This is a genomic window from Streptomyces roseoverticillatus, assembly GCF_000719265.1.
Taxonomy (GTDB): domain Bacteria; phylum Actinomycetota; class Actinomycetes; order Streptomycetales; family Streptomycetaceae; genus Streptomyces; species Streptomyces roseoverticillatus.
The window spans coordinates 114,616-213,967 of sequence record NZ_JOFL01000017.1 but is presented as its reverse complement, the minus strand read 5'-3'; the positions used below and the strand labels follow the sequence as shown (position 1 = coordinate 213,967).

Genomic DNA, 99,352 nt, shown 5'->3' with positions numbered 1-99,352 from the left:
GAAGATCCGGAAGTCGTGCGCGTAGACGAACACGGTCCGCCCGTGCACCGTCCCCCAGCCCGTGATCACACCATCGGTGTACGGCTTCTTGCTCTCCAGACCGAAGCCGGAGGCACGGTGCCGACGGAGCGGCTCCACCTCCGAGAAGGACCCCTCGTCCAGCAGGAGGTCGATACGCTCCCGGGCCGTCAGCTTGCCCTTGGCCTTCTGGGCCTGGGTCGCTCGCTCGCTCGGACCACGCCGAACCTGCTCGCGAATGGCGTGCAGCTCGGCGACGCGCCCACGGACGTCACTCGCCTCTACGGGCGCACCTTCGAGATTGCTCATGCATAGACGGTACGTGGCGGGACCGTCCGAAACTCATGTCGTTTCCATACAACGTCATGTGCCTTTTGGTGGGCAGGCGGCACAGAGGGCCGCAGCGACCCGGAGCGGGGGTCCCCCCGATCGGGGGGTACTCCTGTGGAAGTTCCACAAAACTCCCGCCCCTGAGCCGTAGGCAAGTGAACTTGACGGGCGACGGGCCGGAAACGGCGCCACGCCCCGTCATGCCAGGGCTACGGAGCAGCGGTGCGGGGCGCAGGCGGTGCCGGGGGCGACGCGGAGCCGGAGACTGTCGCCTGTCGACAGAACGCGGACGGTGGCGTCGTGCGCGGTGACGCGGCGCACGGGGCGGTCCCAGGTGATCTCGACGGGGGCACCGGTGCGTGGCGGTTCGGCCATATGGAGGGTAGCGGTCCGGCCGTGGTCGCGGATGAGCACGGCGGCGGGGGCCGAGGAGGTGAGGGGGCCGGCGGTGCCGGGGGTCCAGAAGGCGGCGGCGGTGAGGCCGAGGGAGGGCAGGTGCGCGGCCTGGCAGCCGGCGGTGTTGGCGAGGAGTCCGAGCCAGGTGTCGTCGGCGGCGCGGCCGGCCAGGGCACGGGGCCCCGCACCGGGCATGAGGAGGTAGGCGTAGGCGGCGTCCTCGGGGTCGGTGCCGTGGGGGTGCCAGAGGGTGAGGTAGCGCCGCGTGAGGCGGTCGGGGGCGCCGCCGGTGTTGATGTCGCGCCAGGAGCCGGTGCGGGACTCGCGCAGGGCGTGGAGCGGGGCGGCGCCGGGGAGACGGCCGGGGAAGACGTAGCCGCCGTGGCCTTCGAGGTGGATCCAGCGGGCGGCTTCGTAGCGGGCGCTCCAGCCGTCGGTGAGCGGCTGGGGGACGCCGTCGACGAGGAGGGCGGGCGCCCCGTGCGCGCCGAGGTTGCGGTGGTCGACGGTGGTCACGACGGGGTGGCCGTCGCGCGCCGTGATGCCGGCGCCGAGGCAGACGACGGCGTCCGCGGTGCAGATCCACGTCTTGCGGGCCTCAAGGGTGGAGGAGAGCCCTTTGAGGTGCTGGCCGATCACGGCGTACTCGCCGTCGCTCACGCCGCCGACCCAGCGCACGGCGGGCCGGGGCTCGCCCCATGCGCCGCCTTCGTTGCCGGCGAGGGGCTTGGTTGAGGCGGTGGTGCCGGGCAGCCGGTAGGGGTCGGCGGTGGGCCAGAAGGCGTCGGTGTACGGGGCGCCTGCGCCTGCGCGCCACCAGTAGAGCATTCCGGCGCCGGTGTGCCAGCCGTGCGGGTTCTCGCCGTTGCCGTTCTCGTAGTGGGCGATGCGGTCGGAGGCCATGGCGATGCCGGCCGTCCAGCCGGGGCGGCGGTGCACGGCGCGGTCCATGGCGGGGAAGAGGCGGTGCTCCACGGGGGCGGGGGCGGGGGCCCCGTGCGCGGCGCAGGCGGCGGCGAGCCGGGCGAGGTCGGCGACGGGGAGCGCGGGGTCGGTGAGCAGCGGGAGGGTGGTGTCGCGGGCGGCCCAGCCCTTGATCAGCGCGTGCCAGCGGGTGCGTTCGGCGGGGGTTGCGCTGGTGGCGAGGAGGGCGATGGCGGCGATGAGGGCGTGTCCGCGCTGGTGGTCGCTCTGCGGCGGCGTGGCGGGGTCCGCGGCCTGCAGGCCGCGGCTGACGGCGCGGCCGGAGACGCTGTCCATGACGAGCCCGTCGTGGATCAGCGGCGCGTACGCCTTCTCGACGCTGTCGTAGGCGGTCCGCCGGGCGGGGTCGGTGATCTCCCAGGGGGAGCCGTGGAGCAGGGCGAGGAGCCGGCCGAGCCCGTCGAGGAGCACCTGGCCGTAGGTGCCGGAGTAGGCGACGTGGGTGTGCTGGACGAAGGAGCCGTCGGCGTAGAGGCCGTCGCCGCGGGTGACGTACGGGAAGACGGGCGAGAGGGCGTCGCGGGCAAGGGCGGTCTTGGCGGCGGAGGCGCCGAGGATGCCTCGGAGGGCGACGACGCGGCACAGGTCGACGCGGTTGGCGCCGGTGCTGGTGCCGGTGTAGTCGCCGAGCATCGTGTCGGGAACGAAGTGGTCGACGGCGGCGAGGTACGCGGTGCGCCGTGCGGCGCCGGCCTCGTCGTGGAGGAGCGCGAGGCTGTCGAGGAGGAGCCGGGGGCTGCCGATCTGCCATTCCCACCAGTTGCCGGTGGGCGTGGTGGCGGGGTGGTAGACGCGGGCGTGGACGTGGTCGAGGCCGGCGAGGGTGTCGGCGGCGAGGGCGGGGTCTCCGGTGAGCCCGGTGCCGGGCTGAGCCCAGGCCCGGGCCATGGTGTGCAGGCGGGCGTAGCTGCGGGTGATGCCGGAGGGCGGGTCGAAGGGGGCGTCCGGCCAGAGCGAGGCGGGGCCCGGGGCGATGCCGGCGCGGTAGGTGCGGGCGAGGTCTCCGGTGCGGCGCAGGGCGGTGGCGTAGGGCTCGGCGGCGGGGTCGAAGCCGGTGCCGAGCATGAGGCCGCGCCAGCGGGCGCGGAGGGTGGCGAACGCGTCGCCCTCGCCGGCGTCGTCGCTGCCGCCGCGGATGGCGGTGGTGAAGCCGAGGGTGCCGGTGACGGAGGCGGCGAGGAAGCCTCTGCGGGTCCAGGCGGGCGGGCGGGGAACGGCGGGACCGGGCTGCACGGCGGGGCCTCCCCGGGGCGCGGTGCGGGACGGTGCGGACGGTGCCGGAGGCACACGGTGGCACGGGGCGGGAAGGAGCGGCAATGGTGCGCCGGCCGTGTCGGCCGGGGTAGGCCGGAATTGACCCCTCCCTAGATGTTGAATGTTTAACGAGTTCGCGCTACCGTATCTTCAGAGTTAAGTTGAATCTTCAACGAACTTGCCAGGCCGCTTTCGAACTCAGCCTCAGGAGCACACCATGGGCCTCTTCAGCCGCAAGCAGAGCACCGCCCCGGCCGCCGTCCCCGCCCCGCGCGCCGTCGACCCCGCACTCGCCGCCCTCACCGGCGACTACACCATCGACCCCGCCCACAGCAGCATCGGCTTCACCGTCCGCCACGCCATGGTGACCAACGTCAAGGGCGCCTTCACCGAGCACGAGGGCACCCTGCGCCTCGACGGCACCGACCCGTCCCGCTCCACCGCCACCATCGACGTCCGCACCGCGAGCGTGGACACCGGCATGAAGGACCGCGACGCCCACCTGCGCGGCGGGGACTTCTTCGACGCCGAGGGCTTCCCGCTGATGTCCTTCCGCTCGACCGCCGCCGAGCAGCTCGGCGGGGACCGCTACCGCATCACCGGCGACCTCACCATCAAGGACGTCACCCGCCCGCTCTCCATCGACCTGGAGTTCAACGGCTCCGCCACCGACGTCTACGGCATGGAGCGCGTCGGCTTCGAGGGCGGCGCCGAGATCCTGCGCTCCGACTGGGGTCTGACCTGGAACGCCGCCCTGGAGGCCGGCGGGGTCATGGTCAGCGACAAGGTGAAGCTGACCTTCGACATCTCCGCGGTCAAGGCCGCGCCCCAGGCCTGAGGCCCCGTGCGGTGTCAGTGGCCGAGGCGCAGGAGACGGCCGGCGATCTCCGCGCCCCGGTCCGCGCCCGTGCTCAGCGCGATGTGGTTGTCGGGCCGTACGAGCACCAGGGCGTCCTCGCCCTCCCCGATCCCGTAGGCGCGCCGGGCGTGCCCCTCGGGGTCGTCGACGAGGCACGTGCGCAGGCGGTCCGCGCACTCCTCCCCCGCCTCCGTCAGGGCCTGCGCGCTCCCCCGGCCGAAGCCCAGCAGCGTGAAGTGCGGCCCGGCGAAGACATCGAAGAGCCGGCCGTCGCCGCAGGGCCCGTCGGGGGCCCGTTCGCCCGCGTTCGCCCCGCCCCATGCGAGCGAGCTCCAGCCGTAGCCCACGCCCAGCGTGGTGACGTCGTCCGTGATCACCGCCTCCGTGCCGACGCCGGCCCGCTTCACGCCCTCGGTCACCGCGCGCAGCCGCTCGTCGGTGAGGCCGAGCGTCCAGGCGGCGACGGGCAGCCGCTCCTCCTCGTAGGTGTCCAGCAGGCCGGGCGCGGCCAGGCCGCGCACCACGTACGCGAGTTTCCAGCCGAGGTTGAAGGCGTCCTGGATGCCGGTGTTCATGCCCAGCCCGCCCGCGATGGAGTGGACGTGCGCCGCGTCCCCGGCGAGGAGCACCCGCCCCGTGCGGAGGCGGCCGGCCATCCGGACGTTGATGCGGTAGGTGGAGAACCAGGTGGGGTCGGACAGCCGGATGCCGGCCTGCCGGGAGCAGCGGTCGACGAGCCTCTGGAACGACTCCAGGGTCGGCGCGAGGGGCCGTCCGTCCGCGTCGCGCTCGGGCGTGCCCTGCAGCTGCCAGTGGGCGCTGCCGCGGAAGGGGCAGAGCATGACCGCCGCGTCCTCGTCGAACCACTGGTGCCAGTAGGCGGGGTCGAGCCCGTCGGCGCGGACGTCGCCGATCACCATGCACTCCTCGGCGTCGGTGCGGCCTTCGAAGGTCACGCCGAGCGCCTTGCGCACGGGGCTGCGGCCGCCGTCGCAGCCGACGAGGTACGCGGCCTCGATGCGCCGCCCGTCGGCGAGCGTCGCGACGACGCCGTCCGCGCCCTGGGTGAACCCGGTCAGCTCGCTGCCGAACTCCGGCTCCACGCCGTGGCCGGCGAGCCTGCCTCGCAGGATCTCCTCGGTGCGCCACTGGGGGATGAGCAGCCCGCTGGCGTACGGGGTGGCGGGCGTGGGGGTGCGGTCCGCGAAGGGGACGGTGTCGGCGATCGCCACGCCGTCGCGGTACTTGCGCAGGGCGATGTGCTCGGTGCCCGAGGCCGCGGCCTCCGCGCCCGCACCGAGGTCGTCGAAGAGCTCGCGGGTGCGCTGGTTGATGCCCTTGCCGCGGGAGGCGCGGTGGGGTTCCGGGGACTTGTCGATGATCCGTACGGCCGCTCCCGCGCGGGCGAGGGTGCAGGCGAGGGTGAGGCCGGTGGGGCCGGCGCCCACGATCAGGACGTCGGTGGCGGTCGTCGCTTCGGCGGTGGTGGTCGTCATGCGCTCATGAAAGACCGCCCGGCCAGAAAATGCAACCGAGTAACAAAAGATTCCGAGTAACGTAGATTCTGTTAGGGTGGCCTCGTGACCGAGGAGACGACCGGGCTGCGGGAGCGCAAGAAGCAGCGCACGCGGCAGACGCTGTCCGAGACCGCCATCGCGCTGTTCCTGGAGCGCGGCTTCGACCGGGTGTCGGTGGCGGAGGTGGCGGCGGCCGCGGAGGTGTCGAAGCCGACGCTGTTCCGCTACTTCCCCGCCAAGGAGGACCTGGCCCTCCACCGCATCGCCGACCACCAGGGGGAGGCGGCGCGCGTCGTGCGCGGCCGGGCCCCGGGCGAGTCCCCCCTGGCCGCGCTCCGCGCCCACTTCCACGCCCGGCTCGACGCCGGCGACCCCGTCACCGGCCTGTGCGACGTGCCCGCCGTACTGGCCTTCCGGGACATGCTCTACTCGACGCCGAGCCTGGCGGCCCGCCTCATGCAGTACGCCGCCGAGGACGAACGGGCACTGGCCGGAGCCCTGGCGGAGGCGGGGGCGGACGAGGTGACGGCGGGTCTGGCGGCGGCGCAGGTCATCGCCGTCCACCACGTCCTCGCGCGGGACAACTTCCGGCGCCTGGCGTCCGGCCGCATCACCGCCGCCGTCCTGGCCGCGGCCCACGCCGACGCCGGGCGGGCGTACGACCTGCTCGGCGCCGGGCTCGCTCCTCAGGGCCTGTGACGCGCCCCCGGCCACGCTCCGGGGCGCGCCCAGGGGCTCACTCCCGCGGCTCCACGCCCGCACGCCTCAGCCCGTACGCGTAGGCGTCGTCGAGCGCCTGCCACGATGCGGCGATCACGTTCTCGGCGACGCCGACCGTCGACCACTCGCCGCTCTCGTCGCTCGTGGAGACCAGGACCCGGGTGATCGACCCCGTGCCCCGGCCGCCCTCCAGGATGCGCACCTTGTAGTCGGTCAGCTTGAGCGCGGCCAACTGCGGGTAGATGCGCTCCAGCGCCACGCGCAGCGCCCGGTCGAGCGCGTCGACGGGGCCGTTGCCCTCGGCGGTGGCGACGATGCGCTCCCCCTTGGCCCACAGCTTCACGGTGGCCTCGTTGGCGTGCGTGCCGTCCGGCCGGTCCTCGGCGATCGCCCGCCAGGACTCGATCCGGTAGTAGCGCCGCGCGCGCCCCTCGGCCTCCTCGCGCAGCAGCAGTTCGAAGGAGGCGTCGGCCGCCTCGTAGGTGTAGCCCGCCAGCTCGCGCTCCTTGACGCGCCCCACGACGCGGCCGACCAGCTCGCGGTCGCCGCCGAGGTCGACCCCGAGCTCTTTGCCCTTGAGCTCGATGGAGGCGCGGCCGGCCATGTCGGAGACGAGCATGCGCATGGTGTTGCCGACCCGCTCCGGGTCGATGTGCTGGTACAGGTCCGGGTCGACCTTGATCGCGGAGGCGTGCAGCCCGGCCTTGTGCGCGAACGCCGAGACGCCCACGTAGGGCTGGTGCGTGGAGGGCGTGAGGTTGACGACCTCGGCGATGGCGTGCGAGATGCGCGTCATCTCGGCCAGCGCCCCGTGCGGCAGCACGCGGCGGTCGTACTTGAGCTCCAGGGCGGCCACGACGGGGAACAGGTTGGCGTTGCCGACGCGCTCGCCGTAGCCGTTGGCGGTGCACTGCACGTGCGTCGCGCCGGCGTCCACGGCGGCGAGGGTGTTGGCCACTGCGCAGCCGGTGTCGTCCTGCGCGTGGATGCCCAGGCGGGCGCCGGTCGCCTCGATGACCTCCCGCACCGTCGCGCCGACCTGCGCGGGCAGCATGCCGCCGTTGGTGTCGCACAGGACGACGACGTCGGCGCCCGCCTCGTACGCGGTGCGGACGACTTCGAGGGCGTAGTCCGGGTTGGCGCGGTGGCCGTCGAAGAAGTGCTCGCAGTCGACGAAGACGCGGCGGCCGTGCCCGCACAGGTAGGCGACCGTGTCGCGCACCATGGCGAGGTTCTCGTCGAGGGTGGTGCGCAGGGCCAGTTCGACGTGCCGGTCGTGGGACTTGGCGACCAGGGTGATCACCGGGGCGCCGGAGTCGAGCAGCGCGGCGACCTGCGGGTCGTCCTCGGCCCGCACGCCCGCCTTGCGCGTGGCGCCGAACGCGACGAGCCGCGCGTGGCGGAAGTCGATCTCCTCGCGGGCGCGCTGGAAGAACTCGGTGTCCCGGGGGTTGGCGCCCGGCCAGCCGCCCTCGATGAAGCCGACGCCGAAGTCGTCCAGGTGCCGGGCGATGGTCAGCTTGTCCGCGACGGTGAGGTTGATGCCCTCGCGCTGCGCGCCGTCGCGCAGCGTGGTGTCGAAGACGTGGAAGCGGTCGTCGACGTGGGTGCGTTCGTCGGGGCCGTCGGTTGCGTCCGTCATGCTGCTCTGACTCCTGTGAGGATGTCGGTCTACCGGAATTACCCGTTCCACCGTCCCCGGGCCTGCCCCGCCCTGCGTTCCCCGGCGCGGGTGGGCCGGAAAACGCAAAAACCTCTCGCGGGTGCGAGAGGTCTGCGCGCGGGTCTGGGACGACGGTGTCCGCTCCGTACGGGTGGTACGGGAGCGGTCACTGCGGACCGGCGCGCCTGCTGCCAATAATCATGGCGAACGGGAGCATAGGTGCATCTTGGCACACGCCGGTTCCGCCGTGCGGGCGGGTCTCAGGATGCGGGCACCTTGCCCGGGTCCGCCGGAGCGCCCTCGGGTGCGCCGCCGACCCGCTTGAGGTCGATGTCCCGCGTCTCCCGCATCGTCAGATAGACGACCAGCGACACGGCGGCGCAGCCGGCCACGTACCAGTAGAAGCCCGACTCGATGCCGCCGTTCTTGAACCACAGGGCCACGTACTCGGCCGTGCCGCCGAAGAGCGCGTTGGCGATGGCGTACGGCAGCGCGACGCCCAGCGACCGGATGCCCGTCGGGAAGAGCTCGGCCTTCACGCACGCGTTGATGGAGGTGTAGCCGGTGACGACGACCAGGGCGAGCAGGGACAGGCCGAGGGCCGGCCAGAACGAGCCCGCGTGCTTGAGCATGGTCATGATCGGCACGGTGAGGAAGGTGGAGCCCACCGCGAAGGTGACCAGCAGAGGGCGGCGGCCGATGCGGTCCGAGAGGGCGCCCGCGAGGGGCTGCAGGCAGGCGAAGACCAGCAGGGCACAGAAGCTGACCAGGGTCGCGGTCTGCTTGGGCAGGCCCGCACTGTTGGACAGGTACTTCGTCAGGTAAGTGGTGTACGTGTAGTACGCGACGGTGCCGCCCATGGTGAGGGCGATGACGAGGAAGGCCTCGCGCTTGTGCCGCATGAGGGCCCGGATGGTGCCGCGCTCGGCGGCGGCCCCGGCGCTCTCCTCGGTGCTCTCCCCCGTGGCCTCCGTGTACGCCTCCGTCTCCAGCATGTTGCGGCGGAGGTAGAAGATGACGGCCGCGCCGAGCGCGCCCACGACGAAGGGGATGCGCCAGCCCCAGCTGTGCAGCTCGTCGCTGGAGAGGGTGTGCTGCAGCACGATCTGCAGCCCCAGGCCGAGGATCTGGCCGGCCGTCATCGACACGTACTGGAAGCTGGAGGCGAAGCCGCGGCGGCCCGGCGCGGACGCCTCCGTGAGGTACGTGGCGCTGGCCGCGTACTCGCCGCCGACCGACAGGCCCTGCAGCAGCCGGGCGACGAGGAGGACGGCGACGCCGCCGTAGCCGGCGACCGCGTAGGTCGGCGCGACGGCGATGAGCACGGCCGAGGCGGACATCAGGGAGACGGTCAGCGTGAGGGCCGCCTTGCGGCCCTTCCGGTCGCCGACCCGGCCCAGCAGCCAGCCGCCCACGGGGCGCATGAAGAAGCCGACGGCGAAGATGCCGGCGGTGTTCATCAGCTTCGCGGTGTCATTGCCCGCGGGGAAGAAGGAGCCCGCGAAGTACGTCGCGAACGACGCGTAGACGAACCAGTCGAACCACTCGACCATGTTGCCGGCCGAACCGACCCAGATCTTCTTCCAGTGCTGTCCCATGGTGGATCACGGTGGCGGAACGGCACGGGGCGGACAAGGGTCCGGCCGGCAACGATCACGCGTACTTGCGTGCGTTGCGTTCACGGGGTGACGCGCGCAGGCCCCTCGCCGGGGCGTCACGCGGGCTCCCGTCCGGACACACGTACGTGCCTCGTCCCGTACACACGTATGCCCGCATCCGTGGATGCGGGCATACGGACGTACGTCAGCGCGGGCTTCAGCCCAGGGGGTGCATCCAGCCGTGGGTGTCCTCGGCCACACCGGTCTGGATGTCGAGGAGCGCCTTGCGGAGCTTCATGGTGACCTCGCCCGGCTGCCCGTCGGCGACCGTCCAGCCGTCGCGCGCGGACTTCACGGTGCCGACCGGGGTGATGACGGCGGCGGTGCCGCAGGCGAAGACCTCGGTGAGGGTGCCGTCGGCGCAGCCGTTCTTCCACTCGTCCACGGAGATGCGGCCCTCGGAGACCTCGTAGCCGAGGTCGGCGGCGATCGTCATCAGCGAGGCGCGGGTGATGCCGGGGAGGAGCGAGCCGGTGAGCTCGGGGGTGACGATCTTGTCTCCGTACACGAAGTACAGGTTCATGCCGCCCATTTCCTCGATCCAGCGGCGCTCGATGGCGTCCAGCCAGACGACCTGGTCGCAGCCGTGCTCCATGGCCTGGGCCTGGGCGACGAGGGAGGCGGCGTAGTTGCCGCCGGCCTTGGCGGCGCCGGTGCCTCCGGGGCACGCGCGCACGTACTCCTCGCTCAGCCAGACCGAGACCGGCTTCACGCCGCCGGGGAAGTAGGCGCCGGCGGGCGAGGCGATGACCACGAACATGTACTCGTTGGCCGGGCGGACACCGAGGCCGACCTCGGTCGCGAACATGAACGGACGCAGGTAGAGCGAGGCCTCGCCGGAGCCGGGCACCCACGCCTTGTCCTGCTTCACCAGCGCGTCGCACGCCTCGATGAAGGTCTCGACGGGCAGTTCGGGCATGGCGAGCCGGCGCGCGGACGCCTGCAGGCGCTTGGCGTTCTCCTCGGGCCGGAAGATGGCGACGGAGCCGTCGGGCTGGCGGTAGGCCTTGGCGCCCTCGAAGATCGTCTGCGCGTAGTGCAGTGTCATGTTCGCCGGGTCGATCGACAGCGGCGCGTACGGAACGAGCTGGCCGTCGTGCCAGCCCCGGCCTTCCGTCCACTTGATCGTCACCATGTGGTCGGTGAAGTGGCGGCCGAAGCCGGGGTTGGCCAGGATCTGCTCCCGCTCCGCGTCCGACAGCGGGTGCGAAGAGGGCTTGAGCTCGATCGTGGGCGTCGTCATGAGTGCGTGTCCTTCACCGTTGTGTGTGGCGGACCGCGAGCTCGCCCCGTCCCTGACGGTGTCAGAGCATCCGAGCTTCCCCTCATGCCGCGGCCCCACGTTCGATTATCGCTCGTGGGGCCGTGGACGGAAAACGTACGCGCGGCCCTGGATCGATGGTCGCATCCGGCCGCGCGCTGAGTCAGCGGCCGGGAGCTAGCCGGTTACTCGCAGGGCTAGTGCGTCGCCGGTCTCGTCCGTCGTGCGGGGCGCGGCCCCGTCCCGGGCGGCCAGGTCCTCGGCGACGGCCGTCTCGATGCGGGCGGCCTCGGCCTCGTAGCCGAGGTGGCGCAGGAGCAGGGCCACGGAGAGCACCGTGGCGGTGGGGTCCGCCTTGCCGGTGCCCGCGATGTCGGGCGCGGAGCCGTGGACCGGCTCGAACATGGACGGGAAGGCCCCGTCGGGGTTGATGTTGCCCGAGGCGGCGAGGCCGATGCCGCCGGTGACGGCCGCGGCGAGGTCCGTGAGGATGTCGCCGAAGAGGTTGTCGGTGACGATCACGTCGAACTGCTCGGGCCGGGTGACCATGAAGATGGTCGCCGCGTCCACGTGCAGGTAGTCGGTGGTGACCTCGGGGTACTCCCGGCCCACCCGGTCGAAGGTGCTCTTCCACAGCTGTCCGGCGTAGACGAGGACGTTGTTCTTGTGGACGAGCGTCAGCTTCTTGCGGGGGCGCGCCTGGGCCCGCTCGTAGGCGTCGCGCACCACGCGCTCCACGCCGAGGGCGGTGTTGACGCTGACCTCGGTGGCGACCTCGTTCGGGGTGCCGGTGCGCAGGGAGCCGCCGTTGCCGGTGTAGGGGCCTTCGGTGCCCTCCCGGACGACGACGAAGTCGATGTCGGGGCGCCCGGCGAGCGGGGTGGCCGTGTTCGGGAAGAGCTTCGAGGGCCGCAGGTTCACGTAGTGGTCGAAGGCGAACCGCAGCTTGAGCAGCAGGCCGCGCTCCAGCACGCCGGCGGGCACGGAGGGGTCGCCGATCGCCCCGAGCAGGATCGCGTCGTGACCCTTGAGGGACGCGAGCTCGGCGTCGGGGAGGATCTCGCCGGTCGCGTGGTACCGCCGGGCGCCGAGGTCGTACTCCTCGGTCTCCAGCTTCACGTCCGACGGGAGGACAGCCGAGAGCACCTTGAGGCCCTGGGCCACGACTTCCCGGCCGATGCCGTCACCGGGGATCACTGCGAGGCGAATGCTGCGAGACATACCGGGACCGTACTCTCCCGTCCCGTTGGATGACACACCTTGTCCACAATACGGACAGATGATGAAGCTGCCAGGTCACGTTCACCCAAAGTCCGCAACGGAGTTGCCGGTTCCTGGCACGTTGGTCGCCATGGACACACCACGCGTAGGCATCCCCGAGCACCTCGCGGACCGCATGACGATGGCGGAGCAGCACGAATACCTGCGGGCCCGGTTCGCCCGGCCGCTCACCCGGCGCGGCATGCTGCGCGCCGGGGCGGTGACGACCGGGGCCGTCGCCGGCACCGGCCTCCTGGGCGGCGCCGCGCACGCTTACGCCGGACCGGCGCCCTCCCCGGGTCCCTCGCCCGCATCGTCCCCGGCGCCGCTCGTCTCCTCCGCCGCCACGGCGGTCGACGGCAGGCACGTGGCGCCCTTCGGGCGGCACCTGGCCTTCGGCGCCGACCCGCGGACCCAGATGCGGATCTCCTGGCAGGTGCCGTTCACGGTGAGACGGCCGTACGTCCGGGTGGGCCTCGCGCCGTGGGACCTCGGCCTCAAGCTGGAGGCCGACGTGCGCACCCTGCACACGCCGCCGCTGTCGAAGAAGCTCCCCGCCGTCGACCAGGTGTACCTGCACGCCGCGCTCGACAACCTGCGCCCCGGGCGGACGTACTACTACGGCGTGGGGCACGACGGGTACGACCCCGCCGACCCCCGCCACTTCTCCGGCATCGGCACCTTCCGCACCGCGCCCGAGCGCCCGGAGAAGGGCGGCAAGGCCGAGAAGTTCACGTTCACCGCCTTCGGCGACCAGGGCGTCAGCTACCAGGCCCTCGCCAACGACCAGCTGATCCTCGGCCAGAACCCTGCGTTCCACCTGCACGCGGGCGACATCTGCTACGCCGACGACAGCGGCGCGGGCAAGCCCACCGACGTCTACGACGCGCGCGTGTGGGACCAGTTCCTCGCCCAGACAGAGTCCGTGGCGGCGTCCGTCCCCTGGATGGTCACCACCGGCAACCACGACATGGAGGCCTGGTACTCCCCCAACGGCTACGGCGGCCAGAGCGCCCGCTGGACCCTCCCCGGCAACGGCTTCGACCCCGCGCACGCCCCGGGCGTCTACTCCTTCGTCTACGGCAACACCGGCGTCGTCGCCCTGGACGCCAACGACATCTCGTACGAGATCACCGCCAACACCGGCTACAGCGGGGGCGCGCAGACCGCGTGGCTCGACCGGCGGCTCGGCGAGCTGCGCCGCACGCGCGGGCTCGACTTCATCGTCGTCTTCTTCCACCACTGCGCGTTCTCCACGACGAAGGCGCACGCGTCGGACGGGGCAGTGCGGGAGGCTTGGCTGCCGCTCTTCGAGAAGCACAAGGTCGATCTGGTCATCAACGGCCACAACCACATCTACGAGCGCACCGACGCGCTCCGCGGCACGCGCGTGGGGCGGAAGGTCCCCATCGGCGGCACCGCCGACTCCACGCGCGACGGCATCGTCTACGTGACCGCCGGCGGCGCGGGGAAGTCGCTGTACGACTTCCCCGCGCCGGACAGCTACGAGGGCCACGTGAAGGACCTGGAGAGCGTGGACAGCTACTTCTGGGAGAAGGGGCGCGTGAAGCACCCGGAGCAGGTGGAGTGGTCGCGGGTGCGCTACACCGGCTTCTCGTTCCTCGCGGTGGAGTCCGAGCCGGCCGCACGGGGCGGGCGCCCGCGGCTGCGGGTGACCGCTCTCGCGGAGAACGGCGCGCGCATCGACCGCTTCGACGTCGTCCGCCCCGCGCGGCGGGACTGAGGCGGGCCCCGCCGGCCGCTCAGTGACCGGTGACGCCGCCGTTGTCCCGGCGGTCCAGGGCCCGCTGGAGCGCGGCGGCGGCGTTCATCCGGTCGGTCTGGCGGTCGGTGCGGTCGGCCGTACGGGCGGTTCGGCGGGCCCTGCGGACGGCGGTGTCGGCCATGGGAAGTCACTTCTCCTCTGCTGCCTGCGGGGCCTGCGGCCCGCGGGAGGGCTTCGAAGGGATGCGAAAGGAGGGAAAGAAGAGCGGGAGGAGCGCCGGGGGAAGGGCGGGGGCCGCGGTGCCGCAGGGGTCGCCTGCGCTCGCGCACGGGGCCGCAACCGCTTGACGCTCGATGGAGCGCGCGTTCGGCTTCTTCCACGCTAGGACAGCTGTACCGCGCTGTCTGCACAATTACTCGGGCTTCCTACTATCTGAGACAGCCGGGCGGCCGGCTCCCCGCGTCGTACGGACGAGCGGCGAGCAAGTGTGTGAGCACCCCACTGATCAGCGGGCCGCCCCGTGCGGCGAGAGTGGCCCCCATGAACGACCTGTACGTACTTTCGCCCTGGTACGCGGCCCGGTGAGCACCCTGTACACGAGCGACGTCCTGCCGCGCGTCGTCCCGGTGGTCGCCGGTGTCCTCGGGGCCTCCGGACTGGCGGTGGCCTGCCTCCCCGCGCGCGTGGCGATGCGCCGGGAGCTCCGGCGCCGCTGGCCGGCGTGGGCCGTGGCGGCCTCCGTCCTCGTCGGCGCGCTCGCCCTGAGGGAGCTGGGCGCGATGGTGCTGGCCTTGCTGCTGGGGCTGGTCGCGGTCGCCGAGTACGCCCGGCGGGCCCGCCTGGGGCGGGGCGAACGGGTGGTGCTGGCCCTCGGGGCGCTCCTCCTGCCGCCGCTCGCCCTGATGGAGGCGGACGACCTTGCACACCCCTTCGGCCTGCGGACCGTGGCGCTGCTCACCGCCGCCGGCGTCCTGCCCGCGCTGCTGTCCGGTGACACCGCACGGGGCGGCGAGCGCGCGGCCCGTACGGTCTTCGGGCTGCTGTGGATACCGGTCGCGCTGACCGGACTTGTGGTACTGGAGGGCACTGCCCTCGCGGTGGGCGTGGCGGTCGTCTTCGGTGACGCGGGCGCGTGGTGCGGCGGCGTGCTGCTGAGCTGTCTGGGCGGCACCCTGGCCCGGCCTCCGGCTCCCCTCTCCCTGTCGTTGCCCGTATCCCCCGACAAGACCTGGGCGGGCGTCCTGTGCGGCGGCATGGGCGTGGCGGCGGGGCTGGAGGCGGCGGGCGCCTTCACGGTCACGCTGTGGGCCGCGGTACTGGCCGGCAGCGTCCTCGGCGGCCCCCTCGTGTCCTCGATCGAGCGGGAGGCGGGCGCGGGGGCCGCCCGCGCGTGGCTGCCCGGCCTCGGCGGTCTCCTCGACCGCATCGGCCCGCTTCTCCTCGCGCTGCCGTCGGCGATGGCGGTGACCCTGTGACAACGCCCCCGCCCGGCTGGGGAGCCGGACGGGGGCGGAGGTCAGCTACGGGGCCGGATCAGCCCATGTGCGGGTAGCGGTAGTCGGTCGGTGCGACCAGGGTCTCCTTGATGGAGCGGGTCGACACCCAGCGCTGCAGGTTGCTCGCGGCACCCGCCTTGTCGTTGGTGCCCGAGGCGCGGCCGCCGCCGAAGGGCTGCTGGCCGACCACGGCACCGGTCGACTTGTCGTTGATGTAGAAGTTGCCCGCGGCGAAGCGGAGCTTCTCCATCGCGTCGGCGGCCGCGTAACGGTCGCCGGCGATGATCGAGCCGGTCAGCGCGTACGCCGAGACGGACTCCATCTGCTCCAGCATCGCGTCGAAGTCGGCGTCCTCGTAGACGTGGACGGCGAGGATCGGGCCGAAGTACTCGGTCGTGAAGACCTCGTTCTCCGGGTCGGTGCACTCGATGACGGTCGGGCGGACGAAGTAGCCCACCGAGTCGTCGTACGTGCCGCCGGCGACGATCGTGCAGCTCGGGTCGGCCTTGGCCCGGTCGATCGCGGCCTTGTTCTTGGCGAACGAGCGGTCGTCGATGACGGCGCCGATGAAGTGCGACAGGTCGGTGACGTCACCCATGGTGATGCCGTCGACCTCGGCCGCGAACTCCTCCTTGAAGCCGTCCTCCCAGATGGAGCGCGGGACGTAGGCGCGGGAGGAGGCGGAGCACTTCTGGCCCTGGAACTCGAAGGAGCCGCGGGTCAGGGCGGTCTTCAGGACCGCGCGGTCGGCGCTCGGGTGGGCGACGACGAAGTCCTTGCCGCCGGTCTCGCCGACCAGGCGCGGGTAGGAGCGGTACTTCTCGATGTTGTTGCCGACCGTCTTCCACAGGTACTGGAAGGTCTTGGTCGAGCCGGTGAAGTGGATGCCGGCCAGCTCGGGGTGGTTCAGGGCCACCTCGGAGACGGCGATGCCGTCGCCGGTCACCAGGTTGATGACGCCCTTGGGCAGACCGGCCTCCTCCAGGAGCTGCATGAGCAGCACGGCGGCGTGGGTCTGGGTGGGGGACGGCTTCCAGACCACCACGTTGCCCATGAGGGCGGGGGCGGTCGGCAGGTTGCCGGCGATGGCGGTGAAGTTGAAGGGCGTGATCGCGTAGACGAAGCCCTCGAGCGGGCGGTGGTCGCTGCGGTTCCACACGCCGGCGGAGTTGGCGACCGGCTGCTCGGCGAGGATCTGGCGCGCGAAGTGCACGTTGAAGCGCCAGAAGTCGACGAGCTCGCAGGGGGTGTCGATCTCGGCCTGCTGGGCGGTCTTGGACTGGCCCAGCATGGTGGAGGCGGCCAGCGTCTCGCGCCAGGGGCCGGCGAGCAGCTCGGCGGCGCGCAGGATGATCGCGGCGCGGTCGTCGAAGGACATCGCGCGCCAGGCCGGGGCGGCGGCGAGGGCGGCGTCGATCGCGTCCTGGGCGTCCTGCGTCGTGGCGTTGTTGAAGGTGCCGAGGACGGCGGCGTGGTTGTGCGGCTGCACGACCTGGAACGGCTCGCCGCCGCCCATGCGCTTCTCGCCGCCGATGGTCATCGGCAGGTCGATCGGGTTCGCCGCCAGCTCCTTGAGCTTGGCCTCCAGGCGGGCACGCTCGGCGCTGCCGGGGGCGTAGCCGTGGACCGGCTCGTTGACCGGGGCGGGGACCTGGGTCACAGCGTCCATGGGTTCCGTGTCTCCTTCGGGGCTCTGCGGGGGGGGTGTGGGGGGGGCGGCTCAGCCCTTGGTGAGGATGGAGCGGGCGAAGAACAGCAGGTTGGCCGGCTTCTCGGCGAGGCGCCGCATGAAGTAGCCGTACCAGTCGGTGCCGTAGGCCGTGTACACGCGCATCCGGTGGCCCTCGGCGGCCAGGCGGACGTGCTCCTCGCTGCGGATGCCGTAGAGCATCTGGAACTCGTACTCGTCCAGCTTGCGGCCGGCCTGCCGGGCGAGCTCCTGTGTGATGGCGATCAGACGCGGGTCGTGCGAGCCGATCATCGGGTAGCCCTCACCCGCCATGAGGATCTTGATGATGCGGACGAACGCCTTGTCGATCTCTGCCTTGTCCTGGTATGCGACGGAGGCGGGCTCCTTGTACGCACCCTTCACGATACGCACACGGCTGCCGGCGGCGGCCAGGCGGCGGGCGTCGTCCTCGGTGCGGAAGAGGTACGCCTGGATGACGCAGCCGGTCTGCGGGAAGTCCTTCCGCAGCTCCTCGTGGATGGCGAACATCGAGTCGAGGGTCGTGTGGTCCTCCGCGTCCAGCGTAACCGTGGTGCCGATGGCGGCGGCGGCCTCGACGACGGGGCGGACGTTGGCGAGGGCGAGCTCGTGGCCGCCCTCCAGCGCCTGGCCGAACATGGAGAGCTTGACGGACATCTCGGCGCGCTTGCCCAGGCCGAGCTCCTTCAGGCGGCCGATGAGCTCCAGGTAAGCGTCGCGGGCGGCGTGGGACTGCTCGACGGTGGTGATGTCCTCGCCCACCACGTCGAGGGTGACCTCGAGGCCCTTGGCGGCGGCGTCCTTCACGATCGGAATGACCTGGTCGACGGTCTCCCCCGCGATGAAGCGGTCGACGACCTGCTTGGTGCCCGGGGCGGCCGATACGAAACGACGCATTTTGTCGCTGCGCGACGCAGCGAGGATCACGGGACCCAGCACGGGGCACCTCCACGATGACGGTCGTCCCCACGCGGGGAAACGGCATAAGTAACTCATCGTGAAAACTAGAGATCACCTCGATCGTGAGCCATCGACAGCTGTCACGCATCCGTGGCCCGGATCTCAGACACATGTATGACAATGGTGACCTGCACATAGAACCTTGGGTCGATTTCGGGACAATTTGCGAACCCAAAGAGCCCGAAGGCCGCGTCCGGCGTGAGCCGGGCGGGCCCGCACGAAGCGGGGGAAGGAGCGTGGCGGGGCCATGCGCGGTGACTATCAGCACCTCGTCGACGAGATATCGGCGGCGCTCGGCGCCCCGGCGACGCTGGAGGACCGGGACTTCGTCCTGATCGCGTTCGGCGCGCACGGCGGTGACGACGACCTCGACGCGGTGATGGACCCGGTGCGGACCCGCTCGATCCTGCAGCGCCGGTCGACGGCGGCCGTCCGGGCGTGGTTCGAGGCGTTCGGCATCGCGCGGGCGCAGTCGCCGCTGCGGATCCCGCCGGACCCGGCGGCGGGGGTGTTCAAGGGCCGCATCTGCCTGCCCGTGCGCCACCGCGGCGTGGTGCACGGCTACGTGTGGCTGCTGGACGACGAGCAGCTGGCGGGCCTGGACCTGAGCCTCCCGTACGCGGATCCGCGGCTGGCCCAGGCCATGGAGACGGCGGCCCGGATCGGTGAGCTGCTGGCCGCCGAGGCGCGGGCCGGCGCGGAGCTGGGCGAGTTGCTGCGGGAGGTCCTCGCGGGGCGGCCCGCGGGGCGCGACGCCGCGGCCGCCGCACTGCGGGAGGCGATGGGCCAGGCGGCGGACGGGCCCCTGGGGCTGGTCGCGGTCGCGCCGTGGGCGCTGGGCGACGGCGAGCACGGGGAGGGCGATCCGAGCGCGCCCGACGGGATCGGTTCCGCGCTGGCGGGGCAGTCGGGGGTGGCCGCGCTGTGCGCCGTCCCGGACCCCCTCCCGGAGGGACCGGCGGCGCTGGCCGCGCTGGTCCGGCTGCGGACGACTGCGGCGGTCGCCCCGGCACGTACGGCGGCGGAGCGGCTGCTGCGCTCCCCGCGCGCGGGGAACGGCACGGCCGGGCTGGCCGCCCCGCGCCGCGGCCTCGCGGAGCTGCCGGAGGCCTGGCGCGAGGCGCTGGGGGCGGCCCGTGCCGCGGCGGCGGAGCCGCGCCTGGGGCCGGTGGCGGAATGGGGGGCCATCGGCCCGTACCGCGTGCTGGCCTCCCTGCCGGCCGGGGCCGCGGCGGACACCTCCGTGCGCCCCCTGCTGGCCCCGGCCCACGCGGAACTGGCCCGCACGGCGGAGGTGTTCCTCGACTGCGCGGGCCAGGCGGGCCGCACGGCCGCCGCCCTGGGCATCCACCGGCAGACGCTGTACTACCGCCTGGCACGCGTGGAGCAGCTCACCGGCCTGGACCTGGACGAGGGCGAGGGCCGGCTGCTGCTCCACATGGCCCTGAAGGCGGCCCGCCTGTGACGGCCGCGCGCCCCGCCCGCCGGGCCGGGGCCGGCCCGCTAGTCCTCCTCCACGGTGATGGCCTGCACGGGGCAGGCCCGGGCGGCCTCCTTGAGCATCGGCTCGCCCGCACCGTCCTCGCGGCCGGACCGCACCACGCCGAAGCCGTCGTCGTCCTGGTCGAAGACGCTCGGCGCGGTGAGGGCGCACTGCCCGGAGCCGATGCAGACATCGGAGTCGATGGAGACGCGGTGGGGGCTCATAGCGGGTTCCGTTCTGTCGTCATCGCCGGTCACCAGGCGACGGGCAGGGCGTAGAGCCCCTGCAGGGTGTCACCGGGCTTCACGGACACCTCGCCGGGAGCAACGGCGAGGTGCAGGTCCGGGATACGGGTGAAGAGCGTGCCGAGGGCGATCTCCATCTCCGCGCGGGCCAGGTTCTGCCCCAGGCACTGGTGGACGCCGTAGCCGAACGCGACGTGGTGGCGGGCCGAGCGGCTGACGTCGAGGGCGTCGGGTCCGGGGTAGGTGGCGGCGTCGCGGTTGACGAGCGAGGTGCTGATCATGATGCCGTCGCCCGCGCGCACGGTGTGCCCGGCGATCTCGATGTCCTCCGTGGCGACCCGCACCATGCCGTCGGCGATGGACAGGAAGCGCAGCAGTTCCTCCACGGCGGTGGGCATGAGGGCGGGGTCGGTGCGCAGGGCGGCGAGCTGCTCGGGGTGTTCGAGGAGCGTGTACACGCCGAGCGAGATCATGTTGGACGTGGTCTCGTGGCCGGCGACCAGCAACAGCAGCGCCATCATGACCAGTTCGTCGCGGTCGACCTGGCCGTCGCCGAGGCGGTCCGTGATGAGCTCGTCCAGCAGCCCCTCGCCGGGCTCGGCCTCCTTGCGGGCCACGAGGCGGTGGAGGTAGTCGCGCAGGTCGTCGCGCGCGGCGACGGACTCCTCGGAGGTCGGTGCGCTCACCAGCCGCCGGGAGCACCCCTCGAAGTAGTCGTGGTCGGCGTAGGGGACGCCCAGCAGGCTGCAGATCACTATGGACGGCACGGGCAGGGAGTACGCGGAGACGAGTTCGGCGCTGTTGCCCTTGGCGAGCATGGTGTCGATGAGGCCGTCGACGACGAGCTGGATGCGGGGCCGGAGGGCGTTGGCGTGCTTGACGGTGAAGCGCGGGATCAGCATGCGGCGCTGGCGGGCGTGTTCGGGGTCGTCCACGCCGAGCAGCGGGACCACCACCGAGGCCTGGTCCTCGGCGCGCGGGGCGAAGACGGGGAAGGCCGGATTCCGGCGGTCGGACGAGACGCGGGGGTCCGTGAGCAGGGAGCGGGCTTCGGTGTGGCCCGTCACGAGCCACACCACCCGTCCGTCGTACAGCGTGACGTGCGTCAGCGGGCCGCGGGCGGCCAGGTCCTGGTATCCCGCGGGCGGCTGGTAAGGGCAGGTGCGGTCGCTGGGGAAGGAGGGAGCCGAGGTGCTGGTGGACTGGGTCCCGGTGTCGGTCATGTGCTTCCTTCCAGGCGTTCGGACTGTTGTCCTCTACATCCGGTTCACCCAGTCCAAGCCCGTTTCACGCTGCGGGCTACGAGCATTCCGGCCATATTCCGCACAACACCCGACACCCGCCGCAACCGGTCCGCGGCCGCACCTTTGCCGCGGTTCCCCCGGCTCACCCCTCGCGGAACACGTCCAGCAGGCGGGTGAAGCTGTCACCCCCGTACCCGCGCTCCATGCCGCGCCGGAAGACCTCCAGGACGGCGGCGGGCAGGGCGGTGCCGACCCCCGAGCCCTCCGTCGTGCGGAGGACGTGGTCGACGCTCGCGACACCCATGGCGAGCTTGTCGACGTCGCCCTCGTGGTTGCCGGCGTCGATGCGCGGCGCGTAGAACGCGAGGAAGTTCGGCAGCGAGGCCATCGTGGACTGCGCGTACGGCAGGAACTCCTGCGCCGTGATGCCGTTCGCCGCGGTGACGGCAGTGGCGTGCAGGTAGCTGAGCATCGCGGTCCAGAACATGTCCATCTGGATCTGGTAGTACAGCGCGGCCAGACCGGGGTCGGTGCCGCGGTAGTCGGCGCCGGTGAGCACCTTCAGCGCGGCCTCGTGGGCCTCGAAGACCTCCTTGGGGCCGCTGTAGAAGGTGGACGACTCGGGGGACCCGATCCCGGAGGGCGGCGTCTGCACCCCGCCGGTGAGGTGCTCGGCCCCGTGCCCGGCGGCCCAGGCGGCGGCCTCGCGGGCCCGTTCCGGGGTGTCCGAGCTCAGATTCACCAGGACCCGGCCGCGCAGGGCGCCCGCGGCGGGCTCCAGGATCGCGTACACCGCGTCGTAGTCGGTCAGGCTCAGGATCACCAGCTCGTTCGCGGCCAGCGCCTCCTTGACGGTCTCCGCACGGTGCGCGCCCCGTGCGACGAGGGAGGAGACCCTGGCCGCGGTGCGGTTCCAGACCGTCACCTCGTAGCCGGCGTCGAGGTACGCCCCCGCCATGGCCCGCCCCATGGGGCCGAGGCCGATGACGGTCACTGCTGCCTTGTTCGCGGACACCATGAATCCACACCTCTCTAGAACGAACGCTCTATCTAGCGATGGCAACAACGTAGCACGCCTCTAGAACGAACGCTCTACCTATATTCTCGGGAAGGTGAAGACCACCTCGGAGCAGCACGACGGACCGGCCGCGGGCCCGGGCAGCGGCCTCGGCACGCGCGAGCGGATCGTCCGCGCGACCGCGCGGCTGATGCAGCGTCAGGGCTATGAGGGAACGGGGATCAAGCAGATCTCCAAGGAGGCGGAGGCGACGCTCGGGTCGGTCTACCACTTCTTCCCGGGCGGCAAGCAGGAGCTGGCCGCCGAGGCGATCCGGCACGGCGACCGGGAGTTCGCCGAGATGCTGCACAGGGCGCTGGAGGGCCGGCCGGACCCGGCCGAGGCGGTGCTCGCCGTCGCGCAGGACGTGGCCGCCGGACTCCGCGCATCCGACTGGCTGGACGGCTGTCCCGTCACGGCCACGTCCCTGGGGACCGCCACCCACGCCCCCGACATCCAGCGGGCGGCGGCAGAGGCGTTCGAGCGCTGGCGGGGCCTCGTGCGCGACAAGCTGCTCGCCTGCGGCTTCAGCGCGCAGGACGCCCGGGAGCTCGCGCACACAGTGATCAACACGCTGGAGGGCGCCGAGCTCACAGCCCAGGTCGCCCGGGACGAGGAGCCCCTGCTGATCGCGGGGCGCCATCTGGCACGCCTGATCGGCTCCTACCGCTGAGCCCGGCGCGGGGCGGGCCCAGCGGCACGCTCCGTCAGCGGCCCGGCCCCTCCGGGGCGTTCAGCACCGCGCCCGAGAGCGCCCGCCGGGCGCCCTCGACGATCTCCTTGCCGGTGGGCGCCCCCGCGGGGTCGATGAGCCACTGCGTCAACAGCCCTATGAACAGGGCGTGGTAGAAGGCACCCACCGTACGGGTCGCCTCAGGGCCGACCTCGCTGTCGTCAACGCCCTCGAAGAGCGCCACCATGCCCTCGCGCCCGCCGGGCTGGACCGCGGCGAACTTCTCCCTGAGCTCGGGGTTCTTCACCAGCTGACCGATGATCTCCAGCTGCGCCGACCAGAACGCGCGGTCGTTCGCGAAGCCCGCGGTCACCCGGTCCAGGGTGGCGGCGAGGCGGTCCTCGCGCGGAGCGTCCGGATCCACGGCGGAGGCGATGACGGGCGCCGCCCCGTCGGCCCACTCCACGGTCAGCTGGATGAACGCCTCCATCATCAGCGCCTCCTTCGAACCGTAGTGGTAGCCGATGGAGGCGAGGTTGGCCCCCGAGGCGGCCACGATGTCGCGCGCCGTGGTGCGCGTCCAGCCCTTGTCGAGCAGGCAGCGCTTGGCGCCTTCGAGCAGATCTTCGCGATGTCCCATGACGGCAGCGTAGCCCGCAACCATACGTACGTCCTAGACGAACGTCTCATACATACGTCCGACATAAACGCCCTACACGCTCGTTCTATACATCCGTCATAGACAAGCGTTTAAGACGTACGTATAGTCCTGCCCATGACGACTCCTCCGGCGACCCCGCCCACCCAGCGCAACCTCGCAGGACGCAAGGAATGGACAGCCTTCGCCGTCCTCCTGCTGCCTCTCCTCCTGGTCTCGATGGACGTCTCCGTCCTCTTCTTCGCCATGCCGGCCATCAGCCGGGACCTGGAGCCGACCGGCACCCAGCAGCTGTGGATCTTCGACAGCTACGCCTTCGCCCTCGCCGGACTGCTGATCACGATGGGGTCGCTGGGCGACCGGATCGGCCGCCGCAAGCTGCTGCTGGCCGGGGCGCTCGCCTTCGGCGCCGCGTCGGTCGCCGCCGCGTACGCGCAGAGCGCGGAGATGCTGATAGCCGCGCGCGCCGTGCTGGGCCTGGGCGGGGCCACCCTGATGCCCTCGACCATGGCGCTGGTGCGCAACCTGTTCCACGACGAGCAGCAGCGCAGCAAGGCCGTCGGCATCTGGTCCGGGGCGATGGCGGGCGGCATCGCGCTCGGCTCGGTCCTCGGCGGGCTGCTGCTGGACCACTTCTGGTGGGGCTCGGCGTTCCTCGTCAACGTGCCCGCGATGGTGCTGCTGCTGGTGCTGGCGCCGCTGCTCGTCCCGGAGTTCAAGGACCCCGCCCCGGGCCGCTTCGACTTCCTGAGCGTGCCGCTGTCCATGGGTTCCGTCGTCCCGGTCATCTACGGGATCAAGGAGATCGCGGCCGGCGGGTTCTCGCTCGTCCCCGCCGCGTGCGTGGCCGCGGGCCTGCTCCTCGGCGCCGCGTTCGTCCGGCGCCAGCGCAACCGCGGCGACGCGATGATCAGCCGTGAGCTGTTCCGGCACCGCGTGTTCGGGGTGGGCGTCGGCATCAACACCCTCGCTACGTTCGGCATGATGGGCTCCGCCTACTTCAGCACGCAGTACCTGCAGTCCGTGCTCGGCAAGGGCCCGCTGGAGGCGGCGCTGTGGGGCGCGATCCCCTCGGTCGCGGTCGGCTGCGTCGCACCGCTCGCCGCCGTGGCCGGGCAGAAGTTCCCCAAGGCCCACGTCATGGCCGCCGGTTTCATCGTCGCGGCCGCCGGCTACGGACTGCTCACCTTCGCCGGCACGCACTCCCTGGCCCTGACGCTGACCGGGTCGGCGGTCATCGCCTGCGGCATCGTCGCGGTGATGGCCCTGGTCTCCGACATGGCGCTCGGAGCCACCTCGCCCGAGAAGGCCGGCAGCGCGGCCTCCGTGCTGGAGACCGGCCAGGAGCTCGGCGGCGCGCTGGGCATGGCGCTGTTCGGCAGCGTGGGCGTCGCCGTCTACCGCCGCGACATGACGGGCGAGCTCCCCGCCGGCCTGCCGCACGGGGCGCTGGACACGGCCCGCGAGACGCTCGGCGGTGCGGCGGCGGTCGCGGGGCAGTTGCCGGGGCGGGTGGGCGAGGCCGTCCTCACCGCTTCCCGTGAGGCCTTCACGCACGGCATGAACATCGCCGCTGTCGGCGGAGCGGTCGCGCTGCTGGTGTCCGCGGTGATCACGGTGACGGCGCTGCGGCGGGCGTGACCGCACGGTGCCGGGCCGGCGCGCCCGCCGGCAGCGCGCGGTGATGCAGCCCGCGGGGCCCGCCCCGGGCCGGGCAGGAACCGCGGGCTACGCAGGAACCGGCAGCCCCTCCGCGGCGGCGAGCAGCCGGAACGGCGGGAACCGGCGGTGCCGAACGGCCTCAGGAAGGCCTGGCACCGCCGGTCAACGCCGTTGCGGAGACTCACCGTCGCGGCGGCAGGGACACCGGGCAGGGTGCGGAACGCCCCTACGCGCCGCAGGTCGGCTGATCGACGTACACGGCCAGGCCGTCCAGGAAGCGGGCCAGGCCGAAGTCGAAGGCCGCGTCGAGGCCGGTGGCATCGGGCCCGTCCGCCAGGCCGACGGCCATGCCGCGCACGTAGCCGGTGACCGCCGCCGCGGTGCGGGCCACTGCGGCGGGCTCCAGGCCGCGGCGGAGCGCCGGGGCCATGGCCCATTCCATGAGGCCGGCGGCGGCCGCGGGAAGCCCGGCCCCGGGCAGCCAGGGGTGGCGCCGGTAGAGGGCCCACTGGTGCCGGGCCGCCGCCTCCAGGCGGCCGCGCCAGCCGGCCGGGGCACGGCCGGAGAGGCCGCACTCGGCGAAGGCGGCGTCCGCCATCAGGGCGACGAGATCACCCTTGCCCGGCACGTACCGGTACAACGCCATTGGAGGGACGCCGAGTTCGGCGGCGAGGGCGCGCATGGACAGCGCCGCCGCCCCGTGGACGTCCGCCAGCGCGACGGCGGTCCGCACGATGTGGTCGCGGGTGAGCGTACGCAGCACGCCGTTCGGGCGACCCCGCGGCGGCCCCGTGGCGACCCCGACGACGGTGCCGACACCCGGCACGGCCCGCACGAGGCCCTCCGCGCGGAGCACCGACAGGACCTTGCCGGCCGTGGCCGTCGCGACGCCCCACTCCTGTGCGATCTGCCGGACGGAGGGGACCTTCTCGCCCGCACGGATCTCGCCGGAGACGATGCGGGCGCGGAGTTCGGCGGCGATCCGGAGGTACGGGGCGGGCGCCGGAGCGGCGGGCTGTTCCAGTACACCCATAGCCGGAAGGTTAGGAGAGCAACGGGGCACGGCGGAAGCGCATGAGGCCCCATATGGGAGCCCCATGAGGCCCCGCATGAGGCCCGCATGAGGCCCCGCACGGGGCCCGGCCCGCACGAGGCCCCACCGCACGAGACCCGGCCACCCCCGCAGGGGCAGCCGGGCCTCGTCCGCTTCCGCACCGGCACCGGCCGGTGTGCGAAGGCGTCAGTCCGTCAGGTTCACCGCGCGCGCCGACGTCGCGCCGATCTCCTCGGCGATCTCCGCCAGCACGGGCGGGGTGACCGATTCGTCGACCGTGAGGGCGACGAGCGCCTCGCCGCCCTCCGTGGCGCGGGAGACCTGCATGCCGGCGATGTTGATGCCGGCCTCGCCGAGGATGCGGCCCAGGGTGCCGACGACGCCGGGGCGGTCGGCGTAGCGGAAGAACGCCATGTGGTCGGCGAGCGCGAGGTCCACGTCGTGGTCGCCGACCGCGACGATCTTCTGCTGGTTCTTCGGGCCGGCCAGCGTGCCCGAGATGGAGACCTCGTCGCCCCCGGCGAGCGTGCCGCGCACGGTGACCACGTTGCGGTGCTCGGTCGACTCGGAGCTCGTGGTCAGCCGCACCTCGACGCCGCGCTCCTGCGCGAACAGCGGGGCGTTGACGTAGGAGACCGTCTCGTCGACGACGTCCTCGAAGACGCCCTTGAGGGCGGACAGCTCCAGGACCTTGACGTCGTACTGGGTGAGCTCGCCGTAGACCTCGACGTCGAGCCGGACGGCGACCTCGCCGGCCAGGGCCGTGAAGATCCGGCCGAGCTTCTCGGCCAGCGGCAGGGCCGGCTTGACGTCCTCGGCGATGACGCCGCCCTGGACGTTGACCGCGTCGGGCACGAGCTCGCCGGCGAGGGCGAGCCGTACGGAGCGGGCGACGGCGATGCCGGCCTTCTCCTGGGCCTCGCCCGTGGAGGCGCCCAGATGCGGGGTGGCCACGACGTTGTCGAACTCGAAGAGCGGCGAGTCGGTGCAGGGCTCGGACGCGTACACGTCCAGACCGGCGGCCGCGACACGCCCCTCCTTGAGCGCGGAGGCCAGCGCCGTCTCGTCCACGATGCCGCCGCGCGCGGCGTTGACGATGCGCACGCTGGGCTTGACCTTGTGGAGGGCCTCGTCGCCGATGAGGCCGAGCGTCTCGGGCGTCTTGGGCAGGTGCACGGTGATGAAGTCCGCGACCTCCAGGAGCTCGTCGAGCGTCAGGAGCTTGACGCCCATCTGGGCGGCGCGCGCGGGCTGGACGTACGGGTCGTAGGCGACGACCTTCATCCCGAAGGCGGACATCCGCTGGGCGACGAGCACGCCGATCCGGCCGAGGCCGACGACGCCGAGGGTCTTCTCGGAGAGCTCGACACCGGTGTACTTGGAGCGCTTCCACTCGCCGTTCTTCAGGGCGGAGTTGGCCTGCGGGATGTTACGCGCGGTGGCGATGAGCAGGCCGCAGGCGAGCTCGGCGGCGGTGACGATGTTGGAGGTCGGGGCGTTGACGACCATCACGCCGGCCTTGGTGGCGGCGGAGACGTCGACGTTGTCCAGGCCGACGCCGGCGCGGGCGACGACGCGCAGCTTCCCGGCGGCGGCGATGGCCTCGGCGTCGATCTTGGTGGCGCTGCGGACCAGGATGGCGTCGACGTCGGCGACGGCGGGCAGGAGCTCCGCGCGGTCGGCGCCGTTGCAGTGGCGGATCTCGAAGTCGGGGCCGAGGGCGTCGACGGTGGCCGGGGAGAGCTCCTCGGCGATCAGGACGACGGGTTTGCGGGGCGAAGCAGTGCTCACGGGTTCCTCACTGGTCCTTGGCGGACGGCCGTCCCGACGGCCGAAGGCGGTGAAGGGGGCAGGCAGCCGCGTGGAAGACGCACGACGCTGTGAGCCTGGTACGCGCTTGTTGGTGTGCAGTGTATCGGCGCTCGTCGCGGGCTCGCGCGAGCTTCGCCCGCAATCACCGGACGGGGCGGACGCCCGCGCCGGGCGGGCCGGTCATCCGGCCCGCCCGGCGGAAGGCGGCAAGGAGTCGTTTACTCCTTGTCGTCCATCCAGCTCATCAGCTTGCGCAGCTTCTTGCCCGTGGTCTCCAGCAGGTGGTCCTCGTCGGCCTTCTTGTACTCGTTGTACTTGGGCAGGCCGGCCTGGTACTCCTTCATCCAGTTGTTGGCGAAGGTGCCGTCCTGGATCTCGCCGAGGACCTTCTTCATCTCGGCCTTGGTGCCCTCGTTGACGATGCGCGGGCCGGTGACGTAGTCGCCCCACTCGGCGGTCTCGGAGACCGACCAGCGCATCTTCTCCAGGCCGCCCTCGTACATCAGGTCGACGATGAGCTTGAGCTCGTGGAGGCACTCGAAGTACGCGATCTCCGGCTGGTAGCCGGCCTCGACCAGCGTCTCGAAGCCGGCCTTCACCAGCGCCGAGGCGCCGCCGCACAGGACGGCCTGCTCGCCGAAGAGGTCGGTCTCGGTCTCCTCGGTGAAGGTGGTCTTGATGACGCCGGCGCGGGTGCCGCCGATGGCCTTGGCGTAGGAGAGCGCCAGGGCGAAGGCGTTGCCCGTGGCGTCCTGCTCGACGGCCGCGATGCACGGGACGCCGCGGCCCTCCTCGTACTGGCGGCGCACGAGGTGGCCCGGGCCCTTGGGGGCGACCATGCAGACGTCGACGCCGGCCGGGGGCTTGATGAAGCCGAAGCGGATGTTGAAGCCGTGGCCGAAGAAGAGGGCGTCGCCGTCCTTGAGGTTGTCCTTGACGGACTCCTCGTAGACCTTGGCCTGGATCGGGTCCGGGACGAGGATCATGATGACGTCGGCCTCGGCCGCCGCCTCGGCGGGGGTGACGACGCGCAGCCCCTGCTCCTCGGCCTTCTGCTTGGACTTGGAGCCCTCGTGCAGGCCCACGCGGACGTCGACGCCCGAGTCGCGCAGGGACAGCGCGTGGGCGTGGCCCTGGCTGCCGTAGCCGAGGACCGCGACCTTGCGGCCCTGGATGATGGACAGGTCGGCGTCGTTGTCGTAGAAGAGCTCGGCAGCCACGTTGGGTTATCTCCTTGTTTCCGGTTGTCCGGTGGTGCGTCCCACCGTATGACGGGTGGGCGGGGGAAAGATTTCAGGTCTCGGTATACGGATGAACTGATTCCGGCCGGATCCGGCCGATGGGGCCGGAGCGGCGGCCGGTCAGGCCGAGCGGTCGAGCGCGCGCAGGCTGCGGTCCGTGATGGACCGGGCGCCGCGCCCTATGGCGATCGTCCCGGACTGCACCAGCTCCTTGATGCCGAACGGCTCCAGCATCTTGAGCATGGCACCGAGCTTGTCGCTGCCGCCGGTGGCCTCGATGGTGACGGCCTCCGGGGAGACGTCGACGGTCTTGGCGCGGAACAGCTGGACGATCTCGACGATCTGGGAGCGGGTCTCGTTGTCGGCGCGGACCTTCACCAGGACGAGCTCGCGGTGGATCGCCTGGCTGTCCTCCAGCTCGACGATCTTCAGCACGTTGACGAGCTTGTTGAGCTGCTTGGTGACCTGCTCCAGCGGCAGCGACTCGACGTTGACGACGATGGTGATGCGGGAGATGTCCGGGTGTTCGGTGACGCCGACGGCGAGGGAGTCGATGTTGAAGCCGCGGCGGGCGAACAGGGCGGCGATCCGGGTGAGGATGCCGGGGGTGTTCTCCACCAGGACGGAGAGGGTGTGCTTGGTCATCTGCTCGTTCTCTCTTCTCTCGGTCCCTCAGTCGTCCTCGCTGTCGCCGAAGTCCGGGCGGACTCCGCGCGCGGCGAGGATCTCGTCGTTGGAGGTGCCGGCGGCGACCATCGGCCAGACCATGGCGTCCTGGTGGACGATGAAGTCGACCACGACCGGCCGGTCGTTGATGGCGTTGGCCTGCTGGATGACGGCGTCCAGGTCCTCCGGGCGCTCGCAGCGCAGGCCGACGCAGCCCATGGCCTCGGAGAGCTTGACGAAGTCCGGGACGCGGGTGCCGGCGCAGGCCTCGGTGCCGTCTGACTCCGGGCCCGAGTGGAGCACGGTGTTGGAGTAGCGCTGGTTGTAGAACAGGGTCTGCCACTGGCGGACCATGCCCAGGGCACCGTTGTTGATGATGGCGATCTTGACGGGGATGTTGTTCAGGGCGCAGGTGACCAGTTCCTGATTGGTCATCTGGAAGCAGCCGTCGCCGTCGATGGCCCAGACGGTGCGGTCTGGCCGGCCGGCCTTGGCGCCCATCGCGGCGGGCACCGCGTAGCCCATCGTCCCGGCGCCGCCGGAGTTGAGCCAGGTGGCGGGCTGCTCGTAGCCGATGAAGTGCGCGGCCCACATCTGGTGCTGGCCGACGCCGGCGGCGTAGATGGTGTCCTTCGGTGCGAGCTGCCCGATGCGCTGGATGACCTGCTGGGGCGCGAGGCTGCCGTCGGCGGGCTGGTCGAAGCCGAGCGGGTAGGTGTCGCGCCAGCGGTCGAGGTCCCGCCACCAGGCGGCGTAGCGCTCGCGGGCGGCCTCGCCGCTGCGGCCCTCGGCGAGCTCGGCCTGGAGGGCGACGATCAGGTCGGCGATGACCTCGCGGGCGTCGCCGACGATCGGCACGTCGGCGGCGCGGTTCTTGCCGATCTCGGCGGGGTCGATGTCGGCGTGGACGACCTTGGCGTACGGGGCGAAGGAGTCCAGCTTGCCGGTGACGCGGTCGTCGAAGCGGGCGCCGAGGGCGATGATCAGGTCGGACTTCTGCAGGGCGGTGACGGCGGCGACGGAGCCGTGCATGCCGGGCATGCCCAGGTGCTGGGGGTGGCTGTCGGGGAAGGCGCCCAGGGCCATCAGGGTGGTGGTGACGGGGGCGCCGGTCAGCTCGGCGAGGACCTTCAGCTCGGCGGTGGCGCGGGCCTTGAGGACGCCGCCGCCGACGTAGAGCACGGGGCGGGCGGCCTGGCTGATCAGCTTGGCGGCCTCGCGGATCTGCTTGGAGTGCGGCTTGGTCACCGGGCGGTAGCCGGGCAGGTCGGTGTGCGGCGGCCAGCTGAAGGTGGTCTGCGCCTGCAGGGCGTCCTTGGCGATGTCCACGAGGACGGGGCCGGGGCGGCCGGTGGAGGCGACGTGGAAGGCCTCGGCGATGGTGCGGGGGATCTCGGCGGGGTCGGTGACCAGCCAGTTGTGCTTGGTGATCGGCATGGTGATGCCGCAGATGTCCGCCTCCTGGAAGGCGTCCGTGCCGATCGACTTGGAGGCGACCTGACCGGTGATGGCGACCAGCGGGACGGAGTCCATGTGGGCGTCGGCGATCGGGGTGACGAGGTTGGTGGCGCCGGGCCCGGAGGTGGCCATGCAGACCCCGACCTTGCCGGTGGCCTGGGCGTATCCGGTCGCGGCGTGGCCCGCGCCCTGCTCGTGGCGGACCAGGATGTGGCGGACCTTCGAGGAGTCCATCATCGGGTCGTAGGCGGGGAGGATCGCCCCGCCCGGGATCCCGAACACGATCTCGGCCCCGACCTCCTCCAGCGAGCGGATGAGGGACTGCGCGCCCGTGACGTGCTCGACGGTGGCGGGCTGCTGCGCCGCGCTACGGGCCCGCGGCTGCGGATGGTGGGCTCCGGTGGCCTGCTCGGTCATCGACATTCTCTTCTCGAAGGATTCGACGGGGTGCGATGCGAAGGGTTCGACGGGGATTCGACGGGGATCCGTCCGGCTTCGATCTGCTTCGATCGACGGTTCGACGGGGATTCGACGGGGTTCGGCGGGGTTCGTCCGGTGGAGCGGAGGGCGGTTTGGGTGGGTCTGTCACGTTCTAGTGCAACAAAAAACCCCTCGTGCCGTGAGGCAAGCGAGGGGAGCGCGCCGGTGTGGTCAGCAGGGCTTGGGTGAGGGCCTGCTTCAGCCGACGCGCTGTCCAAGTACGAGAATTCGGGTGCGCATGGGACCGACCCTCCACCCGCCACCAGCGAAGTGTCAAGTGGGTGGGACAGGCGTCTCATTATTTGAGCGCAATGGAGCATGGGCCAGCGATCCGGCGCCCCCCGCGGACCCCGATCGCGTACCGGACGGTACTGCCCCCGCGGGCAGGGCGCCGCCTCCTACCCACGCATTCGCGCCATCCACGGACGACGCGCTCGGTACGGGATAGGCCCCGAGGTCGAGCGCGTGCCGCAGCCGGTGCTCGTCGAGCGGGCCCGCGAAGGCGGCGCCCAGCGCGTGGGTGCAGCCCATGGCGCGCAGGGCGAGCGCCTGCTCGGGGACGTCGACGCCGTCGGCCACGGACTGCATGCCCAGGTCGGTGGCGATCCTCAGCAGCCCGGCAGTGATCTTGTGCAGCCGGGCGGACTCCACGACCCCGTCGACCAGTCCCCGGTCGAGCTTGAGGGTGTCGATGGGCAGCCGGCGCAGGGCGCTGATGGCGGCATAGCCGCTGCCGAAGCCGTCGAGGGCGATCCGCACGCCCATCCGGCGGAGGGCGGCGAGCCGCCGCTCCAGCTCGTCGAGAGGAACCCGGGGGTCGCTACCGGACAGCTCCAGGACGAGCGCCCCGGAGGGCAGCCCGTGCCGGATCAGCAGCCCCTCCAGGTTCTTGGCGGGCAGCGACCTGTCCATCAGCCGGGCGGCGGACAGCCGGACGTACACCGGGACGGCGTGGCCCGCACGGCAGCGCTGGGCGGCCTGCTCGACGGCCTTCTCCACCGTCCAGCGGCCGAGCTCGGCGATGCGGGCGGCCTCGTCCCCCCGGTCGTTCTCGGCCACGCGGAGATACTCCGCAGGAGTGAACAGTATCCCCTGGGCGGAGCGCCAGCGGGGCTGTGCGGCGACCGCGGTGACCACGCCCGTGCCCAGGTCCACGACGGGCTGGTGGAGCAGGGCGAACTCGCCCTCGTGCAGGGCGGTGCGCAGCCGGGTGGCGAGCTCGGCGCGGCGGACCACGTCGGCCTGCATCTGCGGTGCGTAGAGCTCGACGCGGCCCTTGCCGGCCTGCTTGGCGCGGTACATCGCGAGGTCGGCGTTGCGCATCAGCTCGCCGGGGGTGATGCCGGGCTCGGCGAAGGCCACGCCGATGCTGGCGGCGACGCGGACCTCGGTGCCTCCTTCCACGCGGTAGGGCTGGGAGAGGGTGACCCGCAGCCGGTCGGCGATCTCGTGGATGCGGTACTCGCGGGCGGCCGGGTCGCGGGTGCCGTCGCCGATGATGAGCGCCGCGAACTCGTCGCCTCCGAAGCGGGCCGTGGAGTCCCCCGCGCGGACGGAGTCCTGGAGGCGACGGGCCGCCTGGACGAGCAGCTCGTCGCCGGCTTGGTGGCCGACGCTGTCGTTCACCGCCTTGAAGCCGTCGAGGTCGATGAAGAGCACGGCGGTGCCCGCGTCGGTCGCTCTGCGGCCGGTGAGGGCCTGCTGGACGCGCTTGGTGAACAGGGCGCGGTTGGGCAGGTCGGTGAGCGGGTCGTGCTCGGCGGTGTGCTGGAGCTGGGCCTGGAGGCGGACGCGCTCGGTGACGTCGCGGCTGTTGAAGATCAGGCCGCCGTGGTGGCGGTTGACGGTGGACTCCACGTTGAGCCACTCGCCGTCGCCCGAGCGGAAGCGGCACTCGATGCGGGTCGTGGGCTCCTCGGCGGGCGGCGCGGCGAGGAAGCGGCGCACCTCGTGAACGACTCTGCCGAGGTCCTCCGGGTGGATGAGCGAGGCCAGTTCGGAGCCGACCAAGTCCTCGGCCTCGCGGCCGTAGACCCCGGCGGCGGCCGGGCTGACGTAGCGCAGTATGCCCGTGGGGGCGGCGATCATGATGACGTCGCTGGAGCCCTGGACGAGGGAGCGGAAGTGGTTCTCCTTCTGGGCCAGTTCCTGGGTGAGGGAGATGTTGTCCAGCAGCATGATGCCTTGGCGGATGACCAGGGCCAGGACGACCGTGCAGCCGGTGAACAGGACGACTTTGTCGACCTGGTGGCCGTCCAGGACGTTGTAGAGGATGCCCAGGGTGCACACGGCGGCGGCCAGATACGGCGTCAGGGCTGTGAGCGAGCCGGCGATGGGGCGGCTGGGGTGGTGCGGGTGCTGCGCCGAGCGGGCCGGTGCGTCGTCGCCCTCCTCGCGGGCGACCCAGGGGGCGTACGCCATGAGCATGTAGCCCGCGAACCAGCCCGCGTCGAGGATCTGGCCCGAGCGGTAGTGCGAGCGCAGCAGCGGTGAGGTGAACAGGGCGTCGCACAGGACCGTCAGGGCGAGGGCCGCGATGGCGGTGTTGATGGCCGAGCGGTTGGCCGTCGAGCGCCGGAAGTGCAGCGCCAGCACCATGGACACCAGGGCGATGTCCAGCAGCGGATAGGCCAGGGAGAGCGCGGCGTGCGCGACGCTCTCGCCCTCGAAGTGGGCGGTGTGGGCGAGCGCCAGGCTCCAGGAGAGCGTGAGCAGCGAGCCGCCGGTGAGCCAGGCGTCGAGGGCCAGGCACACCCAGCCGGCCCGGGTGACGGGGCGGCGGGCGAGGACCAGCAGGCCGATGATGGCCGGCGGCGCGAAGAGCAGGAAGCAGAAGTCGGCGATGGACGGCGTCGGGACACGGGCGTCGAGGACGACCTCGTACCAGCCCCAGACAACGTTGCCGAGGCCTGCCATGGCGGAGGACGCCGCGAAGAGGAACCACGCGAGGCGGAACCGCGTGCGGTGCGTGCGCCCGTACCAGAAGCAGGAGACGGCGGCGAGCACGGCGGCCCCGCCGAGGCCGAAGTCGCCCATGGCGGAGGCGAGCTCGCTCGATCCCCAGCCGAAGGCCGCGCCCGTGGCGTAGCCGCCGCAGACGAGGGCCAGCAGGAGCTGGGAGACCGGGCCCGAGCCGCCGGACGGGCGGGGCAGGGCCGCTCCTGGGGCGCTCACCGCGCCGCCGTCCGCAGCAGCGGGAGCCATGGAAGCCACAGGAGCAGGGTCGCCACGCAGTGCGGGCGCGGTGCACGGTGCAGGGCACGGTGCGGTCGTGGTCGGTGCGTGAGCCGCGTCGGGTTGATCGTCCATTGGCCGTGCATCGCCCGTCGCCCCCCTCGAGTTCCGGTCCTCGCTGCGGCCGTTCCCGTGCATGCCGCAACCCCCGTCCGGACGATACACCAGACTCGTCACTCAGGGACATAGCTCATATACATAGCGTAATCAGCCACGAGGTTATGAACACTGAGTGCAGCCGAACGGTACCTCTACGTGGTAACTAGCGGGCAGCGACTACGACATTTTGCAGGGGCGCGTCCAGAGCGAATCTGGCCAGCTGATCACGCAGCAGCCGCGCGGCGCGCGGCATGAAGGCCGAAGAGGGCCCACCCACATGGGGGGTGATGAGCACCCCCGGAGCACTCCACAGCGGGTGGCCCGGAGGCAGCGGTTCGGGGTCTGTGACATCCAGGGCGGCACGCAGCCGACCTGCGTCCAGTTCGGCCAGGAGGGCCTTGGTGTCGACGACAGGACCGCGCGCGACGTTCACCAGCAGCGCGCCGTCCTTCATCCGGGCCAGGAAACCGGCGTTGACGAGTCCCCGGGTCTCCTCGGTCAGCGGCGTGGCGAGCACCACGACGTCGGCGTCGGGGAGCAAGCCGGGCAGGGCGGCGATCGGGTGCACGGGGCCGCGCGCGCTGTCCCGCGCGGAGCGCGCGACGCGCGTGACCCGCGCACACTCGAAGGGCACGAGCCGGTCCTCGATGGCGCTGCCGATCGAACCGTAACCCACGATGAGCACCGACTTGTCGGCCAGCGCCGGCCGGAAGCCCTGCCGCCACTCCCCCGCGTCCTGCGCGCGCACGAAGCCGGGGATGTCGCGCAGCGAGGCGAGCATGAGGGCCAGCGCCAGTTCGGCGGTGCTCGCGTCGTGCAGCCCGCGGGCGTTGCACAGCACGGCGCCCTTCGGCAGGTGCGCCACGGCGGGCAGCAGATGGTCCACGCCCGCGGTGAGCGCCTGCACGACCCGTACGCGCGTCATGGCGGCCAGCGGGCGCAGGCACGGCTCGGGGTCGGTGACGTACGGGACCGCGTAGAAGTCGCAGCGGGCGGGGTCGGTCGGGTACTCCGGCCCCCCGTCCCAGAAGACGTAGTCGAGGCTCTCCGGCAGCCCCTCGATCCGCTCGGGCGGGAAGGGCAGCCAGACCAGGGGGCGGGCGGAACCGCTGTCATCTGCACTCATGCCTGGAGGCTATGCGATCCGGCCGGGGCGGCAGAGGTTAGCTTTGGGGGCGAGGAACGGGAGGGGTACGGCCGGTGGAGCGCAGGAATATCGGTGCGACAGCGCTCGAAGCGGGCGCGATCGGCCTGGGGTGCATGCCCATGCACTGGGGATACACCGCCTCCCAGCAGAGCGGGGAGACCGCGCTGCGCACGGTGCACGCGGCGCTCGACGCAGGAACGTCTCTGCTGGACACCGCCGACATGTACGGGCCGTTCACCAACGAGTTGCTGGTGGGGCGGGTGCTGCGGGAGCGGCGCTCCGAGGCGTTCGTGTCGACCAAGTGCGGGTTGCTGGTGGGCGACAGCCACGTCGTCGCCAACGGTCGCCCGGGGTACGTGAAGCGCGCGTGCGACGCCTCCCTGCGCCGCCTGCAGACCGATGTGATCGACGTCTACCAGCTGCACCGGCCGGACCCCGAAGTGCCGGTGGAGGAGACCTGGGGGGCGATGGCGGAGCTGGTCTCCGCGGGCAAGGTGCGGGCGCTCGGCTGGTGCGCAATCGGCGCCCGTACGCGCCGCAGGTCGCGCGCCGGGCTGTACGACGCGACGATACGGCAGCTCGAACGGGTGCAGCAGGTGTTCCCGGTGAGCTGTGTGCAGGCGGAGTTGTCGGTGTGGTCCAGGCAGGCGCTCGACGCGCTGGTGCCCTGGTGCGCCTCCCGGGGTGTCGGCCTGCTGGCCGCCATGCCTCTGGGGAACGGTTTCCTCAGTGGCACGCTGACGCCCGGGCAGGGCTTCGAGCCGCAGGACCTGCGGGCCCGCCACCCGCGCTTCACCGCCGAGATGATGGCCGCCAACCAGCCGATCGTGGCGGGGCTGCGGCGGGTCGCGCTGCGCCACGACGCGACGGCCGCGCAGGTCGCGCTGGCGTGGGTGCTGGCCCAGGGCCGGCACGTCATACCCGTACCGGGCACGAAGAAGCCGGTGTGGGCGGTGCAGAACGCCGCGGCCTCGCGGCTGCGGCTCACACCGGAGGATCTCGCGGAGATAGCGGGGCTGCCACGGGCGATGGGGTCGTGGGACTGACGCCTGATGCCGTTCCGGCGGATCCCCGCGGGCGTACGGGATACGCAGGGTGCGCGCCGCCGTCCCGGCCGACCCCTGCGGGCGTGCGGGTTGCGCAAGCCGCGCATTCCGCCGGGCTCTCGCCGCGGTGGTTTCCCGCCGTGGCGGCGGCATGAAGTTGCACAGCCACGGTCTTGGGGCCGCCGCCGCGGCACCCGTATGGCACAGTGCCGATAGCCAAGGCCGCGCCCCGCGAGAGGAACCGCACCGTGCGACGACGTACTGCCCGTACCGGCGCCGCCGCACTGGTCGCCGCCACGCTCCTGGCGCTCGCCGGCTGTTCGAGCGAGGACGGTTTCCCGGGCGAGGGGCCGCGGCAGGGCGCGTCGGCCAAGTCGCCCGGCGCGGGGGCCTCTTCGAGCGCTCCGCCGGCCTCCCCGGCGCCCGCCACCGGCTCGGTCAAGGTCGTCCGGACGCTCACCACGAAGCTCGGCACGCCGTGGGGCGTCGCCGCGCTGCCCGGCGGTGACCTTCTGGTCGGCTCCCGCGATACGGGGAAGATCGTCCGGGTGGCCGCCAAGGACGGCACGCAGACCGAGGCCGGCGAGGTGCCCGGCGTCGTCAAGGGCGGCGAGGGCGGCCTGCTGGGCCTCGCGGTCTCGCCGGACTTCGCCACCGACCGGCTGGTGTACGCGTACTTCACCACCGACTCGGACAACCGCATCGCACGCCTGCGCTACGACGAGGGCAAGCCGGCCGGGCAGCGGCTGGGAGCGCCCGACACGGTGCTCCGCGGCATCCCCAAAGGCGCGATCCACAACGGCGGGCGCATCGCCTTCGGCCCGGACCGGATGCTCTACGCCGGCACGGGCGAGGCCGGGCGGCGCGACCCCGCCCAGGACCGGAAGTCACTCGGGGGCAAGATCCTGCGCATGACGCCGGACGGCCGCCCCGCGTACGGCAACCCCGAGGGGGACTCGGTGGTCTACTCCTCCGGCCACCGCAACGTGCAGGGCCTGGCGTGGGACGCGGGCAAGCGCCTGTGGGCGTCGGAGTTCGGCCAGGACACCTGGGACGAGCTCAATCTGATCCGGCCGGGCGGCAACTATGGCTGGCCCGCCGTCGAGGGCGAGGCCGGCAAGTCCGGCTACACCGACCCCGTCGAGCAGTGGAAGACCTCCGACGCCTCCCCCAGCGGCCTCGCGTACGCCAAGGGGTCGCTGTGGATGGCGGGCCTGCGCGGGGAGCGCCTGTGGCGGATCCCGCTGGACGGCGCGAAGCCGGTGGCCGCTCCGCAGGCGTTCCTGCAGGGCGAGTACGGGCGGCTGCGCACGGTGCTCGCCACGGATGACGGCGGCCTCTGGGTGACGACGAGCAACACCGACGGGCGCGGGAAGCCGGGCGCGGAGGACGACCGCGTCCTGCGCCTGGAAGTGAGCTGACGCGCTCCGCCCCCGATTCCCGTGGTTCGTACATCCGTCCGCCTATGCTGGACGGACTGGACGGCGACGGGAGTCGGGATGTTCAACATTTTCGAGGAAGTGTTCGCACCAGGCCGGAAGCACGCGCACGACGAGCAGAAGCGGCTCGAACTCACCCGTGAGGACACCGGGGACGCCGACCCCGCCCGCGGCCCGGTCGACCTCGACTCGGGCCGCGTGGTCATACGCCTGCCGCAGCAAGGCTCCGCTCAGGACTGACCCCGGAGGCCTCCGGCTCCGCCTCCGCGGGCTCCGCCGTCTCCACCGGCCCGGGCGGCTCGATGCTGATCCGGGGCAGGCGGCGGTCCAGCCACGCGGGCAGCCACCAGTTGGCGCCGCCCAGCATGTGCATGAGGGCCGGCACGAGCAGCGTGCGCAGCACGAAGGCGTCGAGGGCGACGGCCGTGGCGAGGCCGATGCCGAACATCGCGATGACGCGGTCGCCGCTGAGCACGAAGGCCAGGAAGACCGAGATCATGATCACCGCCGCGGAGTTGATGACGCGGCTGGTCTCGGCGAGCCCGACCCGCACCGCGCGGCGGTTGTCACGCGTGGCCAGCCACTCCTCGTACATCCGGCTGACCAGGAAGACCTGGTAGTCCATGGACAGCCCGAAGAGGACGGAGACCATGACGACGGGCAGGAAGGGTTCTATCGGGCCCGCGCCGCCGAGGCCGAGGAGCTCGCTGCCCCGGCCCCACTGGAAGACCGCGACGACGACGCCGAAGGACGAGGCGACGGCGGCGATGTTCATGACCGCGGCCTTCAGGGGGATGCCGATGCTGCGGAAGGCCAGCAGGAGCAGCAGGCAGCCCAGGCCGACGACGGTGCCGACGAAGAGCGGCAGCTTGCCGAGGATGATCCCGGCGAAGTCGTCGTAGCTCGCGGTCATGCCTCCCACGTGGACGTCCACGCCGGTGCCGGCCGTCGCCTTCGGCAGCACGGTGCCGCGCAGCCGGTCCACGAGGTCGCTGGTGTCGCGCGACTGCGGGGACGTGGTGGGGACGACGCTGATGACGCCCGTGTCGCCGCTGGCGTTCACCTCGGCGGGCGAGGCGGCGGCGACGCCCTCGGTGTGCCGCAGGGCCTCCGGGAGCTTGGTGAAGGCGAGCCGGTCGGCGGCACTGTCCAGGCCGGCCACGAGCGTCAGGGGGCCGTTGACGCCGGGGCCGAAGCCACGGCCGAGCATGTCGTACGCCTGCCGCGTCGTGGACGAGGCGGGGCCGGTGCCCTGGTCGGAGGTGCCGAGGTGGAGGGAGAACGTCGGCAGCGCCAGCACGAGCATGACGGCGGCCGCCAGCGTGCCCAGCAGCTTCGGCCGGCGCTCGACGAAGGCGGACCAGCGGGCGGCCGGCCCGGTGGGCTGCTCGTCGGGGCGGGGGCCGCCGGCCGCGAGGCGGCGGCGCTCGCGGCGGCCGAGGGCGCGGTGGCCGATGACGCCGAGGAGCGCGGGCAGCAGGGTGACGGACGCGGCGACGGTGAGGACGACGGTGAGCGAGGCGGCGATGGCGACGCCGTTGAGGAAGCTCAGCCGCAGGATGAGCATGCCGAGCAGCGCGACGCAGACGGTGCCGCCCGCGAAGACGACGGCGCGGCCTGTGGTGGCCACGGCTCGTTCGGCCGCGACGGCCACGGGCAGGCCGGCCCGCAGGCCCTTGCGGTGCCGGGTGACGATGAACAGGGCGTAGTCGATGCCCACGCCGAGGCCGATGAGGGTGCCGAGCATGGGCGCGAAGTCGGCGACGTTCATGACGTGGCCGAGCAGCTGGGTGCCCATGGAGGCGGTGCCGACGCCCACGAGGGCGGTGGCGATCGGCAGCAGGCTCGCGGCGAGCGAGCCGAAGACGACGAACAGGACGACGGCGGCCACGGCGATGCCGATGATCTCGCTGAGGTGCCCGCCCTTGCTCTCCGCGCCGGCGATGCCGGTGCCGCCCAGGGCGACCTGGAGGTTGCCGTCCGCCGCGGGCCGCGCGGTGTCGACGACCTTCTTGGCGAGATCCTTGCCGGGGTCGCCGTTCGTGAAGGTGAGGGAGGCGTACGCGGTGTGCCCGTCGCCGCTGATCCGGGTGGCGCCGTCGGGGCCGCTGTAGGGGCCGCTGACGGCCTCGACGCCGGGGAGCGCGGCCACCTCGTGCAGGACCTCGGTCATGCGCTGCTCGACGGCGGCGGCGCGCACGGTGCCGCGGTCGGTGTGCCAGACGATGGTGTCGTCGCCGCCCTGGCCGGGGAAGCCGGCGTCGAGGAGGGCGCTCGCGCGGGCCGCCTCGGTGCCGGGCACGGCGTAGTCGTTCGAGTAGGCCGGGCCGCTGAGCAGGGCGGCGGCCGCGGTGCCCGCGAGGGCGACGAGCCACAGCACGATGACGGCGGAGCGGCGGCGCAGGCACCATCGGGCGAGTGAGGTCATACGGGCTGCTTCCCGGGTATCGCGTCGAGCTCGCCGGGATGCTGACCCGTGCTGTTCCGAGCGCTGGAGCTACTGGGCTCGGGGCCCCGGGTGCAGACGGTGCGGAGGGGCCCCTTGCCGACCCACTGTGACAGCCGGAAAAGATCGATTGTCCGCTTTGTGGCCCACCCCACACGGGGGCGCGGGCGGCCGCTCAGCCCGGGGCTACCAGCTGTGGGCGACGTCCACGACGATGCGGTTGCGCTCCTGGAAGACACGGAAGGGCAGGCGCGCGCGGACGCCGACGCCGACGAGGGTCTCGCCCTCGAAGCTGCTGGCGAAGCGGGTGTCCTGGAAGGTCCTGAAGCCGGTGAGGTCCACGCCCGTCAGCGGCTGCCCGGCGTGGCCGGGGTAGCGCGCCTCGCCGGTGTTCGGGTCGTAGCTCGGGGCGGACACGCGGACGGCCAGGACCGCTCCGCCGGCGACCGGGATCACATCGCCCGAGCCGTCCTGGCGCAGCTGGTCCACGTACTCCACGCGGTAGCCGATGCGGTGGTCGCCGATGCCCTGGACGTCGAAGACCAGGCGGTCGAAGCACTCGTGCTTGCCGGCCCTGATGTCCAGGAGCGGCTTGTAGGCGGTGGTCGGGGCCGTCTTGGCCAGGCTCCCCCAGCCCGCCTCGCACTTCGCCGCGGTGGCCTGACCGGCCTGCGGCGCCGCCGCGCCGGCCGGGACCGTCGTCACCAGCAGGCCGGCGCCCGCCAGGGTCACCGCCGCCAGCGCTCTGCTCAGCCGTCTCATCTGCCAACCCCCATACCTCGGTGGCGGGCACACGCTGGGCCCGCCCGCATGCGGGATCATGCCGGATGAGGGCCGCGAAGGCCATAGAGGGCAAGAAACCAGCCATTCCCGGCCCAATTCCGGACAGACAATGGCCGCCCCTTCGAAAAGGGGCGGCCATGAAACGTCAGGCACGAAGCGGAAGGTCAGCCTTCGACGCCGAGGCGCTCCAGGATGAGCTCACGGACACGAGCCGCGTCGGCCTGGCCGCGCGTGGCCTTCATGACCGCGCCGACCAGGGCACCCGCCGCCGCGACCTTGCCGGCGCGGATCTTGTCCGCGATGGCGGCGTTGGCCGCGATGGCCTCGTCCACGGCAGCGCCCAGGGCGCTGTCGTCGGAGACGACCTTCAGGCCGCGCTTCTCGACGACCTCGTCCGGGCCGCCCTCGCCCGCGAGCACGCCCTCGATGACCTGGCGGGCCAGCTTGTCGTTGAGCGAGCCCTCGGCGACGAGCGCCGCCACCCGGGCGACCTGCGCCGGGGTGATCGGCAGCGCCGCGAGGTCCGTGCCGGACTCGTTGGCGCTGCGGGCCAGCTCGCCCATCCACCACTTGCGGGCGGCGGCGGAGTCGGCACCGGCCTCGGTGGTGGCGACGATCAGGTCGACCGCGCCCGCGTTGAGGATCGACTGCATGTCGTGCTCGGTGACGCCCCACTGCTCGCGCAGCCGGTTGCGGCGCACGCGCGGCAGCTCGGGCAGGGTTCCCCGCAGCTCCTCGACCCACTCGCGGGAGGGGGCCACCGGCACCAGGTCCGGCTCGGGGAAGTAGCGGTAGTCCTCGGCCTCTTCCTTGATGCGGCCGGACGTCGTCGACCCGTCCTCCTCGTGGAAGTGGCGGGTCTCCTGGATGATCGTGCCGCCGGCCGAGAGGACGGAGGCGTGCCGCTGGACCTCGAAGCGCACCGCGCGCTCGACGGAGCGCAGCGAGTTGACGTTCTTGGTCTCGGAGCGGGTGCCGAACTTCTCCCGGCCGTGCGGACGCAGCGACAGGTTCACGTCGCAGCGCATCTGGCCCATCTCCATACGGGCCTCGGAGACGCCCAGCGCCTTGATGAGCTCGCGGAGCTCGGCGACGTACGCCTTGGCGACCTCGGGGGCCCGCTCGCCCGCGCCCTCGATCGGCTTGGTGACGATCTCGATGAGCGGGATGCCGGCGCGGTTGTAGTCCAGCAGGGAGTGCTGGGCGCCGTGGATGCGGCCGGTGGCACCGCCCACGTGCGTGGACTTGCCGGTGTCCTCCTCCATGTGGGCGCGCTCGATCTCCACGCGGAAGACCTCGCCGTCCTCCAGCTGCACGTCGAGGTAGCCGTTGAAGGCGATCGGCTCGTCGTACTGGGAGGTCTGGAAGTTCTTCGGCATGTCCGGATAGAAGTAGTTCTTCCGGGCGAAGCGGCACCACTCGGCGATCTCGCAGTTCAGCGCGAGACCGATCTTGATGGCGGACTCGACGCCGATGGCGTTGACCACGGGCAGGGCGCCGGGCATGCCGAGGCAGACCGGGCAGGTCTGGGTGTTGGGGTCCGCGCCCAGCTCCGTGGAGCAGCCGCAGAACATCTTCGTCTTGGTGCCGAGCTCGACATGGACCTCCAGGCCCATGACGGGGTCGTAGGAAGCCAGCGCGTCCTCGTACGACACCAGTTCAGTGACGGTCACGGAAAACTAACCTCTCAGGTCCTGGCTCAGTCCGCGAGGACGTCGTCGCTGTTCATGCGGCGCAGCTCGCGCACCAGCAGCGCGACGCCGGTGGCGATGGCCGCGGCGGAGACGATGGCGTCGACCAGCTGGAGCGTGTCCTGCTCGCCGCGCGCCTTCTTCGCCTGCTTGATCACGCTCACCGCGCCGAACAGCGTGGTGCCGATCGACAGATACGTGCCGGGCTTGGACTTCTTGAAGCCCTTGGCCTTCTTCAGGGCGCTCGGCTTGCTCACTTCCGTACTCACAGCGACGGTGCCTCCTCGAGCAGGTGGTGGCCCCAGCGGGCGGTGAACGCGGCCTCGACCGCGGCACCGACCTTGTAGAGCCGGTCGTCCTTCAGGGCGGGAGCGATGATCTGCAGACCGACCGGCAGGTTGTCCTCGGGCGCCAGGCCGCACGGCAGCGACATGGCGGCGTTGCCCGCCAGGTTGGTCGGGATGGTGCACAGGTCCGCGAGGTACATCGCCATCGGGTCGTCGGCGCGCTCGCCGATCGCGAAGGCGGTGGTCGGGGTGGTCGGCGAGACGATCACGTCGACCTGCTCGAACGCCTTCTCGAAGTCGCGCGTGATGAGCGTGCGGACCTTCTGTGCCGAGCCGTAGTAGGCGTCGTAGTAGCCCGAGCTGAGCGCGTACGTGCCGAGCATGACGCGGCGCTTGACCTCGGGGCCGAAGCCCGCCTCGCGGGTGAGGGCGGTGACGTCCTCGGCCGAGCGGGTGCCGTCGTCGCCGGCGCGCAGGCCGTAGCGCAGGCCGTCGAAACGGGCCAGGTTCGAGGAGCACTCGGACGGCGCGATCAGGTAGTACGCGGCCAGGGCCAGGTCGAAGGACGGGCAGTCCAGCTCGACGATCTCGGCGCCCAGCTCCTTCAGCAGCTCCACCGACTCGTCGAAGCGCTGCAGGACGCCGGCCTGGTAGCCCTCGCCGCGGAACTGCTTGACGACGCCGACGCGCATGCCGGCGACGGAGCCGTTGCGGGCCGCCTCGACGACCGGCGGGACCGGGGCGTCGATGGACGTGGAGTCCATCGGGTCGTGGCCGGCGATGACCTCGTGCAGCAGGGCCGCGTCCAGGACCGTACGGGCGCAGGGGCCGCCCTGGTCGAGGGAGGAGGAGAACGCCACCATGCCGTAGCGCGAGACCGCGCCGTAGGTGGGCTTGACGCCGACCGTGCCGGTGACGGCGGCGGGCTGGCGGATCGAACCGCCGGTGTCCGTGCCGATGGCGAGCGGGGCCTGGTACGCGGCGAGGGCCGCGCTGGAGCCGCCGCCGGAGCCGCCGGGGATCTTGGTGAGGTCCCAGGGGTTGCCGGTCGGGCCGTAGGCGCTGTTCTCCGTGGAGGAGCCCATCGCGAACTCGTCCATGTTGGTCTTGCCGAGGATGACGACGTCCGCGTCCTTCAGGCGCTTGGTGAGCGTCGCGTCATACGGCGGGATCCAGCCCTCGAGGATCTTCGAGCCGACGGTGGTCGGGATCCCCTTGGTGGTGAAGATGTCCTTCAGCGCGAGCGGGACGCCGGCCAGCGGGCCGAGCTTCTCGCCGCGGGCGCGCTTGGCGTCGACCTCGCGGGCCTGGGCGAGGGCGCCCTCGCGGTCCACGTGGAGGAAGGCGTGCACCTTCTCGTCCACGGCGTCGATCCGGGCCAGGTGGGCCTCGGTGACCTGGACGGCGGTGAGCTCGCCGGAGGCGATCTTCTCCGCGATCTCGGCGGCGGTGAGCTTGATGATGTCCGTCATAGCGGTTTAGTCCTCCCCCAGGATCTGCGGCACCTTGAAACGCTGCTGCTCCTGGGCGGGGGCGCCGGAGAGCGCCTCCTGCGGGGTCAGCGACGGACGGACCTCGTCCGGGCGCATGACGTTGGTCAGCGGCAGCGGGTGGGACGTCGGGGGGACGTCCTGCTCGGCGACCTCGGAGACGCGGGCGACCGCGCCGATGATGTCGTCGAGCTGGCCGGCGAAGTGCTCGAGCTCTTCGTCCTTGAGCTCCAGACGTGCCAGCCGGGCGAGGTGGGCTACCTCCTCGCGCGTGATGCCAGGCATGCGGCGATCCTCAGGGTTTGTGACGGATTCTGGGCGGGTTGTGCGCCCAATCCTATGGCTCCGGGAGCCGTGCCTGCTAAACGCTTTCCGCGTGGCTGCGGCCCGGGGCGCTCCGGCGCCGCCGCGATCGCCGCCGCGGCGGGAGCAGGTGCCCGAGGCGTCCGGGCGGCTCTACGGGCGCAAGGCCGTTCGGCACCGCCGGATGGCCCCGTGGGGGTTGATGGCCGTCGCGGCGGGAAGAAGTGCCCGCCCGCCGCGGCACGCAACCCCCACCGGGGTTTTGGGGGCACCCCCAGCGGTAGCCGGGGGAGGTGCCGGACCGGCCGTCGCCCCTACGTGACCGCGTCCCCCTCCGCGGCGGCGGACGCCGTCGCGGCGACGTGGTCCGCCTCCCGGTGCCAGCCGGACTCGTTGCGGAGGCGGAGCCAGGCCGTCGTCTCGTCCGGCGGCATGGCCGCGGCGACGAGCCAGCCCTGGACCGCGTCGCAGCCCAGGTCCCGCAGCCGCTCCCAGGTCTCGTCGTCCTCGACGCCCTCGGCGACGACGAGCAGTCCCAGCGAGTGCGCAAGGTCGAGCGTGCAGCGGACGATCTCCGCGTCCTCGTTGTCGATGGCGAGCCGGGCCACGAACGACCGGTCGATCTTCAGTTCGCTCACCGGGAGCCGGCGGAGGTGGACCAGGGACGAATAGCCCGTGCCGAAGTCGTCCAGGGACATCTTCACGCCGTGCCCGGTGAGCCCCGCGAGGGTGTCCGCCGCCCGCTGCGGGTCCTCCAGCAGGACGTGCTCGGTTATCTCCAGCTGCAGCGCCCCCGCGGGGACCCCGTGCCGGGCGAGCCGCGCCGCGACCGAGCCCGCGAACCCGGGAGTGTGGACGTCGCGCGGCGAGACGTTGACGGCGACGGGCACTTCCAGGCCCATGGCCCGCCACTTCGCGACCTGCCCGAGGGCGGTCTCCAGGACGTACTCGGTCAGCCTGGGCATCAGCCCCGACGACTCGGCGATCGCGATGAACTCGTCCGGGGAGACCCGGCCCCGCTCGGGGTGGACCCAGCGCACCAGCGCCTCCAGCCCCTCGACGTGCCCGTCGAAGCCGACCTTGGGCTGGTAGTGCAGTTCGACGTCGCCCGCGTCGAGCGCGCGCCGCAGGTCGCCGAGGAGCCCGAGCCGGTCGGGGGTGTTGCCGTCGCGCCGGGCCTCGTAGACCTCGACGCCGCTGCGGTCGCGCTTGGCCTGGTACATGGCGACGTCGGCGCGGCGCAGCAGCCCCTCGGCGTCGAGGGCGTGGTCGGGGTAGACGGCGACGCCGGCGCTGGCCTCCAGGACGAGCGTGAGCCCGTCGAGGTCGAGGGGGGAGCCGAGCGCGGCCACCAGTGAACGGGCCACGCGCTGGGCGCCGGTGAGGGAGTCCGCCGTGGGCAGCAGCACCGCGAACTCGTCGCCGCCGAGGCGCGCCGCCTCCGCGTCCCGCGGCAGGGCGAGGCGCAGCCGCTCGGCTATCTGCAGCAGCAGCCGGTCCCCGGCGAGGTGGCCGAGGGTGTCGTTGACGGAGCGGAAGCGGTCGAGGTCGATGAGGACGAGCGCGGAGCGGGTGCCGGCGCGCTCGGCCTCGTCGAGGGCGCTCCAGGTGCGCTCCAGGAGCCACTGGCGGTTGGGCAGTCCGGTGAGCGGGTCGCGCAGCTGTTCCTCGGCGCGGGCGCGGGCGATCCACAGGGTGGAGTCGAGGGCGATGAGGGGGACGGCGAACAGGGGCAGCAGCAGCGGCGCGTGGTCGGCGACGACGGCGATCAGCGGGGCGATGCCGAGGAGGGCGCCGCCGACGAGGGCCTGCCGGACGAGGGCGGTGCGGGCGATGGTGCTGAGGCCGGCGCGGGGCGCCATGGAGTACCAGAGCAGGGCGCGGGTGACGGCGAGGTAGAGGAAGGCGGCGAGGGCCACTTTGGGGATGGCGGTGAGCGGCCACTCGTCGGGCATCCAGGGGTTCTCGACGGTGGAGACGACGCCGCACACGGCGAGGGCGAGGCCGGCGGCACCGATGCCGAGGATGTCGACGGCACCGTGGAGTAAGGCCTGGCGCCAGCGGTGGCGGCGGGCGGTGGCGACGAGCAGGACGACGGCGATGCTGATGAGGACGGCGGGCAGCCAGCCGTAGAGCAGCAGGACGGCGAGGGTGAGGGCGGCTCCGGAGCCCGTGCCGCCCCACCAGCGGTCGCGCCCGAGGGCGACGAGGTGGGCGACGATGAGGCCGGTGAGGACGGCCAGGGCAGCGCCGACGGCGCGGCCGGGGAAGACGGAGTGGCCCGCGCCGATCACCCGGAAGACACCGGCGGCGAGTGCGACCGCCGCCACGGTGACACAGACCGTCGGCAGCGCGGGCGGAGGAACCCGGCGCAGCCGGGATGCCGGTTCGGCGCTGTCGGTGGGTTTCATGCCCGTCCCTCTCACAGCCGGCGGTGCCCGCGCCACGGCAGGCGCACATCTCAACAGTAGGCCGCAGAAGGCTACGGCGGGCAGCGATCGGCAGCGGTTGCCCGATTGGGATCCGGCCTCTTGTAGCCATCTGGTATGCGCTGTAGGGGTAATGCCCACTGACTATGCGGGCATTACTCCGCTGGGGTGGCGACCGGTGTGCGGACCTGCCTTCCGGTGGCGGTGCCGCTCCGCGTGGGGCGGATGGCGGCGGGGGGGACGAAGGGGGTACGGAGGGGGTGCGAAGGGGCTACCCGCACCCCCCGTCCGCTACGCCTCGCCGTGGGCGCTCTCGCCCTCGCCCGCGCCCCCGGCCGCTTCCGCGCCCTCTTGCGGAACGGCCGCTTCACGCGCGGCGTCGGGACCTTCGGCGAGGAGCACGGCGAAGCCGTCCTCTTCCAGGACGGGCACCTTCAGCTGCATGGCCTTGTCGAACTTGGAGCCGGGGTTGTCGCCGACGACGACGAAGTCCGTCTTCTTCGACACCGAGCCGGTGACCTTGGCGCCCCGGCTCTGCAGGGCTTCCTTGGCGCCGTCGCGGGTGTACGCGGAGAGGGTGCCGGTGACGACGACCGTGAGTCCGGCGAGGGGGCGCGGGCCCTCGTCCTCGGCGGCCTCCTCCTCCATGCGGACGCCGGCGGCCCGCCACTTCTCGATGATCTCGCGGCGCCAGTCCTCGGCGAACCACTCCTTGACGGCGGCGGCGACGATCGCGCCGACGCCGTCCACCGCGGCCAGCTCCTCCTCGCTCGCCTCCGCGATGCGGTCGATCGAGCGGAACTCGCGGGCGAGGGCGACCGAGGCGACGGGCCCCACGTGCCGGATCGACAGCCCGGTGAGGATGCGGGCGAGCGGCCGCTGCTTGGCGGCCTCGATGTTGGCCAGCATGGCGAGGGCGTTCTTCTTCGGCTCACCCTTCTGGTTGGCGAAGAAGGTGACGACCTTCGGCTCGCCCGTCTCCGGGTCGCGCTTGGGCAGGCCGGAGTCGGGGTCCACGACGTAGGACTTGATGGGCAGCAGCTGTTCGATGGTCATGCCGAACAGGTCGCCCTCGTTCTTCAGGGGCGGCTCGGCGGGCTCCAGGGGCTGGGTGAGCGCGGTGGCGGCGACGTAGCCGAGGTTCTCGATGTCGAGGCTCTTGCGGCCGGCGAGGTAGAAGAGGCGCTCGCGGATCTGGGCGGGGCAGGAGCGGGCGTTGGGGCAGCGGAGGTCGATGTCGCCCTCCTTCATGGGCCGCAGCTCCGTGCCGCACTCGGGGCACTCGGCGGGCATCACGAACTCGCGCTCCGTGCCGTCCCGGAGGTCCACCACGGGGCCGAGGATCTCGGGGATGACGTCGCCGGCCTTGCGGAGCACGACGGTGTCGCCGATGAGGACGCCCTTGGCCTTGACGACGTCCTGGTTGTGCAGGGTGGCGAACTCGACCTCGGAGCCCGCGACGGTGACCGGCTCGACCACGGCGTACGGCGTGACCCGGCCCGTCCGGCCGACGCCGACGCGGATGTCGACCAGCTTGGTGTTGACCTCTTCCGGGGCGTACTTCCAGGCGATGGCCCAGCGGGGGGCGCGGGAGGTGGAGCCGAGACGGCCCTGCAGGGGGATCTCGTCGAGCTTGACGACGACGCCGTCGATCTCGTGCTCCATGGAGTGGCGCACGGCGGGTTCGCCGTAGTGGGCGATGAACTTCCGTACGCCCGCGAGGTCGTCGACGACCGAGGCGTGCGCCGCCGTCGGCAGCCCCCATTCGCGCAGCAGTTCGTACGCCTGGGACTGGCGGTCGATGTCGAAGCCCTCGCGCGCGCCGACGCCGTGGACGACCATGTGCAGCGGCCGGGTGGCGGTGACGCGCGGGTCCTTCTGGCGCAGCGAGCCCGCGGCGGCGTTGCGCGGATTGGCGAAGGGGGGCTTGCCGGCCTCCACCAGGCCGGCGTTGAGCTCCTCGAACTTCTCCATGGGGAAGTAGACCTCGCCGCGGACCTCGACGAGGGCCGGGATGCGGTCGCCCTGGAGGCGGTCGGGGATCTCGGCGATCGTGCGGACGTTGGGCGTGATGTCCTCGCCGGTGCGGCCGTCGCCGCGGGTGGCGGCGCGGGTGAGGCGGCCGTGCTCGTAAGTGAGGTTGACGGCGAGGCCGTCGACCTTGAGCTCGCACAGGAAGTGGTACGGGGTGCCGCCGCCGATGTCCTTGGCGATGCGCTCGGCCCAGGCGGCGAGCTCTTCGTCGTCGAAGGCGTTGTCGAGGGAGAGCATGCGCTCGCGGTGCTCGACGGCCGTGAAGTCCGTCTCGTAGGCCCCGGCGACCTTCTGGGTGGGCGATTCGGGAGTGCGGAGCTCCGGGTGCTGCTCCTCCAGGGCCTCCAGCGAGCGCAGCAGCTTGTCGAACTCGGCGTCGCTGATGACGGGGGCGTCCTTGACGTAATACCGGAAGCGGTGCTCCTCGACCTGCTCGGCCAGCAGCGCGTGCTTCTCCCGTGCCGGTGCGGGCACGGAGGAGCCCGCCGCGAGCTCTTCGCCCTGCTGTCCGCCCTGCCGTCCGCCCTGCTGTTCGACAGCCACCGTCTCGTCCTCCCGTTGATCCATGAGCGCCGTCACTCAGGGTTGTCTGCGAGTGATTTCGCCGCCCGGACGCAGTGCGCGAGGGCCGTGCGGGCATATGCGGGCGAAGCGCCCGCGAGCCCGCACGAGGGAGTGACGACCACGGACTCCGCGAGGGTCCCCGGTGCCAGCCCCAGCCTGCGCCACAGCGTCCTGACACCCATGACGCTACCGGCAGGGTCTGACAACGGGCCGTCCGTACCGGGCACCACGCCCACGAACAGCGTCGTACCCGCCTCGACCGCCTCTCCCACCGCTTCTTCCTCACGCTCGGTGAAGAGCGAGAAATCGAACGAGATGCCCTGGAAGCCGGCCCGGCGCAGCAGCGCGAAGGGCACGCCGGGGGCGCACGCGTGCACGACGGGCGCCTGGCCGGTGACCTCGCGGGCGACCGTCACGAGGTCGCGCAGGGCGCCCTCGACGACGGCCCGGTCGACGGCGCGGTAGGTGCGGTACCCGCTGGCGGTGCGGACCCGCCCGGCGAGGACGGCGGTCAGGGAGGGCTCGTCCAGCTGGAGCACGATCCGGGCGCCGGGCACCCGCCGCCGCACGTCGGCGAGGTGGCCCCGCAGGCCCTCGGCGAGGGATGCCGTGAGGTCACGGCAGGCGCCGGCGTCGCCGAGCGCGGCCTCGCCGCCGCGCAGTTCCAGGGCCGCCGCGAGGGTCCAGGGGCCGACGGCGGAGACCTTGAGCGCGCCCTCGTAGCCCTGGGTGTACTCCTCCAGGGCGTCGAGGTCCTCGCCCAGCCACGAGCGGGCGCGCTTGGTGTCGCGCCCGGGCCGGTCGCTGATGCGCCATCCGCTGGGCTCGACGTGCGCGTAGACGTCGACCAGGAGGCCGGTGGTGCGGCCGATCATGTCGGCGCCGGGGCCGCGGGCGGGCAGCTCCGGCAGGTACGGCAGGGCCTCCAGGGACCCGGTGACGGTCTTCGCGGCTTCGCGGGCGTCGCCCCCGGGCATCGACCCGACGCCGGTGGCCGCCCCGGTGCCCCAGCTCTTCCCCGCTGCCGGCGGACGGCCGCCGGACCCCTGCTCGTTGTTGCTCTTGTCGCTCACGCAGGAAGCCTACGGGGCGCGCGGCGGCCCCTGCGCAGGCCGAGCCGGGCGGCGGGACGGGGTGAGCGCAAAGAGCCTCCCGGGGCGGCTCCGGGAAGCCCCCGGGGCGGCCCGGGGACTTCCGCCGTCAGCGGCCGGGCCGGACCGACAGGTCGTTGATCTCCGCGTCGCGCGGGAGGTCGATCGCGAGCAGGATCGTCGTCGCGACCGACTCGGGGTCGATCCACCGCGCCGGGTCGTACGGCTTGCCCTCCTGCTGGTGCACCTTCGCCTGCATCGGAGTCGCGGTGCGGCCCGGGTAGACGCTGGTGACGTGCACGCCGGCCGCGTGCTCCTCGGCGCGCAGCGAGTCCGCGAGCGCCTTCAGGCCGTGCTTGCTCGCGGCGTACGCGCTCCACGTGGCGTGGGCGTTCAGCCCGGCACCGGAGTTGACGAAGAGGACGTGCCCCTTCGTCACGCGCAGCTGCGGCAGGAACAGCCGGGTCAGCTCCGCCGGGGAGACCAGGTTGGCGGCGAGCGTGCTGTTCCACGTCTTCGGCGTCAGCTCGCCGACGGCGCCGAGTTCGACGACGCCCGCGATGTGCAGGAGCGTGTCGACGCGGTCCGGCAGCGGCTGCTTGTCGAGGGCCCAGGAGAGCCGGTCCGGGTTGGACAGGTCGGCCACGAGCGTGTGGGCGCCGGGGAACTCCGCCGCCAGCTCCCTGGCCCGGCCCGCGTCGCGCGCGAAGAGGTGGACCTCGTCGCCCCGGTCGAGGAGCCGGCGCGCGACCGCCGCCCCGATGCCGGAGCCGGCCCCGGTGATCAGATGTGTTGCCATGGGAGCCAGCTTGCCCTACGGCGGGGGCGGGCGCGCAGCCGCGGGCTAGCGCAGGCCCGCGGACTCCTCCAGGTAGGCCATCGCGCCCAGCCCGTCCTCCGCGAAGAAGACGAGGGCGGTCAGCGGCAGGGGCAGGAAGCCCTCGTCCTCCATGCGCTGGAACTGCGCCTTGAGGCCGTCGTAGAAGCCGGCCGTGTTGAGCAGGACGACGGGCTTGTCGTGGATGCCGTGCTTCTTCAGCTCCAGGATCTCCGTCGCCTCGTCCAGCGTGCCGGTGCCGCCCACCATGATGACGACCGCGTCGGCGCGCGCGAGCAACTGCGCCTTGCGCTCGGCGAGGTCGCGGGCGACGACCATCTCGTCGGCGTTCGCGCGCGCCCGCGCGGCGAGGAACTCGACCGACACGCCGACCAGCCGGCCGCCGCTCTCCTGCACGCCGTCTGCCATGACCTTCATCAGGCCGGACTCCGAGCCGCCCCACACCAGTGTGTGCCCGCCGCGGCCGATGAGTTCGGCGAACTCGCGGGCGGGAGCGGTGTAGCGGTCGTCGAGGTCGGCGGCGGAACAGAAGACGGCGATGTTCATGAACGCCACCGTACGTGCCGTCCGTACGGTGTCGCACCGCACGGGCTGCTGTGGGCTGTTTTCAGACCCTTTCCTGTCCCTGTTACGGCCCCGTTCGGTTGCGGGTTCGTCACAGGGAGCGGCCTGGTTTGGCGCCTTGTAAGAGCGCTGTTAGCGTGACGTGCACTCGTCAGCCGGGCGTCAACAGGCGCTGTTTCCAGCCAATTCATCGGGGGAATTTTCCAGTGAAGCTTCGTCATGTCCGCGCGGCCGCCGTCTTCGGAATCGCCGTCGTCGCCCTGACCGGAGCCCGCGGGCACCACGGCGGCGGCTGCAGCAGCGGCAGCTCCAGCCACCACAGCAGCAGCTCCACCTCGGGCGGCACCACGACGACGGGCGGCACGACCGGCGGCAGCACGAGCACGGACGGCGGCCTCACCACGGGCGGCACGACCGGCAGCACCAGCGGCGGTTCCACGAGCGGCGGCACGTCCACCAGCGGGCTCACCTCGGGCGGCACCACCACCGGCGGCAGCAGCGCGAGCGCCTCCCGCGACCTGAAGATCGTCAGCTGCGACTACAGCGACTCCCGGGGCATCACCGCGAAGATCAGCGTCACCAACCCCAGCCTGAAGGACAGCAACACGTACACGTTCTCGGTGAAGTTCACCGACGCGAGCGGCACCCTCATCGGCACCCGCAACCGCACCATCCCCTTCGTCGGCCCGGGCAAGACGGACACGCAGGACGTCTCCCAGGTGTACGTGCCGAAGGCCGGCGCCAGCGTGAGCGGCAAGTGCGAGGTCGACAACGTGACCCGCACCAAGTCGAACTGAGCCGGCCGGCGGCCGGACCGGGTCCGGCCGCCGCAATCCTCCGGGCCGTGCGGGTCAGGCGCTCTGCGCCGCCTGCGCGGCCCGCGCCCGTTCGGTCGTGGCGATCGTCGCCGAGCCGACCACGCGCGTGCCGTCGTACAGCACGATCGCCTGGCCCGGGGCCACGCCGCGGACCGGCTCGCTGAAGCGGACCCGGAGCTCGTCCCCGACGAGCTCCGCCGTCACCTCGGTCTCACCGCCGTGGGCGCGCAGCTGGGCGGTGTACGTGCCGGCGCCCTGCGGGGCCGCGCCGCACCAGCGGGGGCGGATCGCGGTCAGGGCGATGACGTCGAGCGCCTCCACCGGGCCCACCGTCACCGTGTTGTTCACCGGCGAGATGTCCAGGACGTAGCGCGGCTTGCCGTCCGGGGCCGGGTGACCGATCCGCAGGCCCTTGCGCTGGCCGATGGTGTAGCCGTACGCGCCCTCGTGCGTGCCCACCTTCGCGCCGGACTCGTCGACGATGTCGCCGTCGGCCCTGCCGAGGCGCTTCGCCAGGAAGCCTCGGGTGTCACCGTCGGCGATGAAGCAGATGTCGTGGCTGTCCGGCTTCTTCGCCACGGCCAGGCCGCGGCGCTCCGCCTCCGCGCGGATCTCGTCCTTCGTCGTGACCGTGTCGCCCAGCGGGAACATCGCGTGGGCGAGCTGCCGGTCGTCCAGCACGCCGAGGACGTACGACTGGTCCTTGGCCATGTCGCTGGCGCGGTGCAGCTCGCGCGTGCCGTCCTCGTTGAGGACGACCGTCGCGTAGTGGCCCGTGCACACCGCGTCGAAGCCGAGCGCGAGCGCCTTGTCCAGCAGCGCCGCGAACTTAATCTTCTCGTTGCAGCGGAGGCAGGGGTTGGGCGTGCGGCCGGCCTCGTACTCGGCGACGAAGTCCTCGACGACGTCCTCGCGGAAGCGTTCCGCCAGGTCCCAGCAGTAGAACGGGATGCCGATCACGTCCGCGGCGCGGCGGGCGTCGCGGGAGTCCTCGATCGTGCAGCAGCCGCGGGCGCCCGTCCGGAACGACTGCGGATTCGCGGACAGCGCGAGGTGCACGCCGGTCACGTCGTGCCCGGCCTCGACGGCGCGGGCCGCGGCGACGGCGGAGTCGACACCGCCGGACATGGCGGCGAGCACGCGGAGCCCCTTGCGGGGGGCGTTGAGATCGGGGGCACCGGGGAAGTCAGTCATAACCCCTCCAGAGTACGGGGGCGACCGGCGTCGTGGCGTCCGGGTTTCCGGGACGTGCCCGTACGACTGCGTCGCGCCCCCGCTGCCACGGCGAGCCGCCACTCTGGCGGCGCCCGGCCATCATCAGGCCGCCCGGCACCGCCGGACAACGCCGTCCCGGTTGCGCACCGCGGCGGCGGAAAGAATTCGCCGGGCCGGCGCCCTTCGCCCGCCCGTCGGCGCTTCCTTCCCGCCGCGACGGCGGGACACCCCCACGGCCCTACCCTGCGGTGCCCGGCCACCGTCAGGCCGTCCGGCCACCGCCGGTCAGCGAGATGCCTGGTTGCGCACCGCGGCGGCGGAAAGAATTCGCCGGGCCGGCGCCCTTCGCCCGCCCGTCGGCAGGTGATCTTGCCGGGCCCGGCATCTCCCCGCCGCCGCGACGGCGGGACACCCCCGCGGCGCGGACCGGCGGTGCCTGGCCTAACCGCATCGGGCGGTCATGGGTGGAACCCGTGGCGGGCTCGTGGGCGTTGGGGTGGGGAGGGAAACGGCACCCGGGGGTGGGGATGGGTTCGGAGCGTATTTCTCGGCGAGGGGTGCTTCTCGGCGGTGCCGGTGTCGTCGTGGGCGCCGGCACCGCCGGGTACGCCGGGCGCGGCGAGGTCCAGCGCTGGTGGTGGCGGGTCTCCGGGCGGGAGAGGCCGCGTACGAACGGCGCGCTCGACCACGCCGGCGCCGAGTGGGTCGCCGCGTCGTCGGCGAACTGGCGGCGCGCGTCGCGGCCGGACGACTACGGCGTCGACCGCGTCGTCGTCCACGTCGTCCAGGGCAGCTACAGCGACGCCCTCCGCGTCTTCCGCGACCCCCTGCACGAGGCGGCGGCGCACTACGTCGTGCGCAAGGACGGGCACATCGCGCAGACCGTCCGCGAGCTGGACGTGGCCTTCCACTCCGGGAACCGCGCCTTCAACGAGCGCAGCATCGGCATCGAGCACGAGGGCTACGTCGACCGGCCCGCGGGCTTCACGGACGCCATGTACACCGCTTCAGCCCGCCTCACGGCCGGCATCTGCGCCCGCTACAAGATCCCCGTGGACCGCACGCACATCGTCGCCCACTCCGAGGTGCCCGGAACGGACCACACCGACCCCGGCCCCCACTGGGACTGGGACCGGTACCTGCGGCTCGTAAGAGAAGCCGCGGCTAGCTGAGGCCCGCCGTGCGGGCCCGCTCCACCACCGGCCCGATGGCCTCGACGACGGCCGTCACGTCCGCCGCCGTGGACGTGTGCCCCAGGGAGAAGCGGAGCGTGCCGCGGGCCAGGTCCGTGTCGGTGCCCGTGGCGAGGACGACGTGGCTCGGCTGGGCCACGCCCGCGGTGCACGCGGATCCCGTGGAGCACTCGATGCCCTGGGCGTCGAGGAGGAGCAGCAGGGAGTCTCCCTCGCAGCCGGGGAAGGAGAAGTGGGCGTTGGCGGGCAGGCGGCCGGCCGGGTCGGGGTCGCCGCCCAGGACGGCGTCGGGGACGACGGCCCGCACCCCGGCGATCAGTTCGTCGCGCAGGGCGCCGACCTCGCGGGCGAAGTCCGTGCGCCGCGCGGCGGCGAGCTCGCCGGCGACGGCGAAGGCGGCGATCGCGGGCACGTCGAGCGTGCCGGAGCGCACGTGGCGCTCCTGGCCGCCGCCGTGGAGCAGCGGCACGGGCGCGTACTGCCGGCCGAGGAGGAGCGCGCCGATGCCGTACGGCCCGCCGATCTTGTGCCCGCTGACCGTCATGGCGGCGAGCCCGGACTCGGCGAAGCCGATGTCCAGCTGCCCGAAGGCCTGGACGGCGTCGGCGTGCAGGGGCACGCCGGACTCGGCGGCCGCGTCCGCCAGTTCGCGGATCGGCATGATCGTGCCGATCTCGTTGTTGGCCCACATCACCGTGGCCAGGGCGACGTCCCCGGGCTCGCGGGCTATGGCCTCGCGCAGCGCGTCGGGGTGGACCCGCCCGTGGGAGTCGACCGGGAGGTACTCGACGGTCGCGCCCTCGTGCGTGGCGAGCCAGTCGACGGCGTCGAGCACGGCGTGGTGCTCGACGGGGCTGGTGAGGACGCGCGTCCGGGCGGGGTCGGCGGCCCGGCGCGCCCAGTAGAGCCCCTTGACGGCGAGGTTGTCGGCTTCGGTGCCGCCCGCGGTGAACACGACTTCGCTGGGGCGGGCGCCGAGCGCCGCGGCGAGGGACTCGCGCGCCTCCTCGACGGTGCGGCGCGCCCGCCGCCCGGCGGCGTGCAGCGAGGAGGCGTTTCCGGTGAGGGCGAGCTGGGCGGTCATCGCCTGCACCGCCTCCGGGAGCATCGGGGTGGTGGCGGCGTGGTCGAGGTAGGCCATGGTGGGCACGATTCTACGAGGCCGGGTCCGGAACAGTACCGGGCGTTCCGGCCCGGGCCCGTCCGTACAGTTCCGCGGTCGCCGCGGCCACCTCCGCCAGGTCCGCGCGGACCTCCTCCGGGGAGAGGACCTCGACGTCGGGGCCGAAGGGCAGCAGGGCGCGGGCGGCACGGGGTTCGGTGAGGAGGAGCTCGACGGTGGCGGGGTCGCCGGCGGAGGGCGGCGCGGCGAAGGCGGGGCCGAGGAGGCGCAGGAACATGTCGAGCCGGGAGCGCCGTACGGTGGCCGTCACGCGCAGGCCCGCCGGCCGCTGCTCGACCTCGCGCCGGAGCACCTCCCACGCGTCGGCGAGCTCCACGCCCGCCCGGCGGCGCACCGTGTCCCCGGTGACGGTCAGGGCGGCCACGCGGTCGGCCCGGAACAGCTGCGGGCGGGCCCGCCGGTCGGCGACGAGATACCAGACGCCGGCCTTGGCGACGAGGCCGTAGGGGTCGACGGTGTACGTGCGGGGCGCTTCCTGCCCGCCGTGGCGGTAGCGCAGGCGCAGCCGCCGGTCGGCGAGGACGGCGCCCTGCAGTTCGCCGACGTCGACGGCGGGGACGGCCGCGGGGCCGCCCAGCCAGCGGACGGGGTCGACGAGGATGCGGCGGCTGGTGGCCTCGGCGGCGGGGCGGTGCGGGGCGGGCAGGGCGGCCATAACCTTGCGCAGGGCGGAGCCGAGGGCGCTGTCGAGGCCGAGGTCGGCGAGCGTGTTCCGGGTGGAGAGGACGAACAGGGCGCGGGCCTCGTCGGCGGTGAGGCCCGTGACGTCCGTGCGGTAGCCGGGAAGCAGCGCGATGCCGCCGTGCCGGCCGCGCTCGGCGTAGACGGGCACGCCCGCGGCGGATAGGGACTCGACGTCGCGGTAGACGGTGCGGACGGACACCTCCAGGCGGTCGGCCAGTTCGCGGGCGGGCACGCGGCCGCGGGTCTGGAGGAGCAGGAGGATCGCCAGCAGTCGGTCGGATTTCACCGCTCAAGGATGGCTTGCGGGTTGCGGCGGAAAACCTGACGGCCGTTGTCAGGTTATGGCGGGATGCTCTGCGTGTTCCCCGGAACTGATCCCCGGATCTTAGGAACGGATCCCTGGATCCAGAACGGATCTCCGGACCCCCGGAACGGAGCCCCGCATCCCCGGATCCGCGGATCGACCGATCACCTCCCGCGAATGGAGTCCCCCATGACCAGCACCCCCGCCGCCACCGACCCGCGCCCCCTCCTGGAGCGCGCCGTCGCCCAGGTCGCGGCCCTGATCGAGGCCGTGCCCGCGGAGCGGCTCGGGGATCCGACGCCGTGCGCGGAGTTCGACGTACGGGCCCTGCTGGGCCACCTCGTGGCCGGTGTGAGGGACGGCGCGCAGCTCGGCGAGACGGGCGCGGTGGAGTGGAGCAAGCCGCCCACGGACGTCGCGGACGACGGCTGGGGCCGGGCCTACGGGGCGGCGCGGGCCCGGCTGGCAGCGGCCTGGGCGGATGACGCGACGCTGGAGCGCCCGGTGACCGTGGAGTGGGGGACGTTCCCCGGCGCCGTGTTCCTGACGTCGGGCATGGTGCTGGAGAGCGTCACGCACGCCTGGGACCTGTCGCAGGCGCTGGGGCACCCGCTCCCCCTGGACCAGGAGCTGGCCGAGCTCGCGCTGGGCTGGGCGCAGCAGTTCTTGCCGGCGGACCGGCGGGGCGACGAGGTGCCGTTCGGGCCGGTGCGGCCCGCGCCCGAGGGCGCGGACGCGTACGCGCGGCTGGCGGCGTGGCTGGGCCGCGAGGCCGCGTAGCCCGCGCGGCCCGCGACGGCGGGAGGCCCGGAGCCGGAGGCGGCGCCCCGGCGGCCCGCGGCTGCGCCCGCGGACGCGCCGGTCTGCTCCTTGATGGCGGGGATCCGGACCACCCGGCCGGCGAACAGGAGCCGTCGAGGGCGAAGGCCCCATCCGGGCGGCGCCCACGCGATCCCGGCGGAGCCGGAGCCCGAGCGTCCCCGAGGGCCGGCCGCCGCCGTGAGCCCGCGGCCTCAGCGCCGCGGGGCGGCCGCCAGCTGCCGGGACTGGGCCACGAGCCGGTCCTCGCTGTCCCAGACCTCGGCGTCCTCCTCCAGGAAGCCGCCCGCGAGGTTGCGCGTGGTGACGGCGATGCGGACGGGTCCGGGTGCGGGCCGGCAGCGGATGTGGGCGGTCAGCTCGATGGTGGGCACCCAGCCGGTCAGGCCCATCTCGAACGTCGTGGGCGGCAGGGCGTCGACGGCGAGCAGCAGGGCGAGCGGGTCCATGGGGCGGCCGTCCGCGAGCCCGAACCAGCCGCGCATCTCGCCGCGGCCGCTGGGCGCGCCGGCCGCCCAGCCGGCGGTCGCGGGGTCGAGGCGGATGTCGAGGCGGCGGGCGATCTCGGAGAGCGGGTGGGAGCCGTCGTCGTGCTCCTTGCCCAGGCAGTGCTCGTACGGGGGGATTGCGGGCGGCTTGGCCGTGGTGCGGACGTCGTCGCTGAGGGCGCCGAGGTCGCCGTAGGTGGCGAGGACGCGGATCCGCTCGACCTCGCCGCCGTCCTCGTCGTACTGCAGGAGGGACGCCTGGCCGGTGGAGAGGGCGCGGCCGGTGCGCACGGTCTGCGTGCGGACGACGGCGGGGCCGGGCCGGCTGACCGAGAGGTAGTGCGCGGTGACGGTGAACGGATCGGGGTGGGGGAGCTCCGCGGCGAGGGCCCGGCCGACGAGGGCCAGGAGGAAGCCGCCGTTGACCGCACCGCCGATGGTCCACCCGGCGGGGAGGGCGGCGTCGTGCACGCCGGGGCCGCGGGGGGTCAGCGCGGTGTCGCGGTCGAATTCGCTGTCACCGATGGTTGCCTGTGCCATGCCGGTCACGCTACACCCGGAGGTTACTCACTGGTAGGTTCTCGGTGAAGGGTCAACAACCCTCTTCGGTGGCCGCGCTCCGCCGGTGCCACGCCCGCGGCGCCCGCCAGTGGAAGCGCATCGCGAGCAGCCGCAGCACGAACGCCGTCACCACGGGCACCGCGTACGCAGGGCCGTCCAGCGCGCCGAAGCGGATCAGCAGCGCGGCCAGCGTGGCGCCGACCATGGCCGGCACGGCGTACAGGTCGCGGTCCCAGCGCAGCAGCGACGGCACCTCGTGCGCGAGGATGTCGCGCAGCACGCCGCCGCCGACCGCCGTGGCCAGCCCGAGCGTGGCGGCGAAGACGAGGCCGAGCCCGTGCCCGTACGCCTTGACCGTGCCGGTGACGCAGAACAGCCCGAGGCCCGCCGCGTCGAAGACCCCCACCGCCTTGGTGATCCGCTCGACCTCCGGGTGCAGGAAGAAGACGATCACCGTGGCGAGCAGCGGGGTGAGGAAGTAGCCGAGGTCCGTGAAGGCGGCGGGCGGCACGGCGCCGATGATCACGTCCCGGATCAGCCCGCCGCCCAGCGCCGTGACCTCCGCCAGGACCGCCATGCCGAAGACGTCGAAGTTCTTCCGCACGGCGAGCAGGGCGCCGGAGATCGCGAAGACGAAGATCCCTGCGATGTCCAGCGAATGCTGGACGGAGGGGCTGAACAGGTCGGTGAGCACCAGACATTCTTACTCGGCCCGGACGCCGTTCCGGACGCTCATCCTCCGGTCGTCCCCGCAGTGGCCGCCTCCGGCGCGTTCTCCGGGTGGTGGCAGGCCACCTGGTGGCCCGGTTCGAGCGCCAGCAGCGGCGGCTCCTGTGTCTTGCACACGTCCGTCGCCTTCCAGCACCGGGTGTGGAAGCGGCAGCCGGACGGCGGCGAAATCGGCGAGGGCACGTCCCCCTTGAGCAGGATGCGCTCCCGCTTGGCGCGCCGCTTCGGGTCGGGCACCGGCACCGCGGACAACAGGGCCTTGGTGTACGGGTGCATCGGCTTCGTGTAGAGCGAGGTGCGGTCGGTGAGCTCCACGAGCTTGCCGAGGTACATGACGGCGATGCGGTCCGAGACGTGGCGGATGACCGACAGGTCGTGCGCGATGATCACGTACGTGAGCCCGAGCTCGTCCTGGAGGTCGTCGAGCAGGTTGACCACCTGGGCCTGGATCGACACGTCCAGCGCGGAGACCGGCTCGTCCGCGACGACGAGCTTCGGATTGAGCGCGAGCGCCCGCGCGATGCCGATGCGCTGCCGCTGCCCGCCGGAGAACTCGTGCGGATAGCGGTTGTAGTGCTCCGGGCTGAGCCCCACCAGCTCCAGCAGCCGCTGGACCTCCTTCTTCACCCCGCCCTCGGGCGCGATGCCCTGCAGCCTGAAGGGCGCGCCGACGATGGTGCCGACGGTGTGCCGGGGGTTCAGCGAGGAGTACGGGTCCTGGAAGATCATCTGGATGTCGCGGCGCAGCGGGCGCATCCCCGCCACGCCGAGGTGGCTGATGTCCTTGCCCTGGAACGCGACCCGGCCGCCCGTGGGCTCCAGCAGCCGGGTGATCAGCCGGCCCATGGTGGACTTGCCGCAGCCGGACTCGCCCACCACGCCCAGGGTCTCCCCCGTGCGCACGTCGAAGGTGAGCCCGTCCACGGCCTGGACGGCGCCGACCTGCCGGCGCAGCAGCCCCTTGGTGATCGGGAAGTGCTTGACCAGGCCCTCGACCGTGAGGAGGGCCTCGGGCCCGTCGGACGGCGCCTGCTGCCCGGGAATCTTCATCGCGTGATCCTCGTGGTCCTCGTGGCCCTTCACAGCTTGGGCGCAATCTCTTCGGTCCAGATGCGGGTCCGTTCCTCCTCGGCCATGTGGCAGGCGGACCAGTGCCGGCCGCCTCCCGCAGCGCCGTCGCCGCCGGTGACCAGGCGCAGTTCCGGCCGCTCCGTACGGGTGATCCCGCCCGCGGGCACGTCGGCGTACGGGCAGCGCGGGTTGAAGGCGCAGCCGGAAGGGATGTTGATGAGGCTGGGCGGGGAGCCTTTGACCGGGATCAGCCGGTCGGTCTGCTCGCGGTCGATGCGCGGCATGGAGCCGAGCAGGCCCCAGGTGTAGGGGTGCCGGGGCTCGGAGAAGACCTTCTCGGCGGGCCCGCGCTCCACGCAGCGGCCGCCGTACATGACGAGGATGTCGTCGGCCAGCTCGGCGACGACGCCGAGGTCGTGGGTGATGACGATGACGGCCGAGCCGAACTCCTTCTGCAGGTCGCGGATGAGGTCGAGGATCTGTGCCTGGACGGTCACGTCCAGGGCGGTGGTCGGCTCGTCCGCGATGAGCAGCTCGGGGTTGTTGACCAGCGCCATAGCGATCATGGCGCGCTGGCGCATGCCACCGGAGAACTGGTGGGGGTAGTCGTCCACGCGGCGGTCGGGCTGCGGGATGCCGACGCGGTCGAGCAGCTCGACGGCCCGCTTGCGGGCGGCCTTCTTGCCGGCGTCGCTGTGGTGCACCAGGTACGCCTCGGTGATCTGGTGGCCGATCGTGAAGTACGGGTGCATGGCGGACAGCGGGTCCTGGAAGATCATCGCCATCTCGCGGCCGCGCAGCCGCCGCACCTCGTCGGGGTCGGCGCTCATCAGCTCCTTGCCGTCGAGCCAGATCTCGCCGGAGATCCGGGCCCTGCGGCGCCCGTACTGGCCGACGGTGTGCAGGCCCATGATGCCGAGCGAGGTGACCGACTTGCCCGAGCCGGACTCGCCGACGATGCCGAGCGTCCGGCCCTTCTCCAGCTGGAAGGAGAGCCCGTCGACGGACTTGACGAGCCCGTCGTCGGTGGGGAAGTGGATGCGCAGGTCCCGCACCTCGAGGAAGGCGGTGGGGGCGTCCCCCGGGCCGGGGGCGGGGGCGGTGGTCACGAGAGCCTCACTCGGGGGTCGATCACGGCGTACAGGAGGTCCACGACCAGGTTGGCGAAGACGACGGCGGAGGCCGTGATGAGCGTGACGCCGAGGATCATCGGCAGGTCGCGTTCGTTGATGGCCGCCACCGCGGCCTGGCCGAGGCCGGGCAGGCTGAAGGCCGTCTCGGTGAGGATGGCGCCGCCGACCAGGGCCCCGAGGTCCATGCCGAGCACGGTGAGGATCGGGGTCATGGTGGAGCGCATCGCGTGCTTGCCGATGACGACGGGCTCGGCGAGCCCCTTGGCGCGGGCGGTGCGGATGTAGTCCTCGCCGAGCACCTCCAGCATGGTGGCGCGGGTGAGCCGCGCGTACATCGCCGCGTAGAGGAAGGCGAGGGTGACCCAGGGCAGGATCAGGCCGCCGAACCAACTGCCCGGGTCGTCCGCGAAGGACGTGTATTCGCCGCCGACCCAGCCGAGCTTGTACTTGAAGACGGCGAGCGAGAGCAGGGCGGTGAAGTAGATCGGCAGGGAGACGCCGCTGAGCGCCACGGTCATGGCGGTGCGGTCCCAGACGGTGCCGCGCTTGAGGGCGGAGACGACGCCGGTCAGGACGCCGCCGGTGACCCACAGCACGCAGGCGCCGCCGGCGAGCGAGAGGGTGACGGGCAGCCGGCTCGTCAGCTCGGGCCAGATGGGGCTCTCGTGCCGGAACGAGTAGCCGAAGCAGGGCGCCGGGCAGTGGACGGAGTCGTTCGCGCTGACGTAGTCCCGGCCGGCGAAGAGCCCGCTGACGAAGTTCCAGAACTGCTCCAGGATCGGCTTGCCGAGCCCCAGCTTCTCCCTGATGCCCTCGATGGCCGCCGGATCAGCCTGTTTGCCGACGTACATCAGCGCGGGGTCGGACCCGGTGAACTTCGGGATCGCGAAGAAGATGCCGAAGGTCACGAGGATGACCACGAGCAGCATCACGATGACGGCGAACAGCCGCCTGACGATGTAAGCGAACACTGCGGTCGGCCCGGCGGCGGCCCGGAGGCGCCCCCCTGGGGAAGAGGGGGGCGTCCCCGGTCGTCGCGCTCGGCCCTCACCTGCCCTTCGGGCCTAGCGGCGGGTGCGCCGGCGGAGCGGACGGGATGTCACGGCTGTGACGGGCGCGATCACTTGACGACGCCCAGCGAGGCGTAGTCGTAGCGGCCGTTGTAGGCGTCGGCCGTGTAGACGTTGGTCAGCCGGGAGCTGCGCCAGATGATGTTCTTCTCGTAGGTGAAGGGCAGGTACCAGGCGCCCTCCATGACCTTCTTGTTGGCCTCCTGGTAGATCTTCCCGGCCTTCTCCACGTCGGTCTCCGCGATGGCCTCGTCGAAGGTCTTGTTGACCGCGGGGTCGTTGAGCTCGGGGTAGTTCTGGTTGCCGCTCTCCTGGATGAAGCGGCCGTCGGCGATCGGCTGGAGGAAGCCCTGGCCGCTGGGGAAGTCGGAGCCCCAGCCCATGATGATGATGCCGTAGCCCTTGGCCTTGACGTTCCCGGGCGATCCGATGATGCCGGTGCTCTGCGCGCCGTCGTACTTGTCGATCTGCGCGTCGATGCCGATGGCCTTCAGGGACGCCTGGAGCGACTCCGCGGTGGCGACCTCCTGCGACTTGTTGTTGCGCACGGCGATCGTCGTCTTGAAGCCCTCGGGCTTGCCGCAGGCCTTCAGCTCCTCCTTGGCCTTGGCCGCGTCGGGCTTGCCCTGCTTGATGTTGTACGGGTCGTACGCGGGGTCGAAGCCCTTGACCGCGGGCGGCAGCATGCTGATGCCGAGGTCGCCGCCGGCCTGGGGGCCGCCGCGAGCGGTCTGCAGCGAGGTGTGGTCGGCGCCGTAGATGACGGCCTTGCGGCAGTGCTCGTTGTCGAAGGGGGCGACGGTCTTGGGGAAGGCGGCGTAGCGGATGAAGCCGGTCTGCGGGTTGTCGACGTTGCCCTTGTACTCCTTGAGGGCCTTCTGGCGGCCCGCCGAGCCCATGCCGGTGGCGTTCAGGTCGAGGTCGTAGTCGCCCTTGATCAGCCGGTTGTCCATGTCGTCGGCGTTGGTGATCAGCGTGACCGAGATCTTGTCCGGCAGGGCCTTGCGGACCGGGTCGGAGTCCTTGCTCCACTTGTCGTTGCGGACCAGTTCGAGGCCCTTGTTCGGGCTGTACGACACCCACTTGTACGGGCCGTTGGAGAACGGCTTCTGGCCGTACCGCTCGGCGGTGTCCTTGTCCGGGCGGACCGGGGCCGCGGCGGGCATCGCGATCATCTGCAGGAAGTCGCCGTTGGGCTTGGGGAGTTTGAAGACGATCGTCTTCTCGTCCGGCGTCTCGATCGCCTTCAGCCCCAGCTTGTCCTTGCTCTCGTCCTTGTACGGGCCCTTGTACGTCTTCTCGGGGTCCAGGACCTGCATCAGCCAGGTGGGGCCGCCGGAGATCTTGTCGGTGGCCCAGGTGCGCTCGATGCCGTACTTGATCTGCTGGGCGGTGACGGGCTGCCCGTCCTCCCAGGTCACACCGGGCCGCAGGGTGAAGGTGTACGTCTTCTTGTCGTCCGAGACCTTGCCGGTGTCGGTGGCCAGGTCCGGGACCAGTGTGGTGCTCTCGCCGCCGGCGGCCGGCTTCGACGTGATCAGCGTGCGCGCGTAGTAGCGGGCGAAGTCCCACATGAATCCGTAGTAACCGCGCTGCGGGTCCCAGGAGTCGGCGTCCTGCGTGCCGATGAACTTCAGCTCGCCGCCCTTCTTCTCGGACACGCTGGCGGCCTTGTCGACCGCGGCGTTGAATCCCGCGCCCTTGCCGTCCCCGCCGCCCTTGCTGCCGCCATCGCCGCCGCAGGCGGCCGTCGTGACCAGGGTCGCGACCACGAGGGCCGCCCCGGCGGCTGCCTTCCGCCTCGGAGTTCTCTGTGTTCTCAAGGTGTCGCGACCTCCGTGATCGTCGCCGCCCGGGAACGGGCCGGCGGGTTTGCGGACGTGAGCCTCCTGACGGACCGACAGGGGCGGTGGGACACGAGCGGGACGGCGGGTGCGGGCCCTCGGCGCGCGCTAGCGCGACCCCTTGGGGTCCAGAGCGTCCCGGACACCGTCGCCGAAGAGGTTGAACGCGAGGACGGTGATGAAGATGGCGAGACCCGGGATGATCATGAAGATCGGGTCCGCCTCGTAGTGGTCGACGGCTCTGGCGAGCATCTCGCCCCACGATGCCGTGGGGGGCTTGACTCCGGTACCGAGGAAGCTGAGGGCGGCCTCGGTGAGGACGTTGGTGGGGATCATCAGCGTCGTGTACACGGTGATCGGCGCGACCAGGTTGGGCAGCAGCTCGCGGAAGAGGATGTAGCCGCGGCCGGCGCCCAGGCTGCGCGCGGCCTCGACGTACTCCCGCTCCCTGAGCGAGAGGGTCTGGCCGCGCACGATGCGCCCGATGTAGGGCCAGCCGAAGAAGCCGATGACGGCGATCAGCACGCCCATGCGCACGCCCGAACCGGTCAGTCCCCAGAGGGAGTCGGGGACCACGGACACCAGCGCGATGATGAACAGCAGCTGGGGGAAGGCCAGCAGGAGGTCCATGACCCGGCTGATCACGGCGTCGACCCAGCCGCCGAAGAAGCCGGCGACGATGCCGAAGACGGTGCCGAGGAAGACCGCGACGACGGCGGACAGGAAGGCCACGAGGAGCGAGACGCGGGCCCCGTAGACGATGCGGCTGAAGACGTCGCGCCCGTTCACCGGCTCGACGCCGAAGAGGAAGTCCCCGTTGATGCCGCCCCAGGAGCCCTTGGGCGTGCTGAACAGGGGGTCGATCCGGCCCTCGTGGAACTCGTTGGGCGGGTGGCCCAGCGCGCCCACGATCAGCGGGGCGAAGACCGCCACGAGGATGAGCAGCACCACGACGGCGCCGCCGGCCAGGGCGAACTTGTCGCGCTTCAGCCGGATCCAGGCGATCCGCCAGGGGGACCGGCCCTCGATCGCCTTGGCCGGGACGTCGGCGGCGATGTCGACGGCAGCGGTCTGCGCCGCGTCCGTGTCGTGCAGTGGTGCCGTCATCGTCTGGTGGACCCCCCTCGGCCGGCACTCGCCGGCCCAACGCCCGCCGCGCATGCGGCTGGTTCACATCACTGGTGCGATAGGTGCGATGGTGCGAGAAGTTGCGGGACGTGCACGCGAAGCAGGTCGTACGCAGGACCCGGAGTCCTTGTGGCCGGAGTCTTCAACGGCCCCGCGATCACCCGCCAGACCCGGTCGGCAAAGGATGCGCAACCGTGATGTGTGCAGGGGAATTCCGTTATACGGACAACCGTGATCGGCCTACGGGGCGGCGGGCGGGCGGCGGAGCCCCGTGGGGCACCCGTCAGTAGGCCCCGGTCTGCGGGGGATACCCGTAACCGGAAGGCGACGCGGGCGCGCCGTGGGCGTCGCGGTCGTAGAACGGGCGGGCGTTGGCGCGCATCCACATCGCGACGGGATCGTGCTCGTCCGACATCGCGACCGTGGACACCGGCAGGCCGTCCGGCACCGCGCCGATCGACTGCTGCATCATCAGCCGCACGGACTCGACGGCCCCCGGCGAGGTGTCGTAGAGGTCCAGCCCGATGGCCAGGTACGCGCTGCCGAGGGCGGGCTGCACCCAGGCGCGGCGCAGCGAGCGCACCGCGGGGGTGCGGTGGGCGTTCTGCCCGAGGAGGGCGTAGAACTGCGGGATCTCCACGCCGGGCTCGCTCAGGCGCAGCGGCCCGGCCGGCAGCCGGTCCAGACCGCCGGCGATGCGGCGCAGGTCGAGCCACGGGATGCCGACGCCGCCGCCGGGCGCGTGCGGGTTGAGCCACAGGCCCCAGCGGCCGGGGTGGAGGGCCTCGGCGACGGCGCGCCCGGAGATCACCTCGTGGGCGCGGTTCCAGCCGCTGGCGGCGAGCTCCTGTGCCGACGTCACGCACGGGGCGTAGCCGAGGCCTTCGACCTCCATGTTGCCGTACTGGGCGTCGGGCGAACCGGCCTGGCCGTGCCAGAGCAGCATCCAGACCCGGCCCTCGGCCAGCGACCGCAGCAGCGCCTCGTACGCGTCGTACCGGCCGGGCGCCACTTGGCGCAGCATCTGCTCCACGCCGCTCTCCGCGCCCGCGCTCACCTGGGTCCGCCTCTTCTCTCTGCCTTGACTGCTGCTGCGACCCGGGGAGCGCCGGCGCGCCCCCGTGGTCGTCCGACCAGCTTACGAGCCCGCCGCCGCGGACAGGGGAGGAGTCACAGGTCGCGGTCGTAGAACGGGCGGATCCGGTCCCGCATCCAGTCGCCGACCGGGTCCCGCGCGACGTCCAGGAAGACCAGCTGGACGGGCCAGGGCACGGGCACGGAGCCGAGGGCGCGGCCGAGGGCTTCGTGCGCCGCGGTGCGGCTCTCCGGGTCCGGCAGGTCCAGCTCGACGCCGACGAACAGCGCGGGGGCGGCGCCCTCGACGGCGGCGAGGGCGCGGCGCGCCGTCCGGACGGCCCGGGCGGCGGTGAACTCCAGGCCCGCGGCGGCCAGGAAGGCCGTCGGCTCGTCCTGCCAGTCGGGCTCGAAGAGCCGCACCCGGCCGCCGGTGGCGTCGCCGTCGAGGAGGGTGCGGCCGGCCCGGCACAGCTCGGCGACGGCCGGCGGGGGCAGCGGGGCGCCCACGGAGCCCTCGGGGTTGACGACGATGCCCACCTGCGGGGGCAGGCCGCGGGCGAACTCGACGGCCGGCGCGACCGCGTACGGCATGCGCTCGCCCGCGACGCGCAGGAGCTCGCCCTCGGAGCTGAAGACGGGCACGAAGGCCGCGCCGCCGAGCTCCAGCGTGGGCACGTCGAGGTCGGGGCTGTCCGGGCCGCCGCCGGCCGGAAGCGGAATCCAGACGTGGCTGCGGCCGAGCGCCTCCACGATGCGGGGGCCCGCGCCGGGCACGCCCACGGAGGCGGCGAGCACCTCTTCCAGCTCGTTGGCGGGCCAGGCGGGCGCACTGTCTGCGGGCGTGCCGCTGCCGGCGGGGGCCGGGGCCCGGCCGCCGTGCTGCCCGGGAATGCTCATCTCGTCCAACTCGTCCAACCACCGTCTCGACAAGGCCGCACCCGCACCCTAACGGCTGAACCCCCGGCCGCTCCCGCCGGCTGCCGAAATCGGCGGTGATGTCCCAGGTCAGGGCGGCCCGGGCAGGCGGTCACCCACTCCCGTCACGGCACTTACCGTGGCCACCGGGTTGCGCAGAGCCACCATGCGTCCCACGGTGATCGGACAGCCTCCCGACAGCCGAAGGGACCTCCAGCATGCGTGTCAACAAGTTCGCCGCGTCGGCGATAGCCGTCGCCGCCTGTGGTTCCGTGGCCGTGGCCGTCGCGGGCCCCTCCCTCGCCGCCGTGAACGCCCCGGATCCCGACATGTCCGTGGTCGTGGCGCCGTCCGAGGTGCCGAAGGCGGCGGTCCAGCAGCAGCTCGACGCCGTGGGGCAGCTGGGGGAAGTGCTCACCCTGCTCTCCCGGATCGGCAAGGAGGCGCAGTCGAAGACGCCGGACGTGGCCGCGCTCAAGGAGATGCAGCAGCGGCTGCAGGCGGCGACGGGGCGCCTCTCGGACTCCCTGAGGACCTCCCCGCCCGCCAGGGGGCGCCCGGCGACGGACCCCGTGGGCGACGTCCACGACCTGCTGAAGAAGCTGGCGGCGGCGGTCCAGAAGCTCGTCGGGGCGGTGGAGAAGAAGGACAGGGCGGGCGTCCAGGCGGCGATCACCGAGGCCCTGGCCGTCGTGAAGGACCTCCTGTCCAAACTCCCCCTGACGGGCGACGGCATGCCCCTGCCGGTACCGCTGCCGCTGTAGGCGGCTTCGGTGCCGGCCGCGGTCACGCGAACGCGATCTCCCCGAGCGCGTCCACCGCCCCGCGGTCCAGCAGGATCACCGACGCCACCCCCGCCGGCGGCCGGCCCTCCGCGACCTCGGTGGTCAGCCGGGCCATCGCCCGCCGGTGCCGCCCGAACGCGTGCGGCGAGACGCCCCGGCCCCGCGCCGCCTGCCCGGCCAGCGCCGTGCCCGGGGGCACGTCGAGGAGCAGGAGGTGGGCCGCCGCGCCCCGGCGGCGGGCGTCGCGCGCGACCCAGCGGCGCACCCACCCCCGCTGCCCGCAGTCGTGCACGACGACGCTCGCACCGGAGCGCAGGGCGCGCCGCAGCGCCGCGTAGTGGGCGAGCCGGGCGAACGGCCGGTACGCGCTGTAGGGGAGCCAGCCGGGCGCGCGCCGCTCCAGCCGCTCCCGGGCGTCCTGGGAGTCGACGCACCAGACGATCCCGTCCCGGGCGTCGAGCGCGGCCACCGCGCGCCGGATGAGCGTGGACTTCCCGCTCCCGGGCAGCCCGGAGACGATCAGCAGGTCGCCCACGGGGAAGCGCAGTTCCCCGCGGCCCGCTCCGCCGCGCAGGTCCAGCACCCCGGCCCGGGGCCGCGCCGCAGGCAGCGGGCCGCCCTCCGCCGCGGCGGCCGTGCCCGCTGTCGGTGCTGTCGGTGCTGTTCCCATCGGTTCTGCCTCTCCCCCGGCCCGGTCACTGCCCGTCACCAGCCCTTACCCACCGAACGTAAAGGCAAGGTAATCGAATTCGAGGGGCGCCAGGCAGTCCGTATCGCGCTCGTACGTGCAATGATGTGCGCGCCAACTGCGAATCCAACTGCATACCGGCCGCTCGAATCCGCGCGGGAGAGTCCCAGGCTGCACGCCACGCCGTGTGCGCTGGGCGCCGAAGGAGCAAGTTCCTCCCTTGAATCTCTCAGGCCCCGTACCGCGCGGACGAGGCAGATCTGAAAAGCGGGCCGCACCACGTGCGGCTCCACCCAAGGTGCAAGCCGGGCTCCCGCGTGTCGCGGCGGCTTCCGGTGAACCTCTCAGGTTCCGATGACAGATGGGGAGGACGTCCTCACTGCCATGTCCGGGAGCCCACACCATGACAGACACCCCTCGCCGCACCGCCCTCGACGCCCTGCACCGCGAGCTCGGCGCGACCATGACCGACTTCGCCGGCTGGGACATGCCGCTGCGTTACGGAAGCGAGCGCGACGAGCACGTCGCGGTCCGCACCCGCGCGGGCCTCTTCGACCTCTCGCACATGGGCGAGATCACCGTGACCGGCCCGCAGGCCGCCGCCCTGCTGGACTTCGCCCTGGTGGGCAACATAGGGAGCGTCGCCACCGGCCGCGCCCGCTACACAATGATCTGCCGTGAGGACGGCGGCATCCTCGACGACCTGATCGTCTACCGCCTCGCCGACACCGAGTACATGGTCGTGGCCAACGCCTCCAACGCGCAGACCGTGCTCGACGCGCTGACCGGGCGGGCCGCCGGCTTCGACGCGGAGGTCCGCGACGACCGCGACGCGTACGCCCTGCTCGCCGTCCAGGGCCCGGAGTCGCCGGGCATCCTGAAGTCGCTGACCGACGCCGACCTGGACGGCCTGAAGTACTACGCGGGCCTGCCGGGCACCGTCGCGGGCGTGCCGGCCCTCATCGCCCGCACGGGCTACACGGGTGAGGACGGCTTCGAGCTGTTCGTGGCCCCCGGTGACGCCGAGAAGCTGTGGAAGGCCCTCACGGAGGCGGGCGCGGACGCCGGCCTCGTGCCGTGCGGGCTCTCCTGCCGCGACACGCTGCGCCTGGAGGCGGGCATGCCGCTGTACGGCCACGAGCTGACGACCGCGACCACCCCGTTCGACGCGGGCCTGGGGCGGGTCGTGAAGTTCGAGAAGGAGGGCGACTTCGTGGGCCGCGCCGCGCTGCAGGCGGCCGCGGAGCGCGCCGAGGCGCAGCCGCCGCGCAAGCTCGTCGGGCTGATCGCCGAGGGCCGCCGCGTCCCGCGCGCCGGCTTCGCGGTGGTGGCCGGCGGCGAGACCGTCGGCGAGGTCACCTCCGGTGCCCCCTCCCCCACGCTCGGCAAGCCGATCGCGATCGCCTACGTGGACGCGGCGCACGCCGCGCCCGGCACGCCGGGCGTGGGCGTGGACATCCGCGGCAGCCACGAGCCGTACGAGGTCGTCGCCCTGCCCTTCTACAAGCGGCAGCGCTGATCGCCCGGGGGGGGCGCCCGTAGATCATCCGGACCCCCTCCGTTCTCACCTGTCAAGACCCGTTGCACAAGCACTCACGCGCATCCAGGAGAATCTAGCCATGAGCAACCCCCAGCAGCTGCGCTACAGCAAGGAGCACGAGTGGCTGTCGGCCGTCGACGCGGACGGCGTGGCCACGGTCGGCATCACCGAGTTCGCCGCGAACTCGCTCGGTGACGTCGTCTACGCCCAGCTCCCGGCCGTCGGTGACACCGTCACCGCGGGCGAGTCCTGCGGCGAGCTGGAGTCGACCAAGTCGGTCAGCGACCTGTACTCCCCGGTGACCGGCGAGGTCATCGCGGCCAACCAGGACGTCGTGGACGACCCCGCGCTGGTGAACTCCGCCCCCTTCGAGGGCGGCTGGCTGTTCAAGGTGAAGATCACGGACGAGCCGGCGGACCTCCTCTCCGCCGCCGCGTACGACGCCCTCACCGCAGGCTGACCTCGCCCTCACCTCCTCCTCCGCCCAGGAAGTCCAGGAAGAACTCATGTCGCTTCTGAACAGCTCCCTCCATGAGCTCGACCCCGACGTCGCCGCCGCTGTCGACGCCGAACTCCACCGCCAGCAGTCCACCCTCGAAATGATCGCCTCGGAGAACTTCGCTCCGGTCGCGGTCATGGAGGCCCAGGGCTCGGTCCTCACCAACAAGTACGCCGAGGGCTACCCCGGCCGCCGCTACTACGGTGGCTGCGAGCACGTCGATGTCGTCGAGCAGATCGCCATCGACCGGATCAAGGCGCTCTTCGGTGCCGAGCACGCGAACGTCCAGCCGCACTCCGGCGCACAGGCCAACGCCGCCGCGATGTTCGCGCTGATCAAGCCGGGCGACACCATCCTGGGTCTGAACCTCGCCCACGGCGGGCACCTGACCCACGGCATGAAGATCAACTTCTCCGGCAAGCTCTACAACGTGGTCGCCTACCACGTCGACGAGCAGACCAACCTGGTCGACATGGAGGAGGTCGAGCGCCTCGCCAAGGAGCACCGCCCGAAGCTGATCGTCGCCGGCTGGTCCGCGTACCCGCGCCAGCTGGACTTCGCGGCCTTCCGCCGGATCGCCGACGAGGTCGGCGCGTACCTGATGGTCGACATGGCCCACTTCGCGGGCCTCGTCGCCGCCGGGCTGCACCCCTCCCCGGTGCCGCACGCGCACGTCGTGACCACCACCACGCACAAGACCCTCGGCGGTCCGCGCGGTGGTGTGATCCTCTCCACGGCCGACCTGGCCAAGAAGATCAACTCTGCCGTCTTCCCCGGTCAGCAGGGTGGTCCGCTGGAGCACGTGATCGCCGCGAAGGCCGTCTCCTTCAAGGTCGCGGCCAGCGAGGAGTTCAAGGAGCGCCAGCAGCGTACGCTGGAGGGCGCGAAGATCCTGGCCGAGCGCCTGATGCAGGCCGACGTCACCGAGGTGGGCGTCTCCGTCCTCTCCGGCGGCACGGACGTGCACCTGGTGCTGGTGGACCTGCGCAACTCCGAGCTGGACGGCCAGCAGGCCGAGGACCGCCTCCACGAGGTCGGGATCACGGTCAACCGGAACGCCATCCCGAACGACCCGCGGCCCCCGATGGTCACCTCGGGTCTGCGGATCGGCACCCCGGCGCTGGCCACCCGCGGCTTCCAGGCCGAGGACTTCCGTGAGGTTGCCGACATCATCGCCGAGGCGCTGAAGCCGTCGTACGACGCGGAAGCCCTGCGCGGCCGCGTCACGGCCCTGGCGGACAAGCACCCGCTGTACCCCGGCCTGAAGTAACACATCGGCATCCGATTCACCCGCATGTACGGGGCACCGGGCACACTGAAGAGTGAGCGCCCGGTGCCCCGCACCACGCGCCCCCGTACTACCGGGTGCGCCCCCGGGATTCCTACCGGGTGCGCCCCGTGCTCGACCCCCCGGCACCACCCGTACCACCTCCAAGCAGACAGGGAGCAGCCACCGTGGCCATCTCCGTTTTCGATCTCTTCTCGATCGGCATAGGCCCGTCCAGCTCCCACACGGTCGGCCCCATGCGGGCCGCGCTGATGTTCACGCGGCGGCTGAAGAACGAGGGCCTGCTGGCCCACACCACGTCCGTCCGCGCCGAGCTCTTCGGCTCCCTCGGCGCCACCGGCCACGGCCACGGCACGCCGAAGGCCGTCCTGCTGGGCCTGGAGGGCTACTCCCCGCGCACGGTCGACGTCGAGCTGGCGGACACCGAGGTCGAGCGGATCCGCGAGTCGAAGCGGCTGCGGCTGCTCGGCGCGGAGATCGGCAGCACCCACGAGATCGACTTCGACGAGTCGACCCAGCTGATCCTGCACCGCCGCCGCTCCCTGCCGTACCACGCCAACGGCATGACCCTCTTCGCCTACGACGAGGCCGGCGCCCCCCTGCTGGAGAAGACCTACTACTCGGTCGGCGGCGGCTTCGTCGTGGACGAGGACGCGGTCGGCGAGGACCGCATCAAGCTCGACGACACCGTGCTGAAGTACCCCTTCCGCACCGGTGACGAGCTGCTGCGCATGTCCCGCGAGTCCGGCCTGTCGATCTCCGCGATGATGATGGAGAACGAGAAGGCCTGGCGCACGGAGACGGAGATCCGCGAGGGCCTCCTGGAGATCTGGCGCGTGATGCAGGCGTGCGTGTCGCGCGGCATGTCCCGCGAGGGCATCCTGCCGGGCGGCCTGAAGGTCCGCCGCCGCGCCGCGAACTCCGCCCGCCAGCTGCGCGCCGAGGGCGACCCGCAGGCCCGCGCCATGGAGTGGATCACGATCTACGCCATGGCCGTCAACGAGGAGAACGCCGCGGGCGGCCGCGTCGTGACCGCCCCCACCAACGGCGCCGCGGGCATCATCCCGGCCGTCCTGCACTACTACATGAACTTCGTGCCGGGCGCGGACGAGGACGGCATCGTCCGCTTCCTGCTCGCCGCCGGTGCGATCGGCCTGCTCTTCAAGGAGAACGCCTCGATCTCCGGCGCCGAGGTCGGCTGCCAGGGCGAGGTCGGCTCCGCCTGCTCCATGGCCTCCGGCGGCCTCGCCGAGGTCCTCGGCGGCTCCCCCGAGCAGGTGGAGAACGCCGCGGAGATCGGCATGGAGCACAACCTGGGCCTGACCTGCGACCCGGTCGGCGGCCTGGTCCAGATCCCGTGCATCGAGCGCAACGGCATGGCCGCCGCGAAGGCGGTCACCGCGGCCCGCATGGCCCTGCGCGGCGACGGCCGGCACCACGTCTCCCTCGACAAGGTCATCAAGACCATGAAGGAGACGGGCGCGGACATGAGCGTCAAGTACAAGGAGACGGCGCGCGGCGGGCTCGCCGTGAACATCATCGAGTGCTGAGACCGCAGCCCGGTCACGGGCCCTGACAGCGCGTTGCGCCTTACGGCACTGTCAGGGCCTGTCTTGCGCCTCGACCCCCGCCCTGCGAACCGTCGATTTCCGGTGATCGCAACGGGGAGAGACTGCGCAAGAGACCGGTGCGCGAGAAGCTGACAGGGCGCCCCGTCATGTCCGGAGAAGCTACTTCTGCTTCTTCATCTCGGCCTCCAGGACCTCCTTCTCGGTCGCCGTCTCGGCGGCCGGCGGGGGCTTGATGCCCAGGTCCGCGCCCCAGTCGCGGTACTCGTCGGTCCGGCGGTACTCGCCCTTGGAGCCCTTGCCCGACTCCTCGGTCTTCGCGACCACGCCGTCCTTGTCGACCCAGACGGTGAGGACGGCCTTCTCCACGCCCTCCTGCTTCCACTGCTTCACCGTGAAGTCGCGGTCCTTCTCCTGCATCGCGTCGCCCTTGTACGCGGCGAGCTCCGACACGACGACCGTGCCCTGGAAGCGGGCCGCGCGGCGGCCGCCGACCGTCTCGACGCCCGTGTTCTTCGCGTCCTTGGAGGTGGCGAGGGCCGACGTCAGCCGGACGAAGAGCTCCGTCGAAGGGTCCTTGCTCTTGTCGGCTCCCTCGATGCTGAACGTCCACCACTTCTTGCCGGGGACCTTCTCCCCGTTGAAGTACATCTTGTCGTTCAGGGTGATCATGCGGCTGATGCCGTCGGGGAGCTCGGCCGTCTTCGGGCCCACGTCCTTCTTCTCGGAGGCGTGGGGCTTCACCTGGAACGCGCCCTCGGTGACGTACTCGCCGTCCTGGTCCTTGCTCGTCCCCTGGGTGCGGTAGGTGTTCTGCTGCGCCCCCTTGGCCGCGGCCGTCTTGAGCGTGGCGGCCGGGTCAGCCGCCTTGAGCGCCTTGTCCGCACCGCCGTCGCTCTTCCCACCGCCGGAGCCCGCCGCCTCGTCGCCGCCCCCGCACGCCGCCAGGCTCAGGGCCAGCGCGATCCCGGTGGCCGCCACAACGCTCTTACGTATCGCCTTCAAGGGCCTTAACTATCCTTTGTCCGCACTTCGTAAAGTTTTGGCCAGGATATCCCGGGTGATCACAGGTCGCGAGCGAAAATGACCATGACCGGAAACAGCGTGTCAGCTCACCGGTGCTGTCAGTAATCTCAACGCCCTCGTTCCGTTCCATTCCGTTCACCGAATGATCGAGGAGCCCTCGCCATGCGCCACCCCCTCCGCGCCACCGCAGCGATCCTCGGCGCCGTCGCCGCCCTCGGCGTCACGGCACCCATGGCCGGCGCCGACGCCCCGTCCACGCCCCCGGCGCCCGCCGGTGCCGTGCGCATCCACAACGGCGCGCTCGGCGGCTGCCTGACCGTCGAAGGGGCCGGCTACCGCGACCCGCGCGGCGCCCTGCGGCCGTGGCTGGTGGCCCTGCAGCCGTGCCGGGAGTCCGAGCGGGCCGCCCAGACCTGGTTCTACAGCCCGGCCACGCACCAGTTCTCGTCACAGGCCCAGCCGTACCGCTGCATCGGCGCGGGCGACGGCAGACCGGGCGCGCTGCTCGTCACCGTGCCGTGCGACGCGGACGCGGCGGGGCAGCGCTTCCGCACCGAGCGGACCGGCTCGGGCGAGCGGCAGAAGGTCGTCGCGGAGGAGGGCGGCCGGATCTGGGAGCAGGCCGCGCACCGCACCGGCACCTCGCGCGACGCCACGGGCGAGGGGGTGCGGACGGTGCGCGACGCGGGCTCCGCGGGCGCGGAGCGGAGCTGGCTCCTCAGCCGCGGCTGAGAGGCGCGGGGGCCGGGTTGTCAGTGGCGGCGGTTACGCTCGCAGGCATGAGTTACGCAGACCTGCGCGAACTCCAGAGCGCGCTCACCACCGCCTCGGACATCGCCTTCTCCCTCGACGCCGCCGCGCCCGCACCCCATGAGGCCGAGCAGCTGGTGGACGCCCTGCGCAGGGCGCTGACCGCCGCGAGCGCCCTGGGCGGCGGGCTGGGGGCCACGGGCTGCTCGGAGCATCCCAAGGGCCCCGTGGATCCCCTGTACGGGGACAAGAGCGACCCCCTGCCGCCGGGCTGGGGCCGGTGCCTGCTGTGCAACGACCGGCGGCGGCGGGCCGGGGCGCAGCGGCGCGGCTGGCGCTGACCCGGCCGCGGCGGCACAACCCGTCTCCGTACGGGTCAGTCCTTGTTGACGGACGCCCAGAACTCGTCGAAGGACATCAGGCGGTCGCCGTTGGCGTCCTTGGAGTCGATGATCGACTGGGCGACGGTCTCGGTGACGAAGTGGTCGCCGAGCTGCGCCATGGCCTTCTTGTACTCGGCGGCCGTGACGAACCCGTCCCCGTCGATGTCGAACTTGGCGAACGTCTCGCGTGCGCTCTCGATGTCAGCCATAAGAGCCTCCCCTTGGTGTGGTGTTCGGTTGTGCCGATGTGACCGGCACAGATTAGCGGCCCCCTCGGGGAAGTCTGATCACAGTCAGATATCACTCTCTGTGATATCGCATAAAAATAAGCGTTCCCCATGATCTATTCGTGAAATTCAAGGCGCGTGGCCCAGCTCACCTTTGATTCCAGAAGAAAATGACCCGCCTTGCCCGAATTGAACGGATAGCCGTTTTGGCTGGAACGCGCCCCGTCTGCCATAGTCGGAAGCCACGACCCTCATTGACCCGAGCCAGGTCGTCAGCACGCCGCGGAACACACCCCAATTCTCCGCGGCGCACGAAGAGGCCCCCGCCCCGTCGCACGCCGACGGATGGGGGCCTCTTCGTTTGCGGGCACCGGCCTCGCGGGATGTCAGCGGTCGGCGACGCGCATCTCGAACCACGTGGTCTTGCCGCGCGCCAGCAGGTCCACTCCCCAGCGGTCGGAGAGCTTGTCGACGAGGAACAGGCCGCGGCCGGTGGTGTCGAGCTCGTGCACGGGCATGAGGCAGGGCAGCCCGCGTGAGGGGTCGCGGACCTCTATGCGCAGCCAGCCCCTCCGGCGCAGCATCCGCAGGCCGAAATAGCGTGCGCCGGTGTGCCGGACGGCATTGCCGACGAGCTCGGACACCAGCAGGACGGCGTGCTCGGTCAGTTGGCCCGAGAGGCCCCAGTGGCGCAGCACCACGGTCTGGGTGAGCCGTCGCGCGGCGACGGCGGACTCGGGGCGGGAGGGCAGCTGCACCTCGCCCTGCGTGGGGTTGCCGTACAGATCGAGCGCCCTGAGCGCCAGTTCATCCTCTACGGTCGGCGACCACCGGACAGCGGCTGTGCCTCCCCGCTGCCGTGGCTGCTCCGTTCCCTCCAGGCCCGCCATGCCCCCATCATGGCCGCCGCAAGCACACCCGGGGCCGGAACTCAGGGATTCACCTGACCGGAAGGACAGCCTCCGAGACCTCGCCGCGACATATGCCAAGGGCAGGCGATCTCCCTGGAAAACCCGGCTGACCTGCGGCGACCACAGCCTCCGAAGAGAGCGCCGAAAGCGGCCGGAAGGGCCGGCGCGCGAAGGCGTGCACAGCGCGTAATTCCCCCACAAGAGGCACCCCGGGGCTGGACACCGGCACGACCGTGCGTCAACGCCGCCGGTTGGCGGCGGCCCCTTCCGCAGGCGCCGCCAACCGGCCCGAGGTCAGATGAACTTGGCCTTACCCGGCCCGTCCTCGACAAAGCTGCGCATACCGATCTCGCGATCCTCGGTCGCGAACAGCCCGGCGAACCAGTTCCGTTCGATGGCGAGGCCGGTGTCGATGTCGGTCTCCAGACCGGTGTCCACGGCCTCCTTGGCGGCGCGCAGCGCCAGCGAGGGGCCGGCGGCGAGCCGCGCCGCCCACGCGTGCGCCTGCTCGTACACCTCGGCGGCGGGCACGACGCGGTCGACCAGGCCGAGGGAGAGGGCCTCGTCGGCCTTGACCTGACGGCCGGTGAAGATGAGGTCCTTGGCCTTGGACGGGCCGATCAGGCGGGACAGCCGCTGGGTGCCGCCCGCGCCGGGGATCAGGCCGAGCAGGATCTCGGGCTGGCCGAGCTTGGCGTTGTCGGCGGCGATGCGGAAGTCGGCGCAGAGCGCGAGCTCGCAGCCGCCGCCGAGGGCGTAGCCGGTGACGGCGGCGACGACCGGCTTGGGGATGCGGGCGACGGCGGTGAAGGAGTCCTGGAGCCCGCGGGACCGCGCCACCATCGCGGCGTGGTCCATCTTCTGCATCTCCTTGATGTCCGCGCCGGCCGCGAACACCTTCTCCCCGCCCCACAGGACGACGGCCCGGACGTCGTCGCGGTGGGTGGTCTCCTCGGCGAGCTCGCGCAGCCGGTCCTGGGTGGCGATGTCGAGCGCGTTCATCGGGGGGCGGTCCAGGCGGATGGTGCCCACGCCGTCGGCAACCTCAAGATGCACAGTCATGGCGCTCAGGTTAGTACTGGTTAACGGCCGGTGGCCCGGTGCGCTCGGTCACGAGCGCACCGGGCCACCGGCACCGGATGAAGAGGTGAAGAGACGTTTCCTTAGGCTCAGCCGGCCTGGGGGCTGCTCTTGCCCCACTCCGACCACGGCAGGTTCCAGCCGTTGAGGCCGTTGTCCGGCTTGATCGTCTTGTCGTCGGAGTTCTTGACGATCACGACGTCACCGATGAGGGAGTTGTTGAAGAACCAGGCGGCCGGGGTGTTCGGGTCACCGCCGCCGCGCTCGTCCTCCAGGCCCACGCAGCCGTGGCTGGCGTTCGCCGAGCCGAAGGTGCCCGAGCCGGACCAGTAGTTGCCGTGCAGGAAGGTGCCGGAGGTGGACAGGCGCATCGCGTGGGGCACATCGGGGATGTCGTACTCGCCCTTGCCGTCACTTCCCGTGAAGCCGACGGTGGCGCCGTTCATGCGCGTCACCTCGTGCTTCTCGCTGATGACCATCTGGCCGTTGTACGTGGGGTTGGCGGGGGCGCCGGCGGAGATCGGGATGGTCTTGAAGACCTTGCCGTCGCGCTCGACCACCATCTGGTGGGACTTGGCGTCGACCGTGCTGACCTGGCTGCGGCCGACGGTGAACTTCAGGGTCTTCGACTGCGAGCCGTACACGCCCGGGCGGCCCTGGACGCCGTCGAGGTTCAGGTCGACCGTCACCTTGGTGCCGGCCGCCCAGTACTTCTCGGGGCGGAAGTCGAGGCGGTCGTTGCCGAACCAGTGGCCCTTGACCTCGACGGCCGGCTCGGTGGTCACCTTGACGGCCCGCTCGACGGCCTTGGCGTCGGTGATGCCGCGGCTGAAATTGATCGATACGGGCATGCCCACGCCGACCGTGCTGCCGTCCTCCGGCGTGAAGTAGCCGACGAAGGTGTTCTGCGGCGTGAGCGTCGTGAACGACGCGTGCTTGGCCGACGGACGGCCGTCCTTGTCCTTGGCCAGCGCGTCGACCGTGTACTGCGTGGAGGCGCCGAGGTGCGCCGTGGGCTCCCAGGCCTTCCCGCCGTCGGTGATCTTGCCCTCGACCGTGCGGCCCTTGGCGTCGGCGACCTTGACCGACGTCAGGCTGCCCTTGTCCACGGTCACCTTGAGCTTGCCGGACGTCTCGACGTTCTTCTCTCCGTCGTTCGGCGCGATGGCCACGACGGCCTCCGACGGGCCGTCCGGCACCTTCTTGGCGCCGCCCTTCTTCCCGTCGTCGTCACCGCCACAGGCCGTGACCAGCAGCATCAGCGCGCCGAGCAGCAGCGCGAACAGCCCCTTGCGCCGGGCTGCGCGCCTGCTCGGTATCAGCTGCACGTTCAAATCGGTTGTCTCCCCTCGCACGGCCCGCGGCCACGCGGCGCCCCCGAAGCGCGGCTCACGCGCTGGCGTTAGATAACCACAGGGCTCCGGCGCCGCAGACCCGTGCAATGTCACCGTTCGGTCCCAAATGGGAACGGTGGTACGAGATATGCGGCGGGGGTGATCCCCGTGGCTGAAGGTGAGCATCATAATCCGGCCACCTGGATGCTCCGGCCCGGGGTGACGGAGGACGCGACCCGGTGAGCGCGCGCGTGCTTCTGGGCAGAACTGGGGGCAAGGACGAGGACCGCCGCCGCCCGGCACGGGACGCCGGGCGCCCGGCGCGCTGCCCGCGAGCCGCCGGAGGCGAAGACGTGTCGAGCGCACCCGAGCAAGAGGCGGAACGGGGAGACGAGTTCGATGGCGGCCGGGCCCGGCGCCCCGCGACCCGGCCGGAGGCCCGCGGCGCCCCGGTCAACGGCCGGCCCCGCCCGGACGCGGCCCTGCGGCCGCTGCGCGGCCCCGCCGTGTGGCCCGGCAGCCCCGAGCCGCTCGGGGCCCGCTTCAAGCCCGCCGCCGGGGGCGCGCCGGCGGGGACGAACTTCGCCCTGTGGGCCGGCGGGGCGGAGGCCGTCGAGCTGTGCTTGTTCGACGGCGGGCCCGGCGACGGAGGGGAGGCCTCCGCGGAGGGCGCCCCGGAGGGCGGGATACGGCTGCCCCTCACCGAGCTGACGCACGAGATATGGCACGGTTTCGTGCCCGGCGTCCTGCCCGGCCGCCGCTACGGCTACCGCGTCCACGGCCGCTGGGACCCCTGGACGGGCGCCCGCTGGAACCCCGCCAAGCTGCTCCTGGACCCCTACGCCCGGGCCGTCGACGGCGACTTCTCGCTGCCCCCCGAGGTCTACGGGCACGTGCGGGACTGGCCCCAGCAGCACGTGGCCGACACCGTCCGCGACGAGCGCGACTCGGCCCCGTACGTCCCCAAGGGCGTGGTCGTGGCGGACGGCGACGACTGGGCGGACGACCAGCGACCCAAGACGCCGTGGCCCGACTCGGTCATCTACGAGCTGCATGTGCGCGGCTTCACCAAGCTCCACCCGGGGGTGCCCGAGGAGCTGCGCGGCACGTACGCCGGGCTCGGGCACCCGGCGGCCGTCGCGCACCTGGTGCGGCTCGGGGTGACGGCGGTGGAGCTGCTGCCGGTGCACCAGTTCGCGCACGAGGACCACCTGCTGCGGCGCGGGCTGCGCAACTACTGGGGCTACAACTCCATCGGCTACTTCGCGCCGCACGCCGGCTACGCGGCGACCGGGACGGACGGCCGGCAGGTGGGCGAGTTCAAGCGCATGGTGCGGGCCCTGCACGCGGCCGGCATCGAGGTGATCCTGGACGTGGTCTACAACCACACCGCCGAGGGCGGCGAGCTGGGCCCCATGCTGTCCCTGAAGGGCATAGACAACCGCCGCTACTACCGGCTCCAGGCCGACCGCCGCCGCTACGCGGACTACACCGGCTGCGGCAACACCCTGCACGTCGTCCAGCCGAACGTCCTGCGGCTGATCACCGACTCCCTGCGCTACTGGGTGACGGAGATGGGCGTCGACGGCTTCCGCTTCGACCTGGCGGCGGCCCTCGCCCGCTCCATGCACGACGTCGACATGCTCTCGCCGTTCCTGGCCGTCATCGCCCAGGACCCGGTGCTGCGCCGGGTCAAGCTGATAGCCGAGCCGTGGGACGTGGGCTCGGGCGGCTACCAGGTCGGTTCCTTCCCGCCGCTGTGGACCGAGTGGAACGACCGCTACCGCGACGCCGTCCGGGACTACTGGCGCGGCGCCCTGCCCGACGTGCGCGACCTCGGCTACCGGCTGTCGGGCTCCAGCGACCTCTACGCCTGGGGCGGCCGGCGGCCGTACGCCTCCGTCAACTTCGTCACCGCCCACGACGGCTTCACGCTGCGCGACCTGGTGAGCTACGAGCAGAAGCACAACGAGGCCAACGGCGAGGGCAACCGCGACGGCACCGACGGCAACCGGTCCTGGAACTGCGGCGCGGAGGGCCCGGCGGACGACCCGGCGGTGCTGGCCCTGCGGCGGCGGCAGCTGCGGAACCTGCTGACCACGCTGCTGCTGTCCACCGGGGTGCCGATGCTGGTCGCGGGCGACGAGATGGGCCGCACCCAGGGCGGCAACAACAACGCCTACTGCCAGGACAACGAGACCAGCTGGACCGACTGGTCGCTGCTGTCGGACCCCGGCTGGCGCGCGCTCACCGAACTGTGCGGCCGGCTCCTCGCGCTGCGCCGCGCGCACCCCGTGCTGCGCAGCCGCGCCTTCTTCTCCGGCCGGCCGCGGAGCGCGGACGGGCTGCGGGACCTGGCCTGGTTCACGGCCGCGGGCACGGAGATGACGGAGGCCGACTGGTACGCGCCGGCGGCGACGCTCGGGATGTTCCTGTCGGGGCGCGACATCCCGCAGCGCGGGCCGCAGGGCGAGCCGGTCACGGACGACAGCTTCCTCGCCGTGCTCCACGCGGGGGCGCAGGACGTGGCGTTCATGCTGCCGGGCCCGCCGTGGGCGGACGCGTACGAGCTGCTCGTGGACACGGCGCGGGAGGAGCAGGGGGCGGCGCCGGGCGAGCGGCGGGCGGCCGGGACGCGCGTCACGGTGGGAGCGCGTTCGGTGCTCGTGTGGCGGGTGACGACGGGGAGTTCCGAGGGACCGGAACCGGGACCGGAGCCTCCAATTCCGTTGTCGTGAGCGGGACTTAGGCACAAAAACCGAGTGAGCGATGTCAGTGGCGAACCGTAGTCTCGCTCCTGATGACAGAGACCCATGAACCCCCCGAACCTCCCCGTCCGAACGGGGGCCGGTCCGCCGTCCGCTCGCTGCTGCGCCTGTGGCCCTACGTGCGCCCCGTGCGCGGCAGGCTGGTCACGGCCGCGGCGGTGACCGTCGTCGCGTCGTGCGCCGGCCTCGCGATCCCGCTCGCGCTCAAGTGGATCGTGGACGGCCCGGTCGCCGGCGGCGACCCGTCCGGCGTGTGGCTGGGCGGCGGGCTGGTGCTCCTGCTCGGGCTGCTGGAGGCGTCGCTGTTCGCGGTGCGCCGGTTCGTCACCGCGCGCCCGCTGGCGCGGGTCGAGGCGGACATGCGGGCGGACCTCTACCGGCACCTGCAGCGGCTGCCGGTCGCCTTCCACGACCGGTGGGCTTCGGGCCAGCTGCTCTCGCGGAGCACCACGGACCTGACGCTGCTGCGCATCTTCCTCGCCTTTCCCCTGACCTTCCTGCTGGTCAACGGAGCGACGATCGTGGCGGGCTTCGTCGTCCTGCTGATACAGCAGTGGGTGCTGGGGCTGGTGCTGCTCGCCCCGGTGGTGCCGCTGGTGATCATCTGCGCGTATTTCGAGGAGCGCTACTCCCGGGCCGCGCGCACCGCCCAGGACCAGTCCGGCGACCTCGCGACGGTCGTCGAGGAGAGCGTGCTCGGCATCCGCATCATCAAGGGCTTCGGCCGCCACCGCGGCCAGGAGAAGGCCTTCGCCGCGCTCGCCGGCCGGCTGCGCGGCACCGAGCTGCACAAGGCCCATCTGCTGGGGCTGCTCTGGGCGTTCATCATGAGCCTGCCGGAGCTGGCGATCGGCGCGGCACTGGTGCTCGGCGTGCTGCAAGTCGCCGACGGCGAGCTGTCGGCGGGCACGCTGGTGGCGTTCCTGTCGACGGCCCTGGCGCTGCGCTGGCCGGTGGAGTCGATGGGCTTCCTGATCGCGATCTCCAACGAGGCGGCCACGGCCGCCGACCGCTACTTCGAGGTCATGGACACCCCCGCCCCGCGGCAGGAAGCCGCCTCGCAGGTCGCAAGCCCGCCGCCGCGGGAGACGCCGCAGGAGGCGCCGCGGGAGACGCCGCGGGAGACGCCGCGGGAGACGCCGCGGGAGACGCCGCGCGAGAGATCCGGCCTGCGCCTGGAGGGCGTCGGCTTCCGCTATCCCGACGCCCCCGCGGGCGCCCCGCCCGTCCTGGACGGCGTCGACCTGCACATCCGGGCCGGCGAGACGATGGCCCTCGTCGGCACGACGGGCAGCGGCAAGACGACCCTGACCGCCCTCGTCCCCCGCCTCCATGAGGCGACGTCCGGGCGGATCACCCTGGACGGCCGGGACATCGCCGCCATGCCGCGCGAGCGCCTCCGCGAGCTGGTCTCCGTGGCCTTCGAGGACCCGACGCTGTTCTCCGCGAGCGTCGGGGAGAACGTGCTGATGGGCGCCGAGGGCGGCGGCGAGGCCGAGCTGCGGCGCGCGCTGCAGGTCGCCCAGGCCGGTTTCGTCGACTCCCTGCCGGAGGGCACCCGCACCCAGGTCGGCGAGCAGGGCCTGAGCCTGTCCGGCGGCCAGCGGCAGCGGCTCGCGCTCGCCCGCGCCGTCGCCGGCGACCCGCGCTTCCTCATCCTGGACGACCCGCTGTCCGCGCTCGACGTGCACACCGAGGCGCTCGTGGAGGCGGCCCTGCGCGAGGTGCTGGCCGGCACGACCGCCCTCGTCGTCGCCCACCGCCCGTCCACGGTCATGCTCGCCGACCGCGTGGCCCTGCTCTCCGGGGGCCGCATCGCCGCCGTCGGCACCCACCACGAACTGCTGCGCACCAACCGGGAGTACGCCTTGCTCATGGCCGGCGACGAGGACCGGGGCGGCGCGGCGGACGCTCCGTACGCACGGCACGAGGGAGGCCGGCGATGACCACCGCCACCGACCAGACCACCACCGAGCCGGAGCGGACGGCCGCCGGGGCCGGCCCCGCGCCGGACGACCCCTTCGGCAAGGACGTCCTGCCCGCCCCCAAGGGCGCCTCCCGGGCGCTGCTGCGCTCGCTGCTCGCCCCCGCCCGCGGCCGCCTCCGGCTGAGCGCCCTCGTGCTGCTGCTCCAGCAGGCTGCCGTCCAGGCGGGCCCCCTCCTCGTGGCCGTCGCCATAGACCGGGCCGTGCCGGCCGTCCGCCGGGGCGACTACGGCCCGCTGATCGCCGTCGGCGTCGCGTACGTGGTGAGCGCCCTGGCCGCGGGCCTGCTGCAGTACGTGTTCATCCGCCTCTCGGCGCGCATCGGCCAGAACGTGCTGCTCGACCTGCGCGGCCGCATCTTCCGCCACGCGCAGACGCTCAGCGTCGACTTCCACGAGCGCTACACCTCGGGGCGGCTCATCTCCCGCGCGACCACGGACGTCGAGTCGATCCGGGAGCTCATCAACGACGGCCTCCAGGAGCTCATCGGAGTCTGCCTGGCCGTCGTGTACATCTCGGTCACCCTGCTCTACCTGGACTGGGGCATCGGCGCCGTGGCCGTGCTCTCGTTCGTGCCGCTCCGGCTGCTGATGCGCTCGTACGACCGGCGTGCGCGGTCGGTCTACCGCCGGCGGTCCACGGCGATCGCCGCGGTGATCGTGAAGTTCACCGAGACCATGAACGGCATCCGGCCGGTCCAGGCGTTCCGCCGCGAGCGCGCCAACGAGAAGCACTTCGCGGAGCTCAACGAGGAGCACAAGGGCGCCAACGTCGGGGCGATGCTGGAGATGGCCCGCTACGTCTTCCTCTCCCGCCTCGTGGCCAACGTGGTGCTGGCCGCCGTCGTCCTGTGGGGTGCGTACCGGGTGGCCGGCGGCGGGCTGGAGCTGGGCGTGCTCGCGGCGGCGGTGCTGTACCTGCGGCGGCTGTACGACCCGATCGACCAGCTGGGCATGTTCCTCAACTCGTACCAGTCGGCGGCGGCCTCGCTCGACAAGATCGCGGGCCTGCTCGCGCAGCGGCCGGGCGTGCCCGAGCCCGCCGAGCCGCGGGAGCTGCCGGAGCGGCGGTCCGGGATGCCCGGCCGCGAGGTCGTCTTCGAGGAGGTGCGCTTCGCCTACCGCACGGGCGGCGAGGTCCTGCCCCGCTTCGACCTGACGCTGCGCGCCGGGCAGACGGTCGCGGTCGTCGGCTCGACGGGCGCCGGCAAGTCCACGCTCGCCAAGCTCCTGGCCCGCTTCTACGACCCCACCGACGGCCGGGTGCTCCTCGACGGCGTGCCGCTGGACGCGCTCGCCGGGCCGGAGCTGCGGCGCGGGGTGGTGATGGTGACGCAGGAGGCGTTCCTGTTCTCCGGCACCGTCGCGGAGAACATCGCCATCGGCCGCCCCGGGGCCACCAGGGCGGAGATCGAGCGGGCGGCGAAGGCCATCGGCGCGCACGACTTCATCGCGGCCCTGCCGGAGGGCTACGACACGGACGTGCGCAAGCGCGGCGGGCGGATCTCCGCGGGCCAGCGCCAGCTGGTGGCGTTCGCGCGGGCGCTGCTCGCCGACCCGGCGGTGCTCATCCTGGACGAGGCCACGTCCTCGCTGGACATCCCGGGCGAGCAGGCGGTGCAGCGCGCGATGGCCACGGTGCTGCGCGGCCGCACGGCGGTGGTCATCGCGCACCGGCTGTCGACGGTCGAGATCGCGGACCGCGTCCTGGTGATGGCCGGAGGCCGCGTGGTGGAGGACGGCTCCCCGGCGGAGCTGATCGCGGGCACGGGCCGGTTCGCGGATCTGCACCGGGCCTGGCGCGACAGCCTGGCCTGACGGTTCGCGCACGGTCACGGAGAACGGTACGGGCTCGCCGCCACGGCGAGCCCGTACCGCTATGCGGACGTCGGTCTTTCGTCAACGGACGGATTCCGGCCAACTTGCCTCCGGGCTCCTGACACGTACATGCCCGCGATGGCACTCTTCCCTCCACTGACGCGCGGCTTCCCCACGGCACCGCCGCCGCGCCGGCAGCGGTCCATCGCTCCATCGGCACGTGCATCGCCTGCGCTCCCCCCGAGGCCCCACGCCTCCCGTTCCCGTCCCGCGGCACCGACCGGCAGCACCCGGCGGCCACCGCGCACGGGAAGCGCAGCGCTCCACCACGTTTCACCGCACCCGCCGCTCCACCGCACCCGCCGGACTCATCGGACTCATCGGATTCACCGGATTCACCGGTTCATCGGCCGGAACCCCGGAGGGGATCCCGACGGGATCCATCGGCCCCGCTCCACCTGTTCTGTTCTGCCTGATCTGCCTCGCAGAAGGAGTCAGCGTGAGACCCACCCCCCAGACCCGACGCTCCCCCCAGAAGAGAGCCGTCGCCGCCGGCGCGCTGGTCGCCGTCTCGGCGATGCTCGCCGTCGGCACCCAGACCGGCACCGCCACGGCCGGCCCGGCCGCCCGGGGCAGCGCCCCGCGCCAGGTCGTCGCCAAGGCCGACCCCGGCGCCCTGCCCGCCAAGCTCACCCCCGCGCAGCGCGCCGAGCTCATACGGCAGGCCGAGGCGGCGAAGGCGGAGACCGCCCGGGCCCTCGGCCTCGGCCCGAACGAGAAGCTGGTCGTCAAGGACGTCGTCAGGGACGTCAACGGCACCGTGCACACCCGCTACGAGCGGACCTACGACGGCCTGCCCGTCCTCGGCGGCGACCTCGTCGTCGACACCGCCAAGGGCGGCAGCCTCAAGAGCGTCGCCAAGGCGACCAAGGCCCGGCTGGCGGTCGCGACGACCACGCCCTCGCTGTCCGCCTCCAGCGCCGAGAAGCAGGCCGTGAAGGCCGCCGGCGCGCAGGGCTCGAAGGCCACGAAGGCCGACAAGGCGCCCCGCAAGATCGTGTGGGCGGCGAAGGGCACCCCGGTCCTCGCCTACGAGACCGTCGTGGGCGGCCTCCAGGAGGACGGCACCCCCAACCAGCTGCACGTCATCACCGACGCGCGGACGGGCGAGAAGCTCTTCGAGTTCCAGGGCGTCAAGCAGGGCACCGGCAACAGCCAGTACAGCGGCCGCGTCACCATCGGCACCTCGCAGTCGGGCGGCTCGTACCAGCTCAATGACGCCTCGCGCGGCGGCCACAAGACGTACAACCTCAACCGCGGCTCCTCCGGCACCGGCACCCTCTTCACCGACGCCGACGACGTGTGGGGCAACGGCACCACCGGCGACCCGGCCACCGCCGGCGTGGACGCGCAGTACGGCGCCCAGCTGACGTGGGACTACTACAAGAACGTGCACGGGCGCAGTGGCATCCGCGGTGACGGCGTCGGCGCGTACAGCCGCGTCCACTACGGCAGCAACTACGTCAACGCCTTCTGGTCGGACGACTGCTTCTGCATGACCTACGGCGACGGCTCCGGCAACTCCAAGCCGCTCACCTCGATCGACGTGGCCGCGCACGAGATGACGCACGGCGTCACCTCGGCCACCGCCAACCTCAACTACGCCGGCGAGTCCGGCGGCCTCAACGAGGCCACCTCGGACATCTTCGCCGCCGCGGTCGAGTTCTGGGCCGACAACCCCAACGACGTGGGCGACTACCTCGTCGGCGAGAAGATCAACATCAATGGCAACGGCACCCCGCTGCGCTACATGGACAAGCCCAGCAAGGACGGCCGTTCCAAGGACGCCTGGTACTCGGGCCTCGGCGGCATCGACGTGCACTACTCGTCCGGCCCCGCCAACCACTGGTTCTACCTCGCCTCCGAGGGCAGCGGCGCCAAGGTGATCAACGGCGTCTCGTACGACTCGCCGACCTCCGACGGCCTGCCCGTGACCGGCATCGGCCGCGACAACGCCGCGAAGATCTGGTTCAAGGCGCTCACCGGGCGCATGCAGTCCACCACCGACTACGCCGGGGCGCGCGAGGCGACGCTGTGGGCCGCGGGCGAGCTCTTCGGCGTGGGCAGCGACACGTACAACAACGTGGCCAACGCATGGGCCGCGATCAACGTCGGCAGCCGGGCCACCCCCGGGACCGGGGTCAACGTCACGGCCCCCGGTGACCAGACGAGCATCGTGAACACCGCCGTCTCCTTGCAGATCAAGGCCACCAGCGGCACCGCCGGCTCCCTGAGCTACTCGGCCACCGGCCTGCCCGCCGGCCTGTCGATCAACGCCTCCACCGGCCTGATCTCCGGCACGCCGACCACCACCGGCACCAGCAACGTGACCGTCACGGTCAAGGACTCCGCCGGCAAGTCCGGCAGCGCGTCCTTCAAGTGGACCGTGAACACCACGGGCGGCGGCAGCGTCTTCGAGAGCACCAGCCCCGTCGCCATCCCCGACGCGGGTGCCGCCGTGACCTCGCCGATCGTCGTCACGCGCAGCGGCAACGGCTCCTCCGCCCTGAAGGTGGACGTGAACATCACGCACACCTACCGCGGTGACCTGCAGATCGACCTCGTCGCGCCCGACGGCAAGACGTGGCGGCTGAAGGACACGGACTCCTGGGACTCCGCGGCGGACGTGAAGGAGACCTACACGGTCGACGCGTCGGCGGTCTCGGCGCCCGGCACGTGGAAGCTTTCGGTGCAGGACGTGTACTCGTCCGACACCGGCACGATCAACGGCTGGAAGCTGAGCTTCTGATAGTCCCGCCCCTGCGGGCCGTATGTGGCTGGTCGCGCCCACGCGGCGTAGCCGCAGATGACACAGCCCCGCGCCCCTTACGGGGCGCGGTACTGCAACGGCCGACGGCCCCTGAACCGGGCGCCGTCCGGGGTGAGCACCGACTCCCCCGGACGGCGCCCCACGCACGTGCGGGCCGCGGCACGCCGAAGAGCACCGCGGCCGCGGCCGGAACCCTCAGCGCAGCAGGACCCCCGCCGCCTCCCCCGTCGCCTCCGACGGGAGGGTCACCAGGCCCATCTCCGCGCCGCTGGACAGCAGCCGGTGCGCGGGCAGGATGCGGACGGTGTAGCCGAAGGGGCCCGTGCGGTCGAGGGTGAGCGGGCCCTCGTAGAGGCGGCGGCCGTCGAGGGCCGGGCCGCCGGCGGGCTTGAGGGGAAAGACGGCGGTCTGGCTCAGCCGGTCGGTGGGGTCGACGCGCCCCGCGACGGCCTGCACCTCGACGTCCGCCGGGTCCAGCGGGCCGAGCGTGACGCTCACCCGCAGGGAGACCGTGGAGCCGAGGGTCGCCGTGCCGTTGAGGGCGGTGTCCGCGACGGCCTCCACGTGGTCGACGGCCACGCCCGGCCAGCCGGCCCGCACCCGGGCCTTCCAGGTGGCCAGCTCGCTCGCCGCGGCGGGCGTGAGGGCCCGCTGGGACTCGGCGGCGGGGGCGTAGAGCCGCTCCACGTACTCGCGCACCATGCGCCCGGCGAGGACCTTCGGGCCGAGCGTGGTCAGCGTGCGCCGGACCATCTCGATCCAGCGGCCGGGGAGCCCGCCGTGCGCCCGGTCGTAGAAGCGGGGGGCGACCCGCCGCTCCAGCAGGTCGTAGAGGGCCGCCGCCTCCAGGTCGTCGCGGCGGTTCTCTTCCATGGCCGCGCCGTCGGCGGTGGGGATGGCCCAGCCGAAGTCGGGCTCGTACCACTCGTCCCACCAGCCGTCGAGCACCGAGAGGTTGAGGCAGCCGTTGAGGGCGGCCTTCATCCCCGAGGTGCCGCAGGCCTCCAGCGGCCGCAGGGGGTTGTTGAGCCAGACGTCGCAGCCGGGGTAGAGCCGCTGGGCCATGGCCATGCCGTAGTCGGGCAGGAAGACCAGGCGGCGGCGCACGCGCGGGTCGTCGGCGAAGCGCACGAGCTCCTGCACGAGGCGCTTGCCGCTGTCGTCGGCGGGGTGGGCCTTGCCGGCGACGACGATCTGCACGGGGCGCTCGGGGTGCAGGAGGAGCTCCATGAGGCGGTCGCGGTCGCGGAGCATGAGGGTGAGGCGCTTGTACGAGGGGACGCGGCGGGCGAAGCCGATGGTGAGGACGTCCGGGTCGAGGACGCCGTCGATCCAGCCGAGCTCGGCGGTGCCGGCGCCGCGCTCGCGCCAGGCGGCGCGCAGCCGCTCGCGCACCTCCTCGACCAGCTGTTCGCGCAGGGTGCGGCGCAGCTCCCAGATGTCGGCGTCGGGGATCTCGGCGAGGGCGTCCCAGCGCTGCGAGCCGCCGACGGCCAGGGCGTCCTCGGCGCGGCCGGCGCCGACCCGGCGGGCGCCCAGGCGCAGCACCTCGGGGGCGACCCAGGTGGGGGCGTGGACGCCGTTGGTGACGGAGTCGATGGGCACCTCCTCGGGGTCGAAGCCGGGCCACAGGCCGGCGAACATCTGCCGGCTGACCTGTCCGTGGAGGGTGGAGACGCCGTTGGCGCGCTGGGCGAGGCGCAGGCCCATGACGGCCATGTTGAAGAGGTTGGGCTCGCCGCCGGGGTAGGTCTCCAGGCCCAGTTCGAGGACGCGTTCGACGTCGATGCCGGGGAGTTCGCCGGCGGGGCCGAAGTGGCGGGCGACGAGCTCGCGGTCGAAGCGGTCGATGCCGGCGGGCACGGGGGTGTGGGTGGTGAAGACGGCTCCGGCGCGGGCGCGCTCCAGGGCGGCGTCGAAGTCCAGCCCGGTGGTGACGAGTTCGCGGATGCGCTCCAGGCCGAGGAAGCCGGCGTGGCCCTCGTTGGTGTGGAAGACCTCGGGCTCGGGGTGGCCGGTGAGCCGGCAGTAGGTGCGCACGGCGCGGACGCCGCCGATGCCGAGGAGCATCTCCTGCAGCAGCCGGTGCTCTCCGCCGCCGCCGTAGAGCCGGTCGGTGACCTCGCGCTCGCCGGGGCCGTTCTCCTCGACGTCGGAGTCGAGGAGCAGCAGCGGCACGCGGCCGACGCGGGCCTGCCAGATGTAGGCGCGCAGGGAGCGGCCGCCGGGCAGGGCGAGGGAGATCCGGCTGGCGCTGCCGTCGGGCTCGCGGAGCATGGTGAGGGGCAGCTCGTTGGGGTCGAGCAGGGGGTAGTGCTCCTGCTGCCAGCCCTCGCGGGAGAGGGACTGGCGGAAGTAGCCGTGGCGGTAGAGCAGCCCGACGCCGATGAGGGGGACGCCGAGGTCGCTGGCGGACTTCAGGTGGTCGCCGGCGAGGATGCCGAGGCCGCCGCTGTACTGCGGGAGGGCGGCGGTGATGCCGAACTCGGGCGAGAAGTAGGCGATGGCGGCGGGCAGTCCCTCGGGCTGCTCCTGGTACCAGCGCCGGCCGGTGAGGTAGTCCTGCAGGTCGTCGGCGGCGGCGGCGAGCCGGCGCCGGAAGCGGCGGTCGTCGGCGAGGGCGGCGAGCCGGGCGGCGGGCACGGAGCCCAGCAGCCGCATGGGGTCGCCGGCGGCGGCCCGCCAGCCCTCGGGGTCGACGGCCTGGAAGAGCTCACGGGTCTCGGGGTGCCAGGACCAGCGCAGGTTGTGCGCCAGCTCGCTGAGCGGTCGTAGGGGCTCCGGGAGAACGGGGCGCACGCTGAATCGACGAATGGCCTTCACCCCCACGACGGTAGCGGGGAGGCCGGGGGGCTTCGTGGCGCTTCGCGGCAACTGCCTGCTCCTGGCAGGTGCAGGCGGGAAGTGCGCCCCCTGCTGCGGCGCGCGGGGACGGGCCGTCCTGCGCAGCCGGGGCTCATCCGCCCGGCCGGGAAAGGCGTCCGCATGGTGGACCGCGCGTGGAAGCGGACCGTACGCGTCACTGCGGCGGGTACGGCATCCGTACGAGGTGTGAATACGCCGCGCGTACAGCAGGAACGGCGGCGGCCGGTTACCGCTACGGCCGTCGGCGCGCGCCATTCCCCCGTCTGGCCGCCGGTTACCCGGTTTTCGCGCATTGCACACGATCGGCCCAGCGAGGAGACTTCGTACGGGTGACGGAGTGCCGACCATCCTCCCCAGCCGGTGCCACGGGAACTACGCACCGGTAGGTCCCACGGTGCGGGCATGCCCGCCCGGGACCGGTGGGAAAGCTCAACCGGTATGCAGGCCGTAGTAGTCCGCCGCCCCGAATGCCCGTCCCCGGCTCTTCCGCATTTCTTCCGCACCCACCCGAGTGAACGCGGTCAGGAGCAGTCATGCCCGCACCCAGCCGACGGCCGGCGGAGCAGATAGAAAGAGCAGAACCCGCCAGTACCGCCGCTCCGTTCCTTTCTTCCCGCCCCCTTCTCCCTCCTCAGGTGATCCCATGATCGGTCGTATCCCCGTCCTGGACCTCGGGCCGCTCGTGGACTGCGGCCGCCGGCCGGTCAAGGCGGTCGTCGGCGAGACCTTCCAGGTCACCGCCACCGTCTTCCGCGAGGGCCACGACGCGCTGGGCGCGAATGTGGTGCTGCGCGACCCGGCGGGCCGCTGCGGCCCCTGGACCCCCATGCGCGAGCTGACCCCCGGCACCGACCGCTGGGGCGCGGACGTGACCCCGGACAGCGAGGGGCGCTGGACGTACGCGGTGGAGGCGTGGAGCGATCCGGTGACGTCGTGGCGCCGGACGGCCTCGGTGAAGATCCCGGCCGGGATGGACGTCCAACTCGTGCTGGAGGAGGGCGCGCTGCTGTACGAGCGGGCCGCCGCCGGGGTGCCGAAGAAGGAGGGCCGCGAGGCGGTGCTGACCGCCGTCGACGCGCTGCGCGACCCGGGCCGGCCGGCCACCGCCCGGCTCGCGGCCGCCCTCGCGCCCCCGGTCACGGCGGCCCTGGCCGAGCACCCCCTGCGCGAGCTGGTGTCCGCGAGCCGGCCGGTGCCGGTGCTGGTGGAGCGCGAGCGGGCGCTGTTCGGGTCCTGGTACGAGATGTTCCCGCGCTCCGAGGGGGCGACGCCCGCGGAGGGGCGGCGGCCCGCCCGCAGCGGCACGTTCCGGACCGCGGCGCGGCGGCTGCCGGCCGTCGCCGCCATGGGTTTCGACGTCGTCTACCTGCCGCCGGTGCACCCCATCGGCACCGCGTACCGCAAGGGCCCCAACAATGCCCTCACCGCGGGCCCGTACGACGTCGGCAGCCCGTGGGCGATCGGCTCGGCCGACGGCGGGCACGACGCCCTCCACCCGGACCTCGGCACCTTCGAGGACTTCGACCACTTCGTCGCGCGCGCCCGCGAGCTGCGCATGGAGGTGGCCCTCGACTTCGCGCTGCAGTGCTCGCCGGACCACCCTTGGGTAGCCAAGCACCCCGAGTGGTTCCACCACCGCGCCGACGGCACGATCGCCTACGCCGAAAACCCGCCGAAGAAGTACCAGGACATCTATCCGCTGGCCTTCGACGAGGACTTCGACGGGCTGCTCCGCGAGAGCCTGCGCGTGCTGCGGTTCTGGATGGAGCGCGGCGTGCGGATCTTCCGGGTCGACAATCCGCACACCAAGCCGGTGGTCTTCTGGGAGAAGGTGATCGCCGAGATCGGCCGCACCGATCCGGACGTGGTCTTCCTCGCCGAGGCCTTCACCCGGCCCGCGATGATGCGCACGCTCGGCGCGATCGGATTCCAGCAGTCGTACACCTACTTCACCTGGCGCAACACCAAGCAGGAGCTCACCGGCTACCTCACGGAGCTGTCCGGGGAGTCGGCCGCGCTCATGCGCCCCAACCTCTTCGTGAACACCCCGGACATCCTGCACGCCTTTCTGCAGCACGGCGGGCGGGCCGCCTTCGAGGCGCGCGCCGTCCTCGCCGCGACGCTCTCCCCCTCCTGGGGCGTCTACGCCGGTTACGAACTGTGCGAGAACACTCCGGTGCACCCCGGGAGCGAGGAATACCTGGACTCGGAGAAATACCAGCTGCGGCCGCGCGACTGGGCGGCGGCCGAGCGCGAGGGGCGCAGCCTGGCCCCGCTGATCACCGCGCTCAACCGGCTGCGACGGCGCCAGCCCGCCCTGCGGCAGTTGCGCAACCTGCGTTTCCATCACGCCGACAATGACGCCGTCATCGCCTATTCCAAGCGTGCGGGCAGCTCGTGCGTCCTCACCGTTGTCAACCTCGACCCCCACCACACCCACGAGGCCACGGTCTCGTTGGACATGCCGGAACTCGGCCTCGCATGGCATGAGTCCGTCCCGGTGCGCGACGAGCTCACCGGAGAGACCTATCACTGGGGCAGGGACAACTATGTGCGCCTCGAGCCGGGCCGTTCCATCGCGCCCGCGCACGTGTTCTCGCTGCGACCGTCCTCACCGATCGGAGGGTCACCCACACCATGATCGTCAATGAGCCCGTCCCCGACACCTTCGAGGACACTCCCGCCAAGGACCTGGATCCCGACTGGTTCAAGCGCGCCGTCTTCTACGAGGTGCTCGTACGGTCCTTCCAGGACAGCGACGGCGACGGCATCGGCGACCTCAAGGGTCTGACGGCCAAGCTGGACTATCTGCAGTGGCTGGGCGTCGACTGCCTGTGGCTGCCGCCGTTCTTCCAGTCGCCGCTGCGCGACGGCGGCTACGACGTCTCCGACTACACCGCGGTGCTGCCGGAGTTCGGCGACCTGGCCGACTTCGTCGAGTTCGTGGACGCGGCGCACCAGCGCGGCATGCGCGTCATCATCGATTTTGTCATGAACCATACGAGCGATCAGCACGAGTGGTTCCAGCAGTCGCGCAACGACCCCGACGGCCCCTACGGCGATTACTACGTCTGGGCCGACGACGACAAGCGCTATCCGGACGCGCGCATCATCTTCGTGGACACGGAGACCTCGAACTGGACCTTCGATCCGGTCCGCAAGCAGTACTACTGGCACCGCTTCTTCTCGCACCAGCCCGATCTCAACTACGAGAACCCGGCGGTGCAGGAGGAGATCCTGGCCGCGCTGCGGTTCTGGCTGGACCTCGGCATCGACGGCTTCCGGCTGGACGCGGTGCCGTACCTCTTCGCGGAGGAGGGCACCAACTGCGAGAACCTGCCGCGGTCGCACCAGTTCCTCAAGCGCGTCCGGGCGGAGATCGACGCCCATTACCCGGACACCGTGCTGCTGGCCGAGGCCAATCAGTGGCCCGAGGACGTCGTCGACTACTTCGGGAACTACGAGTCCGGCGGCGACGAATGCCACATGGCGTTCCACTTCCCCGTGATGCCGCGCATCTTCATGGCCGTGCGCCGGGAGTCGCGCTACCCGGTCTCGGAAATCCTGGCCAAGACCCCGGCCATCCCGTCGCGCTGCCAGTGGGGCATCTTCCTGCGCAACCACGACGAGCTGACGCTGGAGATGGTCACCGACGAAGAGCGCGACTACATGTACGCGGAGTACGCCAAGGATCCGCGGATGCGCGCCAACATCGGCATCCGGCGGCGGCTCGCCCCGCTGCTCGACAACGACCGCAATCAGATCGAGCTGTTCACCGCGCTGCTGTTCTCCCTGCCCGGCTCGCCGATCCTCTACTACGGCGACGAGATCGGCATGGGCGACAACATCTGGCTCGGCGACCGCGACGGCGTGCGGACGCCGATGCAGTGGACGCCCGACCGCAACGCGGGCTTCTCCTCCTGCGACCCGGGGCGGCTCTACCTGCCGACCATCATGGACCCGGTCTACGGCTATCAGGTCACCAACGTCGAGGCGGCGATGAGCAGCCCCTCGTCGCTGCTGCACTGGACGCGCCGGATGATCGAGATCCGCAAGCAGAACCCGGCGTTCGGGCTCGGCTCGTACACCGAGCTCACCTCCAGCAACCCGGCCGTGCTCGCGTTCCTGCGCGAAGTGCGGCTGCCGGGGCAGCGGGAGGACGACATCGTGCTGTGCGTGAACAACTTCTCCCGCTTCGCACAGCCGACCGAGCTCGATCTGCGGGCGTTCAGCGGCCGGCATCCCGTCGAGCTGATCGGCGGGGTGCGCTTCCCCGCCATCGGAGAACTGCCCTACCTGCTGACCCTGGCCGGTCACGGCTTCTACTGGTTCCGGCTCCGCCGTGGCACACCGCCGCAGGCCGGCCACTGAGGGCGCTCCCGTGCGCGCCGGCGCCCGCCGGCCGGCCGCGCACGGGCGGTTTTCCCCCGGAAACCCTGGGAACTCGTACTACTACGCACGAGCCGGGCCGAACGGATCGCTTCCGCTTCGGGGACCGCCGCAGGGGCCGCACCCCGGCCGCCGCGCGCCGATCCAGGGGCCGCAGGCGCTGACCGCAACGGACGATCACCCCGCCCGACACCCCGGCTCCGGCCGGGGACCCCAGCACCGCGTACAGGTCAATGCCGCAATCCGGGACCACGATCCGGGACACTTTGCCCCATATGCCACGCCCCGGGGAAAGGACGCGACGCCATGTCGGACGCTGCACCGTCCCGCCGGGGCACCGGACGCCGGGGGGCCTCCGGCTCTCCCGGCCCGCTGCTGTCCTCGGTCCGCGCCGCCCCCGCGGCCCACGCGCCCGAGGCGGAGACCGCCGACGCGGGGCTGCTGGGGTCGCTGGTGCCGCTGCTCTCCGAGTGGCTGCCCCGTCAGCGCTGGTTCGCCGGCAAGGGCCGCCCCATCACCGGCTTCACGCTCGTCGCGGCCACGGAGCTGCTGCCGCACCTCGCCGGCACGACCACTCCGGGCCTGCTCCACCTGCTCGTGCGGGCCCAGCAGCCCGGCTCGCCCGGCGCCGCCCGGTCCGAAGGCGCCGCCCCGGGGCCCGCCATCCACGCCGGCACCGACGACTGCTACCAACTCCTGCTCGGCGTGCAGGACGTCCTGCCGCCGCACCTGGCGCCCGCCCTCATCGGCCGCCCCGCCGGCGGCCCGCTGCACGGCCGCGCCGTCTACGAGGGCCTGACCGACCCCCGGCTCGCCACCCTGCTCCTGGAGCGGCTGCGGCTGCCCGGCCGGCTCGGCCCCCTGCGCTTCACGCGCGAGGAGGGCGTCGTCATCGGCGCCGGGCTCGCGCCCCGGCTCATCGGCGCCGAGCAGTCCAACTCCTCCGTCGTCTACGGCGAAACGTACATCCTCAAGCTCTTCCGCCGCGTCTGCCCCGGCACCAACCCCGACCTCGAACTCCCCCGCGCCCTCGCCGGCACCGGCTGCGCCCGGGTGCCCGCGCCCGCCGCCTGGTTCGAGGCCGTCGTGCCCGGCGCGGGCGCCGAGCCCATGACGCTCGGCGTCCTCCAGCCCTACCTGCCCGGCTCCGCCGACGGCTGGCAGCTCGCCCTCAGCGCCCTCGCCGTCCGCGCCGACTTCACGGCCTCCGCCCGCGCCCTCGGCCACGCCACCGCCGAGGTGCACGGGGCGCTGGCCGAGGCGCTGCCCACGGTCGTGCTGCGCCGCCCCCAGCTCGAACACCTCGCCGCCGCCATGACCCGCCGCCTCGACATCGCCGCCGACGCCGTCCCCGCGCTG

The 99,352-nt window shown here is 72.4% G+C and carries 78 protein-coding genes and 1 riboswitch (1 of these 79 cut by a window edge); of the genes, 27 read left to right on the top strand and 51 right to left on the bottom strand.

What is annotated here, in order from left to right:
- Window positions 1–327, bottom strand: a 327-nt coding sequence (locus IF61_RS0121720) for a carboxyl transferase domain-containing protein (protein ID WP_030368156.1), incomplete at its 3' end; no start/stop codon positions are given.
- A gap of 219 nt (window positions 328–546) precedes the next feature.
- On the bottom strand, window positions 547–2,961 hold the full coding sequence (locus tag IF61_RS0121715) for a polysaccharide lyase family 8 super-sandwich domain-containing protein (protein WP_030368155.1): 2,415 nt from the start codon (window positions 2,959–2,961) through the stop codon (window positions 547–549).
- A 238-nt stretch (window positions 2,962–3,199) separates the two neighbouring features.
- Between IF61_RS0121715 and IF61_RS0121710 the strand changes: the two genes are divergently transcribed.
- Complete coding sequence (locus tag IF61_RS0121710) at window positions 3,200–3,820, top strand: YceI family protein (protein WP_030368154.1); 621 nt, start codon at window positions 3,200–3,202, stop codon at window positions 3,818–3,820.
- 14 nt (window positions 3,821–3,834) lie between these two features.
- Here the strand turns inward: IF61_RS0121710 and IF61_RS0121705 are convergent, their stop codons facing one another.
- Window positions 3,835–5,337 (bottom strand): FAD-dependent monooxygenase, encoded by a 1,503-nt coding sequence (locus IF61_RS0121705; RefSeq protein WP_052392900.1) that lies wholly within the window; start codon window positions 5,335–5,337, stop codon window positions 3,835–3,837.
- An 84-nt stretch (window positions 5,338–5,421) separates the two neighbouring features.
- Between IF61_RS0121705 and IF61_RS0121700 the strand changes: the two genes are divergently transcribed.
- Window positions 5,422–6,057, top strand: a complete 636-nt coding sequence (locus tag IF61_RS0121700; protein ID WP_030368152.1) for a TetR/AcrR family transcriptional regulator — start codon at window positions 5,422–5,424, stop codon at window positions 6,055–6,057.
- A gap of 37 nt (window positions 6,058–6,094) precedes the next feature.
- Here the strand turns inward: IF61_RS0121700 and cimA are convergent, their stop codons facing one another.
- From cimA to IF61_RS0121680, 4 genes are all read right to left on the bottom strand, one after another.
- Window positions 6,095–7,720 (bottom strand): citramalate synthase, encoded by a 1,626-nt coding sequence (gene cimA / locus IF61_RS0121695; protein WP_030368151.1) that lies wholly within the window; start codon window positions 7,718–7,720, stop codon window positions 6,095–6,097.
- Between the two features lie 281 nt (window positions 7,721–8,001).
- Complete coding sequence (locus IF61_RS0121690) at window positions 8,002–9,339, bottom strand: MFS transporter (protein WP_030368150.1); 1,338 nt, start codon at window positions 9,337–9,339, stop codon at window positions 8,002–8,004.
- 217 nt (window positions 9,340–9,556) lie between these two features.
- On the bottom strand, window positions 9,557–10,642 hold the full coding sequence (locus IF61_RS0121685) for a branched-chain amino acid aminotransferase (protein WP_030368149.1): 1,086 nt from the start codon (window positions 10,640–10,642) through the stop codon (window positions 9,557–9,559).
- Between the two features lie 195 nt (window positions 10,643–10,837).
- Window positions 10,838–11,881 carry a 3-isopropylmalate dehydrogenase gene (locus IF61_RS0121680; RefSeq protein WP_030368148.1) on the bottom strand — a complete coding sequence of 348 codons (1,044 nt, stop codon included), beginning with the start codon at window positions 11,879–11,881 and terminating at the stop codon, window positions 10,838–10,840.
- 130 nt (window positions 11,882–12,011) lie between these two features.
- Here IF61_RS0121680 and IF61_RS0121675 point away from each other — a divergent pair, with 130 nt between their 5' ends.
- The gene (locus IF61_RS0121675) at window positions 12,012–13,664 is read left to right on the top strand and encodes a purple acid phosphatase family protein (RefSeq protein ID WP_043190087.1); all 1,653 of its coding nucleotides are present in this window, start codon (window positions 12,012–12,014) and stop codon (window positions 13,662–13,664) included.
- Between the two features lie 19 nt (window positions 13,665–13,683).
- On the opposite strand, the gene IF61_RS36340 is transcribed toward IF61_RS0121675, so the two are convergent.
- Entirely contained in the window at window positions 13,684–13,827 is a 144-nt protein-coding gene (locus IF61_RS36340; RefSeq protein ID WP_169748836.1) for a hypothetical protein, read from the bottom strand.
- A 400-nt stretch (window positions 13,828–14,227) separates the two neighbouring features.
- Here IF61_RS36340 and IF61_RS0121665 point away from each other — a divergent pair, with 400 nt between their 5' ends.
- Entirely contained in the window at window positions 14,228–15,121 is an 894-nt protein-coding gene (locus IF61_RS0121665) for a phosphatidate cytidylyltransferase (RefSeq protein ID WP_030368146.1), read from the top strand.
- 58 nt (window positions 15,122–15,179) lie between these two features.
- On the opposite strand, the gene pruA is transcribed toward IF61_RS0121665, so the two are convergent.
- Both pruA and IF61_RS0121655 read right to left on the bottom strand, forming a co-directional pair.
- Entirely contained in the window at window positions 15,180–16,811 is a 1,632-nt protein-coding gene (gene pruA, locus IF61_RS0121660) for an L-glutamate gamma-semialdehyde dehydrogenase (protein WP_030368145.1), read from the bottom strand.
- A 51-nt stretch (window positions 16,812–16,862) separates the two neighbouring features.
- Window positions 16,863–17,789: a proline dehydrogenase family protein gene (locus IF61_RS0121655; protein WP_030368144.1), complete on the bottom strand. Its 927-nt coding sequence runs from the start codon at window positions 17,787–17,789 to the stop codon at window positions 16,863–16,865.
- A gap of 268 nt (window positions 17,790–18,057) precedes the next feature.
- Here IF61_RS0121655 and IF61_RS0121650 point away from each other — a divergent pair, with 268 nt between their 5' ends.
- Window positions 18,058–19,275 carry a PucR family transcriptional regulator gene (locus IF61_RS0121650; protein WP_030368143.1) on the top strand — a complete coding sequence of 406 codons (1,218 nt, stop codon included), beginning with the start codon at window positions 18,058–18,060 and terminating at the stop codon, window positions 19,273–19,275.
- Window positions 19,276–19,313: 38 nt separating this feature from the next.
- Here IF61_RS0121650 and IF61_RS0121645 read toward each other — a convergent pair whose 3' ends face one another.
- The 3 genes from IF61_RS0121645 to IF61_RS0121635 all read right to left on the bottom strand — a co-directional run bounded on the left by IF61_RS0121645 (window position 19,314) and on the right by IF61_RS0121635 (window position 21,800).
- Entirely contained in the window at window positions 19,314–19,517 is a 204-nt protein-coding gene (locus IF61_RS0121645; RefSeq protein WP_030368142.1) for a ferredoxin, read from the bottom strand.
- Window positions 19,518–19,546: 29 nt separating this feature from the next.
- A complete protein-coding gene (locus tag IF61_RS0121640) occupies window positions 19,547–20,761 on the bottom strand; it encodes a cytochrome P450 (RefSeq protein WP_030368141.1) in 1,215 nt (404 codons plus the stop codon).
- 163 nt (window positions 20,762–20,924) lie between these two features.
- Window positions 20,925–21,800, bottom strand: coding sequence for an NAD(P)-dependent oxidoreductase (locus IF61_RS0121635; protein WP_052392899.1), 876 nt, complete (start codon window positions 21,798–21,800; stop codon window positions 20,925–20,927).
- 94 nt (window positions 21,801–21,894) lie between these two features.
- Here IF61_RS0121635 and IF61_RS0121630 point away from each other — a divergent pair, with 94 nt between their 5' ends.
- Window positions 21,895–22,512: a TetR/AcrR family transcriptional regulator gene (locus IF61_RS0121630; protein ID WP_030368139.1), complete on the top strand. Its 618-nt coding sequence runs from the start codon at window positions 21,895–21,897 to the stop codon at window positions 22,510–22,512.
- Between the two features lie 34 nt (window positions 22,513–22,546).
- Here the strand turns inward: IF61_RS0121630 and IF61_RS0121625 are convergent, their stop codons facing one another.
- Window positions 22,547–23,152 (bottom strand): TetR/AcrR family transcriptional regulator, encoded by a 606-nt coding sequence (locus IF61_RS0121625; protein ID WP_043190127.1) that lies wholly within the window; start codon window positions 23,150–23,152, stop codon window positions 22,547–22,549.
- Between the two features lie 135 nt (window positions 23,153–23,287).
- On the opposite strand from IF61_RS0121625, the gene IF61_RS0121620 reads away from it, so the two are divergent.
- Complete coding sequence (locus tag IF61_RS0121620; protein WP_030368137.1) at window positions 23,288–24,811, top strand: MFS transporter; 1,524 nt, start codon at window positions 23,288–23,290, stop codon at window positions 24,809–24,811.
- A gap of 247 nt (window positions 24,812–25,058) precedes the next feature.
- Here the strand turns inward: IF61_RS0121620 and IF61_RS0121615 are convergent, their stop codons facing one another.
- The 7 genes from IF61_RS0121615 to IF61_RS0121585 form a co-directional block, all read right to left on the bottom strand.
- A complete protein-coding gene (locus tag IF61_RS0121615; RefSeq protein WP_030368136.1) occupies window positions 25,059–25,865 on the bottom strand; it encodes a GntR family transcriptional regulator in 807 nt (268 codons plus the stop codon).
- A gap of 207 nt (window positions 25,866–26,072) precedes the next feature.
- Window positions 26,073–27,677, bottom strand: coding sequence for a phosphoglycerate dehydrogenase (serA, locus tag IF61_RS0121610; RefSeq protein WP_030368135.1), 1,605 nt, complete (start codon window positions 27,675–27,677; stop codon window positions 26,073–26,075).
- A 239-nt stretch (window positions 27,678–27,916) separates the two neighbouring features.
- Window positions 27,917–28,918 carry a ketol-acid reductoisomerase gene (gene ilvC / locus IF61_RS0121605; protein WP_030368134.1) on the bottom strand — a complete coding sequence of 334 codons (1,002 nt, stop codon included), beginning with the start codon at window positions 28,916–28,918 and terminating at the stop codon, window positions 27,917–27,919.
- A 141-nt stretch (window positions 28,919–29,059) separates the two neighbouring features.
- The gene (ilvN, locus tag IF61_RS0121600; RefSeq protein ID WP_030368133.1) at window positions 29,060–29,584 is read right to left on the bottom strand and encodes an acetolactate synthase small subunit; all 525 of its coding nucleotides are present in this window, start codon (window positions 29,582–29,584) and stop codon (window positions 29,060–29,062) included.
- A 27-nt stretch (window positions 29,585–29,611) separates the two neighbouring features.
- Window positions 29,612–31,486 carry an acetolactate synthase large subunit gene (locus IF61_RS0121595; RefSeq protein WP_043190083.1) on the bottom strand — a complete coding sequence of 625 codons (1,875 nt, stop codon included), beginning with the start codon at window positions 31,484–31,486 and terminating at the stop codon, window positions 29,612–29,614.
- Window positions 31,487–31,816: 330 nt separating this feature from the next.
- Window positions 31,817–34,747, bottom strand: a complete 2,931-nt coding sequence (locus IF61_RS0121590; protein WP_107043089.1) for a putative bifunctional diguanylate cyclase/phosphodiesterase — start codon at window positions 34,745–34,747, stop codon at window positions 31,817–31,819.
- Window positions 34,748–35,039: 292 nt separating this feature from the next.
- Window positions 35,040–36,002, bottom strand: a complete 963-nt coding sequence (locus IF61_RS0121585; protein ID WP_030368130.1) for a 2-hydroxyacid dehydrogenase — start codon at window positions 36,000–36,002, stop codon at window positions 35,040–35,042.
- Window positions 36,003–36,076: 74 nt separating this feature from the next.
- Here IF61_RS0121585 and IF61_RS0121580 point away from each other — a divergent pair, with 74 nt between their 5' ends.
- The 3 genes from IF61_RS0121580 (at window position 36,077) to IF61_RS0121570 (ending at window position 38,748) form a co-directional block, all read left to right on the top strand.
- Window positions 36,077–37,069: an aldo/keto reductase gene (locus tag IF61_RS0121580; RefSeq protein ID WP_030368129.1), complete on the top strand. Its 993-nt coding sequence runs from the start codon at window positions 36,077–36,079 to the stop codon at window positions 37,067–37,069.
- Window positions 37,070–37,317: 248 nt separating this feature from the next.
- Window positions 37,318–38,490: a PQQ-dependent sugar dehydrogenase gene (locus tag IF61_RS0121575; protein WP_030368128.1), complete on the top strand. Its 1,173-nt coding sequence runs from the start codon at window positions 37,318–37,320 to the stop codon at window positions 38,488–38,490.
- Between the two features lie 78 nt (window positions 38,491–38,568).
- The gene (locus tag IF61_RS0121570; RefSeq protein ID WP_030368127.1) at window positions 38,569–38,748 is read left to right on the top strand and encodes a DUF6191 domain-containing protein; all 180 of its coding nucleotides are present in this window, start codon (window positions 38,569–38,571) and stop codon (window positions 38,746–38,748) included.
- Here IF61_RS0121570 and IF61_RS0121565 read toward each other — a convergent pair.
- The 11 genes from IF61_RS0121565 to IF61_RS0121515 form a co-directional block, all read right to left on the bottom strand.
- Window positions 38,711–40,936, bottom strand: a complete 2,226-nt coding sequence (locus IF61_RS0121565; protein WP_030368126.1) for an MMPL family transporter — start codon at window positions 40,934–40,936, stop codon at window positions 38,711–38,713. The two genes, IF61_RS0121570 and IF61_RS0121565, sit on opposite strands and share 38 nt — an antisense overlap.
- A 204-nt stretch (window positions 40,937–41,140) precedes the next feature.
- Window positions 41,141–41,716, bottom strand: a complete 576-nt coding sequence (locus IF61_RS0121560) for an AMIN-like domain-containing (lipo)protein (protein ID WP_030368125.1) — start codon at window positions 41,714–41,716, stop codon at window positions 41,141–41,143.
- 185 nt (window positions 41,717–41,901) lie between these two features.
- Complete coding sequence (gatB, locus tag IF61_RS0121555; protein WP_030368124.1) at window positions 41,902–43,410, bottom strand: Asp-tRNA(Asn)/Glu-tRNA(Gln) amidotransferase subunit GatB; 1,509 nt, start codon at window positions 43,408–43,410, stop codon at window positions 41,902–41,904.
- A gap of 26 nt (window positions 43,411–43,436) precedes the next feature.
- Window positions 43,437–43,697 (bottom strand): hypothetical protein, encoded by a 261-nt coding sequence (locus IF61_RS0121550; RefSeq protein WP_245684571.1) that lies wholly within the window; start codon window positions 43,695–43,697, stop codon window positions 43,437–43,439.
- Entirely contained in the window at window positions 43,694–45,187 is a 1,494-nt protein-coding gene (gatA, locus tag IF61_RS0121545; protein ID WP_030368122.1) for an Asp-tRNA(Asn)/Glu-tRNA(Gln) amidotransferase subunit GatA, read from the bottom strand. Before gatA ends, IF61_RS0121550 begins: the two co-directional genes overlap by 4 nt.
- A 6-nt stretch (window positions 45,188–45,193) precedes the next feature.
- On the bottom strand, window positions 45,194–45,490 hold the full coding sequence (gene gatC, locus IF61_RS0121540) for an Asp-tRNA(Asn)/Glu-tRNA(Gln) amidotransferase subunit GatC (RefSeq protein ID WP_030368121.1): 297 nt from the start codon (window positions 45,488–45,490) through the stop codon (window positions 45,194–45,196).
- 332 nt (window positions 45,491–45,822) lie between these two features.
- Window positions 45,823–47,919: a putative bifunctional diguanylate cyclase/phosphodiesterase gene (locus IF61_RS0121535; protein WP_030368120.1), complete on the bottom strand. Its 2,097-nt coding sequence runs from the start codon at window positions 47,917–47,919 to the stop codon at window positions 45,823–45,825.
- A gap of 309 nt (window positions 47,920–48,228) precedes the next feature.
- Window positions 48,229–50,514 (bottom strand): NAD-dependent DNA ligase LigA, encoded by a 2,286-nt coding sequence (gene ligA / locus IF61_RS0121530; RefSeq protein ID WP_397945253.1) that lies wholly within the window; start codon window positions 50,512–50,514, stop codon window positions 48,229–48,231.
- A 32-nt stretch (window positions 50,515–50,546) separates the two neighbouring features.
- Entirely contained in the window at window positions 50,547–51,608 is a 1,062-nt protein-coding gene (locus tag IF61_RS0121525) for a methionine synthase (protein WP_030368118.1), read from the bottom strand.
- A gap of 127 nt (window positions 51,609–51,735) precedes the next feature.
- The gene (locus tag IF61_RS0121520; RefSeq protein WP_030368117.1) at window positions 51,736–52,425 is read right to left on the bottom strand and encodes an SDR family oxidoreductase; all 690 of its coding nucleotides are present in this window, start codon (window positions 52,423–52,425) and stop codon (window positions 51,736–51,738) included.
- A gap of 45 nt (window positions 52,426–52,470) precedes the next feature.
- On the bottom strand, window positions 52,471–53,010 hold the full coding sequence (locus tag IF61_RS0121515) for an LOG family protein (protein ID WP_030368116.1): 540 nt from the start codon (window positions 53,008–53,010) through the stop codon (window positions 52,471–52,473).
- A gap of 224 nt (window positions 53,011–53,234) precedes the next feature.
- Here IF61_RS0121515 and IF61_RS0121510 point away from each other — a divergent pair, with 224 nt between their 5' ends.
- Window positions 53,235–53,825 (top strand): hypothetical protein, encoded by a 591-nt coding sequence (locus IF61_RS0121510; protein ID WP_052392898.1) that lies wholly within the window; start codon window positions 53,235–53,237, stop codon window positions 53,823–53,825.
- A gap of 54 nt (window positions 53,826–53,879) precedes the next feature.
- Here the strand turns inward: IF61_RS0121510 and mnmA are convergent, their stop codons facing one another.
- The gene (mnmA, locus tag IF61_RS0121505) at window positions 53,880–55,040 is read right to left on the bottom strand and encodes a tRNA 2-thiouridine(34) synthase MnmA (RefSeq protein ID WP_030368114.1); all 1,161 of its coding nucleotides are present in this window, start codon (window positions 55,038–55,040) and stop codon (window positions 53,880–53,882) included.
- Between the two features lie 548 nt (window positions 55,041–55,588).
- On the opposite strand from mnmA, the gene IF61_RS0121500 reads away from it, so the two are divergent.
- On the top strand, window positions 55,589–56,233 hold the full coding sequence (locus IF61_RS0121500) for an N-acetylmuramoyl-L-alanine amidase (protein WP_030368113.1): 645 nt from the start codon (window positions 55,589–55,591) through the stop codon (window positions 56,231–56,233).
- Here IF61_RS0121500 and IF61_RS0121495 read toward each other — a convergent pair.
- The gene (locus IF61_RS0121495; protein ID WP_030368112.1) at window positions 56,226–57,395 is read right to left on the bottom strand and encodes a cysteine desulfurase family protein; all 1,170 of its coding nucleotides are present in this window, start codon (window positions 57,393–57,395) and stop codon (window positions 56,226–56,228) included. The two genes, IF61_RS0121500 and IF61_RS0121495, sit on opposite strands and share 8 nt — an antisense overlap.
- Before the next feature lie 13 nt (window positions 57,396–57,408).
- The gene (locus IF61_RS0121490; protein ID WP_030368111.1) at window positions 57,409–58,407 is read right to left on the bottom strand and encodes a helix-turn-helix transcriptional regulator; all 999 of its coding nucleotides are present in this window, start codon (window positions 58,405–58,407) and stop codon (window positions 57,409–57,411) included.
- A gap of 207 nt (window positions 58,408–58,614) precedes the next feature.
- Here IF61_RS0121490 and IF61_RS0121485 point away from each other — a divergent pair, with 207 nt between their 5' ends.
- Window positions 58,615–59,205 (top strand): TIGR03086 family metal-binding protein, encoded by a 591-nt coding sequence (locus IF61_RS0121485; protein ID WP_030368110.1) that lies wholly within the window; start codon window positions 58,615–58,617, stop codon window positions 59,203–59,205.
- 233 nt (window positions 59,206–59,438) lie between these two features.
- Here IF61_RS0121485 and IF61_RS0121480 read toward each other — a convergent pair whose 3' ends face one another.
- The 9 genes from IF61_RS0121480 to IF61_RS0121440 form a co-directional block, all read right to left on the bottom strand.
- Window positions 59,439–60,272 carry a thioesterase family protein gene (locus IF61_RS0121480; protein ID WP_030368109.1) on the bottom strand — a complete coding sequence of 278 codons (834 nt, stop codon included), beginning with the start codon at window positions 60,270–60,272 and terminating at the stop codon, window positions 59,439–59,441.
- Between the two features lie 52 nt (window positions 60,273–60,324).
- Window positions 60,325–60,987, bottom strand: coding sequence for a trimeric intracellular cation channel family protein (locus IF61_RS0121475; protein ID WP_030368108.1), 663 nt, complete (start codon window positions 60,985–60,987; stop codon window positions 60,325–60,327).
- Window positions 60,988–61,025: 38 nt separating this feature from the next.
- The gene (locus IF61_RS0121470; RefSeq protein ID WP_043190117.1) at window positions 61,026–62,072 is read right to left on the bottom strand and encodes an ABC transporter ATP-binding protein; all 1,047 of its coding nucleotides are present in this window, start codon (window positions 62,070–62,072) and stop codon (window positions 61,026–61,028) included.
- A gap of 29 nt (window positions 62,073–62,101) precedes the next feature.
- The gene (locus IF61_RS0121465; RefSeq protein WP_030368106.1) at window positions 62,102–63,202 is read right to left on the bottom strand and encodes an ABC transporter ATP-binding protein; all 1,101 of its coding nucleotides are present in this window, start codon (window positions 63,200–63,202) and stop codon (window positions 62,102–62,104) included.
- Window positions 63,199–64,197, bottom strand: a complete 999-nt coding sequence (locus IF61_RS0121460; protein WP_030368105.1) for an ABC transporter permease — start codon at window positions 64,195–64,197, stop codon at window positions 63,199–63,201. The genes IF61_RS0121465 and IF61_RS0121460 overlap by 4 nt, the downstream gene beginning before the upstream one ends.
- A 149-nt stretch (window positions 64,198–64,346) precedes the next feature.
- The gene (locus tag IF61_RS0121455; protein WP_030368104.1) at window positions 64,347–66,119 is read right to left on the bottom strand and encodes an ABC transporter substrate-binding protein; all 1,773 of its coding nucleotides are present in this window, start codon (window positions 66,117–66,119) and stop codon (window positions 64,347–64,349) included.
- 129 nt (window positions 66,120–66,248) lie between these two features.
- Window positions 66,249–67,247, bottom strand: coding sequence for an ABC transporter permease (locus tag IF61_RS0121450; protein ID WP_030368103.1), 999 nt, complete (start codon window positions 67,245–67,247; stop codon window positions 66,249–66,251).
- 304 nt (window positions 67,248–67,551) lie between these two features.
- The gene (locus IF61_RS0121445; RefSeq protein ID WP_052392906.1) at window positions 67,552–68,292 is read right to left on the bottom strand and encodes an enhanced serine sensitivity protein SseB C-terminal domain-containing protein; all 741 of its coding nucleotides are present in this window, start codon (window positions 68,290–68,292) and stop codon (window positions 67,552–67,554) included.
- A gap of 146 nt (window positions 68,293–68,438) precedes the next feature.
- The gene (locus tag IF61_RS0121440; protein ID WP_030368101.1) at window positions 68,439–69,242 is read right to left on the bottom strand and encodes an enhanced serine sensitivity protein SseB C-terminal domain-containing protein; all 804 of its coding nucleotides are present in this window, start codon (window positions 69,240–69,242) and stop codon (window positions 68,439–68,441) included.
- 236 nt (window positions 69,243–69,478) lie between these two features.
- On the opposite strand from IF61_RS0121440, the gene IF61_RS0121435 reads away from it, so the two are divergent.
- Entirely contained in the window at window positions 69,479–70,024 is a 546-nt protein-coding gene (locus tag IF61_RS0121435) for a hypothetical protein (protein ID WP_030368100.1), read from the top strand.
- Window positions 70,025–70,046: 22 nt separating this feature from the next.
- Here the strand turns inward: IF61_RS0121435 and IF61_RS0121430 are convergent, their stop codons facing one another.
- Window positions 70,047–70,715, bottom strand: a complete 669-nt coding sequence (locus IF61_RS0121430) for an AAA family ATPase (protein WP_078660388.1) — start codon at window positions 70,713–70,715, stop codon at window positions 70,047–70,049.
- A 164-nt stretch (window positions 70,716–70,879) separates the two neighbouring features.
- Window positions 70,880–70,987: riboswitch (glycine riboswitch) on the top strand.
- A gap of 149 nt (window positions 70,988–71,136) precedes the next feature.
- Here IF61_RS0121430 and gcvT point away from each other — a divergent pair.
- The 4 genes from gcvT (at window position 71,137) to IF61_RS0121410 (ending at window position 75,610) form a co-directional block, all read left to right on the top strand.
- Window positions 71,137–72,252, top strand: a complete 1,116-nt coding sequence (gcvT, locus tag IF61_RS0121425) for a glycine cleavage system aminomethyltransferase GcvT (RefSeq protein ID WP_030368098.1) — start codon at window positions 71,137–71,139, stop codon at window positions 72,250–72,252.
- A gap of 100 nt (window positions 72,253–72,352) precedes the next feature.
- On the top strand, window positions 72,353–72,733 hold the full coding sequence (gene gcvH, locus IF61_RS0121420) for a glycine cleavage system protein GcvH (protein ID WP_030368097.1): 381 nt from the start codon (window positions 72,353–72,355) through the stop codon (window positions 72,731–72,733).
- Between the two features lie 46 nt (window positions 72,734–72,779).
- Window positions 72,780–74,042: a serine hydroxymethyltransferase gene (gene glyA, locus IF61_RS0121415; protein ID WP_030368096.1), complete on the top strand. Its 1,263-nt coding sequence runs from the start codon at window positions 72,780–72,782 to the stop codon at window positions 74,040–74,042.
- 185 nt (window positions 74,043–74,227) lie between these two features.
- The gene (locus IF61_RS0121410; protein WP_030368095.1) at window positions 74,228–75,610 is read left to right on the top strand and encodes an L-serine ammonia-lyase; all 1,383 of its coding nucleotides are present in this window, start codon (window positions 74,228–74,230) and stop codon (window positions 75,608–75,610) included.
- A 180-nt stretch (window positions 75,611–75,790) separates the two neighbouring features.
- Here IF61_RS0121410 and IF61_RS0121405 read toward each other — a convergent pair whose 3' ends face one another.
- Window positions 75,791–76,633, bottom strand: a complete 843-nt coding sequence (locus IF61_RS0121405; RefSeq protein ID WP_157848646.1) for an SCO4651 family lipoprotein — start codon at window positions 76,631–76,633, stop codon at window positions 75,791–75,793.
- 183 nt (window positions 76,634–76,816) lie between these two features.
- Here IF61_RS0121405 and IF61_RS0121400 point away from each other — a divergent pair, with 183 nt between their 5' ends.
- Together IF61_RS0121400 and IF61_RS0121395 are read left to right on the top strand one after the other, a co-directional pair.
- Complete coding sequence (locus IF61_RS0121400) at window positions 76,817–77,386, top strand: RICIN domain-containing protein (protein WP_030368093.1); 570 nt, start codon at window positions 76,817–76,819, stop codon at window positions 77,384–77,386.
- 47 nt (window positions 77,387–77,433) lie between these two features.
- Window positions 77,434–77,745: a hypothetical protein gene (locus tag IF61_RS0121395; RefSeq protein ID WP_030368092.1), complete on the top strand. Its 312-nt coding sequence runs from the start codon at window positions 77,434–77,436 to the stop codon at window positions 77,743–77,745.
- 35 nt (window positions 77,746–77,780) lie between these two features.
- Here IF61_RS0121395 and IF61_RS0121390 read toward each other — a convergent pair whose 3' ends face one another.
- The 4 genes from IF61_RS0121390 to IF61_RS0121375 all read right to left on the bottom strand — a co-directional run bounded on the left by IF61_RS0121390 (window position 77,781) and on the right by IF61_RS0121375 (window position 81,264).
- Complete coding sequence (locus IF61_RS0121390) at window positions 77,781–77,996, bottom strand: EF-hand domain-containing protein (RefSeq protein WP_030368091.1); 216 nt, start codon at window positions 77,994–77,996, stop codon at window positions 77,781–77,783.
- A gap of 404 nt (window positions 77,997–78,400) precedes the next feature.
- Window positions 78,401–78,973, bottom strand: coding sequence for an ATP-binding protein (locus IF61_RS0121385; protein ID WP_397945258.1), 573 nt, complete (start codon window positions 78,971–78,973; stop codon window positions 78,401–78,403).
- Window positions 78,974–79,219: 246 nt separating this feature from the next.
- A complete protein-coding gene (locus IF61_RS0121380; protein ID WP_030368089.1) occupies window positions 79,220–79,987 on the bottom strand; it encodes an enoyl-CoA hydratase/isomerase family protein in 768 nt (255 codons plus the stop codon).
- A gap of 107 nt (window positions 79,988–80,094) precedes the next feature.
- Window positions 80,095–81,264, bottom strand: coding sequence for a L,D-transpeptidase (locus IF61_RS0121375; RefSeq protein WP_107043093.1), 1,170 nt, complete (start codon window positions 81,262–81,264; stop codon window positions 80,095–80,097).
- Window positions 81,265–81,692: 428 nt separating this feature from the next.
- Between IF61_RS0121375 and glgX the strand changes: the two genes are divergently transcribed.
- The 4 genes from glgX to IF61_RS0121355 all read left to right on the top strand — a co-directional run bounded on the left by glgX (window position 81,693) and on the right by IF61_RS0121355 (window position 90,718).
- The gene (gene glgX, locus IF61_RS0121370) at window positions 81,693–84,077 is read left to right on the top strand and encodes a glycogen debranching protein GlgX (protein WP_052392896.1); all 2,385 of its coding nucleotides are present in this window, start codon (window positions 81,693–81,695) and stop codon (window positions 84,075–84,077) included.
- A 62-nt stretch (window positions 84,078–84,139) separates the two neighbouring features.
- Entirely contained in the window at window positions 84,140–86,053 is a 1,914-nt protein-coding gene (locus tag IF61_RS0121365; RefSeq protein ID WP_052392895.1) for an ABC transporter ATP-binding protein, read from the top strand.
- Window positions 86,050–87,909 (top strand): ABC transporter ATP-binding protein, encoded by a 1,860-nt coding sequence (locus tag IF61_RS0121360; protein ID WP_030368085.1) that lies wholly within the window; start codon window positions 86,050–86,052, stop codon window positions 87,907–87,909. Before IF61_RS0121365 ends, IF61_RS0121360 begins: the two co-directional genes overlap by 4 nt.
- Before the next feature lie 577 nt (window positions 87,910–88,486).
- Window positions 88,487–90,718 carry a M4 family metallopeptidase gene (locus IF61_RS0121355; RefSeq protein ID WP_052392905.1) on the top strand — a complete coding sequence of 744 codons (2,232 nt, stop codon included), beginning with the start codon at window positions 88,487–88,489 and terminating at the stop codon, window positions 90,716–90,718.
- Window positions 90,719–90,934: 216 nt separating this feature from the next.
- Here IF61_RS0121355 and glgP read toward each other — a convergent pair whose 3' ends face one another.
- The gene (gene glgP, locus IF61_RS0121350) at window positions 90,935–93,562 is read right to left on the bottom strand and encodes an alpha-glucan family phosphorylase (protein ID WP_030368083.1); all 2,628 of its coding nucleotides are present in this window, start codon (window positions 93,560–93,562) and stop codon (window positions 90,935–90,937) included.
- A 685-nt stretch (window positions 93,563–94,247) separates the two neighbouring features.
- Here glgP and IF61_RS0121345 point away from each other — a divergent pair.
- From IF61_RS0121345 to IF61_RS0121335, 3 genes are all read left to right on the top strand, one after another.
- Window positions 94,248–96,245: an alpha-1,4-glucan--maltose-1-phosphate maltosyltransferase gene (locus IF61_RS0121345; protein WP_030368082.1), complete on the top strand. Its 1,998-nt coding sequence runs from the start codon at window positions 94,248–94,250 to the stop codon at window positions 96,243–96,245.
- Complete coding sequence (gene treS / locus IF61_RS0121340; RefSeq protein WP_030368081.1) at window positions 96,242–97,975, top strand: maltose alpha-D-glucosyltransferase; 1,734 nt, start codon at window positions 96,242–96,244, stop codon at window positions 97,973–97,975. The genes IF61_RS0121345 and treS overlap by 4 nt, the downstream gene beginning before the upstream one ends.
- Before the next feature lie 324 nt (window positions 97,976–98,299).
- Window positions 98,300–99,352: the 5' portion of a maltokinase N-terminal cap-like domain-containing protein gene (locus IF61_RS0121335; protein ID WP_078660387.1), read on the top strand. 612 nt of this gene lie beyond the right edge of the window; only the first 1,053 of its 1,665 coding nucleotides appear in the window; the start codon lies at window positions 98,300–98,302; the stop codon falls past the right edge of the window.

Coding starts and splice junctions, on each gene's coding strand:
- IF61_RS0121710 (WP_030368154.1), top strand. CDS start 3,200: ATGGGCCTCTTCAGCCGCAAGCAGAGCACCGCCCCGGCCGCCGTCCCC.
- IF61_RS0121705 (WP_052392900.1), bottom strand. CDS start 5,337: ATGACGACCACCACCGCCGAAGCGACGACCGCCACCGACGTCCTGATC.
- cimA (WP_030368151.1), bottom strand. CDS start 7,720: ATGACGGACGCAACCGACGGCCCCGACGAACGCACCCACGTCGACGAC.
- IF61_RS0121690 (WP_030368150.1), bottom strand. CDS start 9,339: ATGGGACAGCACTGGAAGAAGATCTGGGTCGGTTCGGCCGGCAACATG.
- IF61_RS0121685 (WP_030368149.1), bottom strand. CDS start 10,642: ATGACGACGCCCACGATCGAGCTCAAGCCCTCTTCGCACCCGCTGTCG.
- IF61_RS0121680 (WP_030368148.1), bottom strand. CDS start 11,881: ATGTCTCGCAGCATTCGCCTCGCAGTGATCCCCGGTGACGGCATCGGC.
- IF61_RS0121675 (WP_043190087.1), top strand. CDS start 12,012: ATGGACACACCACGCGTAGGCATCCCCGAGCACCTCGCGGACCGCATG.
- IF61_RS36340 (WP_169748836.1), bottom strand. CDS start 13,827: ATGGCCGACACCGCCGTCCGCAGGGCCCGCCGAACCGCCCGTACGGCC.
- pruA (WP_030368145.1), bottom strand. CDS start 16,811: ATGGACGCTGTGACCCAGGTCCCCGCCCCGGTCAACGAGCCGGTCCAC.
- IF61_RS0121650 (WP_030368143.1), top strand. CDS start 18,058: ATGCGCGGTGACTATCAGCACCTCGTCGACGAGATATCGGCGGCGCTC.
- IF61_RS0121645 (WP_030368142.1), bottom strand. CDS start 19,517: ATGAGCCCCCACCGCGTCTCCATCGACTCCGATGTCTGCATCGGCTCC.
- IF61_RS0121640 (WP_030368141.1), bottom strand. CDS start 20,761: ATGACCGACACCGGGACCCAGTCCACCAGCACCTCGGCTCCCTCCTTC.
- IF61_RS0121635 (WP_052392899.1), bottom strand. CDS start 21,800: ATGGTGTCCGCGAACAAGGCAGCAGTGACCGTCATCGGCCTCGGCCCC.
- IF61_RS0121625 (WP_043190127.1), bottom strand. CDS start 23,152: ATGGGACATCGCGAAGATCTGCTCGAAGGCGCCAAGCGCTGCCTGCTC.
- IF61_RS0121620 (WP_030368137.1), top strand. CDS start 23,288: ATGACGACTCCTCCGGCGACCCCGCCCACCCAGCGCAACCTCGCAGGA.
- IF61_RS0121615 (WP_030368136.1), bottom strand. CDS start 25,865: ATGGGTGTACTGGAACAGCCCGCCGCTCCGGCGCCCGCCCCGTACCTC.
- ilvN (WP_030368133.1), bottom strand. CDS start 29,584: ATGACCAAGCACACCCTCTCCGTCCTGGTGGAGAACACCCCCGGCATC.
- IF61_RS0121595 (WP_043190083.1), bottom strand. CDS start 31,486: ATGTCGATGACCGAGCAGGCCACCGGAGCCCACCATCCGCAGCCGCGG.
- IF61_RS0121590 (WP_107043089.1), bottom strand. CDS start 34,747: ATGGCTCCCGCTGCTGCGGACGGCGGCGCGGTGAGCGCCCCAGGAGCG.
- IF61_RS0121585 (WP_030368130.1), bottom strand. CDS start 36,002: ATGAGTGCAGATGACAGCGGTTCCGCCCGCCCCCTGGTCTGGCTGCCC.
- IF61_RS0121570 (WP_030368127.1), top strand. CDS start 38,569: ATGTTCAACATTTTCGAGGAAGTGTTCGCACCAGGCCGGAAGCACGCG.
- IF61_RS0121565 (WP_030368126.1), bottom strand. CDS start 40,936: ATGACCTCACTCGCCCGATGGTGCCTGCGCCGCCGCTCCGCCGTCATC.
- IF61_RS0121560 (WP_030368125.1), bottom strand. CDS start 41,716: ATGAGACGGCTGAGCAGAGCGCTGGCGGCGGTGACCCTGGCGGGCGCC.
- gatA (WP_030368122.1), bottom strand. CDS start 45,187: ATGACGGACATCATCAAGCTCACCGCCGCCGAGATCGCGGAGAAGATC.
- gatC (WP_030368121.1), bottom strand. CDS start 45,490: ATGCCTGGCATCACGCGCGAGGAGGTAGCCCACCTCGCCCGGCTGGCA.
- IF61_RS0121535 (WP_030368120.1), bottom strand. CDS start 47,919: ATGAAACCCACCGACAGCGCCGAACCGGCATCCCGGCTGCGCCGGGTT.
- IF61_RS0121520 (WP_030368117.1), bottom strand. CDS start 52,425: ATGGCAACACATCTGATCACCGGGGCCGGCTCCGGCATCGGGGCGGCG.
- IF61_RS0121515 (WP_030368116.1), bottom strand. CDS start 53,010: ATGAACATCGCCGTCTTCTGTTCCGCCGCCGACCTCGACGACCGCTAC.
- mnmA (WP_030368114.1), bottom strand. CDS start 55,040: ATGACTGACTTCCCCGGTGCCCCCGATCTCAACGCCCCCCGCAAGGGG.
- IF61_RS0121500 (WP_030368113.1), top strand. CDS start 55,589: ATGGGTTCGGAGCGTATTTCTCGGCGAGGGGTGCTTCTCGGCGGTGCC.
- IF61_RS0121495 (WP_030368112.1), bottom strand. CDS start 57,395: ATGGCCTACCTCGACCACGCCGCCACCACCCCGATGCTCCCGGAGGCG.
- IF61_RS0121485 (WP_030368110.1), top strand. CDS start 58,615: ATGACCAGCACCCCCGCCGCCACCGACCCGCGCCCCCTCCTGGAGCGC.
- IF61_RS0121480 (WP_030368109.1), bottom strand. CDS start 60,272: ATGGCACAGGCAACCATCGGTGACAGCGAATTCGACCGCGACACCGCG.
- IF61_RS0121470 (WP_043190117.1), bottom strand. CDS start 62,072: ATGAAGATTCCCGGGCAGCAGGCGCCGTCCGACGGGCCCGAGGCCCTC.
- IF61_RS0121450 (WP_030368103.1), bottom strand. CDS start 67,247: ATGACGGCACCACTGCACGACACGGACGCGGCGCAGACCGCTGCCGTC.
- IF61_RS0121445 (WP_052392906.1), bottom strand. CDS start 68,292: ATGCTGCGCCAAGTGGCGCCCGGCCGGTACGACGCGTACGAGGCGCTG.
- IF61_RS0121440 (WP_030368101.1), bottom strand. CDS start 69,242: ATGAGCATTCCCGGGCAGCACGGCGGCCGGGCCCCGGCCCCCGCCGGC.
- IF61_RS0121435 (WP_030368100.1), top strand. CDS start 69,479: ATGCGTGTCAACAAGTTCGCCGCGTCGGCGATAGCCGTCGCCGCCTGT.
- IF61_RS0121430 (WP_078660388.1), bottom strand. CDS start 70,715: ATGGGAACAGCACCGACAGCACCGACAGCGGGCACGGCCGCCGCGGCG.
- gcvT (WP_030368098.1), top strand. CDS start 71,137: ATGACAGACACCCCTCGCCGCACCGCCCTCGACGCCCTGCACCGCGAG.
- gcvH (WP_030368097.1), top strand. CDS start 72,353: ATGAGCAACCCCCAGCAGCTGCGCTACAGCAAGGAGCACGAGTGGCTG.
- glyA (WP_030368096.1), top strand. CDS start 72,780: ATGTCGCTTCTGAACAGCTCCCTCCATGAGCTCGACCCCGACGTCGCC.
- IF61_RS0121400 (WP_030368093.1), top strand. CDS start 76,817: ATGCGCCACCCCCTCCGCGCCACCGCAGCGATCCTCGGCGCCGTCGCC.
- IF61_RS0121395 (WP_030368092.1), top strand. CDS start 77,434: ATGAGTTACGCAGACCTGCGCGAACTCCAGAGCGCGCTCACCACCGCC.
- IF61_RS0121390 (WP_030368091.1), bottom strand. CDS start 77,996: ATGGCTGACATCGAGAGCGCACGCGAGACGTTCGCCAAGTTCGACATC.
- IF61_RS0121380 (WP_030368089.1), bottom strand. CDS start 79,987: ATGACTGTGCATCTTGAGGTTGCCGACGGCGTGGGCACCATCCGCCTG.
- IF61_RS0121375 (WP_107043093.1), bottom strand. CDS start 81,264: ATGCTGCTGGTCACGGCCTGTGGCGGTGACGACGACGGGAAGAAGGGC.
- IF61_RS0121365 (WP_052392895.1), top strand. CDS start 84,140: ATGACAGAGACCCATGAACCCCCCGAACCTCCCCGTCCGAACGGGGGC.
- IF61_RS0121360 (WP_030368085.1), top strand. CDS start 86,050: ATGACCACCGCCACCGACCAGACCACCACCGAGCCGGAGCGGACGGCC.
- IF61_RS0121355 (WP_052392905.1), top strand. CDS start 88,487: ATGCTCGCCGTCGGCACCCAGACCGGCACCGCCACGGCCGGCCCGGCC.
- IF61_RS0121345 (WP_030368082.1), top strand. CDS start 94,248: ATGATCGGTCGTATCCCCGTCCTGGACCTCGGGCCGCTCGTGGACTGC.
- treS (WP_030368081.1), top strand. CDS start 96,242: ATGATCGTCAATGAGCCCGTCCCCGACACCTTCGAGGACACTCCCGCC.